Annotated in this window: 112 protein-coding genes and 2 pseudogenes (2 of these 114 running past the window's edge); 53 read left to right on the forward strand and 61 right to left on the reverse strand. The window is 55.2% G+C overall.

Annotated features, from left to right (window positions below; all coding sequences use genetic code 11):
- On the forward strand, positions 1-371 hold the final stretch of the coding sequence (locus HMPREF3178_RS27215; RefSeq protein WP_004103247.1) for a SpoVR family protein. Its footprint begins 1,162 nt before the window's first position; the window shows 371 of its 1,533 coding nt (coding positions 1,163-1,533); its start codon lies beyond the left edge, outside the window; the stop codon is at positions 369-371.
- Positions 372-430: 59 nt separating this feature from the next.
- Here HMPREF3178_RS27215 and fadR read toward each other — a convergent pair whose 3' ends face one another.
- Entirely contained in the window at positions 431-1,150 is a 720-nt protein-coding gene (gene fadR / locus HMPREF3178_RS27220; RefSeq protein ID WP_004103249.1) for a fatty acid metabolism transcriptional regulator FadR, read from the reverse strand.
- A gap of 245 nt (positions 1,151-1,395) precedes the next feature.
- Here fadR and nhaB point away from each other — a divergent pair, with 245 nt between their 5' ends.
- The 3 genes from nhaB to HMPREF3178_RS27235 all read left to right on the forward strand — a co-directional run bounded on the left by nhaB (position 1,396) and on the right by HMPREF3178_RS27235 (position 4,071).
- Positions 1,396-2,949 carry a sodium/proton antiporter NhaB gene (gene nhaB / locus HMPREF3178_RS27225; RefSeq protein WP_024274390.1) on the forward strand — a complete coding sequence of 518 codons (1,554 nt, stop codon included), beginning with the start codon at positions 1,396-1,398 and terminating at the stop codon, positions 2,947-2,949.
- 130 nt (positions 2,950-3,079) lie between these two features.
- On the forward strand, positions 3,080-3,610 hold the full coding sequence (gene dsbB, locus HMPREF3178_RS27230; protein ID WP_004103253.1) for a disulfide bond formation protein DsbB: 531 nt from the start codon (positions 3,080-3,082) through the stop codon (positions 3,608-3,610).
- A gap of 116 nt (positions 3,611-3,726) precedes the next feature.
- Positions 3,727-4,071: a TehB family protein gene (locus HMPREF3178_RS27235; RefSeq protein ID WP_004103255.1), complete on the forward strand. Its 345-nt coding sequence runs from the start codon at positions 3,727-3,729 to the stop codon at positions 4,069-4,071.
- A 9-nt stretch (positions 4,072-4,080) separates the two neighbouring features.
- On the opposite strand, the gene HMPREF3178_RS27240 is transcribed toward HMPREF3178_RS27235, so the two are convergent.
- The 3 genes from HMPREF3178_RS27240 to HMPREF3178_RS27250 form a co-directional block, all read right to left on the reverse strand.
- Positions 4,081-4,527, reverse strand: coding sequence for a YcgN family cysteine cluster protein (locus HMPREF3178_RS27240; RefSeq protein ID WP_004103257.1), 447 nt, complete (start codon positions 4,525-4,527; stop codon positions 4,081-4,083).
- Positions 4,528-4,621: 94 nt separating this feature from the next.
- Positions 4,622-5,281 (reverse strand): fumarylacetoacetate hydrolase family protein, encoded by a 660-nt coding sequence (locus tag HMPREF3178_RS27245; protein ID WP_004113717.1) that lies wholly within the window; start codon positions 5,279-5,281, stop codon positions 4,622-4,624.
- Positions 5,282-5,298: 17 nt separating this feature from the next.
- A complete protein-coding gene (locus HMPREF3178_RS27250; protein ID WP_004103262.1) occupies positions 5,299-5,580 on the reverse strand; it encodes a YcgL domain-containing protein in 282 nt (93 codons plus the stop codon).
- A gap of 126 nt (positions 5,581-5,706) precedes the next feature.
- On the opposite strand from HMPREF3178_RS27250, the gene minC reads away from it, so the two are divergent.
- The 3 genes from minC to minE are packed head-to-tail and all read left to right on the forward strand — an operon-like array spanning position 5,707 to position 7,514.
- The gene (gene minC / locus HMPREF3178_RS27255) at positions 5,707-6,405 is read left to right on the forward strand and encodes a septum site-determining protein MinC (protein WP_004103264.1); all 699 of its coding nucleotides are present in this window, start codon (positions 5,707-5,709) and stop codon (positions 6,403-6,405) included.
- Between the two features lie 23 nt (positions 6,406-6,428).
- Positions 6,429-7,241 (forward strand): septum site-determining protein MinD, encoded by an 813-nt coding sequence (minD, locus tag HMPREF3178_RS27260; RefSeq protein ID WP_004103267.1) that lies wholly within the window; start codon positions 6,429-6,431, stop codon positions 7,239-7,241.
- Positions 7,242-7,244: 3 nt separating this feature from the next.
- Positions 7,245-7,514, forward strand: coding sequence for a cell division topological specificity factor MinE (gene minE, locus HMPREF3178_RS27265; protein WP_004103270.1), 270 nt, complete (start codon positions 7,245-7,247; stop codon positions 7,512-7,514).
- Positions 7,515-7,578: 64 nt separating this feature from the next.
- On the opposite strand, the gene rnd is transcribed toward minE, so the two are convergent.
- From rnd to HMPREF3178_RS27290, 5 genes are all read right to left on the reverse strand, one after another.
- On the reverse strand, positions 7,579-8,694 hold the full coding sequence (gene rnd / locus HMPREF3178_RS27270; protein ID WP_162098340.1) for a ribonuclease D: 1,116 nt from the start codon (positions 8,692-8,694) through the stop codon (positions 7,579-7,581).
- Positions 8,695-8,775: 81 nt separating this feature from the next.
- Positions 8,776-10,461 (reverse strand): long-chain-fatty-acid--CoA ligase FadD, encoded by a 1,686-nt coding sequence (gene fadD / locus HMPREF3178_RS27275; protein WP_085955773.1) that lies wholly within the window; start codon positions 10,459-10,461, stop codon positions 8,776-8,778.
- 208 nt (positions 10,462-10,669) lie between these two features.
- Positions 10,670-11,254: a Slp family lipoprotein gene (locus HMPREF3178_RS27280; protein ID WP_017145654.1), complete on the reverse strand. Its 585-nt coding sequence runs from the start codon at positions 11,252-11,254 to the stop codon at positions 10,670-10,672.
- A 43-nt stretch (positions 11,255-11,297) separates the two neighbouring features.
- Positions 11,298-11,993, reverse strand: coding sequence for a tRNA (adenosine(37)-N6)-threonylcarbamoyltransferase complex dimerization subunit type 1 TsaB (gene tsaB / locus HMPREF3178_RS27285; RefSeq protein WP_004103277.1), 696 nt, complete (start codon positions 11,991-11,993; stop codon positions 11,298-11,300).
- A 67-nt stretch (positions 11,994-12,060) separates the two neighbouring features.
- A complete protein-coding gene (locus HMPREF3178_RS27290) occupies positions 12,061-13,971 on the reverse strand; it encodes an ATP-dependent DNA helicase (protein WP_016808280.1) in 1,911 nt (636 codons plus the stop codon).
- Between the two features lie 132 nt (positions 13,972-14,103).
- Between HMPREF3178_RS27290 and HMPREF3178_RS27295 the strand changes: the two genes are divergently transcribed.
- Entirely contained in the window at positions 14,104-14,448 is a 345-nt protein-coding gene (locus HMPREF3178_RS27295; protein WP_004113724.1) for a RidA family protein, read from the forward strand.
- Between the two features lie 167 nt (positions 14,449-14,615).
- Here the strand turns inward: HMPREF3178_RS27295 and HMPREF3178_RS27300 are convergent, their stop codons facing one another.
- Genes HMPREF3178_RS27300 through HMPREF3178_RS27320 form a run of 5 tightly spaced genes read right to left on the reverse strand, consistent with a single transcriptional unit; the run spans position 14,616 to position 19,962 of the window.
- Positions 14,616-15,758 (reverse strand): alginate lyase family protein, encoded by a 1,143-nt coding sequence (locus tag HMPREF3178_RS27300; protein WP_004103283.1) that lies wholly within the window; start codon positions 15,756-15,758, stop codon positions 14,616-14,618.
- A gap of 7 nt (positions 15,759-15,765) precedes the next feature.
- Positions 15,766-16,860 (reverse strand): ABC transporter ATP-binding protein, encoded by a 1,095-nt coding sequence (locus tag HMPREF3178_RS27305; protein WP_004113726.1) that lies wholly within the window; start codon positions 16,858-16,860, stop codon positions 15,766-15,768.
- 10 nt (positions 16,861-16,870) lie between these two features.
- Positions 16,871-17,710: a carbohydrate ABC transporter permease gene (locus HMPREF3178_RS27310; protein WP_004103286.1), complete on the reverse strand. Its 840-nt coding sequence runs from the start codon at positions 17,708-17,710 to the stop codon at positions 16,871-16,873.
- 9 nt (positions 17,711-17,719) lie between these two features.
- Positions 17,720-18,661 (reverse strand): carbohydrate ABC transporter permease, encoded by a 942-nt coding sequence (locus tag HMPREF3178_RS27315; protein ID WP_004103287.1) that lies wholly within the window; start codon positions 18,659-18,661, stop codon positions 17,720-17,722.
- Positions 18,662-18,672: 11 nt separating this feature from the next.
- Positions 18,673-19,962, reverse strand: coding sequence for an ABC transporter substrate-binding protein (locus HMPREF3178_RS27320; RefSeq protein WP_017145653.1), 1,290 nt, complete (start codon positions 19,960-19,962; stop codon positions 18,673-18,675).
- 526 nt (positions 19,963-20,488) lie between these two features.
- On the opposite strand from HMPREF3178_RS27320, the gene HMPREF3178_RS27325 reads away from it, so the two are divergent.
- Together HMPREF3178_RS27325 and HMPREF3178_RS27330 are read left to right on the forward strand one after the other, a co-directional pair.
- Entirely contained in the window at positions 20,489-21,727 is a 1,239-nt protein-coding gene (locus HMPREF3178_RS27325) for an alginate lyase family protein (protein WP_017145652.1), read from the forward strand.
- Positions 21,727-23,739, forward strand: coding sequence for a heparinase II/III domain-containing protein (locus HMPREF3178_RS27330; protein WP_017145651.1), 2,013 nt, complete (start codon positions 21,727-21,729; stop codon positions 23,737-23,739). The genes HMPREF3178_RS27325 and HMPREF3178_RS27330 overlap by 1 nt, the downstream gene beginning before the upstream one ends.
- Positions 23,740-23,756: 17 nt before the next feature.
- On the opposite strand, the gene HMPREF3178_RS27335 is transcribed toward HMPREF3178_RS27330, so the two are convergent.
- Positions 23,757-23,936, reverse strand: a complete 180-nt coding sequence (locus HMPREF3178_RS27335) for a YoaH family protein (protein WP_004103292.1) — start codon at positions 23,934-23,936, stop codon at positions 23,757-23,759.
- Between the two features lie 90 nt (positions 23,937-24,026).
- Here HMPREF3178_RS27335 and pabB point away from each other — a divergent pair, with 90 nt between their 5' ends.
- The 4 genes from pabB (at position 24,027) to HMPREF3178_RS27355 (ending at position 29,243) form a co-directional block, all read left to right on the forward strand.
- Entirely contained in the window at positions 24,027-25,382 is a 1,356-nt protein-coding gene (gene pabB / locus HMPREF3178_RS27340; RefSeq protein ID WP_004113732.1) for an aminodeoxychorismate synthase component 1, read from the forward strand.
- 3 nt (positions 25,383-25,385) lie between these two features.
- Positions 25,386-25,964 (forward strand): CoA pyrophosphatase, encoded by a 579-nt coding sequence (locus HMPREF3178_RS27345; RefSeq protein ID WP_004103295.1) that lies wholly within the window; start codon positions 25,386-25,388, stop codon positions 25,962-25,964.
- Between the two features lie 223 nt (positions 25,965-26,187).
- The gene (gene sdaA, locus HMPREF3178_RS27350) at positions 26,188-27,552 is read left to right on the forward strand and encodes an L-serine ammonia-lyase (RefSeq protein ID WP_004103297.1); all 1,365 of its coding nucleotides are present in this window, start codon (positions 26,188-26,190) and stop codon (positions 27,550-27,552) included.
- A 128-nt stretch (positions 27,553-27,680) separates the two neighbouring features.
- Positions 27,681-29,243 carry an EAL domain-containing protein gene (locus HMPREF3178_RS27355; RefSeq protein ID WP_017145649.1) on the forward strand — a complete coding sequence of 521 codons (1,563 nt, stop codon included), beginning with the start codon at positions 27,681-27,683 and terminating at the stop codon, positions 29,241-29,243.
- Between the two features lie 38 nt (positions 29,244-29,281).
- On the opposite strand, the gene yoaE is transcribed toward HMPREF3178_RS27355, so the two are convergent.
- A complete protein-coding gene (gene yoaE / locus HMPREF3178_RS27360) occupies positions 29,282-30,841 on the reverse strand; it encodes a CNNM family cation transport protein YoaE (RefSeq protein ID WP_017145648.1) in 1,560 nt (519 codons plus the stop codon).
- A 446-nt stretch (positions 30,842-31,287) separates the two neighbouring features.
- Between yoaE and manX the strand changes: the two genes are divergently transcribed.
- The 5 genes from manX to mntP all read left to right on the forward strand — a co-directional run bounded on the left by manX (position 31,288) and on the right by mntP (position 35,484).
- Entirely contained in the window at positions 31,288-32,256 is a 969-nt protein-coding gene (gene manX / locus HMPREF3178_RS27365) for a PTS mannose transporter subunit IIAB (RefSeq protein ID WP_004103303.1), read from the forward strand.
- A 60-nt stretch (positions 32,257-32,316) separates the two neighbouring features.
- A complete protein-coding gene (gene manY / locus HMPREF3178_RS27370; RefSeq protein WP_004103305.1) occupies positions 32,317-33,117 on the forward strand; it encodes a PTS mannose transporter subunit IIC in 801 nt (266 codons plus the stop codon).
- 12 nt (positions 33,118-33,129) lie between these two features.
- Entirely contained in the window at positions 33,130-33,981 is an 852-nt protein-coding gene (locus HMPREF3178_RS27375; RefSeq protein ID WP_004103307.1) for a PTS mannose transporter subunit IID, read from the forward strand.
- A gap of 53 nt (positions 33,982-34,034) precedes the next feature.
- Entirely contained in the window at positions 34,035-34,493 is a 459-nt protein-coding gene (locus HMPREF3178_RS27380) for a DUF986 family protein (protein WP_004113738.1), read from the forward strand.
- A gap of 424 nt (positions 34,494-34,917) precedes the next feature.
- Positions 34,918-35,484 (forward strand): manganese efflux pump MntP, encoded by a 567-nt coding sequence (gene mntP, locus HMPREF3178_RS27385; protein ID WP_004103309.1) that lies wholly within the window; start codon positions 34,918-34,920, stop codon positions 35,482-35,484.
- Here the strand turns inward: mntP and rlmA are convergent.
- The 6 genes and pseudogenes from rlmA to mgrB all read right to left on the reverse strand — a co-directional run bounded on the left by rlmA (position 35,481) and on the right by mgrB (position 39,765).
- Entirely contained in the window at positions 35,481-36,281 is an 801-nt protein-coding gene (gene rlmA, locus HMPREF3178_RS27390) for a 23S rRNA (guanine(745)-N(1))-methyltransferase (RefSeq protein ID WP_004103310.1), read from the reverse strand. The genes mntP and rlmA overlap by 4 nt on opposite strands.
- Before the next feature lie 60 nt (positions 36,282-36,341).
- Positions 36,342-38,087 carry a peptidoglycan glycosyltransferase FtsI gene (ftsI, locus tag HMPREF3178_RS27395; protein ID WP_004103311.1) on the reverse strand — a complete coding sequence of 582 codons (1,746 nt, stop codon included), beginning with the start codon at positions 38,085-38,087 and terminating at the stop codon, positions 36,342-36,344.
- 190 nt (positions 38,088-38,277) lie between these two features.
- Positions 38,278-38,487, reverse strand: coding sequence for a transcription antiterminator/RNA stability regulator CspE (cspE, locus tag HMPREF3178_RS27400; RefSeq protein ID WP_001062678.1), 210 nt, complete (start codon positions 38,485-38,487; stop codon positions 38,278-38,280).
- Positions 38,488-38,499: 12 nt separating this feature from the next.
- Positions 38,500-38,644: pseudogene (locus HMPREF3178_RS30565) on the reverse strand (DUF2627 domain-containing protein).
- Positions 38,645-39,256: 612 nt separating this feature from the next.
- Positions 39,257-39,547 carry a YebO family protein gene (locus HMPREF3178_RS27405; RefSeq protein WP_004103312.1) on the reverse strand — a complete coding sequence of 97 codons (291 nt, stop codon included), beginning with the start codon at positions 39,545-39,547 and terminating at the stop codon, positions 39,257-39,259.
- 74 nt (positions 39,548-39,621) lie between these two features.
- Positions 39,622-39,765, reverse strand: a complete 144-nt coding sequence (gene mgrB, locus HMPREF3178_RS30575; protein ID WP_041146201.1) for a PhoP/PhoQ regulatory lipoprotein MgrB — start codon at positions 39,763-39,765, stop codon at positions 39,622-39,624.
- 159 nt (positions 39,766-39,924) lie between these two features.
- Here mgrB and HMPREF3178_RS27410 point away from each other — a divergent pair, with 159 nt between their 5' ends.
- Positions 39,925-40,164, forward strand: coding sequence for a YobH family protein (locus tag HMPREF3178_RS27410; protein WP_004103313.1), 240 nt, complete (start codon positions 39,925-39,927; stop codon positions 40,162-40,164).
- A gap of 45 nt (positions 40,165-40,209) precedes the next feature.
- Here the strand turns inward: HMPREF3178_RS27410 and kdgR are convergent, their stop codons facing one another.
- Positions 40,210-41,001, reverse strand: a complete 792-nt coding sequence (gene kdgR / locus HMPREF3178_RS27415; protein ID WP_004103314.1) for a DNA-binding transcriptional regulator KdgR — start codon at positions 40,999-41,001, stop codon at positions 40,210-40,212.
- A 177-nt stretch (positions 41,002-41,178) separates the two neighbouring features.
- Here kdgR and HMPREF3178_RS27420 point away from each other — a divergent pair, with 177 nt between their 5' ends.
- Positions 41,179-42,552: an MFS transporter gene (locus HMPREF3178_RS27420; RefSeq protein WP_070585625.1), complete on the forward strand. Its 1,374-nt coding sequence runs from the start codon at positions 41,179-41,181 to the stop codon at positions 42,550-42,552.
- A 72-nt stretch (positions 42,553-42,624) separates the two neighbouring features.
- Here the strand turns inward: HMPREF3178_RS27420 and htpX are convergent, their stop codons facing one another.
- The 4 genes and pseudogenes from htpX to HMPREF3178_RS27440 form a co-directional block, all read right to left on the reverse strand.
- A complete protein-coding gene (htpX, locus tag HMPREF3178_RS27425; RefSeq protein WP_004113743.1) occupies positions 42,625-43,506 on the reverse strand; it encodes a protease HtpX in 882 nt (293 codons plus the stop codon).
- Between the two features lie 237 nt (positions 43,507-43,743).
- On the reverse strand, positions 43,744-45,792 hold the full coding sequence (prc, locus tag HMPREF3178_RS27430) for a carboxy terminal-processing peptidase (protein ID WP_017145646.1): 2,049 nt from the start codon (positions 45,790-45,792) through the stop codon (positions 43,744-43,746).
- A gap of 19 nt (positions 45,793-45,811) precedes the next feature.
- Complete coding sequence (gene proQ, locus HMPREF3178_RS27435) at positions 45,812-46,495, reverse strand: RNA chaperone ProQ (RefSeq protein ID WP_004103320.1); 684 nt, start codon at positions 46,493-46,495, stop codon at positions 45,812-45,814.
- Positions 46,496-46,576: 81 nt separating this feature from the next.
- Positions 46,577-47,090: pseudogene (locus HMPREF3178_RS27440) on the reverse strand (GAF domain-containing protein).
- 132 nt (positions 47,091-47,222) lie between these two features.
- Here HMPREF3178_RS27440 and yebS point away from each other — a divergent pair.
- The 5 genes from yebS to HMPREF3178_RS27465 all read left to right on the forward strand — a co-directional run bounded on the left by yebS (position 47,223) and on the right by HMPREF3178_RS27465 (position 53,265).
- Entirely contained in the window at positions 47,223-48,506 is a 1,284-nt protein-coding gene (yebS, locus tag HMPREF3178_RS27445) for a membrane integrity lipid transport subunit YebS (RefSeq protein ID WP_017145645.1), read from the forward strand.
- Positions 48,475-51,108 (forward strand): PqiB family protein, encoded by a 2,634-nt coding sequence (locus HMPREF3178_RS27450; RefSeq protein ID WP_070585627.1) that lies wholly within the window; start codon positions 48,475-48,477, stop codon positions 51,106-51,108. The genes yebS and HMPREF3178_RS27450 overlap by 32 nt, the downstream gene beginning before the upstream one ends.
- 78 nt (positions 51,109-51,186) lie before the next feature.
- Entirely contained in the window at positions 51,187-52,620 is a 1,434-nt protein-coding gene (gene rsmF, locus HMPREF3178_RS27455; protein ID WP_026055908.1) for a 16S rRNA (cytosine(1407)-C(5))-methyltransferase RsmF, read from the forward strand.
- Between the two features lie 115 nt (positions 52,621-52,735).
- Entirely contained in the window at positions 52,736-52,975 is a 240-nt protein-coding gene (locus HMPREF3178_RS27460) for a YebV family protein (RefSeq protein WP_004103329.1), read from the forward strand.
- A 98-nt stretch (positions 52,976-53,073) separates the two neighbouring features.
- A complete protein-coding gene (locus tag HMPREF3178_RS27465; protein WP_004103330.1) occupies positions 53,074-53,265 on the forward strand; it encodes a YdfD/YebW family protein in 192 nt (63 codons plus the stop codon).
- Here HMPREF3178_RS27465 and pphA read toward each other — a convergent pair.
- The gene (gene pphA, locus HMPREF3178_RS27470) at positions 53,262-53,915 is read right to left on the reverse strand and encodes a protein-serine/threonine phosphatase (protein ID WP_004113754.1); all 654 of its coding nucleotides are present in this window, start codon (positions 53,913-53,915) and stop codon (positions 53,262-53,264) included. The genes HMPREF3178_RS27465 and pphA overlap by 4 nt on opposite strands.
- A gap of 165 nt (positions 53,916-54,080) precedes the next feature.
- Here pphA and HMPREF3178_RS27475 point away from each other — a divergent pair, with 165 nt between their 5' ends.
- The 7 genes from HMPREF3178_RS27475 to HMPREF3178_RS27500 all read left to right on the forward strand — a co-directional run bounded on the left by HMPREF3178_RS27475 (position 54,081) and on the right by HMPREF3178_RS27500 (position 61,040).
- A complete protein-coding gene (locus HMPREF3178_RS27475) occupies positions 54,081-55,025 on the forward strand; it encodes a VirK/YbjX family protein (protein WP_004113756.1) in 945 nt (314 codons plus the stop codon).
- Between the two features lie 111 nt (positions 55,026-55,136).
- Entirely contained in the window at positions 55,137-55,280 is a 144-nt protein-coding gene (locus HMPREF3178_RS31395) for an Ecr family regulatory small membrane protein (protein WP_142447463.1), read from the forward strand.
- Positions 55,281-55,858: 578 nt separating this feature from the next.
- A complete protein-coding gene (locus HMPREF3178_RS27480; RefSeq protein WP_017145644.1) occupies positions 55,859-56,410 on the forward strand; it encodes a Csu type fimbrial protein in 552 nt (183 codons plus the stop codon).
- 22 nt (positions 56,411-56,432) lie between these two features.
- Complete coding sequence (locus HMPREF3178_RS27485; RefSeq protein WP_023321220.1) at positions 56,433-56,951, forward strand: Csu type fimbrial protein; 519 nt, start codon at positions 56,433-56,435, stop codon at positions 56,949-56,951.
- A gap of 17 nt (positions 56,952-56,968) precedes the next feature.
- A complete protein-coding gene (locus tag HMPREF3178_RS27490; protein WP_004113760.1) occupies positions 56,969-57,733 on the forward strand; it encodes a fimbrial biogenesis chaperone in 765 nt (254 codons plus the stop codon).
- A gap of 2 nt (positions 57,734-57,735) precedes the next feature.
- Positions 57,736-60,069 (forward strand): fimbria/pilus outer membrane usher protein, encoded by a 2,334-nt coding sequence (locus HMPREF3178_RS27495; protein ID WP_017145642.1) that lies wholly within the window; start codon positions 57,736-57,738, stop codon positions 60,067-60,069.
- An 11-nt stretch (positions 60,070-60,080) separates the two neighbouring features.
- Positions 60,081-61,040: a Csu type fimbrial protein gene (locus HMPREF3178_RS27500; protein ID WP_004113762.1), complete on the forward strand. Its 960-nt coding sequence runs from the start codon at positions 60,081-60,083 to the stop codon at positions 61,038-61,040.
- Positions 61,041-61,425: 385 nt separating this feature from the next.
- On the opposite strand, the gene HMPREF3178_RS27505 is transcribed toward HMPREF3178_RS27500, so the two are convergent.
- From HMPREF3178_RS27505 to yobA, 3 genes are read right to left on the reverse strand one after another with little or no spacing between them, the layout of a single operon-like run.
- Positions 61,426-61,764, reverse strand: coding sequence for a YebY family protein (locus HMPREF3178_RS27505; RefSeq protein ID WP_004103344.1), 339 nt, complete (start codon positions 61,762-61,764; stop codon positions 61,426-61,428).
- A 16-nt stretch (positions 61,765-61,780) separates the two neighbouring features.
- On the reverse strand, positions 61,781-62,650 hold the full coding sequence (gene copD / locus HMPREF3178_RS27510) for a copper homeostasis membrane protein CopD (protein ID WP_004103346.1): 870 nt from the start codon (positions 62,648-62,650) through the stop codon (positions 61,781-61,783).
- 4 nt (positions 62,651-62,654) lie between these two features.
- Positions 62,655-63,029: a CopC domain-containing protein YobA gene (gene yobA / locus HMPREF3178_RS27515; RefSeq protein WP_004103348.1), complete on the reverse strand. Its 375-nt coding sequence runs from the start codon at positions 63,027-63,029 to the stop codon at positions 62,655-62,657.
- Between the two features lie 135 nt (positions 63,030-63,164).
- Between yobA and HMPREF3178_RS27520 the strand changes: the two genes are divergently transcribed.
- Both HMPREF3178_RS27520 and exoX read left to right on the forward strand, forming a co-directional pair.
- Positions 63,165-63,395 (forward strand): DNA polymerase III subunit theta, encoded by a 231-nt coding sequence (locus tag HMPREF3178_RS27520; RefSeq protein WP_004103351.1) that lies wholly within the window; start codon positions 63,165-63,167, stop codon positions 63,393-63,395.
- 78 nt (positions 63,396-63,473) lie between these two features.
- Entirely contained in the window at positions 63,474-64,133 is a 660-nt protein-coding gene (gene exoX / locus HMPREF3178_RS27525; protein ID WP_004103360.1) for an exodeoxyribonuclease X, read from the forward strand.
- 6 nt (positions 64,134-64,139) lie between these two features.
- Here exoX and ptrB read toward each other — a convergent pair whose 3' ends face one another.
- The 3 genes from ptrB to HMPREF3178_RS27540 all read right to left on the reverse strand — a co-directional run bounded on the left by ptrB (position 64,140) and on the right by HMPREF3178_RS27540 (position 67,525).
- A complete protein-coding gene (gene ptrB / locus HMPREF3178_RS27530; protein ID WP_016808307.1) occupies positions 64,140-66,200 on the reverse strand; it encodes an oligopeptidase B in 2,061 nt (686 codons plus the stop codon).
- Positions 66,201-66,333: 133 nt separating this feature from the next.
- Positions 66,334-67,014, reverse strand: coding sequence for a tellurite resistance TerB family protein (locus HMPREF3178_RS27535; RefSeq protein WP_017145641.1), 681 nt, complete (start codon positions 67,012-67,014; stop codon positions 66,334-66,336).
- A gap of 148 nt (positions 67,015-67,162) precedes the next feature.
- Positions 67,163-67,525: a YebG family protein gene (locus HMPREF3178_RS27540; protein ID WP_017145640.1), complete on the reverse strand. Its 363-nt coding sequence runs from the start codon at positions 67,523-67,525 to the stop codon at positions 67,163-67,165.
- A 135-nt stretch (positions 67,526-67,660) separates the two neighbouring features.
- On the opposite strand from HMPREF3178_RS27540, the gene purT reads away from it, so the two are divergent.
- On the forward strand, positions 67,661-68,839 hold the full coding sequence (purT, locus tag HMPREF3178_RS27545) for a formate-dependent phosphoribosylglycinamide formyltransferase (protein ID WP_004113777.1): 1,179 nt from the start codon (positions 67,661-67,663) through the stop codon (positions 68,837-68,839).
- Positions 68,840-68,892: 53 nt separating this feature from the next.
- On the opposite strand, the gene HMPREF3178_RS27550 is transcribed toward purT, so the two are convergent.
- The 3 genes from HMPREF3178_RS27550 to zwf form a co-directional block, all read right to left on the reverse strand.
- The gene (locus HMPREF3178_RS27550) at positions 68,893-69,534 is read right to left on the reverse strand and encodes a bifunctional 4-hydroxy-2-oxoglutarate aldolase/2-dehydro-3-deoxy-phosphogluconate aldolase (RefSeq protein ID WP_004103368.1); all 642 of its coding nucleotides are present in this window, start codon (positions 69,532-69,534) and stop codon (positions 68,893-68,895) included.
- A 37-nt stretch (positions 69,535-69,571) separates the two neighbouring features.
- The gene (edd, locus tag HMPREF3178_RS27555; RefSeq protein ID WP_004103369.1) at positions 69,572-71,383 is read right to left on the reverse strand and encodes a phosphogluconate dehydratase; all 1,812 of its coding nucleotides are present in this window, start codon (positions 71,381-71,383) and stop codon (positions 69,572-69,574) included.
- Between the two features lie 220 nt (positions 71,384-71,603).
- A complete protein-coding gene (zwf, locus tag HMPREF3178_RS27560; protein WP_004103371.1) occupies positions 71,604-73,079 on the reverse strand; it encodes a glucose-6-phosphate dehydrogenase in 1,476 nt (491 codons plus the stop codon).
- Between the two features lie 361 nt (positions 73,080-73,440).
- Between zwf and HMPREF3178_RS27565 the strand changes: the two genes are divergently transcribed.
- Together HMPREF3178_RS27565 and pyk are read left to right on the forward strand one after the other, a co-directional pair.
- Complete coding sequence (locus HMPREF3178_RS27565; protein ID WP_004103378.1) at positions 73,441-74,310, forward strand: MurR/RpiR family transcriptional regulator; 870 nt, start codon at positions 73,441-73,443, stop codon at positions 74,308-74,310.
- Positions 74,311-74,435: 125 nt separating this feature from the next.
- Complete coding sequence (gene pyk / locus HMPREF3178_RS27570) at positions 74,436-75,878, forward strand: pyruvate kinase (protein WP_004103379.1); 1,443 nt, start codon at positions 74,436-74,438, stop codon at positions 75,876-75,878.
- A gap of 73 nt (positions 75,879-75,951) precedes the next feature.
- Here the strand turns inward: pyk and lpxM are convergent, their stop codons facing one another.
- From lpxM to znuA, 3 genes are all read right to left on the reverse strand, one after another.
- On the reverse strand, positions 75,952-76,926 hold the full coding sequence (gene lpxM / locus HMPREF3178_RS27575; RefSeq protein WP_004103380.1) for a lauroyl-Kdo(2)-lipid IV(A) myristoyltransferase: 975 nt from the start codon (positions 76,924-76,926) through the stop codon (positions 75,952-75,954).
- Between the two features lie 117 nt (positions 76,927-77,043).
- Positions 77,044-78,366 carry a murein DD-endopeptidase MepM gene (mepM, locus tag HMPREF3178_RS27580; RefSeq protein WP_004113780.1) on the reverse strand — a complete coding sequence of 441 codons (1,323 nt, stop codon included), beginning with the start codon at positions 78,364-78,366 and terminating at the stop codon, positions 77,044-77,046.
- A 15-nt stretch (positions 78,367-78,381) separates the two neighbouring features.
- Positions 78,382-79,326: a zinc ABC transporter substrate-binding protein ZnuA gene (gene znuA / locus HMPREF3178_RS27585; RefSeq protein ID WP_016808309.1), complete on the reverse strand. Its 945-nt coding sequence runs from the start codon at positions 79,324-79,326 to the stop codon at positions 78,382-78,384.
- A 78-nt stretch (positions 79,327-79,404) separates the two neighbouring features.
- On the opposite strand from znuA, the gene znuC reads away from it, so the two are divergent.
- Both znuC and znuB read left to right on the forward strand, forming a co-directional pair.
- On the forward strand, positions 79,405-80,157 hold the full coding sequence (gene znuC / locus HMPREF3178_RS27590; protein ID WP_004103383.1) for a zinc ABC transporter ATP-binding protein ZnuC: 753 nt from the start codon (positions 79,405-79,407) through the stop codon (positions 80,155-80,157).
- On the forward strand, positions 80,157-80,942 hold the full coding sequence (gene znuB, locus HMPREF3178_RS27595) for a zinc ABC transporter permease subunit ZnuB (RefSeq protein WP_004113787.1): 786 nt from the start codon (positions 80,157-80,159) through the stop codon (positions 80,940-80,942). The genes znuC and znuB overlap by 1 nt, the downstream gene beginning before the upstream one ends.
- Before the next feature lie 207 nt (positions 80,943-81,149).
- Here znuB and ruvB read toward each other — a convergent pair whose 3' ends face one another.
- The 7 genes from ruvB to aspS all read right to left on the reverse strand — a co-directional run bounded on the left by ruvB (position 81,150) and on the right by aspS (position 87,479).
- The gene (gene ruvB, locus HMPREF3178_RS27600; protein WP_004103386.1) at positions 81,150-82,160 is read right to left on the reverse strand and encodes a Holliday junction branch migration DNA helicase RuvB; all 1,011 of its coding nucleotides are present in this window, start codon (positions 82,158-82,160) and stop codon (positions 81,150-81,152) included.
- A gap of 8 nt (positions 82,161-82,168) precedes the next feature.
- The gene (gene ruvA / locus HMPREF3178_RS27605; protein WP_017145639.1) at positions 82,169-82,780 is read right to left on the reverse strand and encodes a Holliday junction branch migration protein RuvA; all 612 of its coding nucleotides are present in this window, start codon (positions 82,778-82,780) and stop codon (positions 82,169-82,171) included.
- A gap of 123 nt (positions 82,781-82,903) precedes the next feature.
- A complete protein-coding gene (locus HMPREF3178_RS27610; protein ID WP_017145638.1) occupies positions 82,904-83,566 on the reverse strand; it encodes a hypothetical protein in 663 nt (220 codons plus the stop codon).
- Positions 83,567-83,679: 113 nt separating this feature from the next.
- Positions 83,680-84,201, reverse strand: a complete 522-nt coding sequence (gene ruvC, locus HMPREF3178_RS27615; protein ID WP_004113791.1) for a crossover junction endodeoxyribonuclease RuvC — start codon at positions 84,199-84,201, stop codon at positions 83,680-83,682.
- Positions 84,202-84,355: 154 nt separating this feature from the next.
- The gene (locus HMPREF3178_RS27620; protein ID WP_004103396.1) at positions 84,356-85,096 is read right to left on the reverse strand and encodes a YebC/PmpR family DNA-binding transcriptional regulator; all 741 of its coding nucleotides are present in this window, start codon (positions 85,094-85,096) and stop codon (positions 84,356-84,358) included.
- 150 nt (positions 85,097-85,246) lie between these two features.
- Complete coding sequence (gene nudB / locus HMPREF3178_RS27625; protein ID WP_004103398.1) at positions 85,247-85,690, reverse strand: dihydroneopterin triphosphate diphosphatase; 444 nt, start codon at positions 85,688-85,690, stop codon at positions 85,247-85,249.
- A gap of 1 nt (position 85,691) precedes the next feature.
- A complete protein-coding gene (gene aspS / locus HMPREF3178_RS27630; RefSeq protein ID WP_004103400.1) occupies positions 85,692-87,479 on the reverse strand; it encodes an aspartate--tRNA ligase in 1,788 nt (595 codons plus the stop codon).
- A 269-nt stretch (positions 87,480-87,748) separates the two neighbouring features.
- On the opposite strand from aspS, the gene HMPREF3178_RS27635 reads away from it, so the two are divergent.
- The 5 genes from HMPREF3178_RS27635 to cmoB are packed head-to-tail and all read left to right on the forward strand — an operon-like array spanning position 87,749 to position 91,381.
- Positions 87,749-88,315, forward strand: coding sequence for a hydrolase (locus tag HMPREF3178_RS27635; protein WP_016808311.1), 567 nt, complete (start codon positions 87,749-87,751; stop codon positions 88,313-88,315).
- A complete protein-coding gene (locus HMPREF3178_RS27640) occupies positions 88,312-89,130 on the forward strand; it encodes a DUF72 domain-containing protein (protein ID WP_017145637.1) in 819 nt (272 codons plus the stop codon). The genes HMPREF3178_RS27635 and HMPREF3178_RS27640 overlap by 4 nt, the downstream gene beginning before the upstream one ends.
- 53 nt (positions 89,131-89,183) lie before the next feature.
- On the forward strand, positions 89,184-89,579 hold the full coding sequence (locus HMPREF3178_RS27645; RefSeq protein WP_004103403.1) for an MAPEG family protein: 396 nt from the start codon (positions 89,184-89,186) through the stop codon (positions 89,577-89,579).
- A 39-nt stretch (positions 89,580-89,618) separates the two neighbouring features.
- Positions 89,619-90,362: a carboxy-S-adenosyl-L-methionine synthase CmoA gene (cmoA, locus tag HMPREF3178_RS27650; protein ID WP_004103405.1), complete on the forward strand. Its 744-nt coding sequence runs from the start codon at positions 89,619-89,621 to the stop codon at positions 90,360-90,362.
- Complete coding sequence (gene cmoB, locus HMPREF3178_RS27655; protein WP_004113808.1) at positions 90,359-91,381, forward strand: tRNA 5-methoxyuridine(34)/uridine 5-oxyacetic acid(34) synthase CmoB; 1,023 nt, start codon at positions 90,359-90,361, stop codon at positions 91,379-91,381. The genes cmoA and cmoB overlap by 4 nt, the downstream gene beginning before the upstream one ends.
- Before the next feature lie 298 nt (positions 91,382-91,679).
- Here cmoB and cutC read toward each other — a convergent pair whose 3' ends face one another.
- Positions 91,680-92,423, reverse strand: coding sequence for a copper homeostasis protein CutC (gene cutC, locus HMPREF3178_RS27665; protein WP_017145636.1), 744 nt, complete (start codon positions 92,421-92,423; stop codon positions 91,680-91,682).
- A gap of 76 nt (positions 92,424-92,499) precedes the next feature.
- A complete protein-coding gene (locus tag HMPREF3178_RS27670) occupies positions 92,500-93,069 on the reverse strand; it encodes a VOC family protein (protein ID WP_004113810.1) in 570 nt (189 codons plus the stop codon).
- 229 nt (positions 93,070-93,298) lie between these two features.
- On the opposite strand from HMPREF3178_RS27670, the gene argS reads away from it, so the two are divergent.
- Complete coding sequence (gene argS / locus HMPREF3178_RS27675) at positions 93,299-95,032, forward strand: arginine--tRNA ligase (RefSeq protein WP_017145635.1); 1,734 nt, start codon at positions 93,299-93,301, stop codon at positions 95,030-95,032.
- Between the two features lie 76 nt (positions 95,033-95,108).
- Here the strand turns inward: argS and HMPREF3178_RS27680 are convergent, their stop codons facing one another.
- A complete protein-coding gene (locus HMPREF3178_RS27680; protein ID WP_017145634.1) occupies positions 95,109-96,248 on the reverse strand; it encodes a beta-galactosidase BglB in 1,140 nt (379 codons plus the stop codon).
- Between the two features lie 4 nt (positions 96,249-96,252).
- Complete coding sequence (locus tag HMPREF3178_RS27685; protein ID WP_070585629.1) at positions 96,253-97,836, reverse strand: MFS transporter; 1,584 nt, start codon at positions 97,834-97,836, stop codon at positions 96,253-96,255.
- Positions 97,837-97,912: 76 nt separating this feature from the next.
- Here HMPREF3178_RS27685 and HMPREF3178_RS31400 point away from each other — a divergent pair, with 76 nt between their 5' ends.
- Together HMPREF3178_RS31400 and uspC are read left to right on the forward strand one after the other, a co-directional pair.
- Positions 97,913-98,098: a hypothetical protein gene (locus HMPREF3178_RS31400; RefSeq protein WP_157776755.1), complete on the forward strand. Its 186-nt coding sequence runs from the start codon at positions 97,913-97,915 to the stop codon at positions 98,096-98,098.
- A 103-nt stretch (positions 98,099-98,201) separates the two neighbouring features.
- Positions 98,202-98,630 carry a universal stress protein UspC gene (uspC, locus tag HMPREF3178_RS27690; protein ID WP_004103417.1) on the forward strand — a complete coding sequence of 143 codons (429 nt, stop codon included), beginning with the start codon at positions 98,202-98,204 and terminating at the stop codon, positions 98,628-98,630.
- 28 nt (positions 98,631-98,658) lie between these two features.
- Here the strand turns inward: uspC and otsA are convergent, their stop codons facing one another.
- From otsA to HMPREF3178_RS27720, 6 genes are all read right to left on the reverse strand, one after another.
- Positions 98,659-100,083: an alpha,alpha-trehalose-phosphate synthase gene (gene otsA / locus HMPREF3178_RS27695; protein WP_004103421.1), complete on the reverse strand. Its 1,425-nt coding sequence runs from the start codon at positions 100,081-100,083 to the stop codon at positions 98,659-98,661.
- The gene (gene otsB, locus HMPREF3178_RS27700) at positions 100,058-100,861 is read right to left on the reverse strand and encodes a trehalose-phosphatase (RefSeq protein ID WP_016808315.1); all 804 of its coding nucleotides are present in this window, start codon (positions 100,859-100,861) and stop codon (positions 100,058-100,060) included. The genes otsA and otsB overlap by 26 nt, the downstream gene beginning before the upstream one ends.
- Positions 100,862-101,019: 158 nt before the next feature.
- Positions 101,020-102,000 carry an L-arabinose ABC transporter permease AraH gene (araH, locus tag HMPREF3178_RS27705; protein WP_004103425.1) on the reverse strand — a complete coding sequence of 327 codons (981 nt, stop codon included), beginning with the start codon at positions 101,998-102,000 and terminating at the stop codon, positions 101,020-101,022.
- Between the two features lie 14 nt (positions 102,001-102,014).
- The gene (gene araG / locus HMPREF3178_RS27710) at positions 102,015-103,529 is read right to left on the reverse strand and encodes an L-arabinose ABC transporter ATP-binding protein AraG (RefSeq protein ID WP_004103427.1); all 1,515 of its coding nucleotides are present in this window, start codon (positions 103,527-103,529) and stop codon (positions 102,015-102,017) included.
- 61 nt (positions 103,530-103,590) lie between these two features.
- Positions 103,591-104,571, reverse strand: a complete 981-nt coding sequence (locus tag HMPREF3178_RS27715; protein ID WP_017145632.1) for an arabinose ABC transporter substrate-binding protein — start codon at positions 104,569-104,571, stop codon at positions 103,591-103,593.
- Between the two features lie 288 nt (positions 104,572-104,859).
- Complete coding sequence (locus HMPREF3178_RS27720) at positions 104,860-105,417, reverse strand: DJ-1/PfpI family protein (RefSeq protein ID WP_004103431.1); 558 nt, start codon at positions 105,415-105,417, stop codon at positions 104,860-104,862.
- Positions 105,418-105,965: 548 nt separating this feature from the next.
- On the opposite strand from HMPREF3178_RS27720, the gene HMPREF3178_RS27725 reads away from it, so the two are divergent.
- Positions 105,966-106,508, forward strand: a complete 543-nt coding sequence (locus HMPREF3178_RS27725; protein WP_017145631.1) for a non-heme ferritin-like protein — start codon at positions 105,966-105,968, stop codon at positions 106,506-106,508.
- A gap of 283 nt (positions 106,509-106,791) precedes the next feature.
- Positions 106,792-108,303: an MFS transporter gene (locus HMPREF3178_RS27730; RefSeq protein ID WP_024274409.1), complete on the forward strand. Its 1,512-nt coding sequence runs from the start codon at positions 106,792-106,794 to the stop codon at positions 108,301-108,303.
- A 46-nt stretch (positions 108,304-108,349) separates the two neighbouring features.
- Here HMPREF3178_RS27730 and HMPREF3178_RS27735 read toward each other — a convergent pair whose 3' ends face one another.
- Entirely contained in the window at positions 108,350-108,601 is a 252-nt protein-coding gene (locus HMPREF3178_RS27735; RefSeq protein ID WP_004103438.1) for a DUF2766 family protein, read from the reverse strand.
- A 79-nt stretch (positions 108,602-108,680) separates the two neighbouring features.
- Positions 108,681-108,764, reverse strand: coding sequence for a stress response protein AzuC (gene azuC, locus HMPREF3178_RS31210; RefSeq protein ID WP_014229869.1), 84 nt, complete (start codon positions 108,762-108,764; stop codon positions 108,681-108,683).
- 208 nt (positions 108,765-108,972) lie between these two features.
- On the opposite strand from azuC, the gene HMPREF3178_RS27740 reads away from it, so the two are divergent.
- Positions 108,973-110,394 (forward strand): MFS transporter, encoded by a 1,422-nt coding sequence (locus HMPREF3178_RS27740; protein WP_017145628.1) that lies wholly within the window; start codon positions 108,973-108,975, stop codon positions 110,392-110,394.
- A 49-nt stretch (positions 110,395-110,443) separates the two neighbouring features.
- Here HMPREF3178_RS27740 and HMPREF3178_RS27745 read toward each other — a convergent pair whose 3' ends face one another.
- The gene (locus HMPREF3178_RS27745; RefSeq protein WP_004103442.1) at positions 110,444-111,082 is read right to left on the reverse strand and encodes an RpiB/LacA/LacB family sugar-phosphate isomerase; all 639 of its coding nucleotides are present in this window, start codon (positions 111,080-111,082) and stop codon (positions 110,444-110,446) included.
- Between the two features lie 419 nt (positions 111,083-111,501).
- Between HMPREF3178_RS27745 and ftnA the strand changes: the two genes are divergently transcribed.
- Complete coding sequence (ftnA, locus tag HMPREF3178_RS27750; RefSeq protein ID WP_004113821.1) at positions 111,502-111,999, forward strand: non-heme ferritin; 498 nt, start codon at positions 111,502-111,504, stop codon at positions 111,997-111,999.
- A 37-nt stretch (positions 112,000-112,036) separates the two neighbouring features.
- Here ftnA and HMPREF3178_RS27755 read toward each other — a convergent pair whose 3' ends face one another.
- Positions 112,037-112,276, reverse strand: coding sequence for a YecH family metal-binding protein (locus HMPREF3178_RS27755; protein ID WP_017145627.1), 240 nt, complete (start codon positions 112,274-112,276; stop codon positions 112,037-112,039).
- A gap of 195 nt (positions 112,277-112,471) precedes the next feature.
- On the opposite strand from HMPREF3178_RS27755, the gene tyrP reads away from it, so the two are divergent.
- Positions 112,472-113,214, forward strand: the 5' portion of a protein-coding gene (tyrP, locus tag HMPREF3178_RS27760) for a tyrosine transporter TyrP (protein WP_004103448.1). 469 nt of this gene lie beyond the right edge of the window; only the first 743 of its 1,212 coding nucleotides appear in the window; it begins with the start codon at positions 112,472-112,474; its stop codon lies beyond the right edge, outside the window.

Here is a 113,214-nt window from a genome sequence, read left to right on the forward strand (position 1 = left end):
TCCTGTCGCCGAAAATCATGCGCGACTTCCGCTTCTTCACCGTGCTGGATGACGATCACAACAACTATCTCGAAATATCCGCAATTCATAATGAAGAGGGATATCGTGAGATTCGTTCCAAACTTTCAGCGCAGTACAACCTGAGCAACCTCGAGCCAAACATTCAGGTATGGAATGTGGACCTGCGCGGCGACCGCTCGCTCACCCTGCGCTACGTGCCGCACAACCGCGTGCCGCTGGATAAAGGCCGCCGTGAGGTGCTTAAGCACGTTCACCGCCTGTGGGGATTTGACGTTCTTCTGGAGCAGCAAAACGCCGATGGCAGCGTCGAGCTGCTGGAACGCACCCCGCCGCGGCAGAACCCGCTGTAGCCGTTGAAAAGCAAAACGCCCGGTGAAAGCACCGGGCGTTTTTTATTCATTACGTGGGCTTAACGCATATTAATCGCTAAGTCGCCCGGTAGATTCTTCTGCATACGATGCCAGATCTCACCGCTGTCGCGGCCATAGCGGCGTACGATGTCATAAACCTGCTCATGCAGGCCCTCTTCACAAACTTTAGCCAGCTGATGATAGAAGCCGAGCGCCAGGCTGCGCGCTTCCGGATTGGCAAAATAGTGGCGACCGATACGGGTATATAGGCCTTTCATACCGTTGAGGATCAGACCATAGATAGGATTGCCTGAGGCAAACGCCAGACCGCGGAAGATATTGTAATCCAGCTCGGCAAACGCATCGGCGTGGTCTTCAATTTCACGCGCGCTCGCCAGTACCTCCAGCGCCTTATCCGGATGCTGACGGAAAGCGGTACGGATGAAAATGGTCGAAATATTGGTACGCACGGACAGCAGATTATCAATCAGCTGCGGTACGCTGTCATGGTCGAGACGCGCCAGGGTTTCAAGAATATTCAAACCTGAAGTTTCCCAGAAATTGTTCACCTTTGTCGGTTTACCATGCTGAATGGTTAACCAGCCATCGCGGGCCAGACGCTGCAACACTTCACGTAAGGTTGTACGGGTAACACCAATCAGTTCAGAAAGTTCACGTTCAGCGGGAAGAATTGAACCAGGGGGAAAACGGTTATTCCAGATACTTTCAATGATGTACTCTTCAGCGAAACCCGCAGGGCTTTGCGCCTTAATGACCATAATAAGATTTCCATTACACAGCGTTGCTATTCGACTCATCATACCAGAGCGGCCATAAGGCAGATAGCGCCAGAAAGTAATTAAAAAGGGATCGCCGTTTCATTTTCCACTTTTCATTTCACATTTTCTGTTGCTAAAGAATGTGATGCGAAGAAAGTTGCGTCTCGTTTTGCGCAACTGGTAATCTTGCGTATAGTTACGCATAAAATCATGTTTCAGAATTTGACGGAGAAAGGATGTCTGTCGTGGAAATGTCTTATGGCCGCGCCCTGTGGCGCAATTTTCTTGGCCAGTCCCCGGACTGGTACAAACTCGCTCTCATCATTTTCTTAATTGTTAATCCGCTGGTCTTTTATCTGCATCCGTTTATTGCCGGATGGCTGCTGGTTATCGAATTTATCTTCACCCTGGCGATGGCGCTCAAGTGCTATCCCCTGCTGCCGGGCGGCCTGCTGGCCATTGAAGCGGTATTTATCGGCATGACCACCCCGGGGCATATCCGCGAAGAGGTGGCCAGTAATCTTGAAGTCCTGCTGCTGCTGATGTTTATGGTCGCGGGGATCTACTTCATGAAGCAGCTGCTGCTGTTCATCTTCACCCGCTTGTTGCTTGGCATTCGTAGCAAGATGCTGCTGTCGCTGGCGTTTTGCGTCGCATCCGCTTTCCTCTCCGCCTTCCTCGACGCGTTGACCGTTGTCGCAGTGGTGATAAGCGTTGCCGTCGGCTTCTACGGTATTTACCACAAAGTCGCTTCGGCGCGGCCGGATGATGACAATATGCTCGACGACAGCCATATTGAGCAGCACTATCGCGATGTCCTGGAGCAGTTCCGCGGCTTCTTGCGCAGCCTGATGATGCATGCCGGGGTCGGCACCGCGCTTGGCGGCGTGATGACCATGGTCGGCGAGCCGCAGAACCTGATCATCGCCAAGGCGGCAGGCTGGCACTTCGGCGAATTCTTCATGCGTATGCTGCCGGTTAGCCTGCCGGTGCTGGTATGCGGACTGATCACCTGTCTGCTGCTGGAGAAATTCCGCCTGTTTGGCTACGGCGAACCGCTGCCGCCAACCGTGCGCAAAGTGCTACAGGATTTTGACGATCGCAGCCGCCAGAGCCGCAGTCGTCAGGATCGCCTGCGTCTTATCGCTCAGGGTCTTATCGGCGTCTGGCTGATTATCGCCCTTGCGATGCATCTTGCGGAAGTCGGCCTGATCGGCCTGTCGGTGATTGTGCTGGCGACAACGTTCTCCGGCATCACCGATGAACACGCTATCGGCAAAGCCTTCACCGAAGCCCTGCCGTTTACCGCCCTACTGACGGTCTTCTTTGCCGTGGTGGCGGTTATTATTGACCAGCACCTTTTTGCCCCGGTGATCGAGTTCGTTCTTCAGGCATCGCCGCACGCCCAGCTATCGTTGTTTTATCTGTTTAACGGTCTGCTGTCGTCGATTTCTGATAACGTCTTCGTCGGAACCGTCTATATCAACGAGGTCAAGTCCGCGCTGGAGCAGGGTACCATCAGTTTGCCGCAATTCGAGCTGCTGGCGGTGGCGATCAATACCGGCACCAACCTGCCATCGGTCGCTACGCCGAACGGCCAGGCTGCTTTTTTGTTCCTGCTGACTTCCGCGCTGGCCCCGCTGATTCGCCTCTCCTATGGCCGGATGGTGTGGATGGCGCTGCCCTATACTCTCGTCCTGACCCTCGTCGGCCTGGCCTGCGTCGAGTTTACCCTGATGCCGGCCACCCAGTGGATGCTGGAGCACGGTTGGCTGGTGACGCCGCAACTGCTGAAATAAAATCATCCATGCCCGGCTCAAAACGCCGGGCATTCCATATTCGTTTACGTAATATTTTCAGACTAGCTGCTGGCGTCGCTACGGTTTTCGTTTACACTGCCATGATTTAGCATGTTCCAGGGAAATGATTATGTTGCGATATTTAAACCAGTGCTCAAGGGGACGCGGTGCCTGGCTCCTGATGGCGCTAACCGCGTTTATTCTTGAATTGGTGGCGTTATGGTTCCAGCACGTGATGCTGCTGCAGCCGTGCGTACTGTGTATTTACGAGCGCTGCGCGCTATTTGGCGTGATGGGCGCCGGTATCGTCGGCGCCATTGCGCCAAAAACCCCTCTGCGCTACGTCGCGATTGTGATTTGGCTCTACAGCGCCCTGCGCGGGCTGCAGCTGTCATGGGAACACACCATGATTCAGCTTCACCCTTCCCCCTTCCAGACCTGCGATTTCGCCGCTCGTTTCCCAACGTGGCTGCCGCTGGATAAATGGCTGCCTCAGGTGTTTGTCGCTACCGGCGACTGCTCCGTACGCCAGTGGGAATTCCTGACGCTGGAAATGCCGCAGTGGCTGGTCGGCATCTTCGCAGCCTATCTGGTGGTCGGTGTACTGGTGCTTATCGCTCAGCCGTTTAAACCTAAAAAGCGCGATCTGTTTGGTCGCTAAGACCGATTGCTCATAAAGCGCTCCTCCGGGAGCGTTTTTTTTGCCTGCGCGTTGACGTTGCCGCCATAAAGTTGCATATTAAATACATCTTATAAATGTTAACTAAGGAGCACATGATGTCTCATTTGCGTATTCCCGCTAGCTGGAAGGTAAAACGCTCCACCCCATTCTTTACTAAACAGAACGTACCCGCCGCTTTGCTGACGCACCACAACACCGCAGCGGGTGTTTTCGGCCAGCTTTGCGTGATGGAAGGGACGGTAACCTACTATGGTTTCGCCGATGAACAGGCGACAGAGCCTGAGGCAAAAGTCGTTATCAATGCTGGCCAGTTCGCAACCAGCCCGCCGCAGTACTGGCACCGCATTGAGCTAAGCGACGACGCGCAGTTCAATATTAACTTTTGGGTTGCAGATGACGCCGACGGTGAAAGCGGACTATTCCACGCGAAGAAAGGCTAACTGCGCGCCTTACTGCGCCCAGTCCGGTTTATTCAGAATATGATCCTGCCAGTCAACCACGGTGGATTCTTTCACCGCAATATGGCGAACGGAGATGCGTTCGCCATGCATCGCCGCCTTCGAACCGGTTAACAGCGGATGCCAGTGCGGCAGCGGCTGGCCTTCCGCCAGCAGACGATAGGCGCAGGTCGGCGGCAGCCATTCAAACGTAGGCAGATTGTCGCGAGTTAGCTTGATGCAATCCGGCTCATACTCGAAGCGGCGCTCATAGTTACGACACTGGCAGGTTTTGATATTGAGCTGACGGCAGGCGACGTTGGTAAAGTAGATTTCGTCGGTATCTTCATCCATCAGCTTATGCAGGCAGCACTGACCGCAGCCATCGCAAAGTGATTCCCACTCCGCATCGCTCATTTCATCCAGTGTTTTTTGTTGCCAGAAAGGTTGTTCGCTCATTGGGATGTCCGTCATTGCAGTTCAGGGTGCACCTTATAACCACTCTGGCACGCCGATGCAAGTTTTGCCGCCCGGAGAAGGCGGCAAGCGGACGTTACAGCACGCGGGTAGTCAGCGAAAAGCCGTTAAAACCGACTTCCAGCTCGTCTCCGCTGCTCAGCGGCCCTACGCCTTCCGGCGTACCGGTCAGCACCACATCCCCGGCTTTCAGGGTAAAAAAGCGCGACATATAGGCGATGAGCGGCACAATCTTATGGATCATGTCGGCGGTCGAACCCTGCTGGCGCACTTCGCCGTTCACCTTCAGACTCAGCGGAGTACTCTGCGCGTCGCCGTGAAACTCGGCGGCGGGAATAAAGCCTGAAACAGGACAGGAGTTATCAAAGCCTTTGGCCTTCTCCCACGGCTGACCGGCCTTTTTCAGTTTTCCCTGCAGATCGCGCAGGGTAAGGTCCAGCGCCACGCCATAGCCAGCAATGGCTTTCAGCACATGATCTTCCGTCGCCTGGCGCAGCGTACCGCCAATCAGTACCGCCAGCTCAACTTCATGGTGCACTGACCCCAGCCCCTCAGGCAGCACCAACGGCTGGCGGATGTCGCATAGCGCCGTCTCAGGTTTAATAAACAGCACCGGCTCTTCCGGCGTCGCACTGCCCATCTCTTTGATGTGTTTTGCATAGTTGCTGCCAACGCAAACCACTTTGCTTACCGGATAATCCAGTAGCGCACCCTGCCAGTTATGATGTTGGTACATTATATTCCCTCTGTGGGTTAATCAGATTTATTCCCCTGTTCCGCCAGGTGTTTCTTGAGTAAATTTTCAGACGGAGGAGGCAGCTGAAGGTAATAGCCCTGATCGGTGAGCGCCTGTTTCACTTTCTCCAAATCGGCGTGAATGAGTTTTTTTCGTCCATCGAGCGGTAGAATCATTGCCAGTTTGGGCGTACCGAAGCTATACATTAATTCGTCAGGAACGCGGGAGAAATCGTCCTTTTTTTCGACATATAAATAGGTTTGCTCGCGTTTAGTACTTCGATAGATCACACAAAACATAGTTTTACTCGGAATTAGACCTGTGGTCACTTGCCTCAATATATGAGTGACTATAACATGCCTTTTAGTCTTCGGAATATCACCGCACTTCAGCGAGTGATAAACAGCAAATTGAGTAAGGCCAGGATGTCAAATACGCCAATCGAACTTAAGGGCAGTAGCTTCACCTTATCTGTGGTTCATTTGCACGATGCAAATCCCGAGGTTATTCGTCAGGCGTTAGAAGACAAAATCGCCCAGGCTCCCGCCTTTTTACGGCACGCTCCCGTGGTGGTGAATATCAGCAGCATTGAAGATGACGTCGACTGGCGCCCTCTGCATGAGGCGATCGCGGCTACCGGCCTGCGTATTATGGGCGTAAGCGGATGTAAACTTCCCCGGCTGAAAACGGAAATTGACCGCGCCGGGATCCCTTTATTAACCGAAGGGAAAGAAAAAGTGACTCGCCAGGCTGCGCCTGAACCCGTTGCCCCACCTCCAGCTGTTAATCAGATCACAAAAACGCGTTTGATTGATCAGCCGGTACGTTCCGGTCAGCGAATTTATGCGCCACACTGTGATCTAATTGTTACAAACCATGTGAGTGCCGGAGCTGAACTTATCGCCGATGGTAACATCCATGTATATGGCATGATGCGGGGACGCGCGCTTGCTGGCGCAGGCGGCGACAGAGACGCCCAAATATTTTGTACCAACCTCTCGGCGGAACTGGTTTCCATCGCGGGGGAATACTGGCTGAGTGATAACATTCCGGCCGAATTTTATGGCAAAGCGGCCCGTCTACGTTTAGACGACAGCGCTTTGACGATTCAATCGTTGAATTAATCCCTTTTTAACAAGGAATTTCTATGGCACGCATTATTGTTGTGACTTCGGGTAAAGGAGGCGTTGGCAAGACCACCTCCAGCGCGGCCATCGCTACTGGTTTGGCCCAGAAGGGAAAGAAAACGGTCGTTATCGACTTCGACATCGGCCTGCGTAACCTTGACCTGATCATGGGCTGTGAACGCCGGGTCGTTTATGATTTCGTCAACGTCATCCAGGGCGATGCCACGTTGAACCAGGCGCTTATTAAAGATAAGCGTACGGAGAATCTCTATATTCTCCCGGCCTCCCAGACGCGTGACAAAGACGCCCTGACCCGCGAAGGCGTAGACAAAGTTCTCGAAGAACTGAAAAAAATGGATTTTGATTTTATCGTCTGTGACTCCCCTGCAGGCATCGAAACCGGTGCGCTGATGGCGCTGTATTTTGCTGATGAAGCCATCATCACCACCAACCCGGAAGTATCCTCCGTTCGCGACTCCGACCGTATCCTTGGTATCCTGGCCTCCAAATCCCGTCGCGCGGAAAGGGGCGAAGATCCAATTAAAGAGCACCTGCTGCTGACGCGCTATAACCCAGGCCGCGTAAACAAGGGTGACATGCTGAGCATGGAAGACGTGCTGGAAATTCTGCGCATCAATCTGGTGGGCGTGATTCCGGAAGATCAGTCCGTGCTGCGCGCGTCAAACCAGGGCGAGCCGGTGATTCTGGATGACGCCTCGGACGCGGGTAAAGCCTATGCCGATACGGTTGAACGTCTGCTCGGAGAAGAACGCCCTTTCCGCTTCGTAGAAGAAGAGAAGAAAGGTTTCCTCAAACGCCTGTTCGGAGGATAAATTATGGCATTACTCGACTTTTTTCTCTCGCGGAAAAAGAACACGGCCAATATTGCGAAAGAGCGCCTGCAAATTATCGTCGCGGAGCGCCGTCGCGGCGACGCTGAACCGCACTATCTTCCGCAGTTGCGTAAAGACATTCTTGAGGTGATTTGCAAATACGTGCAAATCGACCCGGAGATGGTCAGCGTACAGCTGGAGCAGAGAGACGGTGATATTTCGATTCTGGAGCTGAACGTGACCCTGCCGGAAACTGAAGAGTCGAAGCCCTGAGCCTGAGGTGTAAAAAAACCGGCAACGCTGTGCGCAGCCGGTTTTTTCACTATGCCGATCGGCGCTAGCGCGGGTAGTCGCTTAATAGCGCATTCAGGCGATCGGCCATCAATTCACCGCGCCAGCCGGAAACCAGTTCAGGCTGCCCGTTGCCGTTTTTTAGCCCCCAGTGCCAGTTCAGCAGCTGATTAATCTGTCTTCTTGAAGCCAGCAGCTCCGCGCTCACGCCCTTCTCGGCGCTTACGGTCTGAACTAACGCTTTGATATCCTTAAACAGCTTGCGGTAACCGGGCATGTCGATCAGATTTTGCAGCGGCTCTGGCAGCGCCTCTTCCGGCAGCGCCTGCGCCTTCTCGACGAGGGCGATCAGCGTCTTACCGTGGAAACGAATCTCGCTGCCCGAGAGTCCGAGGCTGTCAAGTTCCCCCAGGCTGGTGGGCATATAGCGCGCCACGTTCCACAAATGCTCTTCACGGATAACAAAGTTGACCGCCAGGTCGCGTTCGCGCGCTTTACGCAGCCGCCACTCCGCCAGCAGCTGCAGGCAGCCCAGCTGACGAGTGCGCAGCTGCCAGGCATTACCAATGTCGCGCCACGCCTCGGCAGGATCCTGAATCTCCTGACGACGCTGCTGCATCAGCTGGCATTCATCCAGGGCAGCGGAAAGCCAGCCCGCGCTGTCGGTTTCAGCCATCAGCTTTCCGGCAATCGGCAGCAGGTACCAGACGTCGGCAGCGGCATAAACGCACTGGCGTTCGGTCAGCGGGCGCGCCAGCCAGTCGGTACGAGATTCGCTCTTGTCCAGCGCCACGCCGGTATACTCTTCTACCATCGACGCAAAGCCCCAGGACATCGGACGACCGCAAAAAGCGGCAAGAATTTGCGTGTCGATCAGCGGCTGAGGCATCAAATGAAAGGCATTAAGAAATACTTCCAGATCTTCACTGCCAGCATGTAAAAATTTGGTCACATCTTTATTCAGCAGCAGTTCACGCATCGGTTCCCAGTCGGTGATAACCAGAGGGTCAATCAGCGAGACCTGGTTGCCGTCGAACAGCTGGAGCAGACCGAGCTGCGGGTAGTAGGTACGAGTACGGACAAATTCCGTATCCAGCGCGATGGCAGAAACCGCGCTTGCCGCTTCACAGACGGCGCGAAGGCCATCGTTGGTGGTGATCATCTGATAGTTCAAATCATACTCTCTTAACTTGCGCCCATAAAAAACGCCGGCTTAGCCGGCGTCTGGCGATTCACTCTTAGCTCAGGCTTTATTGTCTACTTTAGCACGGGCTTCGTCACGCAGTTCTCGACGTAAAATTTTCCCGACGTTGGATTTCGGCAGCTCATCGCGAAACTCAACCAGCTTCGGAACCTTGTAGCCGGTCAGCTGGCGACGGCAGAAAGCGATCAGCATCTCTTCCGTCAGCGTCGGCTCTTTCTTCACCACGAAAATTTTCACCGCCTCACCGCTGCTTCCGGACGGTACGCCAACCGCAGCAACCTCCTGAACCCCGGAATGCTGCATTACCACATCCTCGATTTCATTCGGATAGACGTTGAAGCCCGAGACAAGGATCATATCTTTTTTGCGATCGACGATACGCAGGAAGCCCTCGTCATCCATCACCGCGATATCGCCGGTATGCAGCCAGCCGTCCTTAATGATTTCAGCGGTAGCATCAGGGCGCTGCCAGTAGCCCAGCATCACCTGTGGCCCTTTCACGCACAGCTCCCCCGGCTCTCCCGGCGCGACTTCATTATCGTCATCATCCACCAGCTTCGCTTCGGTGGACGGCACTGGCAGGCCAATACTGCCGCTGTGATAGTCGATATCGTGCGGATTGACGCTCACCAACGGCGCGCACTCCGTCAGGCCATAGCCTTCCAGAAGATACTGCCCGGTCAGCTTAACCCAGCGCTCCGCAACGACCTGCTGTACCGGCATTCCGCCGCCGGCGGAGAGATGCAGTGAAGAGAAGTCGAGCTGCTGAAACTCTTTGTTGTTAAGCAGCGCGTTAAACAGGGTATTGACTCCGGTCATGGCGGTGAAGGGATATTTCGCTAGCTCTTTGACCAGGCCTGGGATGTCGCGCGGGTTGGTGATCAGCAGGTTTTGCCCGCCCAGTTCAATGAACAACAGGCAGTTCATGGTCAGCGCAAAGATGTGATACAGCGGTAGCGCGGTAACAACCAGCTCTTTGCCGCGATGCAACAGCGGCCCGTAGGTACCGTTTACCTGCTCAAGGTTCGCCAGCATATTGCGATGGGTCAGCATTGCCCCTTTCGCCACGCCGGTTGTGCCGCCGGTATATTGAAGAAAAGCGAGATCCTGAGAGACGATTTCCGGCTTAATGTACTGCATGCGGTAGCCGTGCTGCAGCGCGCTGCGAAACGAGATGGCGTCCGGCAGATGGTATTTTGGCACCAGCCGTTTAATGTACTTCACCACAAAGTTAACCAGCGTTCCTTTCGCCGTGGAAAGCTGATCGCCCATGCGGGTTAAAATCACGTGCTTGACCTGGGTTTTATCAACCACCTTTTCCAGGGTATGCGCAAAGTTGGAAACGATCACAATGGCGGCGGCGCCGCTGTCGTTAAGCTGATGCTCCAGTTCGCGCGGGGTATAAAGCGGATTGACGTTCACGACAATCATGCCAGCGCGCAGGATACCAAACAGCGCCACCGGATACTGCAGCAGATTAGGCATCATCAGCGCGACACGGTCGCCTTTTTGCAGGCCTAACCCTTCCTGAAGATAAGCGGCGAACGCGCGGCTACGCTCCTCCAGCTTGCGGTAGGTCATCACCTCGCCCATGTTAATAAAGGCCGGCTGGTCGGCATAGCGGCGGACGGCGTGTTCAAACAGTTCAACCAGGGATTGATAGCGGTCAGGGTTTATCTCCGCAGGAACGTCTGCGGGATAACGGTTTAGCCAAACCTTTTTCACTGCATCACCTCTGAAATAGTTATTCGTCGTCATCACAACCCCTGATCAACAAACATTTTGTTAACATTATATTAACTCAGCGTACCAGTTAATTAATTAGGCGTTTTACAGGTTGCGAAGCGCGTCACTATTTATTTTTCTTATTTGACTGAAAACGAAGAAACAGCGGACCAGCCGCTGTTTCTTTGAACTTACAAAAACTACAAAATCATTCAGTTACAACGTTTCTGACTTCGGCAGGACCGGGATTATACCAGCCCCAGCCGCCGTATCCGTAGCCCCACGGGCGCGGGCCGAACATCCACGGGTCCATCATCGGCTGCGGCGGCATGACCACCTGCTGGACAACGTTCCAGCGCTTGTAGCCCGTAGCGTTCATCAGCATGAATTTATACGGCGTATTGCCGACTTTACCGTCGACGACGCCGACGATCGGGCCAACCACGGTGACCAGCTGCCCGCGAAAATCCACCGGGTCGATAAAACCGTTTACGTCGGCAAAGATACGACCTCGCGACGGCTCGCCCAGCTCCGGACGCGCGGCGCCGTCAAGCTGAACGGTGGCAATTTCCAGGCGGGTTATACCCTGCTGATTCTGCACGCTGACGACCTTCCCGCCAAAGCGCGCTTCCTGACCGACATACAGCTGCGGCGCGTTCATCACGCGAACTAAATCCTGCTGCGGCGTCGGGGTGGTGCCCTTAATGGCATCCGGTACCGAAGCGCACCCGCTCAGCGCAGCAACCACTGCTGCCGCGACTAACCAACGCACTACCGTTTTTTGACCCGCCATGACGCGACTCCTTCCTTCTTCTCAGACATATAGTTACTGAGATTCACTCGCGGCCAGGAAGTTTCTTCCACGCCACTTCATTGCGTAAATAAACTGGTTCAGCGTGTTCAACGGCCACGGTTTTTCCCACCGTAAACAGATGGCAAGCCAGCGGCAGCATATCCTGCGCGTCAGGAAGCTCAATTTCGCCGTCGGCAAGCGTTAAGCCGCAGCCGGTAGCCATATCCGGCCACGCCTGCCAGCCGGTGCCGACGGTAGCCCACTCGCCCTCCAGCTGCTGCAGACGCTCGCGAACCGCTTCCGGCTTCAGCACCGCTTCACTCTCTTCGCCGTGCCAGACGCCCTGTTCATCGCGCTGATATTCCGCCCAGTAAACTTCGCCCATTCTGGCGTCGATGGCGGCCAGCACGCGTGTGGCGCCGGTTTTTCGCCATGCGCCCTGCGCCATGGTTGCCAGCGTGGACACGCCGATCATCGGCAGCTCGGCCCCCAGCGCCAGCCCCTGCGCAATCCCGATACCAATGCGCACGCCGGTGAAGCTGCCCGGCCCACGGCCAAAGGCCAGCGCGTCAAGCTCGGTTAATAGCGTGCCGCTTTCATTGAGGACATCCTGCACCAGAGGCAGGATACGTTGGGTATGTTCGCGGGGGCAGATTTCAAAATGAGCACTGAGGGTGCCATCATTCCACAGCGCCGCGGAGCAGGCCTCCGTGGCGGTATCGATAGCTAAAATTCGCATGGGTTGTCGCGCTCTCGCTCTAGCAGATTGACAAAATGGCGCGCAGCTTACCACATTTTGCGCCGGATTACCTCGCCGACGGCACCGCAAGAAAACGCACCGCCCGACGGATATCGCGCGTGCGCGGCGCAGGCGGAAGGCTCGCGAGGAAGACGGCGCCATAGGGGCGCATAACCAAACGGTTGTCGCAGATAACCAGGACCCCGCGATCGTCGATGTCGCGAATCAGACGCCCCACGCCCTGTTTGAGGGTGATGACGGCGTCCGGTAGCTGGACCTCATCAAAAGGATCACCGCCGCGCAGGCGACAATCCTCCATCCGCGCTTTCAGCAGCGGATCGTCCGGCGAGGTGAACGGCAGCTTGTCGATAATCACCAGAGAAAGCGCATCGCCGCGCACGTCCACCCCTTCCCAGAAGCTACTGGTCGCCACCAGCAGCGCATTTCCGGCGCTGACGAATTGCTGTAAAAGCTGGCCTTTGCTGGTTTCTCCCTGCAGGAGAACCGGCAGCGTCATGGTGGCGCGAAACTGTTCCGCCAGGTCGCGCATCATGGCGTGCGAAGTGCAGAGCATAAAGCAGCGCCCGTCGTTGGCTTCAATCAGCGGTTTGAGCATCGCCGCCAGATGTCGCGCGGCGCCGGGCTGGTTCGGTAACGGCAAATTGCGCGGCACGCACAGCAGCGCCTGGTGGGCATAATCGAAGGGGCTGGGGAGCAGCAGCGTTTGCGCGTCGCCTATGCCCAGACGATCGGTAAAGTGGTGCAAATCGTCATTGACCGATAGCGTCGCCGAGGTGAAGATCCAGCTCCCGGACTTTTGCGCCATCACCTCTTTAAACTTATCCGCCACCGTCAGCGGGGTCAGCGCCAGGGTGAAGTTGCGGGAAGTACACTCATACCAGTAGCTAAAGCCGGGCTGATTGGTCTCTTTTAACCGCTTCAGGCGGCCTCGGTATACGGTGGCCCGCTCAAAAGCGGCATCGAGCAGCGCCGAGCGGCCCAGCGACAGCTTTGCCACGTCGTAACAGAGTTCGAGCGCATCATCAAGCAGCAGCAGCGCGCGCTGAATATTGTTATCCGCCAGCAGCTCGCGCAGGTTGCCGCGATAGCCGGGCTCCCCCAGCTGCAGACGAAAATCCTGCGTGCTCTGGGCCAGGCGGTCGGCGCACTTCTGCAGCTGCTGGGTGTCTTTAAGTTCGGTGCGATAAGCAATAGTAATATCTTTCGCCAGGTCCATCAGCTGGCGGCTGGAGAGCGACTGGCCGAAGTACTGGCTGGCAATATCCGGCAGCTGATGCGCTTCATCGAAGATCATCACTTCCGCTTCCGGAATCAGTTCGGCAAAGCCGCTCTCTTTGACCACCATATCGGCGAGGAACAGATGATGATTGACGACGACCACGTCAGCATCCATCGCCTTTTTCCGCGCTTTCACCACAAAACAGTCTTTATATAAGGGGCAGTCGCTGCCGAGGCAGTTATCGTTGGTACTGGTGACCAGCGGCCAGGCCTGGGAATCTTCGGCCACGCTAACGCAGGTGCTGATATCGCCATCGACGGTCTGGTTAGACCACGAGCGCAGCAGAATGACATCGCTGAGGGTTTGCACCGGCAGGTCGCCACCGGCGAGCGCCTGCTGTTCCAGACGCTCCAGGCACAGGTAGTTCGAACGCCCTTTCAGCAGGGCCAGTTTACCGGTGAAGTTCAGCGCTTTAGCGACAGTGGGTAAATCCCGACTGTAGAGCTGATCCTGTAACGCTTTCGAGCCGGTGGAAATAATGACTTTCTTGTTGGCGCGTAGCGCAGGCGCCAGGTAGGCGTAGGTTTTCCCGGTCCCGGTGCCCGCCTCCACCACCAGCGGACGAGTTTCTTCAATTGCACTGGCGACGGCGAAAGCCATCTGGCGCTGCGGCTCGCGCGGCTTAAATCCGGCAATCGCGCTGGCCAGCTGGCCATCTGCTGCAAAATCGTCGATCACATTACCCCCTGGTTATTTGGACAGTGATTATGTCAGGGTGGAGGGGTTTTCGCCAGTGCAGGTAGTGACGCAGGTGAAACATTATGGCAGTCTTGCCGCAGCTTAATGAACCGGAACAGAGAGGAAATAAACATGACCATTACGCGTATTGATGCCGAAGCCCGCTGGTCTGATGTGGTGATTCATAACCAGACGCTGTACTACACCGGCGTACCGTCCAACCTCGATGCCGATGCCTGCGCGCAAACCGCTGATACGCTGGCGCAGATCGATGCGGTGCTGGAGAAACAGGGCAGCAGCAAATCACGTATTCTTGATGCGACTATTTTCCTCGCCGACGGTGCAGACTTTGCGGCGATGAATCAGGCCTGGGATGCATGGGTCGTCGCCGGTCATGCGCCGGTACGCTGTACCGTACAGGCGAAACTGATGAATCCGAAGTATAAAGTCGAGATTAAAATCATCGCCGCAGTGTAAGACAGCCGAGGCCCCGTAGCCCGGGCAAGCGTAGCGCCGCCCGGGAAGAAGCCGCGCCAAAGCCGCTATCCGGCGCATTCCCCGGATAGCGGCGTAAACGCCTTATCGGGCTACATATCAGCCAGGCCGACCAGGCACAGCGCCGTCGGGAGGCAAGAAGCATTGTTCTATCCGCCCGGACACCACATCAGTTGCTCCTTTAACTGTAAGGTCTCCTGGGGCACACACTTCAGCGCATCACGATAGCTGGCAGACTGCTTTGCATAACCCCGCACTGACTGCAGCAGTACGCGCAGCGCGCTATCCCACACGATCCCCTGCAGATCGCTGTACGGCCAGAGCTCCGGCTCGCGAATAAACGGCACCAGATAGTCGATGCCCTGCTTCACCCCTCGCCCGTCGCGGATGGTGTTCCAGCGATCGAACTCAACGTGTTCGGCGTAGCGGTTGAGCAGCAGATGCGCCTCCAGGTTAAATAGCGAATAGTGGAACGGGATGGTGCGTTCCAGCTCCATCGTTTGTCGGCCATCCTGGTCAATCTGCGCCGCCATACGCTGGGTAATTCCCTGCTCAATGATCCGCGCCGCCAGCCCTTTATCGCCATAGAATAACGCGTTAACCGTCCGCTGGGCGTCGTACCAGGTGCCGTGGTTATTGTGCCAGACGTACTCTGAGTGGCCGATTTCGCTGTAGTACATCCAGTGGTTAAAGTCGCGGAACCACTGGTGCAGGCCGATAATATCATCGGTATCAAGCACGCTCGCCGTGTTGATCAGGCCGATGGTATCCACCACCATCCACATTAAGCGAGTATCGATAAGCCCGGTGCCGCGACCGGATACAATCCCCGGGATCGCCTGGCCGTAGTTCAGATGCGGATTCATCCGCGTGTCGGCATCCAGGAACCAGCAGCGTATTTGCGTAGCCGCGGCCTGCGCATACTGGCGCTGGCCGGTAAAGTACCATGCCAGCCCCAGGGTCAGGCACCGTTCGCACATGCGGATAATGCGCGAGGTGTCCGTATCGTTGTTTTCACATTGCGGATTGATATGCCCGTCGCGACGAATATAGGGCAGCCCGTTGGGCCGCCGCGGATTCGGCCACCAGTAGGTGCCCAGACTGTAGTAATCGTGCGCGTCGCCGCTGGCCGGGCGCAGCTTTTTATGCACCACGCTTTCCGGCGCCTCTCGACGCAGGATGTCGGCCTCCGACACCAGCTTGCTTAACGCCAGCTGCAGCGGCGAGAACGGCTGCTTTAAGCCCGCCCGGGCGTTTTCCAGGCAGGTTTCGTCAAGGGTGTACAGCTTCATCGCCACCTTAGTTTTCCTCCCGGCACGCTATGCGCTGGCCGCTTTGTCCATCGAACAGGTGCACGCCGGAGAGCTTCGGCTGCAGCCAGATCTTATCGCCCTCTTTTACAGCCAGACGCTGTTTGAACACCGAGGTAAACGCTCCGCCGCCGGTATCGCAGAAGAGCTGCATATCCGAGCCGGTATTCTCCACCGCCGTCACCTTCGCCGCCAGCGCATCGTCGCGCGCTTCGTGGACGACGTTGACCTGCTCAGGGCGAATGGCGTACACCACCTGCTGACCGTCGGCTACCTGAAGGCCAGCGGGCAAAGCCAGCAGCGAGCCATCTTTCAGACGCAGGCTGGTGGCGCTGCCGTTCAAAACCACGACGCCCGACAGCTGGTTAATCTCCGGCGAACCGATAAAACCAGCGACGAACAGATTCGCCGGCCGGTCGTACAACTCCAGCGGCGTCCCCGCCTGCTCAATGCGCCCATCGCGCAGCACCACGATCATCTGCCCCATGGTCATGGCTTCAATCTGATCGTGGGTGACGTACACCGAGGTGGTTTTCAGCCGGCGATGCAGCTCGCGAATTTCGCCGCGCACCTGGGTTCGCAGCTTGGCGTCGAGGTTGGAGAGCGGTTCGTCAAACAAAAACACCTGCGGCTTACGCACGATCGCCCGCCCCATCGCCACCCGCTGGCGCTGGCCGCCCGAGAGATCCTTCGGCAAGCGCTCCAGTAGCGGTTCGAGCCCCAGCAGCGCAGCGGCTTCATTAACCTTCTGATTAATCTCCGCTTTCGGCAGGCGCGCCATCTTCAGGGCAAAACCCATATTTTCACGCACCGTCATCTGCGGGTAGAGCGCATAGCTCTGAAACACCATCGCAATATCGCGCAGCTTCGGTTCTACCTCGGTAACGTTGCGCTCGTTAATATGCACCTCGCCGCCAGAGATCTCCTCCAGGCCGGCGATCATGCGCAGCAGGGTTGATTTCCCACAGCCGCTGGGGCCAACGAGAACGCAGAATTCACCGTCCGGGATAGTCAGCGACACGTCTTTAATGACGTGCGCATCACCATACGATTTACGCACGCTATTCAGTACAACAGATCCCATTGGTCACTCCTTATCCTTTGACTGCGCCGGACATAATCCCGCGGTTGAAATGTTTTTGCAGACCCAGATAGACGATGATGCTGGGCAGCATCGCCAGCAGCGTAATAGCGATAAAAATGTTCGGCGTGATGCTCTCATCGGTACGCAGCGTGCCGAGGATCACCGGAATAGTATTCAGGCTGTCCTGGTTAACCACAATCAGCGGCAGCAGGTACTGGTCCCAAATCATAATGAAGCCGAACGTCACTACCGTACCGAGCGCCGGTTTCACCAGCGGCAGAATCACATGGAAGAAAATCTGCCATTCGTTGGCGCCATCTATCCGCGCCGCCTCTTCCAGCTCTTTCGGTATCGCCGACATAAATTCGGTCAGGACAAAGATGGAGAAAGCCCAGCCAACCACCGGCAAAATCATCCCGAGGTAGCTGTTGTAGAGCGAGGCATCGATCAGCGGCAGTCGCCAGTTAATAATCATGTACAGCGGAATGGCGATGACCTCTTCCGGCAGCATCATGGTGGACAAAATCACCAGGCTCACCAGCGCCACGCCGCGAAACTTTTTCCGCGCCAGGGCATACGCCGCCAGCGCGCTGACCGACACCTGTAGAACGGTGCCGAAGAACACCACCAGGATAGAGTTCAGCAGGTACTGCCAGACGCCGATATCCATCCACGCAAAGATGAAGTTTTCCAGCGAGAACTGATTCGGCCAGGCCAGCAGCTCGCCCGGCTTCACCGGCGCACCGCTGAAGGCCGTGGCCACGATGCCCCAGAACGGCCCGACGAAGACAATCAGCAGCAGCGCGTAAATGCACCAGCGCCCTGCTGTATCCCAACGTTTACTTAACATCGCGGCTCCTTAGTAACGTGCGATACGTTTTTTCAGCGTCAGATGACAGAGGGTTAATACAACCGTGAAGGTGAACAGCAGAAACGACACCGCCGAGGCGTAGCCATAGTCAAACTGCTCAAAACCCAGTTTGTAGATATGGGTCATCACCATTTCCGTGGCGTTAGACGGCCCTCCGCCGGTGGTGGCGTACACCTCGGCGAACACGCGGAAACCGCGGATAAAGGAGAGCATCAGCACCACCGAGAGCGCCGGGATCATGCCGGGCAGCGTGACGTAGCGCAGACGATTCCACCAGCTGGCGCCGTCGACGTTCGCCGCATCGTATAAATCGCGGCTGATCCCCGCCAGACCGGCAATAAAAATCACCATGTTGTAGGGCACCGCTTTCCAGATATGCAGCAGCATGATGACCCCCAGCGCCTGATCGGAGCTGGCAAGGAAGCCCTGATCGGCGACGCCAAACCAGCTGAGGATGTGGTTAACCACTCCATTGGGCGTCGGGTTGAACAAAATGCGCCACATTTCAGCGACGATTGCCGCGCTGGTGACCGCGGGTAAAAAGATGGCGGTTCGAATAAAGCGCAGATGGCGCGCCGGGCCTTCCAGCAGCATGGCGAGGAAGAAGGCCAGGATAGCCGCGGCGAACATCGTTACCACCACGTACAGCAAAGTGTTCACCACCGCCGCGTGCAGCTCTGCGTCGGCAAAAGCGCGGGTGAAGTTATCGAGTCCTACCCACTCGTTCGGCTGATTAAAGTTGACCTTGTAAAAGCTCATCACCAGACCCTGAATCATCGGGATAAACTTAAACCAGCTGAAAATAATCAGCGCAGGCGCCAAAAACAGCCACGGGATCAGCGCCCGCTTACGCTTTGCGCTCAGCCATCCGGTTGAGTCAGGCGAAGCGGCCTGCTTTATCGGCGAGGACTTCGTCTCATGCAGCGTCATCACTTGTGTCCTCAGTTAGCCAGCACGTTTTGTTTTTTCAGCTCAGCGTTCACCTTGCCGTCGATAGTTTTCAGCTCAGCGGCGATATCGCTGCTGCAGTCGGCAAAAATTCGGTTAAAACCGTCGGCGGCCACCTGGCGCACCGGCGTCCAGTTAGGAATTTGCGGCACGTAGCGTCCCTGTTCATTGTAAAGTCTGGCGAAAGTTTCCCAGCGGGCGTCCTGATAAACGGCTTTGACGTCGACGTTCTTATTCACCGGCAGGCGCACCACCGGTATATGCTGGCTGCCTTTACCCATGCCGATCTCCTGGCCTTCCGGCGAGATCATGAATTCGATAAATTTACGCGCCGCCTCTTTCTGTTTACTGCTCTTCATCATAAAGACCGTGGTGCCCTCCGCGAGAGTCGCTTCGCCTTTTGGCCCCACCACCGGAACCACTTCAAAATTGTCTTTACCGGGATCTTTATCGAACAGCGCGATATGGTACGGGCCGCTAAAGAACATGCCGCTTTGCCCTGAGCGGAAGGATGGAATAACGTCGGCGGTGGTGGCGTTAATCGCCCCCGGCTGGGTGACTTTTTCGCACATCATGGTGCGCATAAAGGTCATCGCCTGAGCCACTTCCGGCGTATTGAGCGAGGCGCTGAACTTTCCGCTCTCTTCTTTAACGAAATCACCGCCCGCCTGCCAGATAAAGCTGCTCATAAACCAGCTGGCGTAGCCGCGTGTCGTGGAGGCGGGAACGATAAAGCCGTAGGTATCATTTTTGCCGTTGCCGTCGGGATCCTGGGTAGTGAAGGCTTTCGCCAGGGTCTGGATATCATCCCAGCTCTTAGGCTGCGGCAGCCCCAGTTTTTCACGCCAGTCTTTGCGTACGAACAGCGCGAAGGTTTGCGCTGAAGTCGGTACGCCGTAGTATTTGCCGTCGATATAGCGGGTACTTTTCCAGGCCGTCGGGAATAGCTGGTCGCCGCCGGCGATCGCTTGCGGGTCAATTTCTTCGGCAATACCCAGTTGGATAAACTGCCCCAGCGAAGCCGCATCGTTAAAAATCAGATCGGGTAAGGCGTTGCCCGCCGTGGCGCGCGCCAGCCGCTGTTCAAAGTCGGTAGTGGCGTTGAAATACGCGATTTTGATACCGGTTGATTCTTCAAATTTTTCCGCTTCTTGTTTGTAGATATTTTTCGAGTCGTTGCTGGCGCGGATCCAAACGTTGAGGGTGGTAGCAGCATAGCTTTGGCTAACGCCGAGCCCGAGTGCGGTGAGAAGTAATAGTGAACGTAATTTATTGGCAGACATGATGGCATATCCTTTATTGTAGGGCACAAAGGTAATTAAATTCTTAATTAATACACAGCAAGGTATTTGAATATCGCTAAGACGTTAATAAAGCAGACGTAAGAAATATTTCCCTTCATTAGATAGAAATGTATTTCCCAATACAACCACACTAAAAAGAAATCGCGTTTCAAAAATCAAAAAATAGAAGCAGATCACATCAAGAAGTGACAAAAAAGGTGACACAAATAAAATATCGAATAATATCAATAAATTATAAATTTACTGATTTTGTTAAAACATTCAAAAAATCTGGAAAAAGGCGAAATTGTGTGACGGCGGCAGCATTAAAAACGCCATTATTTATCCATGACAATAAGTTTGATGGATATCACAAAAAAAATCACTTTGTCTTTTACACTGCACGCCATCGAATATTCAAATAGTTCGCCTTTAATTAAACCGCCTGTTTTATGCGTCATTAAAATACGCGACAGGTATAATTCTGTTGTTATCTTTTCTCATATTATGCAGAAGGGTTATCACTATGATCTCAATACCTCGCCGAGGTTTGTTAGGCATTGCGCTGTTTTGTTCCGGCCTTAGCGCCTCCTCATATGCCGCTGAGCCGTACACGCTCGACGGAAAGGAATTAACCTTTAGCCGCCAGCAGATTGCCGCGAAAGATCCGCTATTCGTGCAGGCGCAAGCGGCTTTGCAAAAAAAAGCCGATCTGGCGCTCAAGCATCCGCTGTTCTCGGTGATGGATAAAACCCTGGTCGCCGCCAGCGGCGATAAGCACGACTACTATAGTTTCCCTCCCTACTGGTGGCCGAACCCTGATACGAAAGACGGACTGCCCTATATTCGTAAGGATGGGCAAACCAACCCGGATGCCAATAGCGATGCCACCGATAAAAACCGCCTGGTGAAGATGAGTAACGACGTATCAACCCTTGCGCTGGCGTGGTACTTCACCCAGGACAATCGCTACGCGCAGAAGGCGGCGGCCCAGTTGAAGAGCTGGTTTATCGATCCACAAACGCGCATGAATCCCAACCTGCAATATGCCCAGGCCATTCCCGGCATTAATACCGGACGCGGTATCGGCATTATTGATAGCCGCGCGCTGGTAGAGGTGGTGGATGCTATCGCCCTGCTGCAATCCTCAGAGGCGCTGAACGAAAACGACGTTAGCGCATTAAAGCAGTGGTTTGGCGAGTATTACCAGTGGATGACCACCAGCCAGAACGGTTTCGAAGAAGATAACTGGCACAACAACCACGGCAGCTATTTTGATATGCAGGCCGCGACCTTCGCCCTGTTTAGCGGTAAAACTGACGAGGCGAAACAGCGCCTGTACATCACCCAGCTGCGACGAATTGCCGGGCAATTCGACATTGAAGGCCGCCAGATGGGCGAGCTGGAGCGCACGCGTCCGTGGCACTACAGCAATTTCAACCTTGAAGCCTATAACCGACTGGGTCGTCTGGGCGAGAAGGCGGGCGTCGATATCTGGAACTTCACCCTCGACGACCATAGCCTGCGCAAAGGCTATCAATACATCGCCGGGTTTATTAACAGCGATACGCCATGGCCCTGGAAAGACCTTGATAAGATGGACGACAAGAAAGCGCTGCGCAATATGGCCACCGCCGCGCATGCCTGGCCGGAAGATTCCCTGTTCCGCACCAAAGCGCAATGGTTAAGAGCGAAATATCCCGACGATATCACCACGCTCATTGTTCCGCTTTCCCCATCGTCAGAGGTCAGGGATAACCGCTAATGAAACAATTTTCTGGACTCTGGCCCGACATTGCCAGACGTGCAGCCGGCGATAGCGGTCTGCTTGAACGGCTGGTGCAGGAAGCGCAACCGCAGCTTGACGCGGCGGCGCTCATTCCACAAACGGGGATCGCCAGTTGGAACCTCTACTATTTTTGCCCCCATCACGGCGTGCGGCTGACGTGGCGGGCGGATATGCCTCATCGCCACGCCTGCCCGGTTGATGGCGAAATTTTCAGCGGTGAGCCGTGGGACGGCGCATGGTGGCGAGAAATGAACGGTCGTAACGCCAGCGCCTGTCAGCAGCTTGGTCTGATATGGCGGCTGACCGGCGAAACGGCGTATCGCGATAAAGTTCGCACGCTGCTGATGGGTTACGCTGACGTCTATCCCGGCTATCAAATTCACGGTGATATTCCCAACAACGGACCGGGGAAGATGAACGCCCAGACGCTGTGCGAAGCCAACTGTATTCTGGAGATGGCGCTGGGTTATGACTTTATTCGCGACGGCTTAACCTCCGCCGAAGAGCGGCATATTCGCGACAACCTGCTGCGCTGCGCGGCAACGTTTCTACGCGAGCACCGCACTGCGCAGATTCATAATCACGAAGTCAAAATTAGCGCGGCGCTTGGCGTTCTCGGTTTCGTTCTTGAAGATGAGAGCCTGCTGGAATTCGCCGTTAACCAGCCTTACGGCCTGCGCTGGCAGCTGGAAAAGGGCCTGCTGGCGGAGGGGCTATGGTTTGAAGGTTCGATTCACTACCACTACTACGCGCTGCAGGGCTTTTTTGCCTTTGAAAAACTGGCGCGCGGCACTCGCTGGAGCCTGCTGGATGGCCCCTGGTATCAGCCGATGCTGAAGTTCCCGCTGTCGCTGCTGCTGCCGGACGGAACCTTCCCTCGCCTCAACGACTGCCTCGCCGGACAAGAAAAGCTGCGACACCGGGATCTGTACGAATTCGCCTGGTTTATCTGGCGTGACCCGCTCTACGCCGCCGTGCTGCAGTTTATTGAAACGGAACCTGATGTCCGCGAGACCTTGCTGTGGCGCAACCAGCCGCTGCCTGAAACGACGCAGGCGCTCTTTCCTCAGCAATCGCTGTTTGCGCCAGGCGCGGGGCTCACTCTCTGGCGGCGCCCGCAGCAGGCGCTGCTGATAAAGCACAGTCCCTGGGGCGGCGAACACGATCATTACGACAGGCTGGGGCTGATGCTCTGGCATCACGACGGCTGGCTGCTCCCGGATATGGGCACAACCGGCTACGGCGCGAAAATGCACTACGACTACTACAAAAACAGCGCCACCCATAATACGCTTTCCGTCAATCAGACCAACCAGCCTCCGGCCAATCCGCAGGTATCAGGCTGGCATATGGATAGCGACGCTCTGTGGCTGGACAGCGAGGTTGACTGGGGCAAGCCGCCGCCGGAGCTAGACAGTCATAGCCGCGTCGAGTGGGACGCGACGGCCTGGCGAGATGTGCGCTTTCGCCGTCGCCTGCTATGGCTTGAAGAGGTGCTGATCGATCTCTCTACCGTAGAGAACCCACATCGCCAGCAGCTCGACTGGACTTTGCACCTGGCGGCGCAGGCGCTGGATCAGAGCGGCACGCCGCAGCCCTTTTCGCTCAGCGGACCGCTGCGGCATATGGCCAATGCAACCATGGCGCCGCTGAACGGCTGCCAGCCGCGCCACTTTGCGCGCGACGGCGATACCGTTGCGCTCTGGCTTTCCGGTGATGGTGAACTCTGGCAGGGAGTGGCGCCCGATAACCCGGCGACTCACGATCTCAGCTATCTGGTCATACGCAGTCACCTGACGCAGGCGCGTTTTGTCTGCCTGTGGGATTTTGCCAACAGCGCACCGCTGACGGAAGTGCAAGTGAATCATACGCCAGTCGGGACGCAAATTACCTTCTGGCGCGGCGAGCGCGTGACGCACGTGACGCTTTACGACGCCCCCGGGAAACGACCCGATGCGATCTTTCCGTTCGCGGAAAGCAGCACCTGATCTCAACTGGAGGGAGTTTACTCGTCTTCATCCTCAAAGCGCGCCACAATCCGATCGCCGGTATGGGAGGCGCGCAGTTCATCGGCCACTAAAGCAATAGCCTGGCCGCTGCTCATGCCCTGGGACATCAGCTCCTGAATTCTTTCCACTGCTTTTTGCTGTTGCTCGTGGCTCAGCGAAGGTAAACCTGCAAACATGACAGACTCCTGCTACATTGTGGGGCGTAATTATTTCACGCCGTCCTCTCGTATACCAGCGGGCGGTAACGATCAGGATTGAAGAAGACGATGTTGTCCCCCGCTATGATTTCCCTGCCCTGGCGTCCGGATGCCGCTGAATACTATTTTAGCTCCTTAAGTTCCCGGCCCTGGGCGATGCTGCTGCATTCCGGCTTTGCCGAACATCCGCATAATCGTTTTGATATTGTTGTCGCCCAGCCGCGCGCCACGCTGGTAACGCGTGGTCAAACGACCGTCATCAACGAGGGGGAAACCGTCATCACCTCTGACGCCGATCCGCTCACGCTCGTGCATCAGCAGCTGGCGCGCTTCAACCTGCATCCGCAGCCTCATCCGCATCTGCCGTTTCTCGGCGGCGCGCTGGGGCTGTTCGGCTACGATCTGGGCCGCCGCTTTGAATCTCTGCCGTCACGAGCGGATGCGGATATCGCGCTGCCGGATATGGCGGTGGGGATCTACGACTGGGCATTGATCGTCGATCACCAGCGTCGGGAGGTGTCGTTATTCAGCTATGACGATCCGCAGGCGCGCCTGGCATGGCTGGAAGCACAGGCAGAGCCTGTCGCCGAAACCTTTACCCTGACCTCAGCGTGGCGCTCAAATATGAGCCGCGAAGAGTATGGCGAGAAGTTTCGCCAGATCCAGGCCTGGCTGCACAGCGGCGACTGCTATCAGGTCAACCTGGCGCAGCGGTTTACGGCAAGCTATCGTGGGGATGAGTGGCAGGCCTTCCGTCAGCTTAACCGCGCCAATCGCGCGCCGTTCAGCGCCTTTATTCGCCTGGATGAAGGGGCAGTATTAAGCCTGTCGCCCGAGCGCTTTATTCAGCTCCGGCAAGGCGAAATTCAAACCAGGCCGATTAAGGGGACGCTACCCCGGCTGACCGACCCTGAGCAGGACGCGCTGCAGGCGCAAAAGCTGGCGAACTCGCCAAAAGACCGCGCCGAAAACCTGATGATCGTCGATTTAATGCGCAACGATATTGGCCGGGTTGCCGCTCCCGGTAGCGTCCGGGTGCCCGAACTGTTTGTGGTGGAGCCCTTCCCTGCCGTGCATCACCTGGTGAGCACCGTGACCGCCAGATTGCCTTCCCATCTGCACGCCGCCGACCTGCTGCGCGCGGCCTTTCCCGGTGGCTCAATTACCGGCGCGCCGAAGGTCAGAGCGATGGAGATCATCGATGAGCTGGAGCCGCAGCGGCGCAATGCGTGGTGCGGCAGCATCGGATATCTCAGCTTCTGCGGCAATATGGATACCAGCATTACCATCCGTACGCTGACGGCCTGGCAGGGGCAGCTTTACTGCTCCGCCGGAGGCGGGATTGTCGCCGATAGCGATGAAGCAGCGGAATATCAGGAAACTTTTGATAAAGTTAATCGTATCCTGCAGCAACTGGAGAGCTAAAACATGGCGGACAGCGCCCTCGAACTTGACGATTTCCTTTCGCGTTTTCAGCTTCTGCGCCCGCAGCCCACGCGCAGCGCGCTTAACCAGCGTCAGGCTGCGGTACTGGTCCCGATTGTACGTCGCCCGCAGCCTGGGCTGCTGCTAACCCAGCGTTCGCCGCTGATGCGCAAGCACGCGGGTCAGGTCGCTTTTCCCGGCGGCGCGGTAGATAACAGCGATGCGACGCTGATCGCCGCCGCGCTGCGCGAGGCGCAGGAAGAGGTCGCGATCCCGCCAGAGTCGGTTGAGGTCATCGGCGTTCTGCCGCCGGTGGATAGCGTCACCGGCTTTCAGGTCACCCCGGTGGTAGGGATTATTCCACCTGACCTGCACTATCATGCCAGCCAGGATGAAGTCGCTGCGGTCTTCGAAATGCCGCTGGCCGAAGCGCTGCGGCTGGGACGCTATCACCCGCTGGATATCCATCGCCGCGGCAATTCGCATCGCGTCTGGCTATCCTGGTACCAGCATTATTTTGTCTGGGGAATGACCGCCGGTATTATTCGCGAGCTGGCGCTGCAGATAGGCGCTCGTCCTTAGCGCTACCCGCCATACTTCAGGTTGCGTGTAAGCTAGCTTTTCTGCAACTCGAATTCTCCAGGGTATATACTTAATAGCGCGGGTTCACAGCATTAGTAAATCCGCGGTTATCCATTAGTTTAATTCATGTGAATACATAAGCTGATGACCCGGTTCCCTCTTACACTATGCGCAGTGATTACATCGTTGTCGCACTCGCGACAACCCTGTCAGGAGTGTTAGCGTGATTAGTATATTCGACATGTTCAAGGTGGGGATCGGCCCCTCATCTTCCCACACTGTAGGGCCGATGAAGGCCGGTAAACAGTTCGTCGATGACCTGGTCGAAAAGGGATTGCTTAATACAGTGACGCGCGTGGCGGTTGACGTCTACGGCTCACTGTCATTAACCGGCAAAGGCCACCATACGGATATCGCTATTATTATGGGACTGGCGGGCAATCAGCCCGATACGGTCGATATTGACGCGATACCGGCATTTATTCGCGACGTTGAAACGCGCGGACGCCTGCTGCTGGCGCAGGGGCAGCATGAGGTCGATTTCCCGCAGAATGACGGCATGCGTTTTCGTAGCGACAACCTGCCGCTGCATGAAAACGGGATGACCATTCATGCCTGGGCTGGCGAGAAAGAAATCTACAGCAAAACCTATTACTCCATCGGCGGCGGTTTTATCGTCGATGAAGAGCATTTCGGCAAAGAGAGCGCCAGCGAACTTTCCGTACCCTACCCGTTCAAATCCGCCCAGGAGATGCTGGGCTACTGCAAAGAGACCGGCATGTCGCTGTCCGGCATGGTAATGCAGAACGAGCTGGCTCTGCACAGCAAAAAAGAGATTGAAGACTATTTTGCTAATATCTGGCAGACCATGCGCGCCTGCATCGACCGCGGCATGAACACCGAAGGCGTACTGCCTGGCCCGCTGCGCGTGCCTCGTCGCGCCTCGGCGCTGCGGCGGATGCTGGTTGCCAGCGATAAACTCTCCAGCGACCCGATGAACGTGGTGGACTGGGTCAATATGTTCGCGCTGGCGGTGAATGAAGAGAACGCCGCCGGTGGCCGCGTGGTCACGGCACCGACTAACGGCGCCTGCGGCATCGTGCCGGCGGTACTGGCTTACTATGACCACTTTATCGAGTCCGTCAGCCCGGATATCTATATTCGTTACTTCCTTGCATCTGGCGCTATCGGTACGTTGTATAAAATGAACGCTTCCATTTCCGGCGCTGAGGTCGGCTGCCAGGGCGAAGTCGGCGTGGCCTGCTCGATGGCCGCTGCAGGTCTGGCGGAAATCCTTGGCGCCAGCCCCGAGCAGGTCTGCGTGGCGGCGGAAATCGGCATGGAACACAACCTTGGTCTCACCTGCGATCCGGTGGCCGGCCAGGTGCAGGTACCGTGCATTGAACGTAACGCCATCGCTTCCGTCAAAGCCATCAACGCCAGTCGGATGGCCATGCGCCGCACCAGCGAACCGCGCGTGTCGCTGGATAAAGTCATTGAGACGATGTATGAGACCGGTAAGGACATGAACGCCAAATACCGGGAAACGTCGCGCGGCGGCCTGGCAATCAAAGTTCAGTGCGACTAATCATTGCTCAACAGAATGCGCCCACGGGCGCATTCTTCTTTTTCCTCTCGATATTATCTGCGCCCACTACACTTGCTCTATAACGGCTGTTACTCTCATTAACACTTTTAGCCGACAGGGCGTCGCGCATGCAGACTGCACAAAAAGTTATCACAACCTATCGCAGGAAACGCATTCTGGTTTGCTTGCTGGTCGCGCTACTTACGCTAACGACGACGTTAGTAATACGATTTATTTCGCAGCGTAGCCTAAATCAGCAGCGCGTCCAGATCAGCACCAATAAAATGGTGACCGCCATGGATAATATCCTGCGGCCGCTGGCGGCACAGCACGCCCCCCTGCTGCACCTGGTAAACCAGCCCTGTCAGGAAATTCATCTCACGTTACGTAAGCTGGCGGCGTCGCTACAGACGGTGCGATCCATCGCCCTGGTGCAGTCGAAACAGCTGTACTGCTCCAGTATTTTTGGTCAACGAAATATTCCGGTGCACCAGTTACAGCCCGCCTTGCCGACCAGTCACCCGCTGCTTACTTTCAGCTACGACTCTTCGTTGCTCAAGGGAACGCCGGTTCTCATCCAGTGGTATCCCGCTTCGCTTAGCGGTGACGACGGCGTGCTGCTGGTGATTAATATCGAGCTGCTGGGCGAGTTAATTTTCAATGCAAAATCGGCGTTAATTACCGGAATTGGCCTCAGCGTCGGTGAAAAAAGCTTTATTAGCGGCACCGGGCTGGTCGATCACGAAGCGCTGCCAGGCGAGCAAATCATCTATCGCCAGCATTCGACGGAATTTCCTTTCACGATTAGCGTCAGCGGGCCGGGCGCCTCAGCGGTCGCCTTCAATGAGCTACCGGGCGAATTGCCCCTGGCGCTGATAATCAGCCTGTTGATGACCGGTATTGCGTGGCTGGCGACCGCGGGAAGAATGAGCTTTTCCCGGGAAATTAACCTTGGAATCGCCGCCCACGAGTTCACGCTTTGGTGCCAGCCCCTGCAGGGCTTACGCACCCGGCAATGCTGCGGCGTGGAGATTTTGCTGCGCTGGAATAACCCGCGCAGAGGCGCTATTTCGCCGGATGTCTTTATCCCCATCGCCGAAGGTTATAACCTGATACTGCCCCTGACCCGCTACGTTATTTCGCAGACGGCCCATAAATTAGCCCTCTTTCCGCAGGATAAACAGTTTCACATCAGCATTAACGTCGCCGCCCGCCATTTCGCGAATGGCGAACTGCTGCGCGATCTGCACCACTACTGGTTTAGCGCCCATCCGGTACAGCAGCTGGTGGTTGAACTCACCGAACGCGACGTGCTCCAGGATGGCGATCACCATATGGCCGAACATCTCCATTTTAAGGGAGTAAAGCTGGCCATCGACGATTTCGGCACCGGCAACAGCTCTCTTTCCTGGCTGGAAAAACTGCGTCCTGATGTGTTGAAAATTGATAAGTCTTTCATCGGCGCGATTGGTGTCGATAGCGTCAACGCAACGGTGACCGACATGATCATCGCTCTCGCCCATCGTCTGAAAATAGTGATGGTGGCGGAAGGCGTCGAGACCCAGGAGCAGGAAGCCTATCTGCGCGACAACGGCGTCGATTTATTGCAGGGATATTATTATGCCCGACCTATGCCGGTAGAGGACTTTCCGCAGTGGCTGGCGGCGGAAAAGCGTCGGGAAATGCGGTAATAAACAGCCCGTCGGCATGAAACCGACGGGCACAAAGGTTACTCTTCTTCGTCGTTATACTGGCGCTGCTTGACGACGCGTACCAGATCGACGCGATAGTCGTTGGCTTCCACGATGGTGAACTGCAAGGGCAGCAGTTCCAGCACGTCGCCAGGACGGGGAATATGGCCGTTGACGGCAATGACCAGCCCGGCAACCGTCGCAATATCTTCGTCCTCATCGACCAGATCGTCGACGCCTACCGCCTGCTGCAAGGCATGCACATCGGTTGAACCTTTCACCAGCCAGCCGTCGCCATCAATGATAATTTCCGGCGTTTCGTCGGCGTCCGGGAACTCACCGGCAATCGCTTCCAGTACGTCCAGCGGCGTCACCAGGCCCTGCACCACGCCAAACTCGTTGGTGACGATGACAAAGCTACCGCGAGCCCGGCGCAGGACGCCCAGCAGGTTAATCGGGTCGAGGGTTTCCGGGACCACGATCGCCGGCGAAGCCGACGCCAGTGCGGCAACGTTTTCACCGGCTTCCAGCGCCACCAGCATCTCTTTCGCGCGCACGATACCAATGATTTCATCCAGCTCGCCGCGACATACCGGGAACAGGCTGTGCGGCGAAGAGAGCAACTGACGGCGAATTTCTTCTTCACTTTGCTCGGCGTTCACCCAGCTTATTTCCCCACGCGGGGTCATAATGCTGCGCAACGAACGCTGGGCCAGGGTCAGCACGCCGTTAATCATATAGCGTTCTTCTTCCGCAAACGCACCTTCCGGTACCGGCACCACCGAGGCGTTATCACTATCGTGTGCTGCAGCGCTCTGTTTGCGGCCGCCCATCAGACGCAGAATCGCATCGGCGGTACGCGCGCGCAGAGGCAGCGTCGACTGGTGGCGAATAAAGTTACGACGCGCAATCTGGTTAAAGAACTCGATGGTAATCGAGAAGCCAATCGCGGCGTACAGGTAGCCCTTCGGTATATGGAAACCAAAACCTTCCGCGACCAGGCTCAGACCGATCATCAGCAGGAAGCTCAGGCAGAGTACCACCACTGTCGGATGCTGGTTGACGAAATTAGTCAACGGCTTCGAGGCCAGCAGCATCACCGCCATCGCAATCACCACCGCCGCCATCATCACCGGCAGATGGTTAACCATCCCGACCGCGGTAATCACGGCATCCAGCGAGAACACGGCGTCCAGTACCACGATTTGCAGTACGACCACCCAGAAGCTGGCATAACCTTTACCATGACCGGAGTCATGCTGGCGGTTCTCCAGCCGTTCATGAAGTTCAGTGGTCGCCTTAAACAGCAGGAATATCCCGCCGAGCAGCATGATCAGGTCGCGTCCGGAAAACGAGAAATCGGCAACGCTGAAAAGCGGTTTAGTGAGCGTCACCATCCACGAAATGACCGACAGCAGACCCAGGCGCATAAACAGCGCCAGCGAAAGGCCGATCAGGCGCGCCTTATCCCGCTGCTTTGGCGGCAGCTTGTCGGCAAGGATGGCGATAAATACCAGGTTGTCGATACCCAATACGATTTCAAGGACGACAAGCGTCAGCAAACCGGCCCAAATAGAGGGATCCATTAAGAATTCCATGAGCAGCTCCAGTTAACGACAGGCGTAGTCATCGCTGTGTCATGCACAGACGAGACACTTGTTGCTGGTGAAAAAACGTAGCAGGTGATGGCGGCAGACGAGTGCCGGAAGGTGAAAAGGCGTCGGTGACGATCCATATAGCGGGCTATGCCCTATACTCCTGAGTGATTAAACGGAACGTAAACATAGCAAAATATAGAGCAATATTGGAAAAAATTTACCTGTCTTTGCAATAGCTAAGACTATTTTTTGCGCTGCAAAATAATTACCAACCGATGCAAAATTAGCGGAGCTTCATCACATTAATTATTTTTTCACTGTCTAAAATAATTCGCTGTAGTAATTACTTTATATCTTACACCCTTACTGAATCGATTTTGTTCGCAAGAGTGATTCAGGATGTATCACAACAGATGATGCATTCACGATTATAAAGGAGGTAGCAAGTGACGATTGCTATTGTAATAGGCACACATGGTTGGGCTGCAGAACAGCTGTTAAAAACGGCAGAAATGCTGCTGGGCGAACAGGAAAACGTTGGCTGGATCGATTTCGTTCCTGGCGAAAACGCAGAAACGTTGATCGAGAAGTACAACGCTCAGTTGGCAAAGCTGGATACAGCAAAAGGCGTGTTATTTCTCGTCGATACATGGGGAGGCAGCCCGTTTAACGCTGCCAGCCGCATTGTCGTCGATAAAGAACATTATGAAGTCATCGCGGGCGTTAATATTCCGATGCTGGTCGAAACGCTGATGGCGCGCGACGATAACCCGTCGTTCGATGAGCTGGTTGCCCTGGCGGTGGAAACCGGTCGCGAAGGCGTGAAGGCCCTGAAAGCGAAGCCGGTGGAAAAGGCCGCCCCTGCTCCGGTTCAGGCTGCTGCACCGAAAGCGGCTGCGCCGCTGAAACCAATGGGTCCAAACGACTACATGGTTATCGGGCTTGCGCGTATCGATGACCGTTTAATCCACGGTCAGGTCGCCACTCGCTGGACTAAAGAAACCAACGTTTCCCGCATTATCGTCGTTAGCGACGAAGTTGCGGCGGATACGGTACGTAAAACGCTGCTGACTCAGGTTGCTCCTCCGGGCGTTACCGCCCACGTTGTAGACGTCGCGAAAATGATCCGCGTCTATAACAACCCCAAATACGCAGGCGAGCGCATTATGCTGCTGTTCACTAACCCAACGGACGTTGAGCGCGTGGTTGAAGGCGGCGTGAAAATCACCAGCGTCAACATCGGCGGTATGGCTTTCCGTCAGGGCAAAACGCAGGTGAACAACGCCATTTCGGTCGATGAAAAAGATATCGAAGCGTTCAAAAAGCTGAACGCCCGCGGTATCGAACTGGAAGCCCGCAAAGTTTCCACCGACCAGAAACTGAAAATGATGGATCTGATCGCCAAGGTGAAATAAGTCACCCCGCAGATCGCAACGCAATTTTCAACTTAAGACTTAATCAACAGGAGAAGTGCAATGGAGATTACCTTTCTTCAGATTGTGCTGGTGTTCATCGTCGCGTGTATTGCGGGTATGGAGTCGGTACTTGATGAATTTCAGTTCCACCGTCCTCTGGTGGCCTGTACGCTGATTGGCGCCGTTCTCGGGGATATGAAAACCGGTATTATTATCGGTGGTACCCTGGAAATGATCGCCCTGGGCTGGATGAACATCGGTGCGGCCGTTGCGCCGGATGCCGCCCTTGCATCTATTATCTCTACCGTTCTGGTTATCGCCGGCCATCAAAGCATCGGTGCCGGTATCGCGCTGGCCATCCCGCTGGCTGCGGCAGGCCAGGTTCTGACCATTATCGTTCGTACCATCACCGTTGCCTTCCAGCACGCGGCGGATAAGGCCGCGGAGAACGGAAACCTGACGGCCATATCCTGGCTACACGTTTCCTCTCTGTTCCTGCAGGCCATGCGTATCGCTATTCCGGCGGTTATCGTGGCGATTTCCGTGGGCACCAGCGAAGTGCAGGGCATGCTGAACGCCATTCCAGAAGTGGTCACCGGCGGTCTGAACATCGCGGGCGGCATGATCGTGGTTGTCGGTTATGCGATGGTCATCAACATGATGCGCGCAGGCTACCTGATGCCGTTCTTCTATCTGGGCTTTGTTACCGCCGCGTTCACCGATTTCAACCTGGTCGCTCTGGGTGTCATTGGTACCGTGATGGCGGTGCTCTACATCCAGCTGAGCCCGAAATATAACCGCGTAGCGGGTGCGCCTGTGCAGGCTGCTGGTAATAACGATCTCGACAACGAACTGGACTAACAGGTGAGCGAAATGGTTGATATGACTAAAAATACCACCGAGAAAAAACTGACTCAGAGTGATATTCGTGGCGTGTTCATTCGTTCTAACCTGTTCCAGGGTTCATGGAACTTCGAACGTATGCAGGCGCTGGGCTTCTGCTTCTCCATGGTACCGGCTATTCGTCGCCTGTATCCGGAGAACAACGATGCGCGTAAACAGGCGATTAAACGTCACCTTGAGTTCTTTAACACCCATCCGTACGTTGCAGCGCCGGTTCTTGGCGTTACGCTGGCTATGGAAGAGCAGCGTGCTAACGGCGCAGAGATTGACGATGGTGCTATTAACGGTATCAAAGTTGGCCTGATGGGCCCGCTGGCTGGCGTAGGCGACCCAATCTTCTGGGGTACCGTTCGTCCGGTATTCGCCGCACTCGGCGCCGGTATCGCGATGAGCGGCAGCCTGCTCGGGCCTCTGCTGTTCTTTATCCTGTTTAACGCGGTGCGTCTGCTGACCCGTTATTACGGCGTAGCGTACGGTTACCGTAAAGGTATCGACATCGTTAAAGATATGGGCGGCGGCTTCCTGCAGAAACTGACCGAGGGGGCGTCTATTCTCGGCCTGTTTGTCATGGGGGCGCTGGTTAACAAATGGACGCACGTCAACATTCCGCTGGTGGTCTCCACCATCACCGGTCAGGATGGCCAGACGCGCGTGACCACCGTGCAAACTATCCTTGACCAGCTGATGCCGGGACTGGTGCCGCTGCTACTGACCTTCGCCTGTATGTGGCTGCTGCGTAAGAAAGTTAACGCCCTGTGGATCATCGTTGGCTTCTTCGTCATCGGTATTGCAGGCTACGCAGTCGGCCTGCTGGGCCAGTAATCAATACGTTGTGCGCCGGGGGCTTGCCCCCGGCTTTTTTATTTGGAGGATGGATGACAATCACGGACCTGGTGTTAATCCTGTTTATTCTTGTACTGTTCGCGTTTGCGGTTTACGACCAGTTCATCATGCCGCGCCGCAATGGCCCCGTTTTGCTGGCAATCCCCCTGCTCCGCCGCAATCGCGTCGATGGCATTATCTTCGTCGGTCTTATTGCCATTCTGATTTATAACAACATCGCTAATCATGGCGAACTTATCACCACCTGGTTATTATCTGCCCTGGCCTTAATGGGGTTATATCTTTTCTGGATCCGTTCGCCCAAAATCATCTTCAAAAAGCAGGGCTTTTTTTTCGCCAATATCTGGATTGAATATAAGCGTATTAAAGAGATGAATTTATCAGAAGACGGGGTGCTGGTGATGCAATTAGAACAACGTCGCCTGCTGATCCGCGTACGAAATATCGACGACCTGGAAAAGATATACAAACTTCTCGTTTCCACTCAATGAGTTAACAATATAGCTTACGCTATATTTAATCATTTCCCGGCGGCTGAAACATAGCCATAGCTATATTTCAGCCGCTTAATTCAACGATATTTATTAACGAATCATTCACCTCTAAATTCAAATGAAAATCGTTATCATTTGGTTATTAAAATAACGCGATTCTGTTATTGTTTTATATTCTAAAATTATGTTAAGGTTGCGCCCGTCGTTGGGGAGTAGCCAATTTTCTGCCTGTCGGAAAATGTACGTGTCAACATACTCGTTGCAAAACGTGGCACGTGCGGGTTGAAGAAGAACGTCTTCAACCAGGCGAGACCATAGACGCATCGCTGCTGTACGCGGCGCCTCATCTTCAGGATGGGCTGCGTATTTTTACTGGGGGCGGCGATGTGTCATATGGATTATCCCCGGTCAGGACGCTCTCATGAATGTATCCGCTACAATTCTTCTTGCCTTCGGCATGTCCATGGACGCCTTCGCGGCCTCTATTGGTAAAGGCGCGACTCTCCATAAACCTAAATTTTCCGAAGCTCTGCGCACCGGTCTCATCTTTGGCGCTATCGAAACGCTCACTCCGCTGTTCGGGTGGGGAATGGGGATGCTCGCCAGCCAGTTCGTGCTCGAGTGGAACCACTGGATAGCCTTTGTATTGCTGGTATTTCTCGGCGGCCGAATGGTTATCGAAGGGGTTCGCGGCGGCGATGGCGAGGAGTGTGAAGCTCCGCGCCGTCACGGTTTCTGGCTGCTGGTCACCACCGCTTTCGCCACCAGCCTTGACGCTATGGCCGTCGGCGTTGGCCTGGCGTTTTTGCAGGTCAACATTATCGCCACCGCGCTGGCTATCGGCTGCGCGACGCTGATAATGTCAACGCTGGGCATTATGGTAGGACGTTTTATCGGCCCGCTGCTCGGCAAACGGGCGGAAATCCTCGGCGGTATCGTGCTGATCGGCATCGGCGCCCAAATACTCTGGAGCCATTTTGCCGGCTAACCCTCAGCGTCGCGCTGCCAGCAGTGAATCATGAAATCGGTCTGGCAGCTGAATAGCGCCTGCTGGCGCAGCGTTTCCCGAACCGGCGGTTTTGCCCGCCACGCAAACGGCGTCATTTGCAGTAAAGCTTCCGCCTCGCTGCCTTTGAGGCGCATCGGATAGGCCAGCTGCTGCTGATGACGTAGCGTGAAACCCTCAAGCGCTTCCGTGTTTTGCTCGTGCAAACGCACTTCGTCGTAGATCAACCCTTTTAGTTCCATCAGGTGACGAGGTCCCGGCGTCGCGGTGATGACCCAGCCGCCGGTACGGACAACGCGCGCCAGTTCAAGCGCGTTACAGGGGGCATAAATACGCACTATCGCATCCAGGCTTGCATCCTCAAACGGTAATCGCTGGCTGGAGGCGACGCAAAAGCTGACCTGCGGATAGCGCTTTGCCGCCGCGCGAATCGCCGATTTCGACACGTCCAGTCCCCAACAGCGGCCGACGATAGCGGCGAAGGCATGAGTGTAGTAGCCTTCCCCACAGCCTATATCCAGTAAATCCGTTGGCGCGAAGGTGTGCAGATAAGCGCTGACCGCCTCACGAAGCGGCTGGTAATGACCCGCATCGAGAAACTCTCGCCGCGCCTGCATCATTTCGGCGCTGTCGCCCGGATCGCGGGAGCGCTTAAACTGTACCGGCAGCAAATTGACGTACCCTTCCTTCGCCAGATCGAACTGATGCCGCTGCGGGCAGATAAAGCTATTATCGCGGCGCGCAAGCGGCGCGTGGCAAAGAGGGCAACTGTAAGACATGGCAACTCCGGTGTGCTGAAAGGGCGAAAGTGTAGCGCTATTCGCCCTTCCAGGCCACCGTTACAGCGCAGGCGGCAGAACGCCGTCGTGATGCATGACGATCAGGTTTTCCGAGCCCTCCGGCATTCCATCGGGCATGACGTTTTCCAGGCGCAGCACATCGCCCATAATTTGACTGAATACCGGTGCCGACACCGCTCCGCCGTAATATGAACCGTTGCTGGGGTCGTTCATCACCACCACCAGGGCGAATTTCGGATTGCTGGCCGGCGCGACGCCTGCGGTATAGGCAACGTATTTGTCGATATATTTCCCGTCAGGGCCGATTTTCTTGGCGGTACCGGTTTTTACCGCCACCCGATAGTCGCGCACCGCCGCTTTGGTCCCCCCGCCGCCCGGCAAGGCAACGCTCTCCATCATATGCTCGACTTCATGCACTATCTGCTCCGGCATCACTCGGGTCCCCATGACCGGCGGATCGATACGCGTGATCGATAGCGGACGTTCAATACCGTAGCTGCCGATGGTAGCGTATACGTGCGCCAGCTGCAGCGGCGTGACCATCAGACCATAGCCGAAGGCGAAGGTCGCCCGGTCGAGCTGTCCCCAATAGCGGCGCTGCGGCATCAGCCCGGCGCTTTCACCGGTTAATCCCAGGCCGGTAGAATCGCCGAAACCGAACGCTTTATAGGTATCGATGAGATGCTGAATGGGCATCGCCAGCGACAGATGTGAAACGCCGGTATCGCTGGATTTTTGCAGGATGCCGGTGAGGGTTAATTCTGGATAGTAACCCACGTCGCGAATGCGATGGCCGTCGAGGATAAACGGATGGGTATCCACCACGCTATCCGGCTGAACAATGCCTTGCTGGAGGGCAGTCATCAGCACCAGCGGTTTAACCGTCGACCCCGGCTCGAAAGTATCGCTAATCGCGCGATTGCGGAAATCATCCAGCTTTGCATCATCGCGATTGTTAGGGTTGAAATCAGGGTAGCTGGCCATCGACAGAATTTCCCCGGTATCAATTTTAATTAATACCGCCGCCCCCGACTCCGCTTTGTTCCAGCGCACGGCGTTATCCAACGCGTCTTCGGTCACCGTTTGTAGACGCTCGTCGATACTGAGCTGCAAATTATGGGCCGGGACTGCCGGAACTTCCGTGATATTTTCGATGACGTTGCCGTGACGATCTTTGCGCACCAGCCGACGCCCGGGTTGACCGGTCAGCTGAGCATTAAAGCTTTTCTCGACTCCCTCGATCCCCTGATTATCGATGTTGGTAAAGCCCAGCAGGTTAGCGGCAACGTGTCCAGCGGGATAAAAGCGACGCGACTCATCGCGCAGATTGATACCCGGCAGGCGCAGCTTGTCGATCCACTCTGCCTGCTCAGGATTTATCTGGCGCGCGAGATAGAGAAAGCGCGCGTGAGGATGCGCCTGCACGCGATGAGCCAGCTCGCTAAGGTTGAGATGTAAAGCTTGCGCCATGGCCTGCCAGCGCGGGCCATATCCGACGCCGCCTTTTGCGAGCGTTGTTTGCGGATCGATCCAGATGGCGCTCACCGGAACGCTAACCGCCAGCGGGCGGCCCTCGCGATCGCTAATCATGCCGCGCTGCACGTCGATAGGCTCTTCGCGCAAGGAGCGCATATCTTCTTGTTTCACCAAATTGTCAGGAGAGACAATTTGCAGCCAGCCTACCCGGACCAGCAGCAGCCCCATACAGCAAAGAATGGCCACGCATAGCAACCCGAACCGCAAAGGGGTAAAGTTGGCGGCTGACTTAAGTTTGTTCTTTTGCACCTTAGCTCCATCATTATTTTGCAACCACCTGATTTAACAGATATATACAAAACAGATTGCTAAACAGTGCTAATAAGGATGTTGTTTTGCAACAAAGCGCAACGGCGGGAGGATAATTGACATGATTTGCAATAAAACCTAAAAAGCCCCGCGGTCGCGAGGCTTTCTTACAAGATTCAGTGGTCTTGAATCAGATAGCAGTTACGTTAACTGCAGCTGGACCTTTCTGGCCGTCCTGAATTTCGAACTCAACGTTCTGGCCTTCAGCCAGAGTTTTGAAGCCGTTACCCTGGATAGCGGAGAAGTGTACGAACACATCTTTGCTGCCATCAGCCGGAGTAATGAAGCCAAAACCTTTAGACTCGTTGAACCACTTAACTTGACCTTTAATCTTTGCCATTTGCAAAATTCCTTAGACTGTTTTCTTCGCCCGTGGGCACTTACATAGATAAAACTGACACATAACTGCATGAGGCACTAATATAAGGTTCGGCAGAGAAGCGGTATTCAACGACAACGTGTTTACTCAGGACTTCTTTACTGAAAATGCCACACATAAACAGAACTGTACCTCGTTTAACCCGAAACGTGTTATCACATACTACGTTAATAATGGCAAGCCATTTTTAGATGGGTCTCGATCGCTCGCACAAATTATAAGGGAATCATTTGATCACCTGCACATTTATGCGACTTTGCTCCCTCTGCCTTATCCTTTCCGCCCCGCGTCTGTGCCGTAGAGACTGGCTCCGGAAAGAGAGTTTATCCGCCATTCCTCAACAACTTCGGCCTACCCCGCCCCGCTCAAAGCTAAACTGCCAATTTTAGGGGGCAACAAAAAGTATTGCATAAAGATGCATTTAAAAGCTCATATCGATAGCTGAAAAATTGCTTTGCAGGACCATTGCATAATATCGAAGCGCGTAAATGGAATAACTTAAAATATTGTCTATACTGCACGGCAATAATGAAGTCCTGATGACAGTCAGGCCGTTTCTGTCCTTTTATTTGATTAATTAAACAAACTAATTAAAGAGGCGCGATTAACGCACAGCGTCCGCTTGCCGGCACGCCGGATCACCGTCAGCAGAAGATTTATTGATAAGGATAAGTTATAGACCGGGGTGAGATACAGGCGCACACCCTAGGATGCACGCCTGACAATCAGATTAGCGCTCTGCGACCAGACGAATGAAGTCGTCGTCGCCTTTCCCCTTCTCGGCTATGGAAGGTTCTGCTGCACTCTCCTTCTCAGGCTCATTGGCCTCGCAGAGACGGCGCAGCAGCGCGTTTTGCCGCTTTTGCTGATCCAGAAGCGCCTGCAGTAGCGCGATCTGCTCATTTGCGCGCGAACTGGCGCGATTAACAAAAAACCATAATAACAGGCCGACAAGCAACAGCACGACAGACAGCGCCACGGATGCCAGGCTTACAATCCCGGGATTTAGTAACTCACTCATTTCACCACCTCAAAGAGAAGGCGTTCATTCTACCACCCGCGCGGCAGAAGAAAATCAGTCATATAAAAAATGTCTTACCAGGGAATAAACTTATTGATAGTGCAGATGCCGCTGAAGAACTGTACATCCTGATCGCACATTACGTTAAGCATCTGAGTCCATAGCAGTAAACATCCTGCAATAACGACTATCAGCAAAACCCACCGTAATTTTTTCACTCCACACTCCGCATCAGTATCAAATGTCGCCAGGATAACATGACCATCTTAAACCGCGGCTAACTGTAATACGAAAGGCAAGTTTAGGAATCATAGACTTGTTTCAACTCGTGTGCATGACAGAATAGACGCAGGGATAATACAAATATTGAGGCAACAATGCGATTGATCATTCGTACCATTGTGGTGCTGGCTATCTTATGGATTGGCGTATTATTAAGCGGCTACGGCGTGTTAATAGGCAGCAGTGAGAATGCCGGTGGGTTAGGATTGCAGTGCAAATATCTCACCGCTCGCGGCATCAGCACCGCACAATATGTTCACTCCAGCAGCGGTATTATCGGCATTACCGATTGCCCTGTTCTGCGAAAAAGCGTCACGGTAGTGGATAACGGCTAGTCATGTTTCGGGCTACAGCAACGGTAGCCCGAATAGGATAGTGAATCAGAACGGATAATCGTTGTAGCCCATCTGCTCAGAAATTTTACGCGCCGCCGTGTGCAGCATCGCAACATACTCGTTCAGGCGCTCTTCGGAGAAACGTAGCGTCGGGAAAGAGATACTCAGGCCGGCGATAACCACGCCGAAGCGGTCGAAAACCGGCACCCCGATGCAGCGCAGCCCTTCTTCCTGTTCTTCGTTATCTTCGCCGTAGCCCTGCTCGCGGACCTTATCCAGAACCGCCAGCAGCTCTTCGGTGCTGGTGATGGTCCGGTCGGTACTGCGTTTGTACTCAACGCCTTCCAGAATCTGCTCAACTTCCGCGCGATCGCGCCATGCCAGCAGCACCTTACCGATCGCGGTGCTGTACAGCGGGTTACGGCGTCCGATGCGCGAATACATGCGCAAATTGTACATTGAGTCGATTTTATGGATGTAAACAATGCTGTCTTCATCCAGGGCGCCCAGGTGGACGGTCTCTTTCGTCAGGCGTGATAGCTCGCGCATCTGAATGTCGGCGCTGCGCACCAGATCGACGTTCTGCAAAGCCCGCGCGCCGAGTTCGAAGAGTTTCAGGGTTAAAGAATACTTCTCAGATTCCCCTTCCTGCGCTACGTACCCCAGCGATTTCATGGTCTGCAAAAAGCGATAAACGGTGCTTTTTGACATCATGACGCGCTGGGACAGTTCGGTAATGCCAATTTCACGCTCTTCGCCAAGCGCCTGCAGGATGCCAAAAACCTTCAATACCGAAGAGACAGAATCTGGCTGTTTATCCAAATCTGCAACTGCCATTTATCACCTCATCGCAACTGTTTTATAAAAATTAGAACCGGTTTTTATTATAAATTCGCATCCCGTTACCCGCAATCGTTCTTCTGCCCATTCGTTACAAATCTGCGACATGCCGCTGAATATTCAATGCTAAAATCATTATCCAGTTAATAGTTCCCGATAAGACATACACTTTATATGGATAAAAACCTCCCCGATGGGCTGCCAGCACCGCAGCGTTACGGCGCCATCCTGACCATTGTATTAGGCCTGACGATGGCCGTGCTGGACGGCGCTATCGCCAACGTAGCGCTTCCGACGATCGCCAGCGATTTAAACGCGTCACCGGCATCCTCAATCTGGATAGTAAACGCCTATCAAATTGCCATTGTTATTGCGCTTCTGCCGCTCTCTTTCCTCGGCGATATGGTCGGTTATGGGCGCATTTATAAAATCGGCCTGGTCGTATTCACCTTCACCTCTTTAGCCTGCGCGCTCTCCCACAGCCTGGAAATGTTGACGCTGGCGCGCGTTGCGCAGGGTCTTGGCGGCGCGGCGCTAATGAGCGTTAATACCGCGCTGATTCGCCTGATTTATCCCCGCCGCTTTCTCGGCCGCGGAATGGGGATCAACTCTTTTGTTGTCGCCGTCTCATCCGCTGCGGGCCCGACCATTGCCGCAGCTATCCTGTCGATGGCTTCATGGCAATGGCTGTTTCTCATTAACGTTCCGCTGGGCGTTATCTCACTGGTTCTCGCGATGCGCTACCTGCCCGCCAATGTCGGCGGGAGCAAGGTCACCCGCTTCGATCTGCCCAGCGCCATCATGAATGCTCTCACTTTCGGCTTATTAATTACCGCTCTCGGCGGGTTCGCTCAGGGCCAATCCGGCGAGCTGGTGCTGGCGGAGGTTATTGCGATGCTGGTCGTTGGATTCTTTTTTGTCCGCCGTCAGCTCAGAATGCCGGTTCCCCTGCTACCCGTCGATCTGCTGCGCATTCCGATTTTTTCCCTGTCCATCTGCACCTCGATATGCTCCTTCTGCGCCCAGATGCTGGCCATGGTTTCGCTACCATTCTTCCTGCAGTCGATGCTTGGACGCAGCGAGGTGGAAACCGGTCTGCTCCTGACGCCGTGGCCGCTGGCAACCATGGTAATGGCGCCGCTGGCAGGCTATTTGATAGAGAAATTTCACGCCGGTCTGCTGGGGGCGATTGGTCTGCTGGTAATGGCCTGTGGCCTGTTCGGTCTGGCGATGCTCCCCTCCACACCCACGGATCTGGATATTATCTGGCGAATGGCGCTCTGCGGCGCGGGCTTTGGCCTGTTCCAGTCACCCAACAACCATACGATCGTCTCTTCAGCGCCGGCTCACCGCAGCGGCGGAGCAAGCGGCATGTTGGGTACCGCCCGTCTGCTTGGCCAGAGTACAGGCGCCGCGCTGGTGGCGCTGCTGTTTAACCTGCTGGGCAATAGCGGAACTCATACCGCACTTCTGCTGGCCGGGATCCTAGCCGTCGTCGCCGCTGCCGTCAGCGGGCTACGCGTCACGCAGCCGCGCGCCAGGCTGTAGGCAAAGAATCGACATAAAAAAATCCGCAGCCCGAAGGTTGCGGATTTTTGTTTTCAGGGCCGGGAGCGGCGTTTACTTCAGATATTCGCCGCTGCGCAGGGCTTCAATGCGCTTATCCAGAGGCGGGTGAGTCATAAACAGCTCGCTCATGGATTTCGCTTTACCGTTAATGCAGAATGCCATCATGCTGCTGGCCTCCTGCGGCTCATAGCTGGTTTTCAGACGCTGCAGCGCAGCGATCATTTTCTCACGCCCCACCAGTTTCGCTGAGCCAGCGTCCGCATGGAATTCGCGGTAACGGGAGAACCACATGGTGATGATGCTGGCCAGAATACCAAACACCAGCTCCAGCACCGTAGCAACCGCAAAGTAGATCAGCGGGTTGCCGTTGCTGCTTTCACCTTCATCGCGGTTGCCGCCGAGGAAGCCCGCCGCAATCTGCGCGATAACGCGCGAGATAAAGATAACGAAGGTGTTCACCACCCCCTGAATCAGCGTCATGGTGACCATATCGCCGTTAGCGATGTGGCTAATCTCATGGGCGATAACCGCTTCCGCTTCATCACGGCTCATGTTCTGCAACAGCCCGGTGCTGACCGCAACCAGCGACGCATCGCGGCGCGCGCCGGTCGCGAAGGCGTTAATATCCGGCGCATGGTAAACCGCGACCTGCGGCATGGCAATTCCCGCCTGGCGCGCCTGCTGCGCGACGGTATTCATCAACCAGCGCTCGGTTTCGTTACGCGGCTGCTCAATGACTTCCCCACCCACCGATTTCAACGCCATCCATTTCGACATCAGCAGCGAAACGATTGAACCGCCGAAGCCAAACAACAGCGCCATGATCAGCAGCCCGGTCATGCTGCTTGACTGAATTCCCGTCAGGCTTAGCACCAGCCCGAACACCACCATCACTGCCAGGTTGGTCAGCAGGAAAAGCGCGATTCGCATCATAATTTTCTTTTTACCTCGATTTAACAAAACGCACTATGCGATTACCCACATGGTATGGGTAGAACGCTAATTTTCAACCATCAGCCCCCGCTAAGTCACGAGAAAGACACAACTTTACATTTTGTAGCATATTGCTGACGCTGGGCAAAAGCGTTGACATTTTGTTGAAATCAGGCAATGAACGTTAGGAAAGAAGCGAAAGAAAACGGGCACAAATCATTGTGCCCGTTGGGGGGATTATTTACTGGCCGGGGGCTCTATCGCTGGCCGATCCTTTTCCTCATGGGCCAGGTCGAGCGCAATATGAACCGTTTCATCAAGATACGGATCGGGCTCCTGGTAATCCTTCGGCAGATCTTCCAGCTTTTTCAGTAACGGCTTACCTTCACGTTTCAGGCGATCGTTAACGCGGGCCAGACGAATCGCATCATCTTCTTCGTTCTCCTTTTCACGCTGCGCGTAGTTCAGGGAAACGATGTTGCGTTTGTCTTTCATCGCGTTATAACGAGCAATATCCTTCATGATGTACTGGAACTCAGGATCTTTGGCAATACGCGCATCGTGACGCTTCAGCAGTTCCGGTCCAAACGGCGTCAAATCGCCATATTTCACGAAGGTTGCCGCATTGACGCTATCCCACGGCAGCGCGTTGTCTTCATACTGCTCGCCGGTCTCACGCTCTTCGGTTCCGGTCGGCATCATGATGTCCGGCGTTACACCCTTGCGCTGAGTACTACCGCCGTTGATGCGATAGAATTTCTGGATAGTGTACTGTACGGAACCCAGCGCCGGCCAGTCAGGACGCAGCATCTGATCGTAGATACGGTTCAGCGAACGATACTGCTGGACGGTCCCTTTACCGAAGGTCGGCTCTCCGACGATCAGCGCGCGGCCATAATCCTGCATCGCAGCGGCGAAAATTTCGGAAGCCGAGGCGCTGAAACGATCGACCAGGACGACCAGCGGACCTTTGTAGTACACCACGCCATCGGTATCGCTGTCTTCACGGACTTTACCGTTATTATCGCGAACCTGGACAACCGGGCCGGAGGGGATAAACAGGCCAGAAAGCGAAACCGCTTCGGTCAGCGCCCCGCCGCCGTTGCTGCGCAGATCGATGACGATACTGCTAACGTTTTGTTTCTCCAGCTTTTGCAGCTGAACCTTAACGTCATCCGTCAGGCCAACATAGAAGCCAGGAATATCCAGCACGCCAACTTTTTCTTTGCCAACGGTTTTGACTGACATCTTAACCGCACGGTCTTCCAGACGAATGCGTTCACGCGTGAGGGTCACAATACGCGTTTTCGCGCCTTTACCCGCCGGGAGAATCTCCAGGCGAACCTTGCTGCCCTTGGGACCTTTAATCAGCGCGACGACATCATCAAGACGCCAGCCGATCACATCGACCATGCCTTTACCAGGCTGGCCGACGCCAACGATGCGATCGCCCACGCTGATGGCTTTACTCTTCGCCGCCGGACCGCCCGCGACCAGAGAATTGATCACCGTGTAGTCGTCGTCCATCTGCAGCACCGCGCCGATACCTTCCAGAGACAGGCTCATTTCAGTATTGAACTGCTCGGTGTTGCGCGGTGAGAGATAGTTTGTATGCGGGTCGATTTCACGCGCAAAAGCGGTCATCGCCAGTGAGAAAACGTCTTCGCTATTGGTTTGCGCCAGACGGCGGATAGCAAACTTGTAGCGGCGGGTTAAGGTTTCGCGAATCTCTTTATCATCTTTGCCAGCCAGCTTCAGGCTTAGCTGGTCAAACTTCACCTTGGCATCCCACAGCGCGTTCAGCTCGGCTTCATCTTTCGGCCAGGGCGACTTGCTACGGTCAAGGTTGAAATTATCGTGGCCGGTAAAATCCATCGGCCGTTCCAGCACTTTCAGCGCATATTGATAGCGCTCAAAGCGACGCTTCTGCGCCAGGTTATACAGGTCGTAAAATACGTCCAGCTTCCCACTGCGCAGTTCATCGCCGATTTGATTCTTTTTCGCGGCAAACTGGTTGACGTCGCTGGCTAACAGTACGTTATGGCTGTAATCCAGCAGGTTCAGGTAGCGATCGAAAATTTTCGCCGAAAAGGCATTGTCGAGATCGAACTGGCGGTAGTGAGAGCGGGTAAAGCGCGATGTTACGCGCTCGCTCACCGTCGCGTGCTGCGGCTCTTCTTTCAGCACGGGGATTTGATCGACCCGGGTTATATCGTCCACGGCGAACGACTGGCCTGCTATTACCAGCAGGCCCGCCAACGCGGTGAGCTTAAAGAATTTGTTCATGCCTGGCCCGGCCTCCGTTTCAGAACACCAGGTGTTCTGCGCGTACAATCATTGACATACCAGAAGTCAGCTGTACACGAACGCCATCTTTGGTGATTTCCAGGACGGTGGCGTCCATTGCATTATTGCCTGCTTTCACCTTCAGTGCCTGGCCAACGGTCAATACAGACACATCTGATACAGGGGTATGACGCTCTTCGCGCGGCGCTTTGGCTGCTGCTGCCGGGCGTGGTTTACGCTGCTCAGCGCCTTCTTTGCGACGAGCCTGAGGCTGAGGACGCGGTTTACGCTCGCGACGTGCTCCCTCTTCCGGCTGGCCTGCTGCGGCAGCGGCTTCACGTTTTTTGGCCTGCTGCGCTTCGCGCTGCGCCTGAACGCGGGCTTTTGCTTCTTCAAGCTGCTGGCGGGCATGAGCGACATGCTGCTCTTCCAGTTCGCCGCACGGGTTGCCGTCAAGGTCAACGCGGACAGCGCCTGGCTTAACGCCGTACAGATAGCGCCAGCTCGAAGTATAAAGACGCAAAGCAGCGCGAAGTTGGGTTTTGCTGAGATTCATCTCTCCGCCAACGCGCTCAACGAGATCCTGAAAAATACCGACTTTCAGGGGGCGAGCTTCGCCTTCAGCGCTAAAGCACTGAGGGAAACGTTCGGCCAGAAACGCAATGACTTCTTTACTGCTATTCAACTTAGGTTGATTTTCCATGAAATTTCCTGATTACAACGGACGTAGCCAACAAGCCGCAGGCATGAACAGGCGTCATTATAATGACGTCCTCGGTAAATGCTACGTTATCCGTTGATTATCCTGCGACGCGGGTGAATATTTTTTGATAATCCGTGGCAGAAATGAGTTTTTCCAGATGCGAGACCAGTTCTGCCAGACCCCGCTCGTCTTCAACGGTGAAGCGGGAATGCGCCGTGCTATCGATGTCTAGGACGCCGATGGTTTGATTGTTCACCCGTAGCGGGAAGACAATTTCCGAATTGCTGGCGGCATCGCAGGCGATGTGGCCATCAAAGGCGTGAACATCCTCGACCCGCTGCACGCGATTCTGCGCGACGGCAGTCCCGCATACGCCGCGTCCTACCGGAATACGCACGCAGGCCAGCTTGCCCTGGAACGGCCCGAGGATGAGAGTATCGCCTTCCAGCAGATAGAAACCGGCCCAGTTCACTTCCGCCAGTCGTTCAAATAACAGCGCGCTGGTATTTGAGATCATCGCCAGGAAGCTGGTTTCGCCTGCCATTAACGCCTGAAAATCGCGGTTTAAATCCGCGTAGAATTCTGATTTGTTCATTATATGATCGCTTAGTTGTCTTACTGCCTTACACTTACAGCCTAATAAAATAAGCTTTAAATGCATTCATGCTCAAGATGAATTCATTCCTGAGTTAAGATAGAGAGATACATTCATTTCTGTAAGTTATAAATGCCACTAAAAACACCCAGGATTACGCCAGCAAAAAAGATGATCGTCTACTCGGTCAGCGCCCCTGTTGCGCACGCTCACTATCAGCGCTGCCCACAGTGCGACCTGCTGTTTAGTTTACCGGTCCTCAAAAAGAATCAAAGCGCCTGGTGCCCTCGCTGCAACGCCAAAGTGCGCGATGGCCGCGACTGGTCGCTTACCCGGCTGGGCAGCATGGCGATCGCTATGCTGCTGCTGATGCCTTTTGCGTGGAGCGAACCGCTGCTACGTTTGCATCTGCTGGGCGTGCGTATCGACGCTAACGTCCTTCAGGGCATCTGGCAAATGACCGGCCAGGGCGATCCGCTCACGGCGGCGATGGTGCTCTTTTGCGCGGTCGTCGCGCCGGTGCTGCTGGTGGTGTCAATCGCCTACCTGTGGTTGGGCAACGTGCTGGGCATGAATCTGCGACCGATACTGCTGATGCTGGAGCGGCTCAAGGAGTGGGTAATGCTGGATATTTACCTGGTTGGCATCGGCGTCGCCTCCATTAAAGTGCAGGATTACGCCTTCCTGCAGCCGGGTATCGGGCTTGTCGCCTATATTTCCCTCACGCTGCTCAGTATCCTGACGCTTATCCATATGAACGTTGAAGAGCTCTGGGAGCGTTTTTATCCCCAGCGCCCGGCGCTGCGCCCGGATGAAAATCTTCAGGTCTGTCTGGGCTGCCATTATACCGGACATCGCGATGCGCGCGGGCGCTGCCGCCGCTGCCACACGCCTCTGCGCCATCGACGCCGGCAAAGCCTGCAAAAGAGCTGGGCTGCGCTGATCGCATCACTGGTTTTCCTGCTTCCTGCCAACCTGCTGCCGATCTCGATCATCTACGTCAACGGCGCGCGTCAGGAAGACACCATCCTTTCCGGCATTATGTCGCTGGCCAGCAGCAACGTCGCCATCGCCGGGGTGGTGTTCATCGCCAGTATTCTGGTCCCATTCACCAAAGTTATTGTATTGTTTACCCTGCTGGTCAGCATACAATTCAAGTGTGAACAGGGGCTACGTACCCGCATCCTGCTGCTGCGGCTGATTACCTGGATCGGCCGCTGGTCTATGTTGGATCTTTTTGTCATCGCATTAACCATGTCGCTGATCAACCGCGATCAGCTCCTCGCGTTTACGATGGGGCCCGCCGCGGTCTATTTTGGCGCCGCGGTAATTTTAACTATCCTTGCTGTTGAATGGCTGGACAGCCGCTTACTTTGGGACGCACATGAGTCAGGAAACGCCCGCTTCGCCGACTGAAGCCAAGATTAAAACTAAACGCCGCATTTCACCGTTCTGGCTGCTGCCGGTCATCGCGCTGCTGATTGCCGGTTGGCTGATTTGGACCAGCTATCAGGATCGCGGTACGACGATCGTCATCGACTTCCAGTCGGCCAACGGCATCGTTCCGGGACGGACGCCTATCCGCTATCAGGGGGTAGAAGTCGGTACGGTCGAGAATATCTCGCTAAGCAAAGATCTGAGTAAAATCGAGGTTTCTGCCAGCGTCAAAGGCGATATGAAAGATGCGCTGCGCAAGGAGACCCAGTTCTGGCTGGTGACGCCGAAAGCCTCGCTTGCCGGCGTGTCCGGCCTGGATGCGCTGGTTGGCGGCAACTATATCGGCATGATGCCAGGTCAGGGCGAGCCCGAGGATCATTTTGTCGCCCTCGATACCCAGCCGAAGTACCACATTAATAACGGCGAGCTGATGATCCATCTCAAGTCAGCGGATTTAGGCTCGTTAACCAGCGGTTCGCTGGTCTACTTCCGTAAGATTCCGGTCGGCCGGGTGTATGACTACGCCATTAATCCGAACAATCAGGGCGTCACGATTGATGTACTGATCGAGCGGCGTTTCACCAATCTGGTGAAAAAAGAGAGCCGCTTCTGGAACGTATCCGGCGTAAAGGCGGACGTCAGCCTGAGCGGAGCTAAAGTTCAGCTGGACAGCCTCTCCGCGCTGGTGAACGGCGCTATCGCCTTTGATTCCCCCGATGATTCTCCGCAGGCTCAGCAGAATACCGATTATCACTTATACGAAGACCTGGCGCACAGCCAGCGCGGAGTGGTGGTTAAACTGGACCTTCCGGACGGCGCAGGGTTAAAAGCGGGCTCTACACCGCTGATGTATCAGGGTCTGGAGGTCGGCCAGCTCAGTAAACTGAATCTCAATGCTGACGGGAAAGTCACCGGCGAAATGACCGTCGATCCCAGCGTCGTCAGCTTGCTGCGCGAGAAGACGCTGATTCAGATGAAGAAGCCGAAAATCTCGCTGGATAATCCCAGCGTCAGCGCCCTGCTGACCGGTACCACCTTTGAGCTGGTCCCCGGCGAGGGTGAACCGCGCAACCAGTTTGCGGTGCTGCCTGCCGATAAATCCATCCTGGAAGAACCGGATGTCGCAACCGTCACGCTCACCGCGCCAGAAAGCTACGGTATTGATGCCGGGCAGCCGCTGCTCCTGCACGGCGTTCAGATTGGCCAGGTTCTGGAGCGCAAGCTAAACGCCGACGGCGTCACTTTCCAGGTCGCAGTCATGCCCGAGTACCGTTCACTGGTGCGCGGCGACAGCAAATTCGTGGTCAATAGCCGTATCGACGTCAAAGTCGGTATTGATGGCGTGGAGTTCCTCGGCGCCAGCGCCAGCGAATGGGTCAACGGCGGGATCCGCATTATTCCGGGCGACAAAGGGGCGATGCAAAGCCGCTATCCGCTGTACGCCAACCAGGAAAAAGCGCTGGAAAACAGCATGAGCGATCTGCCGACCACCACTCTCACGCTCTCAGCTGAGACGCTGCCGGACGTCCAGGCAGGATCGGTGGTGCTGTATCGTAAATTCGCAGTCGGGGAAATCATCACCGTTCAGCCGCGCAAGAACGCTTTTGAGATCAACATCCATATCAAACCGGAATATCGCCATCTGCTCACCAGTAACAGCGTGTTCTGGGCCGAAGGCGGCGCGAAAGTGCAGCTTAACGGCAGCGGCCTGACGGTTCAGGCCTCCCCGCTCTCCCGCGCGCTGAAAGGCGCGATAAGCTTTGATAATCTGAGCGGCGCCAGCGCCAGCGCGCGTATCGATAATAAACGCGTGCTGTATGCGTCGGAAACCGCCGCCCGCGCGGTGGGTGGCCAGATAACCCTGCACGCCTTTGACGCCGGTAAAATCGCCGAAGGTATGCCGATTCGCTACCTGGGGATTGATATTGGGCAGATCCAATCGCTGAATTTAATTACCGCGAAAAACGAAGTGCAGGCGAAAGCGGTTCTCTATCCGGAATACGTCAACACCTTCGCCCGCGCCGGCACGCGTTTCTCGGTGATTACTCCGCAGATTTCCGCAGCGGGCGTCGAGCATCTGGATACGCTCTTCCAGGCCTATATTAACGTGGAGCCGGGACGCGGTGCGCCGCGCCGTGATTTTGAAATTCAGGAAACCACGATTAGCGATTCACGTTATATCGACGGCCTGAGCATTATCGTCGAAGTACCCGAAGCCGGTTCGCTGGGTATCGGCACGCCGGTGCTGTTCCGCGGGCTTGAAGTCGGTACGGTTACCGGCCTGATGCTCGGTTCGATGTCGGATCGCGTCATGGTACAGCTGCGTATCAGTAAACGTTATCAGTATCTGGTGCGCAACAACTCGGTGTTCTGGCTGGCTTCTGGTTATAGCCTCGACTTTGGCCTGATCGGCGGCGTGGTGAAAACCGGTACCTTCAATCAGTTCATTCGCGGCGGCATCGCTTTTGCGACGCCTCCGGGTACGCCGCTGGCGCCGAAAGCGCAGGATGGTAAACACTTCCTGCTGCTGGAGAGTGAACCGAAAGAGTGGCGCGAATGGGGTACCGCCCTGCCGCGCTAAGCATAACAGGCTCCGGTGTCCGTCGCCGGAGCCTTTATGGTAAACTACGCCCCCTTTTTTCGTTGTGGTGCGCTCCCCGTGGCTCAAAACGCTGTCTATCTTCCTGAAGAATTCCTCGCTCAAATGCGTACGGCAATGCCGACGCATCTCTCTTTCGCTGACTTTATCGCCGCCTGCCAGCGCCCCCTGCGCCGAAGCCTTCGCGTAAATACGCTAAAAATCAGCGTGGCTGACTTTTTGCAGCTGGTCGCCCCCTACGGCTGGCAGCTAACGCCGGTACCCTGGTGTGAGGAGGGTTTTTGGATCGATCGCGAGGAAGACGACGCCCTGCCGCTGGGCAGCACCGCTGAACATCTCAGCGGGCTGTTTTACATCCAGGAAGCGAGCTCCATGCTGCCAGTCGCCGCGCTGTTTGCCGACGGAAATATGCCGAACCGGGTGATGGACGTCGCCGCCGCGCCGGGGTCAAAAACCACCCAGATCGCCGCGCGCATGGGCAATAAAGGCGGGATCCTGGCCAACGAATATTCCGCCAGCCGGGTTAAAGTGCTGCACGCCAATATCAGCCGCTGCGGGATCGGCAACGTGGCGCTGACCCATTTTGATGGGCGCGTATTCGGCGCCGCGCTGCCGGAGTGTTTTGACGCGATTCTCCTCGACGCCCCCTGCTCCGGCGAAGGCGTGGTACGGAAAGACCCCGATGCGTTAAAAAACTGGTCGCCGGAAAGCAACGCCAGTATCGCCGAGACCCAGCGCGAGCTTATCGACAGCGCGTTTCATGCGCTTCGCCCCGGCGGCACGCTGGTCTACTCCACCTGTACCCTGAACCGGCAAGAAAACGAAGACGTGGTCAACGGACTACTGGCGCGCTATCCGCAGGCGGCAGAGGTACTGCCGCTCGGTTCGCTGTTCCCGCAGGCCAGCGAGGCGCTAACCGAAGAGGGTTTCCTGCACGTGTTCCCGCAGATTTTCGATTGCGAAGGCTTCTTCGTCGCCCGTCTGCGTAAAACCGCCGCCATCGCACCGCTGCCGGCGCCGGGTTATAAGGTCGGTAAATTCCCCTTTATCCCGCTTAAAAGCCGCGAATCGGCCGCCATTGCGACCGCAGCTGCCGCCGTTGGCCTGCATTGGGACGCTGACCATACGCTCTGGCAGCGGGATAAAGAAATCTGGCTATTCCCTCACGCGCTCGAGTCGCTATTCGGCAAAGTGCGCTTTTCCCGCATCGGTATCCGTCTTGCCGAAACCCACAACAAAGGCTATCGCTGGCAGCACGAAGCGGTCATTGCGCTTGCCGCGCCTGATGCCCCTTTTGAGCTGACCCAGGCCGAAGCGGAAGAGTGGTACCGCGGTCGTGACGTCTATCCTGCAGTACCGCCGCAGCAAGATGATGTTATTGTCACGTTTCAGGGCGCGCCGCTGGGACTGGCGAAAAAAATCGGCTCGCGTTTAAAAAACAGCTATCCCCGTGAACTGGTGCGCGACGGAAAGCTTTTTAGCACTAAAGCGTGATGACGAACGGAAAAACAGCATTTTTTCACTGGCGCTTTGCGCACCTTTGTCTACGCTGAAAAATGGCGGCCTTAACTGGTCGTACCACAAATCAGCAGATCCACGGGGTGAATTTATGAGTAAAACCAGCGTACGTATCGGCGCGTTTGAAATAGACGACGCCGAACTGCACGGCGAACAGCAGGGAGAGCGAACGTTAAGCATACCCTGCAAATCCGATCCGGATTTATGTATGCAGCTAGATGCATGGGACGCGGACACCAGCGTACCCGCCATACTTGATGGTGAACATTCCGTCCTCTACCGTAAGCACTACGATCGTCAGTCCGATGCCTGGATCATGCGTCTCGCCTGATTCAAAGGAACCCGTCGCCTGAGACGGGTTATTTATTCCCCCTGCTTTCCCGACATCTCCTACACTTATAACTATGTTTTTCAGGATATGAGACCGGGATGTTTGCCTTAGTGCTGTTTATTTGTTACCTCGACGGAGGCTGTGAAGATATCGTTGTGGATGTGTACGATAACGAACGGCAGTGCACCGCAGCGATGGACGATCAGCGAATACGTCACGGCGGCTGCTTTCCGGTAGAGGATTTTATCGATAGTTTCTGGCTGCCCGCCCAGGAGTACAGTGACTTTTAGCCCGTCCTCTGTAGCGCCGCCAGGGTTAACTCCCCGCCAAATACCGCCCCGGTATCAATATAGTGCTGATTATCGTAGTCGTAACGCCGTTTAAGCGGCGTATGGCCGAACCAGAAGTGGTCAGCACCGGCAATCGCGCCGTGACGCCCGGAGAGATGATCGGTAAGACGCTGTCGGCTCCACAGCACCTGATGCTCATCCACCGCCTGCTGCCAGCGATAAAGCGTCGCCGGATAATCCGCATGGGCGATAACATGGACTTGCTCAGCGCTGTGGAGCTCAATAATCAGCGGCAGATGACGGCAGCGGGCGATAAGCGGCGCGAGGCGCTCTTTCTGCTGTTCTGAGCGTTGCGTATACCAGCCGCCGCCGTTCATTTCCCAGAGCATCGGTTCGCCATCGGCAAGCGTATCCAGCGCCATCTGTTCATGGTTGCCGCGCACCGCGAAAAACCAGCGATAGCGCAGTAAATCCAGACACTCCGCGCTTTGCGGCCCACGATCGATCAGATCGCCCACGGAAAGAAGCAGGTCCTGGTAAGGATCGAACCTGCGCTCGCGAAGGGCTTCCATCAGCCGCGCAAAGCAGCCGTGCAGGTCGCCAACCAGCCAGATATTACGCCAGGCGGAACCGTTAATACGCTGATACATATTTCGTCCTCCTGACCTAATTATAGGAAAATTCTCCCGCTGCCGCGGGCGTAATATTGCCACCTCAATCGAGTTTAAACGAAAGCCAAATATAGTCCGCCAGGGCATTAAGCTCCTCACGATATATCCCTAGAATAGAGGCTAAATAACAACGAGGTATTCATCGTGACAGATAACAGCCTGCATTCAGCCGGGGTCGTTGAACGACGCCCCAATCTTATTGCCGACCTGGTGATGGGGCGACTCACCCCTGCACCCATCTGGCAAAAACGTAATTACCGGCTGAAGTTTTTACTGCGCACGGCATTATTTTATGCGCCAACGCGCAGCATGCTGGAGAGCCTGTCGGCGCGCGCGGACTTCAATCAGCTACTGACCGCTCAGGTGACTCTGCCGGGCAAGGTTCATCGTCAGTATTTAACCCGCGGGCTCAACGCCAGCCAGCGCGCGCACGCGATTATCAGCCACTACCAGTTTGTCGACTCGCTGGGCGGATCGCGCCTGGCTGATGCCATGACCGCAGCGAATGAGCTGCCGCTGCTTGAGCTGGCAGGCAAGGACGACAGCCGGTTTACGCTTTCCGCCTCTTCGGCGGGCAAAGCTGAACGCGAGGGTGAAACGACCCTATGGCTGCGCGATGGCGATGGGATCGTGCTCGCCAGCGCGACTTTTAGCGTTTCCCGTCAGCAGGATCGCTGGCAGTTAACTATTGGCGGCCTGCAGGGGCCGCGTAGCAATATTTCGCATGAAGTGATTAAACGAGCAACCCGCGCCTGCTACGGTCTGTTCCCGAAACGCCTGCTGATGGAGTTTATCTGGCTAATGGCGGCGCGTTGCGGCATTCAACATATTTACGGAGTCAGCGATAACGGTCACGTCTTCCGCGCGCTGCGCTATCGTCTGAGCAAAGGGCGCCATTTCCACGCCAGCTATGATGAATTCTGGCAATCTATCGAAGGGGTAGCCGACGGTGCATGGCGCTGGCGCTTACCACTGAAGCTGGAAAGAAAGACGCTTGAGAGCATTGCCAGTAAGAAGCGCGCTGAATATCGTCGCCGCTTCCAGCTGCTGGATGATATGGCTGCGCAGATGACAATTCTCATCGATTAACGCTGCAAACGTTTCATCAACGCCGTTTAGCACAGCGGCGTTTGCATCTTCTACGCCGCTTTAGTTACTATCATAACTTCGTTGTACTCCTTGCGGACGGCTAGTGAAGTTATGAGCAAAACAGAAATACTCCTGCTGGCTATCCTGTTGATTATTTTGTCCGCTGCTCTCTGGTTTATTTTTAGTGACGAAATATGGTTCATTGTTAGCTACCTTGAAACAACGCTGTACCCCTCTTTTGTGACGCCAGAATAATGCCCTGGGCGTTATTTCTTTGTCGCCTCTAAGCTGCCTATCCTTTCTTTGCAATACCTCGGACAAGCGCCGTTAAAATAATAGGCAAAAAATTTAAGGCGTTTTCTTATCTATTATTCTATTTGTCATACAAATGTGTATACTGGGTCACTTCCGATGTTGGCCCGTAAAGTTCACCTGCACTATGGGCCTGATTTCGTGCAGGTGTTTTCTCCTCGTTGTCGCTCAACCGCACGGTAAGTGTCTACACACGCCTTTTTGTCCAGATTTTTTGTTTCAAACTTTGCGCCCGATTGTGATTTTAAAAAAATCGCATTCTCTTTTCGCTCCTTCAAAAAACAAAGGAAACACATAAAACCAACAAAATATTAACATAAGGAATTTTATTTCAACAGAATAGCAATAAATCAGACTAAAAAACTATTTCACAACCAAAACACAGTCATAAACGCAAAGTTACCCATATCCCACAGAAGTAGCTATACGTTAACCAACAAAACCGTGGTTGTTAAACGGTGACCCACGACTATCGCTACATTGTTGTTTTTCTTCAGCGGCTTTCCACTAAGAGGTTTTCGATGAACGTGAAAACGATATCGCGCAGTATCCTGGGCGGCTTACTGAGCGCCATAGTTCTTACGCAACCGGCTTCCGCAGCGGGAACATTAAGCGGCCAGATTAGTGTTCAGGTCACACTTGGCAGCGGCTGCAGCGTATCGAACGTCCGAAATGGAGAAAACAACCGCTGGGGCACGATTAATTTCGGCGCCTACGGTGATTTAGCCAACTCCATTGATGCAAGCGTCACCGGAAGCGGCGGAGGTAACGCGCTTACCGTGACCTGTACCGAAGATCTTGACTCAACGCTGACGCTGGACGGCGGCCAGTATGGCGATGCTGCTCTGCGTTACATGAAAAACGCGGCAGGAAACCAGCAGATTGCTTATCGGCTCTATGCCGATGCCGGCCGCAGTCAGGAAATTTTACCCGGCGGAACAATCGCTATCGTAGGCACAGGCAACCCGCAGGCTATCCCCGTTTTTGCCCGTATTCGCCCCGAAGACCAGAGCGTCAACGCGCCGACAGCCGATGTGTATGACGACATCGTAACCGCAACGTTAACCTGGTAATCGCATAAGGAAAATGGGCGTCATGCTTCGACCAGAGTGGCTTATATTATTTCTGCTTTTTACCTCGGGCGCCCACGCCGCTACTGTCCAGAAGACCTTCAAAGTCTCCGCGCAGATAACCGCTGGCTGCGCGCTTGGCGCGGGGGATGGCTCCCAAACGACGGATTTCGGCACCTTGAGTTTTGGCACTCTGTCATCGCTTTATAACAATGTTGATGTCGCCAGTACTTCCGGCGCCGGCTCAATCATCGTGACCTGTACCCCCGGCACCGCTATCTCAATCGCTCTCGACTATGGCGTAAACGGCGGTTCGGCCACCCGGCGCTATATGTCGAACGGCGGCGGCAACACGCTGGCCTATCAGCTTTATCAGGATGCCAACCGCGCTAACGTTTGGGGCAACAGTACTCTGGCCCTGAGCGTTGCATCATTTCCGAGCTCCACGCAAACCTATACGGTTTATGGCCGCCTTTTTGCCACGAATGGCTTCCCGGCGGTGGGCTCCTATACCGACACGGTCACCGTCACGCTGACCTATTAAATCATCACAGGTTAACTATGATTCGCTGTAGATTTGCGCTGTTTACATTCGCTTTATCTCTCCCCTGCTCCGTTATGGCCGCAAGCTCCGTCCTCGTTTGGCCCATCTTCCAGACTATCGAAAGCCACGAAAAGGGGTCAGAGCTGTGGCTGGAAAACCGCGGCGCTACCCCGGTTAATTTACAGCTGCGCGTTTTTTCCTGGGACCAAAAAGGGTCGTCCGATGCCTATGCCGATCAGCGTGACGTCGTCGCCAGCCCACCTTTTACCACCGTCGCGCCCGGCCAGCGTCAGCTGGTACGGTTGATGCGCATCGCCCCCGTCACGGCTGGCAAAGAACAATCCTACCGTATTGTTATCGATGAGATTCCTGCCGCTGAACCGACGGCGCAGAAGGAACAGAATTCCGCCGGACTGAAAATGCGCATGCGCTATGTCCTGCCGTTGTTTACCTACGGACAGGGCATCAACCCGCTGAAGAACAATGGATCCGTGGAAGCGGTAAGAACCACGCTGCGCTGGTCGCTCTCGCGGCAAAATAGCCGCCAGACGCTGTGCATCGACAATACCGGCAATCAGCATGCCCGGCTCAGCGCGGTTTACTGGGCCAATGCCGGTGGCAAGGGCCAGATAGCTCAGGCCAATGGCCTGCTCGGCTACGTGCTGGCGCAGAAAAAGAGCTGTTTCCCGCTGGTGGGAAACGCTTCAGTCCCCTCAGGCATGCACCTGTTCGCGAAATTAACAGATAACGGCCAGGCGGTGGAAATTCCGGCGGATCGTTGATAATGCGCGATCTGAAAAGGGCAGCGACCGGAGGGCTGTTGGCACTAGCGTCGGTAACGGCCTGCGCTGCGACCTATGATTCGTTGCCTGCGCCAGCAGCTTCATACAGCGATAAGCAGGAGTATGAGCTGTATCTCAGCGTATCGGTCAACGGGAATCTCCTGGCGAGCGCCGCTCCTGTAAAGGTTATTGCGGGTCGCTATTGGATCGCCGCCGAGGTTTTGCGCCAGGCGCATATTCCCTTACAGACCCAAGATGCGCTGGTTGACGTGACGACGATCCCCTCGGTTAAAGTGGAATACGATCGGCCGGGGCAAATGCTCAATCTCCGGGTGCCGGACAATTGGCTTCCCGAGCAGCGCATCGGGGAGACGACGGGACAAAACTACCAGGCCGCGATAAGCAGTCCCGGCATGTTATTTAACTATGACGCTTACAGCCTCTTCTCGTCCGGCGGAACGCAAACCACCAGCACCTATACCGAGACGCGCCTCTTCGGGCCGCCAGGCGTTCTTTCTAACAATGCCGTCATCCGGCAAAACTGGTCTTCGACGGGCTACGAGCAGCAGGGCTTTATGCGTTACGACACCCTGTGGAAATACAGCGACAGCGAACAGATGATTAGCTACCAGGCCGGGGATGTGGTCAGTAACGCCCTGACCTGGAGCAGTTCAGTACGAATGGGAGGACTCCGGCTGAGCCGTAACTTCAGCGTTCGCCCGGATCTGGTGACGTATCCGCTGCTCAATTTATCCGGCAGCGCGGCGGTTCCTTCAAGCGTCGATCTGTTTATTAACGGCTATAAAACCAGCTCCGCGCAAATCAATGGTGGCCCCTATACGCTGACCAACGTTCCCTGGATCAGCGGCGCCGGCGAAGCTACCGTGGTGACCACCGATGCCCTCGGTCGTCAGGTGTCCACCAGCATTCCTTTTTATGTCTCCAACACCCTGCTACGCGAAGGCCTGAGTGATTTTGATTTCACCCTTGGGGCCCTGCGCAACAACTACGGTATCAAGAGTGCCGATTATGGCGCCGGCGCGCTGAGCGCAATTTATCGCTATGGAGTCAACAACTGGCTCACGCTGTCGACGCATACGGAAGACCGCAAAGGATTAACCAATGCCGGAATAGGCAGCGATATCGGCGTGGGGAACCTGGGCACCCTCAGCCTATCGACCAGCGCCAGCCGGGGCGACGGCAGCGGCAATCAACTCACCGCCGGATACTCTTATTACGCCAGCAGCTGGGGAGTGAACTATCAGCATATTCGCCGCAGCGCCGACTACAACAACCTCAGCACCTACGGTTCTGTCGCCGCATTAAGCCGTCAGTCAGATCAGGCGACGCTGAGCCTGAGCCCATGGGACAGAGCGCTCGGATCTTTCAGCATTGGCTATTTTGATATCAAAGCCGAGGATAATTCACATACCCGGCTCATGAACCTCTCCTGGAGCCGCAGCCTGTGGCAAAGCAGCAGCCTCAACCTGAGCGTAAACCGCGATCTGCAGGACAATAGCTACGCCAGCATGTTGCAAATCATTATCCCTTTCGATTCGCAAAGCTCCGTGCAGCTAAGCGGTCAACGATCCAGCTCAGGCCAATGGGGGGAAAATATCAACGTTAGTCGCTCTGCCCCGGCGGAAGGCGGGCTGGGCTGGAACCTCGCCCATTCGATCGGCGACAATAACTATAGTCAGGCGGATCTGACCTGGATTAATCGCGTGTCCACGCTGAGCGGTGGCTATTACGGGTCGCGTGACGATCATCACAGCTGGTTTGAGGCCGCAGGCTCGGTCGTGCTGATGGATAACAGTCTGTTTTTCGCCCGGCAAATTAACGACGCCTTTATCGTCGTTTCTACCGGCAACTATCCAAACATTGCGGTGAATTATGAAAACCGCAAAGTCGGCGTGACCGATAAAAATGGTCATCTGCTGATCCCCTGGGCTTCGGCGTGGTATCCGGGAAAGGTCACCCTCGATACGCTGCCGTTGCCCACGGATACCGAAGCCGTCACGGTGGAAAAACGCATCGCCGTACGCGAAGGCAGCGGCGCGCTGGTTGATTTCCCGGTTAACCGCGTGCGCTCGGCAACGCTCATCTTCGTCGATGCTCAGGGACAACCGCTACCGGTCGGTACGCCGGTGGAGGAAGTTAATAGTCAACAGCGCGCCCTGGTGGGCTACGACGGCGTGGTCTGGTTCTCGCACCTCGGGCGCATTAACGAAGTCAAAATAAATGCCGGAGAGCTTCGATGCAGCATCCCGTTCGAGCTTCCGGAGACCACGCCGGTTCCGCAGCGGATAGGCCCGGTCAGCTGTCCCTCTTCATAGCGGAGATAAGATTGAAAAATATTATCCGGGTATTCGTGATGCTTTTAGCGCTTGGGCAAGCCAGCAACGCGCTGGCCGCCTGCAGCATCAAAACCAGTGCGCCAGCGATCGGCCCTGTCGATTCCTTTACGCTCTACAGCGCGCCTCAGGGCGTGATGGCGGGCGCGGGGTTTTACTGCACCCCGGAACTGGTGGCGCTGAACTCGACCAACACGCTAAGCGCTACCCTGGCGTCGGCTAACCAGAGCAACAGAGTGCCCCGGCTGCTTAACGGCGCCGGCGATGCCATCCCTTACAGCATCTGTTCTGACGCATCCTGCTCGCCGGCCTATCAGGATGGCGGCGTAATAAGCTGGTCCAGGACAACGCTGCTTGAGCTGCTGGGGCTATTTAACTCGAGCGATGGCACCATGCCGCTCTACTTCAGAACCACCCCGGGAGCCAACGTGCCCGCCGGAACCTATAGCGATGTCTTAACCATTACCTGGGTGTATCGTTTTTGCTACGTCGGGCTCGATCTACTGGGCATTAAGATATGTATTCCGAATAACGGCACCCTGGTCTCTACGGTCAACGTATCGGTGAGGGTGACCAATTTTTGCTATATCGACAGCGCGCCGGACGTCGAGTTTGCCCCTGCCGCCCTCCCGTCCGGTTTTAGTTCCTACAGCGGCCAGCTTGCCATTCGCTGCACAAAAAACGCGGCCTACACCGTCAATCTCGCCAGTACTAACGCCAGCGTCGGCGACTGGCGGCAGATGAGCCAGCCCATCGCTAACCAACCGACTGCCTTTTTGCAGTATCAATTTTACCAGCCCAACGGCAGCGCCTGGACGGAAAATAACAATCTCAGCGTGACCGGCTCCGGCGCCGCGCAATCTGCAAGCTACACCCTGAAGATTAACCCGAACCAGAGCAACCAGCCTGCGGGAACCTACAGCGATACCGTCCTGGTGACGGTGAGCTATTAAAAGGTTAGCAGGCGATTTTTTTGTAAAAGAAATGTTTAGGAAATTATTGTTGTGGTATAAGAAAAAAGCCCCGAAAAAAGCTGCTGGGGTTTTTAGAAGGGAATCTGCGATTGCTGAAAAAAGATAAAAAAAGACCGAACACGATTCCTGTATTCGGTCCAGGGAAATGGCTCTTGGGAGAGAGCCGTGCGCTAAAAGTTGGCATTAATGCAGGCTAAGTCGCCTTGCCTTATAAGAATAGTTTACCGTGTCAGGTTTTCCAGTCCGTGACAAAAGGGAACCAATAATTCCTCTCAGGATTGCGTATGCCTACAAAAAACCGCCGCTCCCGGAATGGGGAGATGGCGGTTATTTTTATGTAAAAACAGTAGGATGAAAATATCGATCAGCAGAGTTTCTGCGCGCGCTCAATAAATGGCGCCAGGCTCATTTTTTGTCCCGGCTGCTGCGGATCGTCAATCTGGATCACAGAAATCGGCTGCGCGTTGGTCTTACCGTCTTTCATCTGCTGCTCGGCGATGTCGTTTAACGGGTACTGCACCAGCGTGCTCGGATTGATGGCAAACAGCGCGTTGCCCGGACGGCAGGTCAGCATCACCTCTTCCCGATTAAACGCCCAGCTCTCCTTACCCACTTCAAAGCGGCTCACGGTAATCACCTGCGGCGCCGCCAGCGCAGCGCCAGAACTTGCCAATAACAACATTGTCAGAACGATTTTTTTCATGATTTAACCAGTTTATTCAGAAAGGTTCCCAGGTGGCAAACAGGCTGACGGCAAATAGCGCCAGCGCCCCCAGCGCAATTTCTATCTGCGTGGTCCGCACGATAAGCTGCTCCGCTCGCGTTCCGCCTGCCGACATGCGTGGCACCAGAACATACCGGTTCACCAGCGCAATTACCACCATTGCCGCCACCAGCGCACATTTGAGCAACAGCATACGCCCCCAGGGCGAGGCGCTGATGAGCCCGCCCTGGATCAACAGCGCATTCACTGCGCCGCTGGCGATAGCGCCAGCAACCGCCAGATGCCCGTAGCGTGAAAAACGCATCATGGTGGCAATCGCCGCCTGCCGCCAGCGACCGTGCGCCAGGCGAAGACAGTAGATAAACGGCAGCAGACCGCCAACCCAGCTGGCAACACAAAACAGATGAATAGCATGGTTGGTCCGCTGCACTATCCCCAGCCAGCCGTCGTTCATCGCGGCATGACCGACGCCGGCCAACAGCAGCAGCTGTGCGCAAAACAGGACCAGCAGCAAACGTCCCGATCGTCGGGGCTTCAGCCAGACCACCGCCAGCGCCACAAGGGCGAGTAAAATCTGCCATATCCACACGCTACCGAACTGCGTTCCGGCAACCGCCTGCCAGATAGCCGGCTGCCAGACGTCCGGCCAGCCGCTGCCCATCAGCCCACCCTGCGCCATCAGCATCAGCAGCGCCGACAGCGCGCTCGCCAGCAATAAATGGCGCATTAGCGGGTAGAAACGCTGCATCATTAAGCGGCGCAAGGTTACCGGCGCCCACCATGTCCCATAGAGGACACAGCCGAAAGCGACGATCAGCGAGATAAAATGGATAAAGCGTAAGCTGACATAGACTCCACTCAGCATCGGCTTACTTCACGGTAAAGGTGTATTGTCCTTTCGTCTTATGGCCATCAACGGAGACCACGTGCCAGTCAACGGTATATTCGCCCGGCGTCAGCGCCTGCTCAACCGGTACCGTCAGCTCGGCCTTATTACTGTCGCTGCGGACAGGTTTACCAAGGGTGATGGTATTCTGCTGCGGCCCGGTGAGGGTCACGCCGCTAAACTGCGTTTCGATGCCTTCAGAGAAGTTGAGGGTCAGCGCCTGGGGTGAAGCCGCCACCACCGCGCCGGCGGCCGGAAGCTGCTGTTGCAAATGGGCGTGGGCGAATGCGCCTGCTGCGCTGAGGCAACCGGCGAGAAACAGAGACAGACGCAGCGCGCGTCCGGCGATGATTGGCATAGTTGTCATTCCTTTTTGTTATGTATGTAGCACAGAGAATAACCCTGTATAATGGCGCAGTCGAGCTAAGCGTCTGAGACTTGCCTTTTTGCCGCGTGCTTAGTACTTTTTGCGGCGTTATCAGAGGAGAAACCGATGGAAAAGAACCTGGCTAAACTATCCCAGGAGGAGATGGACAAAGTGAATGTCGATCTCGCCGCGGCGGGCGTTGCGTTTAAAGAACGCTACAATATGCCGGTGGTTGCCGATTTAGTCGAAAGAGAACAGCCCGAACATCTGCGCGGCTGGTTTCGCGAACGTCTGATTGCCCATCGACTGGCCTCCGTTTCGCTCTCTCGCCTGCCCTATGAACCGAAACAGAAATAATTCCCGTCCCCTGCGGACATCCGAGTTGGCAAGACCCGCGTGTTGCATTACGCTGGTTTCTTTGGCCTGGAGCGAGCCATGCTGCGCGTAATCGATACAGAAACCTGCGGATTGCAGGGAGGCATTGTTGAAATCGCCTCGGTTGATATTGTCGACGGACAAATTACCAATCCCATGAGCCATCTGGTTCGCCCCGACCGCCCCATCAGTCCGCAGGCGATGGCGATTCACCGTATCACCGAAGAGATGGTCGCCGATAAGCCGTGGATCGAGGAGATTGTGCCGCTGTATATGGGCAGTCCGTGGTATGTCGCCCATAACGCCAGCTTTGACCGTCGGGTGTTGCCAGAGATGCAGGGCGAATGGATCTGCACGATGAAGCTGGCGCGCCGCCTGTGGCCAGGCATCAAGTACAGCAATATGGGGCTATATAAGTCGCGCAAGCTCAGCGTCACGACGCCACCGGGACTGCATCATCACCGGGCGCTTTATGATTGCTATATCACCGCCGCCCTGCTGCTCGATATTATCAACACCTCCGGCTGGACGCCTGAGGAAATGGCGACCATTACCGGCCGGCCGGCGCTACTATCCACCTTTACCTTCGGCAAATATCGCGGCAAGCCGGTTTCCGAGGTTGCGGAAAACGATCCCGGCTATTTACGCTGGCTGTTTAATAACCTGGAGCGCATGAGCCCCGAGCTGCGCCTGACGCTGAAGCACTATCTCGGGGAGTAACCGGCGCTATACCTCCGCCTGGCCCGGCAGCGTCCCCTGCGCCAGGCCAATCAGAAACGCAAACTCCAGCGCCACGCCTTCATAGCTTTTGAAGCGTCCGGATTTACCGCCGTGGCCGGAATCCATATCGGTACAGAGCAGCAGCAGGTTATCGTCCGTTTTTAGCTCGCGCAGTTTTGCCACCCATTTTGCCGGCTCCCAGTATTGAACCTGCGAATCATGCAGGCCCGTGGTAACCAGCAGATGCGGATACGCCTGAGCCTGCACGCCGTCGTACGGGCTGTAGCTTTTCATATAGCGGTAATACTCTTCATCCTGCGGATTCCCCCACTCCTCAAACTCACCGGTGGTTAGCGGAATCGACTCATCGAGCATGGTGGTGAGGACATCGACAAAGGGAACCTGGGCTACCACGCCGTGGAAAAGCTCCGGCCGCTGGTTCACCGCCACGCCCATCAGCATGCCGCCGGCGCTGCCGCCCATGCCGTAGCAAAAGCGCGGATCGCCATAGCCCTGAGCCAGCAGCGCATCGCAGACGTCGAGATAATCGTTGAAGGTGTTCTTCTTGCACAAAAACTTTCCGTCTTCATACCACTGCTGGCCCAGTTCGCCGCCGCCGCGAATATGGGCGATAGCGAACACAAAACCGCGGTCGAGCAAGCTCAGGCGGCTGGCGCTGAAATCCGCATCCATGCTTGCGCCATAGGAGCCGTAGCCGTACACCAGCAGTGGACTGGCGCCTTTACGGAAATGTTCATGACGGTAGACCAGCGAGACCGGGACTTCGACGCCGTCGCGGGCTTTAATCCACAAATGCTCGCTGCGATAATGGCTGGCATCAAACCCTTTGACTTCCTGCTGTTTTAGTACCCGCCGCTCGCCGGTATTCATATCCAGTTCAAATAGCGTATCCGGCGTCGTCATGGAGGAGTAGCCGTAGCGCAGACGAGCGGTTTCCGGCTCTGGATTATAGGCAAGCCAGGTCACATAGGCCGGATCGTCAAAGGCAATGCCCTGGGACTCTCTTGTTTTACGATTGATCTGCCGCAGGCTGGTCAGCCCCCGCTGGCGCTCTTCCACAACCAGCCAGTCGGTAAACAGAGTAAATCCTTCCAGCATCACTTCCTGACGCGGCGCGATCAGGGTCTCCCACTGCTGCTCATCGCGCAGGGTAGTGCGATAAAGGCCGAAGTTTTTCCCTTCACGGTTGGATCGCAGATAAAAAGCGTGCTGATAGTGATCGAGGCTATATTCATGGTCTTTGCGCCGCGGTAGAAAACAGACCGGCTCGGCGTCGGTCATTTCCGCGTTAAGCAGCAGCACTTCGCTGGTGGTCGCGCTGGCCAGATAAATCACCACAAACTGCTGGGAAGTCGTCTTGTGTACGCTGACGTAAAATGTATCGTCCTGCTCTTCATACACCAGAACATCCGCACTGGCCGGTGTGCCCAGGCGATGGCGCCAGACCTGATACGGCAGCAGCGTGGTAGGATGCTTACGCACGTACCACAGGGTCTGCGAATCATTACTCCAGGCAAAATCAGGCGAGACGTTCTCAAGAACTTCCGCAAATTCATCGCCGTCGTTTAAAGGGTAGAAGCGCAGGCTATATTGCCGGCGGGAGAGATAGTCTTCCGCCACCGCCATCATGTTGTTGTCAGGAGAAACCCCTAACCCCCCGAGGGTGTAGAATTCGCTGCCGGCCGCGCGCTGGTTACCGTCAAGCAGGACCTCCCATTCATCCCACTCTTCTTTTACGACCGGCTGGCGTTGATAAATCGCATACTCGCAGCCAGGCTCATAGACCTGACGGTAACGATAGCCATTTTTGCTATAGGGGGCCGACACTTCGCGCTGCGGAATACGGTCGATAATCTCCTTGAGTACCCTGTCCTGCAGGCTACTTTGCGAAGACATCACTTTTTTACCGTACTCATTTTCCTGGCGCAGATAATCAAGCACTTCCGGCTGTGCGCGATCGTCATCGCGCAGCCAGTAGTAATTATCGATTCGCGTGTCGCCATGTAATGTCATGGCATGGGGGATCCGTTTCGCTTTTGGTGGCATCTGCTTATTCTTCTGCGGCTTGTATTGAGTACTAAAATTTTCAGGCTGCTTCACAGCAGCCTGAAGGGTGACGTGACTACACAATATATAAGGGTGGCAAAAGTCGCCAGCGATGCAAGCGAAACGTGCGGATTTAGAGCGTTACGGCCTGTTTTTGCGCCTGGATATCCCGTTCGATATCTTCACGCACTTCCTGCGGGAGCTTCAGCGCTTCGCCGAGGGCGTTCAGGTAGCTGCGTTCCATAAAGTGGTCAATATCAATGACCGCGCAGCTGATATAGTAAACTTCCAGCGCCTCTTGCTCGCTGCTGATACCCTGCGCCAGGCTCTGCGGGTCGAGGGGCTGCGCCAGCGCCTGGTCAATTAACACCCGCCCCTGCACGTCAACGTTCGCCGCGCGCAGCTGCGCTTCAATATTTGCCCGCTCGCGTTCGTCAATATGCCCATCGCTTTTAGCAGCGAAGACCAGCGCCATAATCAGCCTTTCGCTGCGGGCATCAAGTTCGGCTGGCGCGGAGGACGCCGCAGGTGCGGGCGTGGGCGCCGCCGATGTCTGCTGCCCGCTGGTACGCAATTTCTGCTGATATTTATTCCACAATACGCTGCCTGCAACCGCGCCGCCGCCGACCAGCAGCGCACCGGTGCCGTATTTGGCTAACAGCTTGCGCGATGATTTGCTGGCAACCAGCAGCCCGGCCAGGCCGCCAAGCGCGCCGGGCAGCAGGAAGTCTTTGCCGCGTGACCGATCGTCAGATGAAGAAGATTGCCCTTGCTGACCCAGCAAAGACTGTAGTTGATTAAGCCAGTTAGCCATACATTTCCTCGTTGCGCGATAAGCGATACCACCAGCCTAAACGACGCGGCGTCAGGAAACGTTATCGGCAGCTAAAGATGAGCAAATGTCGCGCCGGGCGCGCGGCGCGGGAGCCAACCGCCAGAACGAGTGGCGGCGGCAGCATGGCTCAGGCGGCTTTCGCTTTGCGCGGCCTGGCCGGTGCCGAGGCTGCCGATTCGACGACCTCTTCGGGTTTGTCACCCTCTTCTGCTTCTTCTGCGCGCGCGGCTGGCGCATCGGCGCTGCCCTCAGCTTCCGGCAGCTTACCGGAACGCAGAATATGGTTGAGGGTGTCTTTGCGCTCGGCAAGCCACATCGCCATGCTATCGCGCTGCTCTTCATCGAGCGTAAGCGGGCACTCAACCAGCCAGTCGTTCAGTACTTCCGCCAGATCGAGCATTTTGTCGTAAGCATCGGCCTCTTTTTTGCTGGCAAAAGACATTTTTTCCTCACCTTCACGAATCACTACATATTTAATTTCAACCGCCATGATGCAGCCTCTCAGTACTGTGTTTTTATACAGTATATCAAATTTCTTCCGCGAACTCAAATGATGCACATAAAGACATGCGCAAACGTTTTCGTTTATAATGCGGCGCATGTTTTTTTACTGCGGAAGAGAGTTATGACTGTATTAGGTACGGCGCTGCGCCCTGCGGCAACAAAGGTTATGCTGTTAGGTTCCGGCGAGCTGGGTAAAGAAGTGGCCATCGAATGCCAGCGTCTGGGAATTGAGACCATCGCCGTCGATCGTTACCCTGATGCGCCGGCCATGCAGGTCGCGCACCGCTCACACGTCATTAATATGCTGCACGGCGAAGCCTTACAAGCGCTGATTGAACTGGAAAAGCCTGACTTTATCGTGCCGGAAATCGAGGCCATCGCCACCGATACCCTGGTGGCGCTGGAACAGGCCGGGCAAAAAGTCGTCCCTACCGCGCGCGCGGCGAAGCTCACCATGAACCGTGAAGGGATCCGCCGCCTGGCCGCTGAGGAACTGAAGCTGCCGACCTCCGCCTACCGTTTTGCCGACAGCGAATCCACCTTCCGCGAGGCCGTCGCCGAGACAGGACTGCCGTGCATCGTCAAGCCGGTAATGAGCTCATCGGGAAAGGGCCAGAGCTTTATTCGTACCCACGAACAGCTGGCTGAGGCCTGGCAGTATGCGCAGCAGGGCGGCCGTGCCGGGGCCGGTCGCGTTATCGTTGAAGGCGTGGTGAATTTTGATTTTGAAATTACCCTTCTCACCGTCAGCGCCGTGGACGGCGTGCACTTCTGCGCGCCGGTCGGCCACCGCCAGGAAGATGGCGACTATCGTGAATCCTGGCAGCCGCAGCAGATGAGCGCGCTGGCGCAGGAACGCGCGCAGGACATCGCCCGTCAGGTGGTGCTGGCGCTGGGCGGTTACGGCCTGTTCGGCGTTGAGCTATTCGTCTGCGGCGATGAGGTGATTTTTAGCGAAGTCTCGCCGCGCCCGCACGATACCGGTATGGTCACACTGATTTCGCAGGATTTATCCGAGTTCGCCCTGCACGTCCGCGCCTTCCTCGGCCTGCCGATTGGCGCGATTCGCCAGTACGGCCCGGCGGCCTCTGCGGTCATTCTGCCGCAGATGAGCAGCCAGAACGTCACCTTCAGCAACCTCCAGGCAGCGGTCGGCGCGGGTCTGCAGCTGCGTCTGTTCGGTAAGCCGGAAATTGACGGTTCACGTCGCCTGGGCGTAACGCTGGCGATAGCCGATAACGTCGAAGAAGCGGTTGCGCGGGCTAAAGCGGCGGCTTCAGCGGTCGTCGTCGAAGGATAAAAAAAGCCCGGTCGCATGGACTGCAGACCGGGCCTCGGGTAAGCGCGCGAAGATTACTTCGCGCCTTCTACCGCTTCACGAGCCAGTTTGGTGATACGGTCGTAATCACCGGCTTCCAGCGCATCCGCCGGAACCAGCCAGGAACCGCCGATGCACAGTACGCTGTTCAGCGCCAGATAATCGCGATAGTTTGCCGGAGAGATGCCGCCAGTCGGGCAGAAACGAATGTGCGCGAACGGGCCACCAATCGCCTGCAGCGCTTTCACGCCGCCGTTCGCTTCAGCCGGGAAGAATTTGAACTCTTTCAGGCCATACTGCATACCCAGCATCAGCTCGGATACGGTGCTGATCCCCGGGATCAGCGGAATGGTGCCTTCGCCGGTCGCCGCTTTCAGCAGAGATTCGGTCAGGCCCGGGCTGATAGCAAACTGCGCGCCCGCTTCGGTCACTTCTTTCAACTGCTCAACGTTGGTGACGGTCCCGGCACCGACGATCGCTTCCGGGACTTCTTTGGCGATTGCGCGGATAGCGTCCATCGCACACTCGGTACGCAGGGTGACTTCCAGTACGCGTACGCCGCCTGCAACCAGCGCTTTCGCCATTGGCACAGCGTGTTCCAGCTTTTTCACCACGATTACCGGTACAACCGGGCCGGAGGTGAGGATTGCTTCTGCAGTTGTTTTCCAGTTTTTCATCAGATTTTCTCTCGCCAGATCTATAAATCGAATCGTCTTAAAAATTGATGCAGGTTGCGCCCTGTTCAGCTCCGGAGAGTTTCTCACGCAGCGCACCGAACATTTCCCGGCCGGTTCCCACACGCGAACCGCTCAGGTCAGGAATATGGGGCTGACGCGCGGCCAGCTCAGCGTCATCGACCATCAGCGTTAGCTCGCCCGTCTGACCATTGACGCGGATGATATCGCCATCGCGTACCTTCGCCAGCAGGCCACCATCGTACGCCTCAGGCGTCACGTGGATTGCCGATGGTACTTTGCCTGACGCGCCGGAGAGTCGACCATCGGTCACCAGCGCGATTTTGAAACGGCGGTCCAATAATACACCAAGTGGCGGCATAAGTTTATGTAATTCTGGCATGCCGTTCGCTTTTGGCCCCTGATGGCGGACGACAACCACGCAATCTTTGTCGAGCAGGCCCGCTTCAAAGGCAGGCAGCACATCATGCTGGCTCTCGAAGACGACCGCCGGGGCTTCTATAATCTGGTTTTCAACCGGCACGGCGGAAGTTTTCATCACCGCGCGGCCGAGATTGCCGCTCAGGACTTTGGTGCCGCCGTGGCGAGAGAACGGTTTGTCAAAGGTGGCGATAACCTGTTCGTCCAGCGGAGCGGTCGCCCCTTCGCGCCAGTCAAGTTCGCCGTTATTAAGCCAGGGCTCCAGGGTGTAGCGAGAGAGGCCGAAGCCGGCCACGGTGTGAACATCTTCATGCAGCAGTCCGCCTTTCAGCAGTTCGCGAACCAGCACCGGTACCCCGCCAGCCGCCTGGAAGTGGTTAATATCCGCCGGGCCGTTCGGGTAGAGACGCGCCAGCAGCGGCACCACGTCAGAGAGATCGGAGAAATCATCCCAATTGATGATGATCCCCGCCGCCCGCGCCATGGCCACCAGGTGCATGGTGTGGTTGGTGGAGCCGCCGGTTGCCAGCAGCGCGACAATCCCGTTAACCACCACTTTTTCATCAAACATTTTGCCCAGCGGCATCCACTCATTACCGTTGCCGGTCAGACGAGTCACCTGGCGGGCGGCGGCGGCGGTCAGCGCTTCGCGCAGCGGCGCATCCGGATGCACAAATGACGATCCGGGCAGCTGCATCCCCATAAACTCAACCACCATCTGGTTGGTATTGGCGGTGCCGTAGAAGGTGCAGGTGCCAGGCGCATGGTAAGACGCAGCTTCGGACTCCAGCAGCGCCATACGATCCACTTTGCCTTCCGCATACAGCTGGCGAATGCGCACTTTTTCTTTATTTGCCAGGCCACTGGCCATCGGACCGGAAGGAATAAAGATAGACGGCAGATGGCCGAAGGAGAGCGCAGCCATCGCCAGGCCGGGAACAATTTTATCGCAGACCCCGAGATAGAGCGCGCCGTCAAACATGTTGTGCGACAGACCAATCGCCGCGGACATGGCAATCACTTCGCGGCTGAGCAGCGACAGCTCCATTCCGTCCTGTCCCTGCGTAACGCCATCACACATCGCCGGAACGCCCCCTGCGACCTGGCCTACCGCGTTCGCGGAGTGCAGCGCTTTGCGAATAATCTCCGGATAGCGCTCATAGGGCTGGTGGGCGGAAAGCATATCGTTGTAGGAGGTGATGATAGCGATGTTATTGCGCAGCATGCTTTTCAACGAGGCTTTGTCATCCGCCTGGCAGGCGGCGAAACCGTGGGCCAGGTTACCGCATGCCAGCTGGGCGCGATGAACGGTGTCAGTTTTGGCCTGGTTAATCCGCGCGAGGTAGGCTTCGCGGGTAGCGCGCGAACGTTCGATGATGCGATTTGTTACCCGTAACATTTCAGAATTCATAAAGGCTCCTCAAATTTCATCTGTCCGGCCGCAGCGCTTTAGCGGTACTTTTTGGGACTCAAGGCACAAGTACTGGGGCTCAGGGGCAAAATATCTGCAGCCAGTGTAATAAAAAAAGCCCCGGGGGTGAATCCTCCGGGGCTTAAAAGATTAAAAATTACGCGACTTGCTGCGTCAGATCATGTTACCGGTAAAATAACCCTGACGGAGGAGCTGGCGATTACTCAAATTCATTCCACGAACGACCATCGCGGGTGATCATCGCCACGGAGGCAACCGGCCCCCAGGTGCCCGCCTGATAAGGTTTCGGCGAATCGCGATCGGCAGCCCAGGCTTCGGTGATAGAATCGACCCACTTCCACGCCTCTTCCACTTCGTCGCGACGGACGAACAGCGCCTGGATACCGCGCATGGTCTCCAGCAGCAGACGCTCATAGGCATCCGCCAGATGGGTTTGATTAAAGGTTTCTGAGTAGCTCAGATCCAGCTTGGTGATTTGCAGATTGTGCTTATGGTCAAGGCCAGGAACTTTATTAAGTACCTGAATATCCACCCCTTCATCCGGCTGCAGACGAATGGTCAGCTTATTCTGCGGCAGCTCTTGCCAGGTCTCTTTGAACAGGTTGAGTTCCGGCGTTTTAAAGTACACCACAACTTCAGAACACTTGGTCGGCAGACGTTTACCGGTGCGCAGGTAGAACGGTACGCCCGCCCAGCGCCAGTTGTCGATATCGACGCGGATGGCCACGAAAGTTTCCGTATGGCTGGATTTATTCGCCCCCTCTTCTTCGAGGTAGCCAGGCACTTTTTTGCCCTGCGCGAAGCCTGCGGTGTACTGACCACGCACCGTTTTTTCACGCACGTTGGTGCGGTCGATGCGGCGCAGAGATTTCAGCACCTTCACTTTTTCATCGCGAATGCTGTCGGCGCTCAGATCCGACGGCGGGGACATGGCGATCATGCACAGGATCTGCAGCAGGTGGTTCTGGATCATGTCGCGCATCTGCCCGGCCTGATCGAAGTAGCCCCAGCGACCTTCAATGCCTACCTCTTCCGCTACGGTGATCTCAACGTGATCGATGGTGCGGCTATCCCAGTTATTGACGAACAGCGAGTTAGCAAAGCGCAGCGCCAGCAGGTTCAGCACCGTCTCTTTACCCAGATAATGGTCGATGCGATAGACCTGGCACTCCTCGAAGAACTCGCCCACCCGATCGTTAATCTCGCGGGACGTTTCAAGCGAGGTACCCAGCGGTTTTTCCATCACCACGCGGGCCGGCTTGGCGTTCAGCTTCGCTTCGCCCAGGCCTTTACAAATCGCGCCGAAGGTACTTGGCGGCATGGCGAAATAGTTGATCGTCACCCGCTCTTTCTGATCGAGCATTTTGCCCAGACGAGTAAACGCTTTGGTATCGTTGACATCCAGGTTACAAAAATCCAGACGCCCGCTCAGGGTCTCCCACAAACCTTCATCAATTTTCTCCTTCATGAAGGTTTCCATCGCTTCACGCACTACCTTGGTGTAAGCGTCTTTATCCCAGTCGGCACGCCCGACGCCGATGATGCGGGTATCAGGGTGGATCTGGCCAGCTTTTTCAAGCTGATACAGGGAAGGCAGCAATTTACGTCGCGCCAGGTCACCCTTCGCGCCGAAAATGACCAGATCGCATGCCTGGGCCGTTTGCGTTACCGCCATGTCATTCTCCTTAGTTGATAGCCCGGTGCTTATGCCAGGCTATAGTTGTATTTGTAATTTTCTTTCACTGCATCGTACTGTGTTTACGAATTTCCCGAAACCCTCCGCTCCCGTTCCCGCGGCTAAATCGCACAGGGAGGAAAATATGGGCTGAGTTTTTGGGCATGCGGCTAGTATTGTTCGTTGTTTCGACCGATTATCAGTTAGTAAAATACGACTCTGATCATGTAATGAAAAAAAACAACATATTTTAAAGTCATTCCTCACCGTTTCCGACTACGGAGGGGTATATTCTTGCTAAAACGCCTGATGATTTCACCCATTAATGAAATCGTTTCCATTGATGAGCGCCTGATTACCCATGAATATGCTGGAAAAAATCCAGTCCCGACTGGAACACCTTAGCAAATCTGAACGCAAAGTGGCGGAAGTCATTCTTGCAACCCCCGCGCAGGCCATTCATTCAAGTATTGCTGCCCTGGCGCTGGAAGCCGGCGTCAGCGAGCCTACGGTCAACCGTTTCTGCCGCAGTCTGGAAACCCGCGGTTTCCCGGATTTCAAACTGCATCTGGCGCAAAGCCTGGCGCACGGTACCCTCTATGTTAACCGCAACGTCGATGAAGACGACAGCGTTGAGTCCTATACGGGTAAGATATTTGAATCGGCTATGGCCAGTTTAGATCAGGTCCATCATTCTCTCGATATGTCAGCGATCAACCGGGCAGTGGACCTTCTCACTCAGGCCAAGAAAATCGCCTTCTTCGGCCTGGGCTCATCGGCAGCCGTCGCCCACGATGCGATGAACAAATTTTTCCGCTTTAATGTGCCGGTGATTTATTCCGACGACATCGTCCTGCAACGCATGAGCTGTATGAACTGTAATGACGATGACGTGGTGGTGATTATTTCGCATACCGGCAGGACCAAAAGCCTGGTAGAGCTGGCGCAGCTGGCGCGCGAAAATGATGCGATGGTGATCGCCATTACTTCGCCGGGCACCCCGCTTTCCCGCGAGTCGACGCTGGCCATTACGCTGGATGTCCCGGAAGATACCGATATCTATATGCCAATGGTTTCCCGCTTAGCGCAGCTGACGGTGATTGACGTACTGGCAACCGGCTTTACCCTTCGTCGGGGAGCGAAATTCAGAGATAACTTGAAGAGGGTCAAGGAAGCGCTGAAGGAATCGCGCTTTGATAAAGAGCTCAGCTTACACAGTAATGACCAATAAAAGTAGAAACAAAGCAGTATCCTATTACAACGTCGGTAATGTTCCGGTATAGCGACTTTGCTCGCTGGCGTTACCGAATCCATGTTCACGCAACACCAAAGTTGTTTCAGTCAACGGAGTATTACATGTCCAGAAGGCTTCGCAGAACCAAAATCGTTACCACCTTAGGCCCGGCTACCGATCGCGATAACAACCTTGAAAAGGTTATCGCCGCAGGCGCTAACGTGGTACGTATGAACTTCTCTCACGGCACCGCGGAAGATCACCAGCTCCGTGCGGATAAAGTCCGTGAGATTGCGGCAAAACTGGGCCGTCATGTCGCTATTCTCGGTGACCTTCAGGGGCCGAAAATTCGCGTCTCTACCTTCAAAGAAGGCAAAATTTTCCTCAATATCGGTGATAAATTCCTGCTCGACGCGAACCTGGGTAAAGGCGAAGGCGATAAAGAAAAAGTCGGCATCGATTATAAAGGCCTGCCGGCTGACGTGGTTCCTGGCGATATCCTGCTGCTGGACGACGGGCGCGTGCAGCTGAAAGTCCTGGAAGTTCAGGGCATGAAAGTGTTCACCGAAGTCACCGTCGGCGGACCATTGTCTAACAACAAAGGTATCAACAAGCTGGGCGGTGGCCTCTCTGCCGAAGCGCTGACTGAAAAAGACAAAGCAGACATCATCACCGCCGCCAAAATCGGCGTCGACTATCTGGCCGTCTCCTTCCCGCGCTGCGGCGAAGACCTGAACTACGCGCGTCGTCTGGCGCGCGATGCGGGCTGCGATGCAAAAATCGTGGCCAAAGTAGAGCGTGCGGAAGCGGTATGCGATCAGGACGCGATGGATGACGTGATCCTGGCCTCCGACGTTGTCATGGTAGCCCGCGGCGACCTCGGCGTAGAAATTGGCGACCCGGAGCTGGTCGGCATCCAGAAAGCATTAATCCGCCGCGCTCGTCAGCTCAACCGCTCGGTCATTACCGCGACGCAGATGATGGAGTCGATGATCACCAACCCTATGCCAACCCGCGCCGAAGTGATGGACGTGGCGAACGCCGTGCTGGATGGTACCGACGCCGTCATGCTGTCTGCAGAAACCGCCGCGGGCCAGTATCCGTCTGAGACCGTTGCCGCGATGGCGCGCGTTTGCCTTGGCGCGGAAAAAATCCCCAGCCTCAACGTCTCCAAACACCGTCTGGACGTTCAGTTCGATAATGTTGAAGAAGCCATTGCGATGTCGGCTATGTACGCGGCGAACCACCTCAAGGGCGTCACTGCTATCATTACCATGACGGAATCCGGGCGTACCGCGCTGATGACTTCCCGTATTAGCTCCGGCCTGCCGATTTTCGCGCTGTCTCGCCACGAGCGTACGCTGAACCTGACTGCGCTGTATCGCGGCGTGACTCCGGTTTATTTCGATAGCGCAAGCGACGGCGTCGCCGCCGCGCACGACGCGGTAACGCTGCTGCGTGATAAAGGCTATCTGGTGACCGGTGACCTGGTAATCGTCACTCAGGGCGACGTAATGAGCACCATCGGCAGCACCAACACCACCCGTATTCTGACCGTCGAGTAATTTGCTGCGCCATAAAAAAACCTGCCGGCAGTTGTCGGCAGGTTTTTTTTTTTGCCCGCAGCGTCTACGCGGACTATTTCTTCTTCGGATACAGCTCTTTGCGCTTGTACGGTTCGATTTCGCCGGGTTTGCGCGTTTTGAGTAGTTTAAGGATCCACGTATACTGCTCGGTATGCGGCTTAACGAAAATCTCTACCTCTTCATTCATCCGCCGGGCAATGGTATTGTCGTCCGCTTCCAGCAGATCGTCCATCGGCGGGCGCACCAGCACCGTCAGGCGATGCGTTTCGCCATCGTAAACCGGGAACAGCGGGACAACCCGGGCGCGACATACTTTCATTAAACGACCAATTGCCGGGAGCGTCGCCTTGTAGGTGGCAAAGAAATCAACAAATTCACTGTGTTCGGCCCCGTGATCCTGATCCGGCAGATAGTAGCCCCAGTATCCCTGACGTACCGACTGAATAAAGGGTTTGATGCCGTCGTTGCGCGCGTGCATACGACCGCCGAAACGACGACGCACGGTATTCCAGACGTAATCGAATACCGGGTTGCCCTGGTTATGAAACATCGCCGCCATTTTTTGCCCGCCGGACGCCATCAGCATCGCCGGGATGTCCACTCCCCAGGCATGAGGAACCAGGAAGATAACTTTCTCGTTGTTGCGCTGCATCTCATCGATAATTTCTTTGCCCTGCCAGTCGACGCGGGAAAGAATCCGCTGCGGATCGCGTAGGCCTAACTCGGCCATCATCACCATCGCCTGCGGCGCGGAGGCATACATGGCATCAATTATTTCTTCACGTTCCTGCTCGCTTTTTTCCGGAAAGCAGTACAGCAGGTTAATTTGCGCCCGGCGGCGCGAACTCTTTGCCAGACGACCAACAAAACGCCCCAGTTTACCCAGGATCGGATCGCGGAAAGACGCGGGCGTCAGGGCAATGGCGCCGAAGGCAAAAACGCCGAACCACGCGCCCCAGTAGCGCGGCAGTAAAAAGGATTTTTCAAATTTTGGAATAAACTCAATATTATTTTTTTTCGTTTCCATGCCCAATCCGCAGAATTTCCGCTCAGTAAAGATAATGGGTTAGTTTAGCGATACGTGGAGTAACGTACAAAAGAAAAAGCCGGCGCGCAGAAGGCACCGGCTTTAACTGGCGTGAGGTTAATCAAACCGCAGCTGCGGAATCACCTGTTTGGCCTGCGCCAGGAAATCGGTACGGTCAGAACCGCTGAGCCCTTCCGTACGCGGCAGTTTCGCCGTCAGCGGGTTAACCGCCTGCTGGTTGATCCACACTTCATAATGCAGATGCGGACCGGTCGAACGGCCGGTATTGCCCGACAGCGCGATGCGATCGCCGCGTTTCACCTTCTGCCCGGGTTTGACCAGCAGCTTACGCAGGTGCATATAGCGGGTGGTATAGGTACGACCGTGGCGGACGGCAACGTAATAACCTGCCGCACCGCTACGTTTAGCCACTACCACTTCGCCATCGCCAACCGAGAGCACTGGGGTGCCCTGCGGCATCGCAAAATCGACGCCACGATGCGGAGCGACGCGGCCGGTGACCGGGTTCAGACGACGCGGGTTAAAGTTTGATGAGACGCGGAACTGGCGGGCGGTCGGGAAACGCAGGAAGCCCTTCGCAAGCCCTGTACCATTGCGATCGTAGAATTTGCCATCCTCAGCGCGGATCGCGTAATAGTCTTTGCCATCCGAACGCAGGCGTACGCCAAGCAGCTGGCTTTGCTCGCGCTTACCGTCCAGCATTTCACGCGACATCAGTACGGAAAACTCATCGCCTTTTTTCAGCTTACGGAAGTCCATCTGCCACTGCATGGCTTTGATCACCGCGCTAATTTCAGTGCTGGTCAGGCCGGCATCGCGAGCGCTGGCGACAAAGCTTCCGCCCACGGTACCTTTCAGTACGTTATTGACCCAGTCGCCTTTTTGCAGCTCGCTGCTCATTTTGAAACCGTTGGCCACCCGGTCGTAGGTACGGGTTTCGCGGCGCGACATCTCCCAGGTCAGGCTTTGTAAATCACCATCCGCCGTCAGCGTCCAGGAGAGCTGTTGGCCGATTTTCAGATTACGCAGCTCTTTATCCGCCGAGGAGAGCCGGGCGATATCGCCCATATCAATACCGTACTGATTAAGAATGCTGCTGAGCGTATCCCCGGTCGACACCACATATTCATGGCCGCCGGAATCGCTGTCTGCTTTATCATCCAGCTCATCCTGAGGGATGGCTTCTTCTTCCTGAGGCGCCTGATCGATAGGTTCCGAGGCCTCTGGCAGCAGAGAACGAATTTCGCTTTGTTCCAGCTCGATGGTTCTGGAGATGGGAGCCGTTTCGGGATGGTGGTAGATGTAGGGTCGCCAGACGGCGACCGCTAAGGTAAGAACGCTAAGCGACCCCAGCATAACGCGGTGAGGTCGCGGCAGATTGTTAAATGCCTGAGTGACAGCGCGGGCTATCTGTTGCACGTATTCACTTCCTCGTTATTCTCCTTTCAGGCAGCTTGAATACTGATTTGCCATCTGGCTCAGGAATTGCGGATAACTCTCTTTACCCAGCTTAATTCCGATTCCAAGTGGATCCAGGGTTCCCATGCGCACGGACGTCCCCCTGGCAACAGCTTCTATAACCGCTGGCCTGAACTGTGGCTCAGCAAAAACGCAAGTTGCTTTTTGCTCAACCAGCTGTGTTCTGATTTCGTGTAAACGCTGCGCACCAGGCTGGATTTCAGGGTTGACAGTAAAATGACCTAAGGAGGTCAAACCGTAGTGTTTTTCAAAGTAGCCGTAGGCGTCATGAAAAACGAAATACCCCTTCCCTTTCAGCGGTGCCAGCTCGGTCCCAACCTGCTTGTCGGTTGCGGCTAATTTTGCCTCAAAATCCTTCAGGTTGGCGTCAAGTTTGGCTCGACTCTGCGGCATAAGTTCCAATAATTTATCGTGGATTGCAACCGCCGAAAGGCGCGCTATCTCTGGGGAAAGCCATAGATGCATGTTATAGATGCCGTGATGGTGATCGTCGTCACTATTTTCCCCGGCGCCATGATCGTGACCGTGATGGTCATCGTCGTCGTCGACGCCTTTCATGAGTAACGGTTTCACGCCGTCAAGCTCGGCAATCGTCACCTTTTTGTTCGGCGCAATGCTTTGCGTTGACTTATCCATAAACGCCTCCATCTCTGGACCAATCCAGACCACTAAGTCTGCGTTCTGTAAGCGTTTTGCATCCGATGGACGCAGTGAATAATCATGCTCCGATGCCCCGTCAGGCAGCAGTACCTGGGTCTCGGTTACCCCATCAGCAATGGCTGATGCGATGAAGCCCAGCGGTTTAAGCGAGGTGACGACCGCGGCGCTTGCCAGCGGTGCATGAGCGAACAAAAAAGCGGCGCTAAGTCCAGCGCAAAGAAGCGTATTTTTATGTAACATAATGCGTCTAATCATCGTAATGAATGAGAAAGATGTGATATTATAACATTCACTGGCTTGTGCAACCTCTAATTTGATATGACAAATCTTGTAACTCTGGAAAACGTCGCGGTCGTTTATGGCCAAAGGCGCGTGCTGTCTGACATTTCGCTCACGCTAAAGCCGGGCAAAATTTTAACTCTGCTGGGCCCCAACGGCGCCGGTAAATCGACCCTCGTCAGAGTCGTTCTTGGGCTGGTAGCACCTACAGAAGGGGTTATCAAACGCGAGGGACATCTGCGGATAGGCTATGTCCCGCAAAAGCTGCACCTTGATGCCACGATGCCGCTCACCGTCAGCCGCTTTATGCTGTTGCGGCCAGGAACGCACAAGCGCGACATACTGCCGGCACTGAAGCGCGTGCAGGCCGGTCATCTGATTGACGCGCCTATGCAAAAGCTTTCCGGCGGCGAGACTCAGCGGGTACTTCTGGCGCGCGCGCTGCTCAATCAACCGCAGCTGCTGGTGCTCGACGAGCCAACGCAGGGCGTTGACGTGAATGGTCAGGTGGCGCTGTACGATCTGATTAATCAGCTGCGCCAGGAGCTTGATTGTGCCGTGCTGATGGTTTCCCACGACCTGCACCTGGTGATGGCGAAAACCGATGAAGTACTGTGTCTCAATCAGCATATCTGCTGCTCCGGCGCGCCGGAAGTGGTCTCCATGCATCCGGAATTTATCTCAATGTTCGGCCAGCGCGGCGCGGAACAGCTGGGTATTTATCGCCATCATCATAATCACCGCCACGACCTGCAGGGGCGGATTGTACTGCGTCGGGGAAATGACCGTTAATGATTGAATTACTGCTCCCCGGCTGGCTGGCCGGGATAATGCTCGCCTGTGCGGCGGGTCCGCTGGGGTCGTTTGTCGTCTGGCGCCGCATGTCCTACTTTGGCGATACCCTGGCCCATGCCTCTCTGCTCGGCGTCGCTTTTGGTTTGCTGCTGAACGTTAATCCTTTTTATGCGGTCATCGTGGTGACGTTGCTGCTGGCGGGCGGGCTGGTATGGCTGGAAAAACGTCCTCATCTGGCGGTAGATACGCTACTCGGTATCATGGCCCACAGCGCGCTGTCTTTGGGCCTGGTGGTAGTCAGTCTGATGTCGAACGTGCGAGTCGATCTGATGGCCTATCTGTTTGGCGACCTGTTGGCGGTTACGCCGGAGGATTTAATATCCATCGCGATTGGCGTAGCGATCGTGCTGGCGATCCTGCTCTGGCAGTGGCGTAATCTGCTATCGATGACCATTAGTCCGGATCTGGCCTTCGTTGACGGCGTTAAGCTACAAAGGGTTAAACTGCTGTTGATGCTGGTCACCGCGCTGACCATCGGCGTGGCGATGAAGTTCGTCGGGGCGCTGATCATTACGTCTTTGCTGATTATTCCCGCAGCCACGGCGCGTCGCTTTGCCCGTACGCCGGAGCAAATGGCGGGTATTGCGGTAGGAATGGGGATGATTGCCGTCACCGGCGGACTGACCTTTTCAGCGTTTTACGACACGCCAGCCGGGCCTTCCGTGGTGCTGTGCGCTGCGGTGCTGTTTATCATCAGCATGAGCAAGAAGCCGGCCGCCTGACGCTTATGCGCCCGCCTCAACCGCCATCAAAACTCGGCAGATTGCTATGGGGTCACAGCTGTCTGCGGACTTTGTCGCCCGGCTGAGGCGTTCACGCCGCAAGCCGGGACATCAACCGCAATACCGCTTCAACGATTTCCCCGGCTTGCGCTGCGCTTAGCCGGGCTACCGACCCTTGCGGTCTGTTGTTTTAAACACCGACAAGGATTAAGGCATTTCAGGCGGCGTAATGCCAAAGTGGGTCCAGGCCCGTACCGTCGCCATACGTCCGCGCGGGGTGCGTTGTAGAAAACCTTGCTGAATCAGATACGGTTCCAGCACGTCCTCGATGGTTTCACGCTCTTCACCTATTGCCGCCGCCAGGTTATCGAGCCCAACCGGCCCGCCAAAGAATTTATCGATGACCGCCAGCAGCAGCTTACGGTCCATATAGTCAAATCCTTCGGCATCCACGTTGAGCATATCCAGCGCCTGAGCGGCAATATCCTCTGAGATACGTCCATCGTAGCGGACTTCGGCAAAATCGCGCACTCTGCGCAGCAGGCGGTTAGCGATTCGCGGCGTACCGCGCGCGCGACGCGCAACTTCCAGCGCTCCCTCTTCGCTCATCTCCAGCCCCATATAACGAGCGCTGCGGCTGACGATATGCTGCAGGTCAGGGATCTGGTAGAACTCCAGGCGCTGGACGATACCGAAGCGGTCGCGCAGCGGCGAAGTCAGCGAGCCGGCGCGAGTGGTCGCGCCAATCAGGGTAAACGGCGGAAGATCGATTTTGATTGAACGCGCCGCAGGCCCTTCACCAATCATGATATCCAGCTGGTAATCTTCCATTGCCGGATACAGGACTTCTTCGACAACCGGTGAAAGGCGATGAATCTCGTCGATAAACAGAACGTCGTGTGGTTCAAGGTTGGTCAACATCGCCGCCAGATCGCCCGCTTTCTCCAGCACCGGGCCGGAGGTCGTGCGCAGGTTAACGCCCATTTCGTTAGCGACGATGTTCGCCAGCGTGGTTTTTCCCAGCCCTGGAGGACCAAAAATCAGCAGGTGATCGAGCGCGTCGCCGCGCAGTTTCGCCGCCTGGATAAAGATCTCCATTTGCGAACGGACGTGCGGCTGGCCTACATACTCTTCCAGAAGTTTGGGGCGGATTGCGCGGTCCGCCGCCTCTTCAAAGCCGCTGCTGTCTGCCGATACCAGCCTGTCTGCTTCTATCATCCCTTACCTCACAACGCGGCGCGGAGCGCTTCGCGAATTAGCGTTTCACTGTTGGCATCCGGACGCAGGATTTTGCTGACCATCCGGCTGGCTTCCTGAGGTTTATAGCCCAGCGCCACCAGCGCAGCAACCGCTTCCTGTTCAGCATCATCGTCAGACGGCCCGGCCGGCGACGTCAGAACCAGATCGGCTGCCGGAGTGAACAGATCGCCGTGCAGTCCTTTGAAGCGGTCTTTCATCTCGACAATCAGGCGTTCCGCGGTTTTCTTACCGATCCCCGGCAGTTTGACCAGCGCCGCCAGCTCTTCACGCTCAACGGCATTGACAAACTGCTGAGCGGACATGCCGGAAAGGATTGCCAGCGCCAGTTTTGGACCGACGCCGTTAGTTTTAATCAGCTCTTTAAACAGCGTGCGCTCCTGCTTATTGTTAAAGCCATACAGCAGCTGCGCATCTTCACGAACGATAAAGTGGGTGAAAATGATCGCCTCTTTGCCCACGTCCGGCAGCTCATAGAAGCAGGTCATCGGCAGATGAACCTCATAGCCTACGCCTCCCGTTTCGAGTAAAACCAGCGGGGGTTGTTTTTCGAGAATAATGCCTCTGAGTCTGCCTATCACATGGAGCTCCTGGATTAAGGGCCGAAAGTCTAATGCGGTATCATAAAAAAAGGCTGGATAGATATCCAGATGAAAAACACGTAATTCCCGTACATCGGTGGGGCGCGAGCCTGGCTTGCGCTTTTATGCGCTCTTTTTACCCCGCACAAGGTAGATGATGTAGTGAATGACGCGTCTTTGACGACCCGACCCAACGACTTTCTGATGGTGGAAAGTTTCGCTTATTCGATAACCGCTGTTGATGAACTTTAGCGCTTCTTGTTCATCCGGGGTTTCCAGCATCAGCCTGTGCCTGCGGTGATAAATCCGATAAAGCGTCTGCGCAGGCCACTGACGAGAAATGGCGTAACGCTTACGGTATAAAAATAGCGTCAAAGTAATAAAAGCTACGATAGCCCAGATAGCTATCAGACCCGGGAGCCGGCTGACGTTAAAAAAGAGAGCGTCACATGGTTTGGCAATAGCGGGTTTTCCCTGCACGATATTCATACAAAGTCTGTCTGCGGGCGGAGACCAGGCCTTTGCAACGTGATAGAGGTAGGAGTGACCGCCTGACCGCCAGGTAATATCATACTCAAAGAGCGCGGAACAATCTTCGCGTCCGCGAAATGTGGTGCAGGCGTCGGCCAGGCGCCGCTCTGCGCTGCTGACGGTGCGGGTATTGACGACTGTACCGAAAACCGTCGAACTCTGATGGTAATACTGATATTCGGTCAGTAAATAATATCCACTGACGATAATTAGCAGCATAAAAAAGAGAGATTTCACCACCCGGATTTTCATCATTCAACTGACTATCCAACGCTATGCCGAATAATCTGCATCCTTACTCTTTTTAGTTAACGATGTCAGTGAGGAAAGTAAAACGCCCCGGGCAACAAGCGCCGGGGCGGTGTAGATTAGCGGAGGCGTCCGCGCGCCAGGTTCAGGCGACTTTCACTGATCTGAGCTGCGTTCTGGCTGACGTGGCAATGAGTGATGGCGATAGCTAAAGCATCCGCCGCATCCGCCTGTGGGTTGGCCGGAAGCTTGAGCAACGTGCGCACCATGTGCTGCACCTGGCTCTTTTCCGCGCTGCCAATCCCGACAACGGTCTGCTTCACCTGCCTGGCGGCGTACTCAAAGACCGGCAGGTCCTGATTCGTCGCCGCGACGATGGCCACTCCGCGCGCCTGGCCGAGCTTCAGCGCCGAGTCGGCGTTTTTGGCCATAAAAACTTGTTCGATGGCGAAGTAGTCCGGCTGGAACTGGGTGATAATTTCCGTAACGCCGGCATAGATAAGCTTCAGGCGGGACGGTAAATCATCCACTTTCGTGCGTATACAGCCGCTGCCGAGGTAGCTCAGCTGGCGTCCAACCTGACGGATAACGCCATAACCAGTGACGCGCGACCCCGGGTCAATACCGAGAATAATAGCCATCACGCGCCCCCGGTCATAACTAACTCGTGAGACCCTAACGATTTCAGTTCACAGCCAGGCGGCCACGCAGCGCATCCCCGGGAGCGTAGATTCACTACGTGACCGGGGTAAGCGAGGAACGCCAACACCGCTGTGGGCTGAAAGTGTACGGGTATCACAGGGTTGCGGCGACCTCATCAGAGATCTCGCCGTTATGATAAACTTCCTGCACGTCGTCGCAATCTTCCAGCATATCGATCAGACGTAGCAGTTTCGGCGCAGTTTCCGCGTCCATATCCGCTTTGGTTGACGGGATCATGGAGACTTCAGCGGCGTCCGCTTTCAGACCGGCAGCTTCCAGCGCATCGCGTACCGCACCCATCTCTTCCCAGGCGGTGTAGACGTCAATTGCGCCGTCGTCATAGGTCACCACGTCTTCCGCGCCCGCTTCCAGCGCCGCTTCCATGATCGCATCTTCATCGCCTTGCTCGAAGGAGATGACGCCTTTTTTGCTGAACAGGTAGGAAACGGAGCCGTCGGTGCCCAGGTTACCGCCGGTTTTGCTGAACGCGTGACGTACTTCAGCAACGGTACGGTTGCGGTTGTCGGACAGACATTCAACCATTACCGCCGTACCGCCAGGACCGTAACCTTCATAAATGATGGTTTCCATGTTCGCATCATCATCGCCGCCGACGCCGCGGGCAATAGCGCGGTTCAGGGTGTCACGGGTCATGTTGTTGCTCAGCGCTTTGTCGATCGCTGCGCGCAGACGCGGGTTTGAGCCCGCATCGCCGCCGCCAAGACGGGCCGCGGTGACCAGCTCGCGAATAATTTTCGTAAAGATCTTACCGCGTTTGGCATCCTGTGCCGCTTTGCGGTGTTTGGTGTTGGCCCATTTACTATGACCTGCCATAAAATAATATCTCCAAAAAAGCCTTTTTCCCGGCGCCTTTTAGCCCTCAGGAGCACTGGCTGCGTTGTTTCACACCCATTACCTACGCAAGTAAGCTCCGGGTGATATCCCAACTGGCCGCCTTCCTGATAACTAAAATTCTGGGGGAAATTAGTTGGCGTTAATTACAAATTCTTCAATCGCCTGCCGGTTGCTCCAGGACTTGGTCAACGTGGCGGCTTCCGTCGCATCAACCCAGCGATAGTCCAGATGTTCCGTAAAGACAATCTGGCGTTCATGGGGGAGCGCAAGACGGAACCAAAACTCCGTATTGCGCTCAACGCCCGGCGCATAGCGATGACGTAAATGAGAAAATATCTCGAACTCTACCGTTCGCTGACAATCAACCAAAGCCAGCTGCTCGCAGGCAACGTCAATGGCGACCTCTTCCATTACTTCACGCGCGGCAGCTTGCGGCGCGGTTTCCCCCTCCTCCAGGCTGCCGGTAACCGACTGCCAGAAGGCGGGATCGTCGCGACGCTGCAACATCAGCACCCGCTTCGTATCTTCGGCATAAATCACCACCAGAACGGAAACGGGGAGCTTGAATGACATCTTACTTATTCTCCGGAGACTCTTTTGCCTCTTTCGCCACCACCTGAATACCGAGCTCGCTCAGCGATGCAGGATTCGCAAAGCTCGGGGCTTCGGTCATCAGGCAGGCCGCCGCCGTCGTTTTCGGGAAGGCGATAACGTCACGGATATTATCGGTGCCGGTCAGCAGCATGGTCAAACGGTCAAGGCCAAAAGCCAGACCCGCATGCGGTGGAGTACCGTATTTTAGCGCATCCAGCAGGAAGCCAAACTTCTCGCGCTGCTCCTGCTCGTTAATTCCCAGAATACCGAATACGGTCTGCTGCATCTCACCGCTGTGAATACGCACGGAACCGCCGCCAACTTCATAGCCGTTAATCACCATGTCGTAAGCGTTAGCTACCGCATCTTCCGGCGCGGCTTTTAGCTCTGCGGCGGTCATATCTTTCGGCGAGGTAAACGGATGGTGCATCGCGGTCAGGCCGCCTTCACCGTCGTCTTCAAACATCGGGAAGTCGATCACCCACAGCGGCGCCCATTTCTCTTCATCGGTCAGGTTCAGATCTTTACCCAGCTTCAGACGCAGCGCGCCCAGCGCATCGGCAACCACTTTTTTGTTATCCGCGCCGAAGAAGATCATATCGCCATCCTGCGCGCCGGTGCGCTCAAGGATCGCTTCAACGATGTCGGCGTTGAGGAATTTAGCCACCGGGCTGTTGATACCTTCAAGGCCTTTCGCCCGTTCGTTGACTTTAATGTATGCCAGACCTTTGGCGCCGTAGATTTGGACAAACTTACCGTATTCGTCGATTTGCTTACGGCTCAGCGCAGCGCCGCCAGGCACGCGCAGCGCGGCAACGCGGCCTTTGGCGTCGTTAGCCGGGCCCGCAAAGACGGCGAATTCCACCGCTTTCACCAGATCGGCGACGTCCACCAGCTCCATCGGGTTACGCAGGTCCGGTTTGTCAGAACCATAGCGGCGCTCGGCTTCGGCAAAGGTCATGATCGGAAAATCCCCCAGATCCACGCCCTTCACTTCCTGCCACAGATTACGCACCAGCGCTTCCATCACTTCGCGCACCTGCGGGGCGGTCATAAAGGAAGTCTCGACGTCGATCTGGGTGAATTCCGGCTGGCGGTCAGCGCGCAGATCTTCGTCGCGGAAGCATTTAACAATCTGATAGTAGCGGTCAAAACCGGACATCATCAGCAGCTGTTTAAACAGCTGCGGAGACTGCGGGAGCGCGTAGAATTTGCCTTTATGCACACGAGAAGGCACGAGATAGTCGCGCGCGCCTTCCGGGGTCGCTTTGGTCAGCATCGGGGTTTCGATATCGAGGAAACCGTGGTCGTCCATAAAACGGCGAACGAGGCTGGTAATCTTCGCGCGGGTTTTCAGGCGCTGCGCCATTTCCGGACGACGCAGGTCCAGGTAACGGTATTTCAGACGCGCTTCTTCGGTGTTGACGTGGTTGGAATCCAGCGGCAGCGCTTCAGCACGGTTGATGATCGTCAGGTCGGTTGCCAGCACTTCAATGGCGCCGGTGGCCATATCATTATTGACGTTCTTTTCGTCACGCGCGCGCACGGTACCGGTGACCTGAATGCAGAACTCATTACGCAGTTCGGAGGCCAGCTTTAATGCATCCGCGCGATCCGGATCGAAAAACACCTGCACGATGCCTTCGCGGTCGCGCATATCAATAAAGATAAGGCTACCAAGATCACGACGACGGTTGACCCAACCACACAGAGTCACTTGCTGCCCTACGTGGGACAGACCGAGCTGTCCGCAATATTCTGTACGCATGAGATATCCCTTAACTTAGCCGCAGGCGGATTGTTGCCTGCCTTGCAGGCGACGAGGTCGCAGCTTTAGCTGATGTCACTACTGAATGAAAAAAGGCGGCTATTATACTGGAAATTATGCCGCACGATAAGCCCGGCGCAGCGCGCAGCGTTGCTTTGCTGTGCGCTTAGTGCCTGCACTCACAAAAATTAACAAAAATTGTTACCCTTGGGCAGAATCGGCAACGGTATTGTAGCGACCTGACCACCTGGAGAAGATACGGGGATATTATGTTAGAACTCAATGCAAAAAACACCGCGCTGGTCATTATTGACCTGCAGGAAGGTATTTTACCGTTTGCTGGCGGCCCTCATCGCGCTGATGAAGTGGTTGAGCGGGCCGCGAAGCTGGCGAAAAAGTGTCGCCAGCAGGGCGCCCCCGTAGTGATGGTTCGCGTCGGCTGGTCAGCGGATTTCGCCGAAGCGCTGAAACAGCCGGTCGATGCCGAGGCTGGCGCCCATACGCTACCGGAAAACTGGTGGACCTACCCGCTCGCGCTGGAAAAACAGGAAAGCGATATCGAAGTTACTAAACGTCAGTGGGGCGCTTTTTACGGCACTGACCTCGAGCTGCAGCTTCGCCGTCGCGGCATCGACACCATCATTCTGTGCGGAATATCCACCAACATCGGCGTCGAATCCACGGCGCGCAACGCCTGGGAGCTGGGATTTAATCTGATTCTGGTTGAAGATGCCTGCAGCGCGGCGTCGGCCGAACAGCATCAGGGCAGCATGACGCACATCTTCCCGCGTATTGCTCGCGTGCGCAGTACCGAGGAGGTACTTGCCGCCTTATGATCTATATTGGGCTTCCCCAATGGGCGCACCCGAAGTGGGTGCGCCTGGGTATCACCAGCCTTGAAGAGTATGCCCGCCACTTTAATTGCGTGGAGGGCAACACCACCCTGTACGCGTTACCAAAAGCGGAGATTGTCAGTCGATGGTATGAACAGACCCACGACGATTTTCGCTTCTGCTTCAAGTTTCCGGCCACCATTTCGCACCAGGCGGCGCTGCGCAACTGCGACGACTTAAGCCAGGAGTTTTTTACTCGTCTGGCGCCGCTGTCTTCGCGCATCGGCCAATACTGGCTACAGCTGCCGGCGACGTTTGGCCCCCGAGACCTTCCCGCCCTCTGGCACTTTCTTGATAGTCTGCCGCGTGAATTCACCTACGGCGTCGAAGTAAGGCATGCGGAATTTTTCGCCAAGGGGGAAGCGGAACAGCAGCTTAATCGCGGCTTGCATCAGCGAAACGTCAACCGCGTTATCCTCGATAGCCGCCCGGTTCACAGCGCCATCGCCCGCAGTCAGGCAATGATCGAAGCACAAAACAAAAAGCCCAAAGTCCCCGTCCATGCGCTGGTGACGGCCCGGCACCCGATGGTGCGCTTTATTGGCAGCGACGATATGGCGCAAAATCGCGAGCTTTTTCGCGTGTGGATAAGGACGCTGCCAAAATGGGCGCAAACCACAACGCCCTACCTGTTCCTCCACACACCGGATATCTCCCAGGCTCCGCAGCTGGTCGACATCCTGTGGAGCGATCTGCGCGCCGCCCTACCGGAAATAGGTGATGCGCCGTCAATTCCGCAGCAAACCTCTCTTTTCTGATATCCTGCTATCCTCAACTGAGCCACCGGATGGAATAAAAGGGAGTTTTGAGTATGGTCAGCGCGCTGTATGCGGTTTTAGGTGCGTTATTGCTAATAAAGTTTTCTTACGATGTCGTACGCCTGAGGACGCAATATCGCGTTGGCTACGGCGACGGTGGTTTTAGCGAGCTGCAGGTTGCTATTCGCGTGCACGGCAACGCGGTGGAATACGTTCCCATTGGCCTGATTCTGCTGCTGTTTATGGAAATGAACGGCGCGCAGACCTGGATGGTCCACGTCTGCGGTATTTTGCTGATTGTCGGGCGCCTGATGCACTCTTATGGTTTCCATCATCGCCTGTATCGCTGGCGCCGCTCCGGCATGAGCGCGACGTGGTGTTCATTGTTGCTGATGGTGCTGGCGAACTTCTGGTATATGCCCTGGGAGTTGGTTTTCTCCGTCCGTTAGCGCACAATACGCCGTTTTCGATTTTTCGGGTTTAACGTTATGTCTCACCGCGATACGCTTTTTTCCGCGCCGATTGCCAGTCTCGGCGACTGGACCTTTGATGAACGGGTTGCTGAAGTCTTCCCGGATATGATCCAGCGCTCTGTTCCCGGCTATTCCAACATTATTTCAATGATCGGCATGCTGGCGGAACGTTTCGTTCAGCCGGATACCCAGGTTTACGATCTCGGCTGCTCGCTTGGCGCAGCCACGCTGTCCGTGCGCCGCAACATTGCCCATGCCGGCTGTAAAATTATCGCCGTTGATAACTCACCGGCGATGGTCGAACGCTGCCGTCGCCATATTGACGCCTATAAAGCGCCGACGCCGGTCGAAGTTATTGAAGGCGATATCCGTCACGTCACTATCGAAAATGCTTCGATGGTGGTGCTGAATTTCACCATTCAGTTTCTCGAGCCGGGCGAACGCCAGGCCATTCTTGATAAGGTTTATCAGGGGCTGAATCCGGGCGGTGCGCTGGTGCTATCGGAAAAATTCAGCTTCGAGGATGACAACGTCGGCGAACTTCTGTTCAACATGCATCACGACTTCAAGCGCGCCAACGGCTACAGCGAGCTGGAAATCAGCCAGAAGCGCAGCATGCTGGAAAACGTCATGCTCACCGATTCCGTGGAAACCCACAAAGCCCGCCTGCGCAAGGCCGGTTTCGAACATGCCGAATTGTGGTTCCAGTGCTTTAACTTCGGATCGTTAATCGCCGTAAAATCCGGGGAACCGGCATGATTGATTTCAGCAACTTTTATCAATTGATTGCCAAAAGCCCGCTGTCACACTGGCTGGAGACGCTACCCGCTCAGGTCGCGGCCTGGCAACGTGAAGCGCTGCACGGCAAATACCGGGAGTGGGAACGGGCCGTCGAGTTTCTGCCCGAGTTTGCGCCCTACCGCCTCGACCTGCTGCATAGCGTCACCGCTGAGAGCGAAACGCCGCTCGGTGAAGGCCAGCGCCTGCGCATTGAAAACCTGCTGAAGAATCTGATGCCCTGGCGTAAAGGGCCCTTCTCCCTTTACGGCGTGAATATCGATACCGAATGGCGTTCCGACTGGAAGTGGGAGCGCGTACTGCCGCACCTTTCCGACCTGACCGGACGGACTATTCTTGATGTCGGCTGCGGCAGCGGATATCACATGTGGCGGATGATTGGCGCCGGCGCTCATCTGGCGGTAGGCATCGATCCCACCCAACTGTTCCTTTGCCAGTTTGAAGCCGTACGTAAACTGCTGGGCAACGACCAGCGGGCGCATCTGCTGCCGCTGGGAATTGAACAGCTTCCGGCGCTGAACGCCTTTGATACCGTTTTTTCGATGGGCGTGCTGTACCATCGTCGTTCCCCGCTCGATCACCTGTGGCAGCTAAAAGATCAGCTGGTTCCCGGCGGCGAGCTGGTGCTGGAGACGCTGGTCGTTGAAGGCGACGAAAATACCGTGCTGGTGCCGGGCGATCGCTATGCGCAGATGCGCAACGTCTACTTTATTCCCTCTGCCGCCGCGCTGAAGCAGTGGCTGGAGAAGTGCGGATTTGTCGATGTACGCATCGTCGATGCGTGCGTGACCTCGACCGAAGAGCAGCGCCGCACCGAGTGGATGACCACCGAGTCGCTGGCCGACTTCCTCGATCCCGAGGACAGTAGCAAAACCCGCGAAGGCTATCCCGCCCCGCTGCGCGCGGTGATTATTGCCACCAAACCGGAAACGGAACAGTCTCTGGCAGCGAAAAAACGTGCCGACAAGCGGGCCGGTTGACGCGTTTTTAGCATAAAAAAAGGCCCCTGTTTAATGGGCAGGGGCCTGGTACGGGCAATCATCATATTGGGCGACATGATGTGCAGCAAAAAACGGTTTATCCCCGTCATACTTCAAGTTGCATGTGCGCTGGCTTTGTTACTCGGCTCATCCATGAGCCTCGCCCTTACGGGCCGCCGGGATACGGCGTTCAAATCTGTTCCAGACAGATTTGTCGCTCACCCCAGTCACTTACTTGAGTAAGCTCCTGGGGACTCCCTGCGTCGCCGCCTTCTCGCAACTCGAATTATTTAGGGTTTTAATCTCTCTGTGCGGAAATAATCTTCTTCATTTCCGCTACCGCTTCGCCATTGACGGCGTAGCGTAAGTATTCATCAGCATCGGCATCCGTAGACATCGACAACCCGGGATTACGAAAGCGCATCGGGGACAGTAGCCACTGGCCTGCCGAGCTGTGGACCTCTTTTACCCCAGCCTGCAAAAACAGCGGCAGGTTGGCGGCACGCACTCCTGCGCCGGCCATAATAATAGGAGTGTCGCTTTGGGAAATAAGTTCCCTGATTAATGAAATTCCTTTTTCGGCAGACGGCTGCTGGCCCGAAGTCAGGATCCGCTGAACGCCGAGATCAGCCAGCTCAACGCTGGCCTGGCGCGGGTTGGCGCACATATCAAAGGCACGGTGAAAGGTGACGGCCATCGTTCCCGCCGCCGCCATTATTTTTTTCATTCGCGCCCTATCTACCTGACCGTCGGCGTCCAGGATGCCGATCACCATGCCGGGAAAGCCGAGATCTCTCACCGCAGCCACATCATCAAGCATTGCGGCAAATTCGCCAGCGGTATAGCAAAAGTCACCGCCGCGCGGACGAATAATTGGATGAACGGGGATGGTCACCGACTCACGCACCGTTTTAAGGACGCCCGAGGAGGGCGTCAGCCCTCCCTCCTGCGGCGCGGCGCATAGCTCGATGCGGTCGGCGCCGCAGCGCTGGGCTTCCAGCGCGCACTCCATGCTGTAACAGCAGACTTCCAGTAAGGTCATTCTTCTCTCCGTCGATATGGCAGACACGACAGAATGTCACGATTTCTTCCGACAGACGCCGCGTAGCTTCACACTGTTATCGTTCTGATTGTTCGCTGGCGACAATTTGCTCAATCGACCACGGGTGAAATTTGATCGTCACTTTGCCATCGGTAACCGCCAGAGTTGGATTCGGCAAGCGCTCATGCTCTCCTTTTGGCGCGCTGGTCTTTACAAAAATGCCCGGTTGGCTCAATCCATTATCGGAAAGCAGCGCCAGGGCGCGGGTATTGAGCGTTTCGGGCTCGCCAGGCAGAACGATTTCAATATGCTCCCAGCCTTCATGCGGATAGCGCTTTTCGCCCGGCCACGGCAGTTCAACAATGCTAAAACGCCAGTGCGCCACGACCACCGGCTCATCCAGCCTGAACAGGCAGATGGGGCGGCCGTTAATGACATTTTCCGACAGCAGCGTGCCGCATTGCTCAAAGCCGCGACGCCAGCGCTCCGCCGTGGCGTTCTGGTGACAGCGCAGGGAAATATGGTCGGCATCAAGTGGCGTAATATCGAGACCAAGCCGATGAGCAAGCGCGTTTAGCGCCTCGGTAAAGCGCGGCAGGTCCGCGGAAATATCGTTTAATTCATTAATCTGCTGCCAGTTCGCCATCGTAAGCCTCGGTACGCGCTAAAAAGCGCTAATCTATCGCGTTTTCCGCATCCGACCAACCGGCAATCGTCGGCGACGTCCGGCGAACGGTTATTCGTTGAGCGCGAGGCTCAGCAACCTCCGTGCGGTGCTGACGCGTGGGTGCAAATGCAGTATACTCCTGCCCTAATTTGTCCACATTCCCGCGCCGCCCCATCAGGGTGACGGCGTGTTAACGTAAGGTGTTTCGGTGAATATTCAGGCTCTTCTCTCAGAAAAAGTCAGTCAGGCCCTGATCGCAGCAGGCGCGTCTGCCGATTGCGAACCTCAGGTCCGCCAGTCAGCAAAAGTCCAGTTCGGCGACTATCAGGCCAACGGCGTGATGGCCGTTGCCAAAAAACTGGGCATGGCGCCGCGACAACTTGCAGAGCAGGTACTGTCTCATCTCGATCTGAGCGGGATTGCCAATAAGGTAGATATCGCCGGCCCTGGCTTTATTAATATTTTCCTCGATCCGGCCTTCCTCGCGGAAAATGTCAGCAGCGCGCTGAAATCGGAACGTTTGGGCGTGGCTCAGCCGCCGGCACAAACCGTGGTGGTCGATTACTCTGCGCCGAACGTGGCGAAAGAGATGCACGTAGGCCATCTGCGCTCCACCATCATTGGCGATGCCGCGGTGCGTACGCTGGAGTTTCTCGGGCATAAAGTGATCCGCGCTAACCACGTGGGCGACTGGGGTACCCAGTTCGGCATGCTTATCGCGTACCTGGAAAAACAGCAGCAGGAGAACGCCGGTGAAATGGCGCTGGCCGACCTCGAAGGTTTCTATCGTGAAGCGAAAAAACACTACGATGAAGATGAAGCCTTCGCCGAGCGCGCGCGCAGCTACGTCGTTAAGCTGCAGGGCGGCGACGAATATTTCCGCGAAATGTGGCGCAAGCTGGTCGACATCACCATGTCGCAAAACCAGTTAACCTATAACCGCCTGAACGTCACCCTGACCCGCGATGATGTTATGGGCGAAAGCCTTTATAACCCGATGCTGCCGGGTATCGTGGCCGACCTGAAGGACAAAGGGCTGGCGGTAGAAAGCGAAGGCGCGACGGTGGTATTCCTTGATGAGTACAAAAACAAGGAAGGTGAACCGATGGGCGTCATCATCCAGAAGAAGGATGGCGGCTACCTTTACACCACTACCGATATCGCCTGCGCAAAATACCGCTACGAGAATCTGCATGCGGATCGCGTGCTTTACTACATCGACTCTCGCCAGCATCAGCACCTGATGCAGGCGTGGACTATCGTACGTAAAGCCGGCTACGTGCCGGAGTCCGTACCGCTGGAGCACCACATGTTCGGCATGATGCTCGGCAAGGACGGCAAACCGTTCAAAACCCGCGCCGGCGGTACCGTGAAGCTCGCCGACCTGCTGGACGAAGCGCTGGAACGCGCCCGCCGTCTGGTGGCGGAGAAAAACCCGGATATGCCCGCCGATGAACTGGAAAAACTGGCGAACGCGGTCGGGATTGGCGCGGTTAAGTATGCCGACTTGTCAAAAAACCGCACCACTGACTATATCTTCGACTGGGATAACATGCTGGCCTTTGAGGGCAATACCGCGCCTTATATGCAGTATGCCTATACCCGCGTGCTCTCCGTGTTCCGCAAAGCGGATATTGATGAAAGTGCGCTAGTGGCGGCGCCGGTAGTCATCACCGAAGACCGCGAAGCCCAGCTGGCGGCCCGTCTGCTGCAGTTTGAAGAAACCCTTACGGTCGTTGCCCGTGAAGGCACGCCGCACGTTATGTGTTCTTACCTGTACGATCTGGCGGGTCTGTTCTCCGGTTTCTATGAGCACTGCCCGATCCTGAGCGCTGAAAGCGAAGAGACGCGCAACAGCCGCCTGAAACTGGCTCTGCTGACGGCGAAAACGCTGAAGCTGGGTCTTGATACCCTGGGTATCGAAACCGTAGAACGGATGTAATGTGTCGAAAGAACCCGGCTTAACGCCGGGTTTGCCGGGCGGCGGCTGACGCCTCACCCGGCTGTTCTCACCTGATTCAAAAATACTTCCGCAGATACTCCGTCAGACACAGGATCGCCATCGCCTGGCCATACGGCATCGACGTCAGCGGGATGTCGCGATAAAAATCGAGATCCGACCCCATACCGGTACCGAAGGACGTTTGCAGCAGTTCCCCTTGCGCAGAGATATTCGCCACAATGCCGCGAATCGCTTTTTCCGCAATCTCCGTATACGCCTGACTCACGTAGCGCTTGCGCACCGCCTTGAGGATCCCATACGCAAAACCGGCGGTCGCCGACGCTTCCAGATAGGAGTCAGGGTCATCAAGTAGCGTATGCCACAGGCCGCTATCGTCCTGACAGCGGGCCAGCGCCGCAATCTGCGTATCCAACACCTGCACCAGGTAACGTCGCACCGCGCTGTGTTCGGGTAAATCCACCAGCTCCAGGAAATCCGGGATCACGATCGTCAGCCAGCTATTGCCGCGCGCCCAGCGGGCGCGAGCGAAATTATGTCGCCCCTCGTAGTTCCAGCCGTGAAACCACAGACCGGACTCGCGGTCCATCAGATTCTGCACGTGCAGCAGAAACTGATACACCGCCTCCTCTACGTATTCGGGGCGATTAAGCAGCTTACCGATTTTCGCCAGCGGCAGAACGGTCATCATCAGCGTGTCGTCCCACATTTGCTGATGATTTTCTTCTGCCAGCGTGATGTGCTGCATGCCGCCAGACTCCGTGCGCGGCATCTCGTTCATCGCCCACTCGGCCCAGCTATCGAGCCAGGGCAGATACGCGGCGTTGCCCGTCTCTTCATAGCGATAAGCGAGGGTGAGAAACGGCGCCATGGTGTTGACGTTTTTGGTGGTCGCCCCCTCGGCAAAGCGATCGGCAAACCAGCTATCGATAATATCGCGCATTGCGGTATCGCCGGTCTGCTGGTAATACTGCCAGATGCCGTACAGGCCGACGCCGTGAGTCCACTCCCAGCCGTTCCACCCTTTCGTATCAATGATGCGCCCGTCGTCCAGCCGCAGTAAAAATTGCCCGCTTTCATCTTTAATGTTGACCAGATTTTGCGTGACCTTCTGAATCAGCGTCTGCAGTTCATTGCGGGCGATAAAGCGCTCAGGCTGGCGCAGTAGTGGGCTATGTTTGACAGGCCAAACTTTCATATCCTTAACCTCTGTTATATGTCGAATTCATGGCAGAACGCTGTTTCAGCGATGGCGCGGCGGGTTTATTACGATTCAGATAACCAATATTGTTGTTTCCCCACAGTGAGTCGTACGGCATCCCGGCCAGCATCTCGACTACTTCACGATCCTGGGCGCTGGTCAGTTCCGGCTGAGCGCGTCCGGATTCACGCATTTTGAGCGTTTCCGCACGCAGGACGCTGTGGGTTTGCAGATTGAGTTTAAAGCGCAGGGAAACGAGGAAGCCGCAGGCCAGCACCAGCAAAGTGCCGACGCTGAGGATCAGCAGAATGGTATGGCTCACTTCATAAGGCTGCGTTTTCTGCCCGGAGACAAAGCCGGACATCTGCATGATGATCCCTACCAGCATCACCGCCCCGGCCTGGGAAGCCTTACGCGTCAGAGTCATAATCCCGGCAAAGATGCCTTCGCGACGCTGGCCGGTGATCACTTCGTCCACGTCGGCAATATACGTATAGGTGTTCCACGGAACATAGTTGATGCCGCCGCGGCCCAGACCCGCCACTGCGGAAATCAGCAGCAGCAGCGAATAAACATCGCTGAGGCCAGCGTAGTACAGCACCGCGTAAGAGAGCGAACTCAGCCCGAACGGCACTACCACCATGCGGTACGATGGCGCCGGACCGAAGCGAATACACAGCGGGATCATCGCAATAACCGCAATAAACTGGAAGATCGCCATGGTCCCCAGCAGGTTGGAGGCCATTGAGGCTTCCTGCATCAGGACAAACACCACATAGTAAGTAAAGACCGCATTGAAGACATCCTGGGCGATATAGCCCCCCAGATACATCCCCAAATGCTGACGGAAAATTTTAATGCGCAGGGTCGAACTTAATTCAATAAACAGGCGATTAAGACTCTGAGACAAGCTCAGGTTCTGTTTCTCCTCTTCGGCGCGCAGCGCAGCCTCGGTCCACTCTTCACGCGGGCGCTCCCAGGTAAAGAACCAGACAAAAGTTAACATCATTGCGCACAGCACCGAGAACACCAGGCTGGCGTAGAAGAAAGAGACGGCGTTGTCTTTGCCGAAGATGGTCAGCAGAATGCCCGGCAGGAAAGAAGCCAGGATCGCCGACATCTGCGCCATAGAAATACGCGCGCCGGAGAATTTGGTTTTCTGTTTAAAATCGTCGGTCATTTCCGGCACCAGCGTTTCATACGGCACCAGAATCATGGTATAGACGATGTCAAACAGCAGATAGGTCAGCAGGTAGTACCAGAACCCCATATCTCCTACCCACATAATGGAGTAGCTAAACACGCAAGGGATGCCGAGCAGGATAAAGAACTTACGCCTGCCAAAACGTTTTCCCAGCCAGGTCGAGCCAAAGTTATCCGTCAGAAAGCCCATCAGCGGGCTGATTACCGCATCCAGAACTCTGGCAGTGGCAAAAATGAGCGTCGCCTCGATAGGCGAAAGTCCGCAAAAGGTGGTGTAGAAGTAGAGCAGCCAGGCTGCCGTGAGTGCAGTTGTTCCCGCACCAAGAAAATCGCCCGATCCATAGGCAAGGTAGTTAACCAAACCGATTTTACGTGTTTTCATCGCCGTAAATCCTGTGTCTTTTTTTTGAGAACTCCGAACCGCTTTTTGGCTCATTCCGCCAAAAGGGGGTTGATACATGGCTACAGTAAGAACATGGGAACGGCGTTACCTTTTCATTTTTGCCAGCCAAAAGCGTTCAATGGCAAAAACACAAAGAGTCGATGAACACGCTTCACTGATTTATAAAACAGCGTTTCTTTTAATACAAAAGATCGGACCAAAAACTGAGATGTGGCCACCGAAACGGCGCGTCGTGGAATGAAATTTGGGCAATGTATTTCGCTGCGGATAAACCTTGCGAATGCTAAGGAATGGGAGTAAAGACAATAAGAAAAGGGTTGTTTCGCGTATATCAAGGAGGCTTGATGCCCTACTCACATCTGCTGGTCGCCGTGGCGCCAACCCCGGAAAGCCGGGTCCTCATTCAAAAAGCCGTCTCCATCGCACGTCCGGTCAATGCAAAAGTCAGCCTGATTACGCTGGCGACGGATCCGGAGCTGTATAATCAGTTTGCGGCGCCCATGATGGAAAACTTACGCGAAGTGATGCAGGAGGAGACGCGCGGATTTCTGGCCGAGCTGGCCCGCCACGCCGACTATCCTATAGAGAAAATGACCATTGCCAGCGGCGGAATTGCTCACCACGTGCAGGATTTTTGCCGACAGCATCGCGTTGACCTGGTGATTTGCGGTAACCACAACCAGAGTCTGTTTTCTCGCGCCACCTGTTCGGCAAAAGATATTGTTGGCAGTAGCGGCGTCGATGTGCTGCTGGTTTGTCTGGAAAAAGGCTAGCGCCGGGGAGGCGCTAACCGTCTTGGCCTCAGGCGAGTTTAGGGAAAGTGGCGACCTTGCGCTCTAAGTGGCTCTCCTCGCTCCCTGGCTCAATCTCCTTTAGATCGGCAATAAACCGCTCCTGCCAGCGATGAATATCGTTTTCCTTTATCACCGCCAGCATGGCCGAATGGCGGGCAATACGCTCGGCCAGAGGCATGGTTAATGCCTTATCCAGCGCCGCAGCGACCTCATCGCGATCGTAAGGATTAACGATTAAGGCCGTCGGGAGCTCGTTGGCCGCGCCGGCAAACTGCGACAGCACCAGCACGCCCGGATTTTGCGGGTCCTGCGCGGCAACATACTCTTTCGCCACCAGGTTCATACCATCGCGCAGCGGGGTAACCAGACCAACGTCGGAGTAGCGGAAGATTTTCATCAGCAGCTTGCGTTCAAAGTGCTGGTTAAGGTAGTAAAGCGGCGTCCAGCCCAGCTGGCCATACTGGCCATTGATACGGCCGGCTGCGTTTTCCAGCTGATGACGAATATCCTGATAGGCCTGAACGTCCCCACGTGAAGTCGGCGCAATCTGGGTATAGCGAATCTTGCCGTGATGCTGCGGATAGTTCTCCAGCAGAGCTTCATAAGCGAGAAAACGCTCCGGCAGCCCCTTCGAATAGTCCAGCCGTTCAACGGAAAAGATATTTTGGACGCTTTTGAGCTCGCTCTTCAGCTGCGCCAGCTTCGGCGGCAGCGGCCCTTTAGCACTGCGCGCAATCTCTTCCGGATCGATACCGATCGGATAGACTTCGGTCTGGAAAGGTTTTCCCCAGGCCACATGCTTTTTGCCGTCGCGCGTCGTCAGGCGGGTTTGCATCGATACGCAATCCAGAAACGCCAGTCGGTCGCTTTCGGTCTGGAAACCCAGTAAATCGTAATCGCAAAGCTGTTCAAGCAGTTCCGCATGCGGCGGTAACGCATTAAACACTTCCGGCGTCGGGAACGGAATATGCAAAAAGAAGCCGATACGATTATTGACGCCGCGCTGGCGCAGTTCGCTGGCCAACGGCAGCAGGTGGTAATCGTGGATCCAGACGATATCGTCAGGTTCAATCAGCGGCAGCAGTTTATCCGCCAGGGTCGCATTAACGCGCTGATAGCCCTCCCAGGCTTCACGCTGAAAATCAACCAGGTCAAGACGATAGTGGAATGCGGGCCATAAAACGGCATTGGAAAAGCGGTTGTAATATTCGTCGTGATCCTGCTCGCTAAGATTGAAAGAGGCCCAGGTGATATTGCCCTGAGTCACTTTTTTTAACGGCTGTTGGTCGTCACCGATTTCCCCACTCCAGCCGAACCACAAACCTCCGGCTGCTTTTAATGCCCCCATAATCCCCACGGCAAGGCCACCGGCGCTGGCCTTTTTGTCATCCGGCGGGGCAATACGATTAGATACTACGACTAAGCGACTCATAGCCATCTCTCCTGTCGGTTAGCGCATCTGGTTGTTGCCCATGATTCGCGATGTTACTAATCCAAAGATGAACGGCGGGCACGTCAGGCAAACGCCAACGCGCTTGCGTTTCGCCGCCGCCCACTTTGACCGATACGCCATTCAATTGATTCACAACGCTAAAACCAGCTTCATCGGTTAAGTCATCACCAACAAACACCGGCTTGCGTCCTTTGAATGGAGCTTCCTGCATAAAAGCGGCTATCGCTTCACCTTTATTCACTCCACGCGGTTTGATCTCCACCACGCACTTACCCGGCTGCAGGGCCAGAATGGGATGGCGCTGGACGATAGATTGCGCCAGCGCCAGCACCGCTTGCTGCTGCTCCGGCGCCTGTCGATAGTGCAAAGCAAAAGCCATCCCCTTACTTTCCAGTTCGCATCCCGGCAAAGCATCCAGTTCCGTCGTCAACTGCGCAGAGAGCGCCTTCAGAAGTGAATCCGGTAAAGAGACAATATGCGTTTTACCATTGATGTCACGGCGTTCAGCCCCGTGGACACCGGCAAGCGGTAGCCGGTAAGGACGGGTAAGCTCATCCAGCTCAACCATTGAGCGCCCTGAAATCAATGCCACCGCGCCGTTTTGCTGCTGCACAAGCTGGCGCAGCGACTGCAGAACATCGGCTGGAATGACCACCTGATCGGGATGGGGTTTGATACCGGCAAGGGTACCATCGAGGTCAAAGAAAAAAGCGTAGTTTCCGGTTAACGCAGGCGGTACATAAATCTGGTCAGCCACCCTGTTTCCTCCTTATCATGGCCAGCAACATGCTGGGTGTTAAATTATTGTAGCCATGTAAGTATAGACAGTGTGACCAGCATCGCCATTTTTGATAGTCATCGCCAGCGCAACGGGCGCTGGCGAGGGTTTAGGATTAAACTGAAAAGTTGGACGAATTAAACCGCACGCTTCGCTTTCTGTTTATAGCGGTCGAAGATCACCGCAGCCAGCAAAATCACGCCGCGCACAACGTACTGCGAGAACGGGGAAATGTTCAGCAGGTTCATCGCATTCTCCACCGTTCCCAGAATCAGGATCCCGGCTACCACGTAGGAGATCTTGCCGATCCCGCCCTTCAGCGATACGCCCCCGAGCACGCAGGCCGAAATGACAATCAGCTCATAGCCAATGGACGTCATCGGCTGACCACTGGTCATACGGGATGCCAGGATAATGCCCGCTGCCGCGGAAACCAGCCCTGAAAGGACGAAAATAATAATTTTCGTCCGCACCACCGGAACGCCGGCCAGACGAGCCGCTTCTTCATTACCCCCTATCGCCAGCGTGTTTCGGCCAAAGGTGGTTTTATTCAGCAGCAGACCGAATACAATCAGGCAGGCAACGGTTAACCAGATAGGCGCAGGCAGACCAAACCAGTTGGCGTAGCCGAGGGTAAAAAAGCGCTCATCTTCAATCCCTACCGCTTTACCGTCGGAGATGATATAGGCAAGACCGCGGACGATCTGCATCGTGGCGAGGGTGGTAATCAGAGCATTAATCTTTAAGCGGGCAATGACAAAACCGTTGACCAGGCCGCTCACTGCGCCAAGCAGCAGACCGGCGCCAATGCCAACCCACATGCTTTCAGTCAGATTAATCACCACCGCCGTGGTCACGCCGGCACAGGCAATAACCGAGGCGACCGACAGATCGAAATCGCCGGACGCCAGGCAAAACAGCATCCCACAGGCGACCATTCCGGACATAGAAATAGCCAACCCCAGACCTTTCATATTAATAAACGAGGCAAAATTGGGCACAAAAATTACGCAGCCAATAAACAGCACCGCGAAAACGACCAGCATGCCGAACTGATCCCAGATACGGGAGAAACTAAAAGCCGACCGGGAAGTACCTGAAGTGGTAACTGATGACATCATAGACTCCTTACTCAGGCGACTGCCTGGCTCACTTTTGGCATGGCAAGGCTCAATGCCTGCTGTTCATTGGCATGTTCATGCAGCAGCTCTCCGGCAATCTCACCCTCGCGCATCACCACGATGCGATCGGCTACGCCGAGAACTTCCGGTAAATCGCTGGAGGCAAAGACCACCGCGACGCCCGATGCCGCTAATGCGTAAATAACGTTATAGATCTCATGCTTAGCGCCCACATCAATGCCGCGCGTGGGCTCGTCAAGCAGGATGACTTTCATCTCCTCCGACAGCCAGCGGCCGAGAATCGCCTTTTGCTGATTGCCACCGGAGAGATTCATAATCAGCTGCTCTGCGCCGGGCGTTTTGATATTCAACGATTTAATATGCTGGTCGGCGTTCTGCGCTTCCCAGGCATTATTGATGACGCAGCCCGCGAGAATGTGCTTGCGGCGGGCGCTGATATTGATGTTGTCGCGAACCGAGTGAACCGGAATAATCCCCTCTGCTTTGCGGTCTTCCGGGCAGAGCATCATCCCGGCCTGAATCGCCTGAGCCGGCTTGCGGATATCAATGGCCTCGCCGTCGATATAAACCTGACCGGCGGTTATTCTGCTGCCGCCGAACAGGCCTTTCATCAGTTCGCTGCGTCCGGCGCCAACCAGCCCAAACAGGCCGACGATTTCTCCGCTACGCACCGAAAGGCTAACGGGTTGCCGTACGCCAGGCGCCTTCACCCGATCGAGGCGCAAACGCTCTTTGCCATATTCACGGGGCTGCCAGCCGTAGATATCGCCCAGCTCGCGACCGACCATCGCCTGTACCAGAGCGTCGTGGTTAACCTCTTGCATATTGTCAAAGGTGCGCACGTAGCGACCATCTTTGAAGACCGTGATGGCGTCACTTAACGCAAAGATCTCTTCCATCCGGTGGGAAACGTAAATGATCACCCGCCCTTCCTGGCGCAGCTCGCGGATGACCCGAAACAGATTGTCGATTTCCCTGGCCGACAGTGAGCTGGTGGGCTCGTCAAAAGCGATGATTTTGGCGTTCCGCGCCAACGCCTTGGCGATCTCCACCATCTGCCACTGGCCAATCGACAAATACTTCAACGGCGTTTCCGGGTCGATATCCAGCCCCAGATGCTGCAGCTGCAGGCCGGCTTCATAATTCAGCAGCGACCGATTCACAATCCCGCCCTTGTGCGGCAATTGGCCGAGGTAGATATTTTCCGCCACGGTCATTTCCGGGATCAGATGCAGCTCCTGATAGATAATCGCCACCCCGGCGTTCAGCGCCTCGGTGGTGTGGGTAAAGGTCATCTGCTGGCCTTGGATCTGTAGGCTGCCGGCAGTGGGTACGTAGTTGCCGCTGAGGATTTTGAGCAACGTGGATTTCCCGGCGCCGTTTTCTCCCATCAGGGCGTGGACCTGTCCGGCATAGCAGTCAAAGCTAATATCGGACAGCGCTTTAACGCCCGGGAATGTCATGGTGATGCCGTGGAATGAGAGATAAGGGGTAGACTGTTGCATAACGACTCCGCTTTTCTGTACAGGGCCTCTCGCTCAAGGCAAGAGGCCCGGTCAACCGGCCTTACAGCCCTTTTTTAGCCAGCTCTTCTTTAAAATTGTCGCGGGTAATCAGCACCACGTCGGTCACCGCGGTGAATTTTGGCGGTTCGACATCTTTTGTCACCCAGTTATAAAGCATCTCGCTGGTTTTATAGCCGTGAATATCCGGGCTTGGCAGCAGAGAGCCGTAGAAACCGGTGGCCTGCGCTTTAGAGAGTTCGTTCACTGCATCAACGCCATTAATACCGATACCGATAACGTCAGGCGCTTTAAAGCCCTGGCCTTCGGTGGCGCGTACGCCGCCCAGAACGGTATTGTCGTTCATGCCGACGATCAGCCAGTGTTTGACGTTCGGATGCTGAACCAGCATAGAGTTACCGGCATCAAAAGCGCCGGGAATGTCGTTAGATTTCGTTGGCACACGGTAGATTTGTTGCTCCGGGAAACCGGCAGCTTTCAGGGCGTCCATCGATCCGGTAGTGCGACGACGGGCGGTGTCCAGCTCGTCGGAAGTGATGGCCATGACGGCGGTATCCTTCACGTCCCAGCCGCGTTTTTGCATCTCTTTATAGAGCTCCTGCCCTTGACGTGCGCCGATCTCACTGGCCGCCATCATCACCAGCGGTACGCTCTCCATCGGTTTGCCTTTGGCGTTAACGAACTGGTCATCGACGGTAATGACTTTCATATCATAGCCGCGCGCTTTGGCGACTATGGCCGCCCCGAGTTTGGGATCGGGCGTACAGATAACAAAGCCTTTGGCTCCGCTAGCCGCCAGGCTATCAATGGCGTTAAGGGTTTTCTCACCGTCGGGGACGGCAATTTTGATGACGTCGAAACCTAAATCTTTACCGGCCTTATCGGCAAATTTCCACTCTGTTTGAAACCATGGCTCTTCAGGCTGTTTGACCAGAAAACCCAGCCTAAGCGTCTCGGCCATAGCTAATTGTGACATAACTGCGGCGAGACCGATCGCCGCCAGCGCTTTAGTAAATTTGTGCATGGTAAACTCCAGCTTTAATTCGCTTTTATGTAGGGAAAATTAAGAGTTAATTTTTTTATCGGACGCAAAACAAGGCATTAGGAAAGTCTCAATCAAGACCGCCGTTGTTAAAATAGTATTAACCGGAAATTATTTCTCCATACGAGAGCGCAATCACATCGCGGAATTACAGTAATTGCGTACATAAAAACAGCGAAAAAAGACATAAAAAAAGCGCTAATTGTCAGACAATTAGCGCAGGCTGTAGCAATATTCTCTATATCATCAGCAGAGTTATCCTTGTCGATATTACCAGCGGCAATAAATATGCTCCGCATGATTGCGTACCGGCACCTCATCCCCCAATAAACGAGCGGCAACGGTAAAAGAAAAATCAAAAACATGGCCTAACCCTTTACCGCTGATCAAATTACCGTCTTCCACTACGGGTTGATCAACATACTCCCCGTCCGCCACGTTCTGCCATAACTCCCCCGAACAGACGTAGCGTCGCCCCCTGAGCAGCCCATTGCCGCCGAGAACCCTTGCGGCTGCCGAACAGATCGGACAGATCAGCATTCCTGCTTTATCGTGGGCCGTAATAAACGCTACGACGTCCTGGCTGGCGGCAAGGTTGACGCTTCCCTGCGGACCGCCGGGCAGAACCACCGCGTCGTACAGCATCCCTGCGCGTTCGGCTAAAGTGCTATCCGCAACCATTGGGATATCGTGGTAGCTCACCACCGCGCGCGATTCGGCGCAGGAGAGAAGCTCCACATCCAGATGCAGACGGCGGAGGATATCAACCACCACAATCGCCTCTCCCTCTTCAAAACCCGACGCCAGCAGCACCGCAACTTTTTTCATTTCAGTCTCCTTTCGTTAGCGTGGCAGTCATAAGCCTTTTACAAAAAAACATCTTTTTTTAAATTATCATCATCTTTTCAGTTACCCAGGCGAAAAGATGAACCAGTGCAGCCTTCGCTTTGATGACTCACGATATCACAAAAAGGAATTTTGAATCATTATTTTTAAAACGCAATTTCAATAAAAAATATTAGAGATACTACCTTTTAATCAGGAAGCCAATAAAAGAGGTGTTAAATCATAAAGTTAATATAAATAACAATGTACTACAGTAAGCGATTACCATTACATTTCCAGCCTGTATAAAGTTAAATCCAGATGTTGTAACATAATGTAAATAACCACCATTGAGAGTTTTCTTAATTCAGATATAGCGCTATTCTATCTTCGTTGAGACAAGAAATTTAATTCCATGGTTCGGGCTTAAGTTCTGAATAGAATTATTCTGAGCTTTTCATCTGTTGGTTTTAATTTCGCAAACTCTCTTGGTCACAATCGCGTCTGGATATGACGCAGGCGCTTCCCGCACAGTAAATAAGGATATTGTTATGGTCGTTCCAGGAATGGTGCAAAAGCTGAATAACCAATTGAATCTTGAGTTCCATACCTCCAACTTGTATCTGCAGTTAAGCGAGTGGTGTATTCAGCAGCGGTTGAACGGTACCGCCACTTTTCTGCGTAATCGAGCGCAATCCAGCATAACGCAGATGATGCGGGTCTTTGATTTTATGAAAAGTTCCGGCGCCTGGCCCGTGCTTAAAGCAGACGAAGCCTGCAGCGCGGAATGCGCCTCTCTTGAAGACCTGTTTAGCAAAACCGTTGCTGATTATCAGCAGCGCAGCAGCATGCTTTCCGGCCTGACGGCAGAGGCGAAGGCGCAAAGCGACGAATCCACCCTACGCTTCCTCGCGCTGCTGGCGAAAGAACAGCAGCTGGATGGCATGCTGCTGGAGACCATTCTGGATGAAGTCCGCTGCGCGGACCAGGCCGGGACCAGCGAACAGCAAACCGATCGTCACCTGCTTGAACTGGTCAGCCAACAGTACGCCAGCGTCATGTCGGCAAATACCGGAGCGCGCGATAAAGCGTAAAAAGAGGCGTGTTTCTGCCTTTAATGCCCTCATCGCCCCTCAGCGAACCAATCTTTTTCGGCGCTTCGGCGCCGTTTTTATTCCTGAAAGGCATTAAAAACTTTTAACCAGATCTCATTCCCGCTCAACCGGAGGAATTAGCAGGGTATTGGTGATCTGGATCACGTTTAAAACTCTGGGTTGATAATATAAAAACAGTGTTTCAAAAATTTAAAACACGGAGTTTATTTTAATGGAAAGATATACGGCTTCAGCCTCAAACGGGCTGCAGGGAAGACCGATTTTGTTACGCCATCAGTTAGCCTACGGCGGCGGAAATTTGCTGGGAAGCGGCGCACTGGCGATCAGCGGTGCCTGGCTGCTCTATTTTTATACAACCTTCTGTGGGCTGACGCTGATCGAAGCCTCCTTTATTTTCTCCGTCGCCAGCATTATCGACGCGATTAGTAACCCGCTGATGGGCTACCTCACCGATAACTTTGGCAAAACCCGGCTCGGTAAACGCTTTGGCCGCCGTCGCTTCTTTTTATTAATAGGCATTCCGCTAATGATGTTCTACCCGCTGCTGTGGGTAGAAGGTCTCGGTTTCTGGTACTACCTGTGCACCTACGTCGTCTTTGAAATCATTTATACCTCGATTATGGTCCCCTATGAAACATTGGCGACCGAAATGACTGATGATTTCTCACTGCGTTCGAAGCTCACCGGTTATAAAGCGATATTCGGCAAACTGGCTAACTTCCTCGCGGCATTTATCCCCGGGCAGTTCATCCTGCTTTATGGCAAAGAATCCGCCACCCCGTTTTTCCTTACCGGACTGACCTACGGTGTCATTCTTATCGTGGCCATCTCCTGTTTGTGGTACTGCAGCTGGGAACGACCGCGCGAAGAGGAAAAAAGCTCGGGCGAGAAAAAGGGGCTACTCAATACGCTGCTTATGCTGGCCAAAGATATGCGCTCAACCTTTTATCTGCGCGTATTCCGTAAACACCTTGGTATGTATCTCTGCGGTTTCGGCGCCGAATGGCTGTTTGCGTCGATCTTCACTTACTTCGTCATCTTCGTGCTGCAACACGATCCGGCGATGGTGGCCGGGCTCAACAGCCTGAACTCAATTCTGCAGCTGGTATCAACGGCCCTGTTTATCGGCCTGTGCGTGAAGAAAGGCTTCAGTAAGCCGTATATTCTGGCGCTGAGCGTGGTCATCTTTGCCGTGCTGCTCTACACCTCGCTGTGGTTCTTCCACCTGCCTTCAAGCCTGGCCACCATCCTGATGTTTGGCATCACGGTGCTGTTCGGTCTCGGCACCGGCGGCGTCTACTACATTCCCTGGACCGTTTACACCTTTTTGGCTGATGTCGATGAAATTTACACCGGCCGCCGTCGCGAGGGGATCTATGCAGGCGCCATGACTTTCTCAGGTAAAATTTTGCGCTCGATTATCGTCTTTACAATGGGAGCTATCCTCAGCTTCTACGGGTTCCAGTCAAAGGCGCACACGCAGCCGGAAAGTGCGGTCACCGCGATTGCGGTGGTATTCTGTGCAGGGGTGATTTTACTGGCGCTGGCAGCCATCGTGTTCAGTAAACAGATGAAGCTCGATCGCAAGGCGCACCTGGTGGTGCTACAGGAAGTCGCGCGCATTAAAGCGGGAGGCAAAATTGCCGACATCGCGCCGGACGTTCGCCTTATCGTGGAAGATTTAGTGGGCCATCGTTATGAAGAGTGCTGGGGCAACAGCAAACTGTTCAAGAATGCGCAGGAGAACGTCATTCAAACCGCCGTGTCCCATTAATCAGCAATAACGCCCCGCTATCGCGTTGATGGCGGGGCTCACGCCGCTAGTGCGCTTCTTCCTGCGGGGTGAATTTCAGCTCAATCAGCGCGATGGCTTTTTGTACCGCCCGCAGCGTCACCGGGTCAGCCGAGGCCGGGTGGCTGGCAAAATCGATGGCTTTCAGCTGGGTAGTCATTTTTTCGCGCACCTCGACAGGGGCGATGATATCGATGACGTCGAGGATCTGCTTGATAACTAACTGGCAGGCAACAACGTCAGAGACCAGTTCGTCGTGTTCGGTAAGATGTTGAGACATTTTTCACTCCTTTTTTCAGGAGCGTAATAGTACCCTAATTCCTCGGATATAAAAAAACCTGCCGCAGCAGGTTTTTTTATCAGAACATAGCGCCAGGCGGTACGTCTTTAAAGGTTTTGCAGTAGTTTTCGAACATGCTCTTCAGAATTTTGCGCAGTTTCATGGTTGGCTCCATTTTTGTTATGCAGGTGTTAATATCTACACAGCTATAATATGACCTGTATCACAAAAATCAATCTCAACGTGCGATAAATCACGTTTTATTTACAAAATAAATTTAAACATTCAACAAAAGTGAGTTATTTCGGATAGTTAAGAGCTGCGGGCTCCAGGTGAATCCGGGATCGCTTAGCAATGGCAGCGATACAACGATGAGTACAAACATCTCTTCCAGGGACGACCGCTCTTTTTCAGCACCTGCTCTGCTGGTGGCTGGCGCGTTTTTTATGGAGTTCCTCGACGGCACAGTCATCGCCACCGCCCTGCCCGACATGGCGAAAGACTTCGGCGTAACGGCAGTGGATCTCAACATTGGAATTAGCGCCTACCTTATTACCCTTGCGGTGCTGATACCCGCCAGCGGCTGGATCGCCGATCGCTTCGGCGCGCGGAAAATCTTTAGCCTGGCGCTGGCGATTTTTACCCTCGCCTCGGTGTTTTGCGGGTTGTCGACCAATGTCGATGTGTTTGTCGCCATGCGTATTCTTCAGGGAATTGGCGGCGCGCTGATGGTGCCCGTGGGCCGCCTGGCGGTGTTGCGCACCACACCGAAGCATCAGCTGATTAAAGCGATTGCCACTCTGACCTGGCCGGCGCTGGTGGCGCCTATTATTGGCCCACCGTTGGGCGGATTTATCACCAGCTACGCCAGCTGGCACTGGATCTTCTTTATTAACGTGCCGCTTGGGCTTGTGGCGATTGCCCTGGCGCTGCGCATCATCCCGGATATTCGGGAAGAAGAGCGCCGCCCGTTCGATCTTTCCGGTTTTCTTGCGACCTCGGTGGCGATGGTTAGCCTGGTTGCCGCCATGGAGCTTCTCGGCGATCGTCAGCCTCTGGGCTGGCAGACCCTGGCGCTGCTGGCGTTAGGCCTGGGCTGCATGCTTTTCTCGTTACGGCACTTCCGCCGCGCTGAATGGCCGATGGTGCGCCTTGATGCGCTGGAGATCCCCACCTTCAGGGTCACCATGTACGGCGGTTCGCTGTTCCGCTCCTCCATCAGCGCCGTTCCGTTTCTGCTGCCGCTGCTTTTTCAGGTCGGCTTCGGCATGGATCCCTTCCACTCGGGGCTGCTGGTGCTGGCGGTGTTCGTCGGCAACTTCACCATCAAGCCCCTTACAACGCCGCTGATTCGCTGGCTGGGTTTTCGCCGTCTGCTGCTGATCAATGGCGCATTAAACGTATTATCGCTGCTGGCCTGCGCTTTTTTAACCCCGCATACGCCGGTTTGGCTCATCTTTGTAATTCTCTATCTCGGCGGGGTCTTCCGATCGATTCAATTTACCGGCATCAGCACCCTCGCTTTTGCCGATGTTCCTTCCGGACAAATGAGCTATGCCAATACGCTGTTCAGCACCGCATCCCAGCTGGCCGTTGGACTTGGGATAACGCTTGGAGCGATAGGTATTCGTATTGGGGAAGAGTTCAGTGAATGGCTTACGCTTTCTCACCTTCCGGGCATCAGCTTCCGCCTGTCGTTTATCTTTATTGCGCTGATTTGCCTGGTCGGCATGATTGATACTCTGCATCTGACAAAAGATGCGGGTAGCAGCGTGTCGAACAAAAAGAAATAGATAAAGAAAAGGCCAGCAGCGCTGGCCTTGCATAGGATGTGTTAATCAATTAACCGATGATCTGGCGAACGAACGCTTCGATCTCTTTATCCTGGCAGTTCTCAAAGAAACACTGCTGGAAGCGAGGGCCGGAAACGGCAGTTTTCACCAGCTCCGGATCGATCGCACGCAGCGTATCCAGATAGTTTTCCTTAACCACCGCGGCTTTGACCGCGTTCAGGATGCCGGCGTTACGCACCTGAGGCTCTTTACGCTCCGGCGGATAGCCTTCGCCTTTGCGGCCGGTGAAGGCTTTTTCAAAGATAAAGCGTACGTTCAGCTCTGCACCCCAGCCAAATCCTTTCGCAAACGGCAGAGACAGCGCGTTACCGTTATTGATCTGCGCAAACAGGAAGGCGTCCGCAGGGTCGATGCAGTAGCCACAAACGACGCCCGGATGAATATTTAACGACATTAGCGCGCCCTGACCAGTGCCGCAGCCGGTAACCACAAAGTCGACCGCCTTCGAATTCAGCAGGATGCTGGCCATAATGCCCAGATGGATATAGGTCAGGTGATGGTCGTTTTCATCGCTCATCCCGACGTTGTAAACCGGGAAGCCCTTCTCGTCAGCAACGGCGTTTAATTCATTGAGGATGATGGCGTTTTTGTTCGCCTGGCTGTTTTCCATCATCAGTGCGATTTTCATGCTTTACTCTCCTGAATGCTGTGCGGGTTTTCCCGCGATAGTTCGTTAGCGTTGCTATGACAATACTACCTTACGAACATACTTTCAAATTTTATGAAAAGTTGTTTTATAAATTGCATCTCGCCTCACACTTTTGCCTTTCGTCCTGCCAGGACGCCGCCTCATCCTGAGGCAAGTCGCGTCATCTCAGGCCAGGTCTGTGTGCGGGGGATCGGATTAACACGGCGAAATTTGGCCCAACGGCGAAGTGAACGAAATAAGGAATTAAAACCATTCTCATTATTTTAAAAGTGCCAATGCGTGTTATTCCCATTTGCATTATTAATAAATGAATTTATTAATTTACTTTTTGCAAATAAATTAATAACAAATTATAGTGTGCGCACTAAAACTTATTTCTTTTTTCCCGGAGCAGCCAGATGCTAAAAACTGAAATGATCGATAAGCTTAATGCGCAGATGAATCTTGAACTTTATTCCTCTCTGCTTTATCAGCAAATGAGCGCCTGGTGTAGTTACCACAGCTTTGAAGGCGCGGCGGCGTTTCTTCGTCGCCACGCGCAGGAAGAGATGACCCATATGCAGCGCCTTTTCGATTACCTGACCGATACCGGTAGTCTGCCCTGCATCACGGCTATCGCGTCGCCGTTTGCTGAGTATGCCTCTCTTGACGAGCTATTCCGTGCGACCTACGAACATGAACAGTTAATTACGCAAAAAATTAATGAACTGGCACATGCGGCAATGACCAGTCAGGATTATCCGACGTTTAATTTCCTGCAGTGGTACGTTGCTGAACAGCACGAAGAAGAGAAGCTGTTTAAATCGGTTATTGATAAATTAACCCTCGCAGGTAAAAGCGGCGAAGGTCTGTACTTTATTGATAAAGAGCTGGCAACGCTCGACACGCAAAATTAATTAGGCCGGCAGCGAGGCTCCAGCGCCCGCTGCCGTATTAATGGCGGCAAATTTTACTTTCGTGCGTATTAAACCCTTCTTCAGCGGCAATAAACTTGCCTTTTTTCTGCAAAAACGCCACCAGTTCCGCCGCACTCAGATTTTCCGCCGAGCAGGTGTGAAATCGGGCTTCTTTACCGAAACGCGCGACGATCGCCGCTTCAAGCGTCGCCACGGTGTAAGTTTCGCCTGAGGCGATCATCATTTGCAGCACTTCGTGACCATGAATCGATTGCATATTCTCTCCCGTAAAGCCCGCAGAATATACCAGCCCGGGCGGCGAATTCTTGCGCCAGCGCAGCTTTGAAGCAAACCCTCTGCTACTGTAAAGTTTTTATTACAACGCCTGTAACCTTCATTTGACGAAGCGACTGATTTCACATACTCTGCGCGGCATAATGAATTGTGAATGCCGTAATGGATAGTGAAAAGCGTGAAGAACCGCACTCTGGGTAGTATTTTAATCGTCGCCGGCACCACCATCGGCGCAGGGATGTTAGCCATGCCGTTGGCATCGGCGGGCGTAGGTTTCGGCGTGACGTTAGCTTTGCTGATAACGCTTTGGGCGCTAATGTGTTATACCGCTTTGCTGCTGCTGGAAGTCTATCAGCACGTGCCGGCCGACATGGGTCTGGGTTCGCTGGCGGCACGTTATCTGGGCCGATACGGGCAATGGGCAACCGGCTTTTGCATGCTGTTTCTGCTTTACGCGCTCACGGCAGCCTATATCAGCGGCGCCGGCGAACTGCTGGCCTCAAGCCTCAATCAGTGGCTGGACTGGACGCTGCCTCCTGCGGCAGGCGTTCTGATCTTTACCGCTATCGGTGGGACGGTCGTCTGCATCGGGACTTCGCTGGTCGATCTTTTTAACCGCTTTTTATTCAGCGCAAAGATTATTTTCCTCGCCATTATGCTTGCGCTTCTGCTGCCGCACATTCACCAGATAAACCTGCTGACTCTGCCGCTACAGCAGGGGCTGGCGCTGTCGGCCATTCCGGTGATTTTTACTTCCTTTGGTTTTCACGGCAGCATACCCAGTATTGTGAGCTACCTGGGCGGCGATATTCGCAAGCTGCGCCGGGTATTTATCATCGGAAGCTTTATTCCTCTGGTCGCCTATATTTTCTGGCAGCTGGCGACGCTGGGCAGCATTGACTCTCCTGCGTTTACCGCGCT

The sequence above is a fragment of the Klebsiella sp. HMSC09D12 genome, from assembly GCF_001808475.1.
In the GTDB taxonomy this organism is placed as follows: Bacteria; Pseudomonadota; Gammaproteobacteria; order Enterobacterales; family Enterobacteriaceae; genus Klebsiella; species Klebsiella oxytoca.

Bases quoted from the DNA above. Each gene is read 5' to 3' on its own strand.
- HMPREF3178_RS27420 (WP_070585625.1), top strand. From the start codon at position 41,179: ATGGATAAAAACCTCCCCGATGGGCTGCCAGCACCGCAGCGTTACGGC.
- HMPREF3178_RS27640 (WP_017145637.1), top strand. From the start codon at position 88,312: ATGATCTATATTGGGCTTCCCCAATGGGCGCACCCGAAGTGGGTGCGC.
- HMPREF3178_RS27410 (WP_004103313.1), top strand. From the start codon at position 39,925: ATGCGATTGATCATTCGTACCATTGTGGTGCTGGCTATCTTATGGATT.
- exoX (WP_004103360.1), top strand. From the start codon at position 63,474: ATGCTGCGCGTAATCGATACAGAAACCTGCGGATTGCAGGGAGGCATT.
- HMPREF3178_RS27325 (WP_017145652.1), top strand. From the start codon at position 20,489: ATGATCTCAATACCTCGCCGAGGTTTGTTAGGCATTGCGCTGTTTTGT.
- HMPREF3178_RS27540 (WP_017145640.1), bottom strand. From the start codon at position 67,525: ATGGCGGTTGAAATTAAATATGTAGTGATTCGTGAAGGTGAGGAAAAA.
- proQ (WP_004103320.1), bottom strand. From the start codon at position 46,495: ATGGAAAATCAACCTAAGTTGAATAGCAGTAAAGAAGTCATTGCGTTT.
- znuB (WP_004113787.1), top strand. From the start codon at position 80,157: ATGATTGAATTACTGCTCCCCGGCTGGCTGGCCGGGATAATGCTCGCC.
- HMPREF3178_RS27645 (WP_004103403.1), top strand. From the start codon at position 89,184: ATGGTCAGCGCGCTGTATGCGGTTTTAGGTGCGTTATTGCTAATAAAG.
- rlmA (WP_004103310.1), bottom strand. From the start codon at position 36,281: ATGTCTTACAGTTGCCCTCTTTGCCACGCGCCGCTTGCGCGCCGCGAT.
- cspE (WP_001062678.1), bottom strand. From the start codon at position 38,487: ATGGCAAAGATTAAAGGTCAAGTTAAGTGGTTCAACGAGTCTAAAGGT.
- HMPREF3178_RS27405 (WP_004103312.1), bottom strand. From the start codon at position 39,547: ATGAGTGAGTTACTAAATCCCGGGATTGTAAGCCTGGCATCCGTGGCG.
- cmoA (WP_004103405.1), top strand. From the start codon at position 89,619: ATGTCTCACCGCGATACGCTTTTTTCCGCGCCGATTGCCAGTCTCGGC.
- yebS (WP_017145645.1), top strand. From the start codon at position 47,223: ATGCCACTAAAAACACCCAGGATTACGCCAGCAAAAAAGATGATCGTC.
- HMPREF3178_RS27295 (WP_004113724.1), top strand. From the start codon at position 14,104: ATGACCATTACGCGTATTGATGCCGAAGCCCGCTGGTCTGATGTGGTG.
- HMPREF3178_RS27505 (WP_004103344.1), bottom strand. From the start codon at position 61,764: ATGAAAAAAATCGTTCTGACAATGTTGTTATTGGCAAGTTCTGGCGCT.
- HMPREF3178_RS27535 (WP_017145641.1), bottom strand. From the start codon at position 67,014: ATGGCTAACTGGCTTAATCAACTACAGTCTTTGCTGGGTCAGCAAGGG.
- HMPREF3178_RS27310 (WP_004103286.1), bottom strand. From the start codon at position 17,710: ATGTTAAGTAAACGTTGGGATACAGCAGGGCGCTGGTGCATTTACGCG.
- ruvC (WP_004113791.1), bottom strand. From the start codon at position 84,201: ATGGCTATTATTCTCGGTATTGACCCGGGGTCGCGCGTCACTGGTTAT.
- HMPREF3178_RS27720 (WP_004103431.1), bottom strand. From the start codon at position 105,417: ATGAAAAAAGTTGCGGTGCTGCTGGCGTCGGGTTTTGAAGAGGGAGAG.
- HMPREF3178_RS27355 (WP_017145649.1), top strand. From the start codon at position 27,681: ATGCAGACTGCACAAAAAGTTATCACAACCTATCGCAGGAAACGCATT.
- rnd (WP_162098340.1), bottom strand. From the start codon at position 8,694: ATGATCACCACCAACGATGGCCTTCGCGCCGTCTGTGAAGCGGCAAGC.
- cutC (WP_017145636.1), bottom strand. From the start codon at position 92,423: ATGACCTTACTGGAAGTCTGCTGTTACAGCATGGAGTGCGCGCTGGAA.
- HMPREF3178_RS27520 (WP_004103351.1), top strand. From the start codon at position 63,165: ATGGAAAAGAACCTGGCTAAACTATCCCAGGAGGAGATGGACAAAGTG.
- HMPREF3178_RS31400 (WP_157776755.1), top strand. From the start codon at position 97,913: ATGGCTACAGTAAGAACATGGGAACGGCGTTACCTTTTCATTTTTGCC.
- HMPREF3178_RS27485 (WP_023321220.1), top strand. From the start codon at position 56,433: ATGCTTCGACCAGAGTGGCTTATATTATTTCTGCTTTTTACCTCGGGC.
- uspC (WP_004103417.1), top strand. From the start codon at position 98,202: ATGCCCTACTCACATCTGCTGGTCGCCGTGGCGCCAACCCCGGAAAGC.
- copD (WP_004103346.1), bottom strand. From the start codon at position 62,650: ATGCTGAGTGGAGTCTATGTCAGCTTACGCTTTATCCATTTTATCTCG.
- otsA (WP_004103421.1), bottom strand. From the start codon at position 100,083: ATGAGTCGCTTAGTCGTAGTATCTAATCGTATTGCCCCGCCGGATGAC.
- HMPREF3178_RS27685 (WP_070585629.1), bottom strand. From the start codon at position 97,836: ATGAAAACACGTAAAATCGGTTTGGTTAACTACCTTGCCTATGGATCG.
- HMPREF3178_RS27735 (WP_004103438.1), bottom strand. From the start codon at position 108,601: ATGTCTCAACATCTTACCGAACACGACGAACTGGTCTCTGACGTTGTT.
- kdgR (WP_004103314.1), bottom strand. From the start codon at position 41,001: ATGGCAGTTGCAGATTTGGATAAACAGCCAGATTCTGTCTCTTCGGTA.
- HMPREF3178_RS27490 (WP_004113760.1), top strand. From the start codon at position 56,969: ATGATTCGCTGTAGATTTGCGCTGTTTACATTCGCTTTATCTCTCCCC.
- edd (WP_004103369.1), bottom strand. From the start codon at position 71,383: ATGAATTCTGAAATGTTACGGGTAACAAATCGCATCATCGAACGTTCG.
- yoaE (WP_017145648.1), bottom strand. From the start codon at position 30,841: ATGGAATTCTTAATGGATCCCTCTATTTGGGCCGGTTTGCTGACGCTT.
- fadR (WP_004103249.1), bottom strand. From the start codon at position 1,150: ATGGTCATTAAGGCGCAAAGCCCTGCGGGTTTCGCTGAAGAGTACATC.
- HMPREF3178_RS27725 (WP_017145631.1), top strand. From the start codon at position 105,966: ATGGTCGTTCCAGGAATGGTGCAAAAGCTGAATAACCAATTGAATCTT.
- HMPREF3178_RS27680 (WP_017145634.1), bottom strand. From the start codon at position 96,248: ATGAAAGTTTGGCCTGTCAAACATAGCCCACTACTGCGCCAGCCTGAG.
- pabB (WP_004113732.1), top strand. From the start codon at position 24,027: ATGTTGTCCCCCGCTATGATTTCCCTGCCCTGGCGTCCGGATGCCGCT.
- pyk (WP_004103379.1), top strand. From the start codon at position 74,436: ATGTCCAGAAGGCTTCGCAGAACCAAAATCGTTACCACCTTAGGCCCG.
- ruvB (WP_004103386.1), bottom strand. From the start codon at position 82,160: ATGATAGAAGCAGACAGGCTGGTATCGGCAGACAGCAGCGGCTTTGAA.
- HMPREF3178_RS27305 (WP_004113726.1), bottom strand. From the start codon at position 16,860: ATGGGATCTGTTGTACTGAATAGCGTGCGTAAATCGTATGGTGATGCG.
- HMPREF3178_RS27315 (WP_004103287.1), bottom strand. From the start codon at position 18,661: ATGACGCTGCATGAGACGAAGTCCTCGCCGATAAAGCAGGCCGCTTCG.
- pphA (WP_004113754.1), bottom strand. From the start codon at position 53,915: ATGTATCAGCGTATTAACGGTTCCGCCTGGCGTAATATCTGGCTGGTT.
- HMPREF3178_RS27280 (WP_017145654.1), bottom strand. From the start codon at position 11,254: ATGGCGGGTCAAAAAACGGTAGTGCGTTGGTTAGTCGCGGCAGCAGTG.
- HMPREF3178_RS27460 (WP_004103329.1), top strand. From the start codon at position 52,736: ATGAGTAAAACCAGCGTACGTATCGGCGCGTTTGAAATAGACGACGCC.
- HMPREF3178_RS27330 (WP_017145651.1), top strand. From the start codon at position 21,727: ATGAAACAATTTTCTGGACTCTGGCCCGACATTGCCAGACGTGCAGCC.
- HMPREF3178_RS27610 (WP_017145638.1), bottom strand. From the start codon at position 83,566: ATGATGAAAATCCGGGTGGTGAAATCTCTCTTTTTTATGCTGCTAATT.
- nudB (WP_004103398.1), bottom strand. From the start codon at position 85,690: ATGTCATTCAAGCTCCCCGTTTCCGTTCTGGTGGTGATTTATGCCGAA.
- minC (WP_004103264.1), top strand. From the start codon at position 5,707: ATGTCAAATACGCCAATCGAACTTAAGGGCAGTAGCTTCACCTTATCT.
- HMPREF3178_RS27235 (WP_004103255.1), top strand. From the start codon at position 3,727: ATGTCTCATTTGCGTATTCCCGCTAGCTGGAAGGTAAAACGCTCCACC.
- HMPREF3178_RS27335 (WP_004103292.1), bottom strand. From the start codon at position 23,936: ATGTTTGCAGGTTTACCTTCGCTGAGCCACGAGCAACAGCAAAAAGCA.
- araH (WP_004103425.1), bottom strand. From the start codon at position 102,000: ATGTCATCAGTTACCACTTCAGGTACTTCCCGGTCGGCTTTTAGTTTC.
- HMPREF3178_RS27240 (WP_004103257.1), bottom strand. From the start codon at position 4,527: ATGAGCGAACAACCTTTCTGGCAACAAAAAACACTGGATGAAATGAGC.
- HMPREF3178_RS27300 (WP_004103283.1), bottom strand. From the start codon at position 15,758: ATGAAGCTGTACACCCTTGACGAAACCTGCCTGGAAAACGCCCGGGCG.
- cmoB (WP_004113808.1), top strand. From the start codon at position 90,359: ATGATTGATTTCAGCAACTTTTATCAATTGATTGCCAAAAGCCCGCTG.
- mntP (WP_004103309.1), top strand. From the start codon at position 34,918: ATGAATGTATCCGCTACAATTCTTCTTGCCTTCGGCATGTCCATGGAC.
- dsbB (WP_004103253.1), top strand. From the start codon at position 3,080: ATGTTGCGATATTTAAACCAGTGCTCAAGGGGACGCGGTGCCTGGCTC.
- HMPREF3178_RS27480 (WP_017145644.1), top strand. From the start codon at position 55,859: ATGAACGTGAAAACGATATCGCGCAGTATCCTGGGCGGCTTACTGAGC.
- HMPREF3178_RS27375 (WP_004103307.1), top strand. From the start codon at position 33,130: ATGGTTGATATGACTAAAAATACCACCGAGAAAAAACTGACTCAGAGT.
- HMPREF3178_RS27380 (WP_004113738.1), top strand. From the start codon at position 34,035: ATGACAATCACGGACCTGGTGTTAATCCTGTTTATTCTTGTACTGTTC.
- HMPREF3178_RS27465 (WP_004103330.1), top strand. From the start codon at position 53,074: ATGTTTGCCTTAGTGCTGTTTATTTGTTACCTCGACGGAGGCTGTGAA.
- htpX (WP_004113743.1), bottom strand. From the start codon at position 43,506: ATGATGCGAATCGCGCTTTTCCTGCTGACCAACCTGGCAGTGATGGTG.
- araG (WP_004103427.1), bottom strand. From the start codon at position 103,529: ATGCAACAGTCTACCCCTTATCTCTCATTCCACGGCATCACCATGACA.
- ftnA (WP_004113821.1), top strand. From the start codon at position 111,502: ATGCTAAAAACTGAAATGATCGATAAGCTTAATGCGCAGATGAATCTT.
- HMPREF3178_RS27670 (WP_004113810.1), bottom strand. From the start codon at position 93,069: ATGGCGAACTGGCAGCAGATTAATGAATTAAACGATATTTCCGCGGAC.
- znuA (WP_016808309.1), bottom strand. From the start codon at position 79,326: ATGTTACATAAAAATACGCTTCTTTGCGCTGGACTTAGCGCCGCTTTT.
- HMPREF3178_RS27550 (WP_004103368.1), bottom strand. From the start codon at position 69,534: ATGAAAAACTGGAAAACAACTGCAGAAGCAATCCTCACCTCCGGCCCG.
- HMPREF3178_RS27740 (WP_017145628.1), top strand. From the start codon at position 108,973: ATGAGTACAAACATCTCTTCCAGGGACGACCGCTCTTTTTCAGCACCT.
- minD (WP_004103267.1), top strand. From the start codon at position 6,429: ATGGCACGCATTATTGTTGTGACTTCGGGTAAAGGAGGCGTTGGCAAG.
- HMPREF3178_RS31395 (WP_142447463.1), top strand. From the start codon at position 55,137: ATGAGCAAAACAGAAATACTCCTGCTGGCTATCCTGTTGATTATTTTG.
- aspS (WP_004103400.1), bottom strand. From the start codon at position 87,479: ATGCGTACAGAATATTGCGGACAGCTCGGTCTGTCCCACGTAGGGCAG.
- tsaB (WP_004103277.1), bottom strand. From the start codon at position 11,993: ATGCGAATTTTAGCTATCGATACCGCCACGGAGGCCTGCTCCGCGGCG.
- purT (WP_004113777.1), top strand. From the start codon at position 67,661: ATGACTGTATTAGGTACGGCGCTGCGCCCTGCGGCAACAAAGGTTATG.
- minE (WP_004103270.1), top strand. From the start codon at position 7,245: ATGGCATTACTCGACTTTTTTCTCTCGCGGAAAAAGAACACGGCCAAT.
- HMPREF3178_RS27250 (WP_004103262.1), bottom strand. From the start codon at position 5,580: ATGTTTTGTGTGATCTATCGAAGTACTAAACGCGAGCAAACCTATTTA.
- manY (WP_004103305.1), top strand. From the start codon at position 32,317: ATGGAGATTACCTTTCTTCAGATTGTGCTGGTGTTCATCGTCGCGTGT.
- HMPREF3178_RS27755 (WP_017145627.1), bottom strand. From the start codon at position 112,276: ATGCAATCGATTCATGGTCACGAAGTGCTGCAAATGATGATCGCCTCA.
- HMPREF3178_RS27450 (WP_070585627.1), top strand. From the start codon at position 48,475: ATGAGTCAGGAAACGCCCGCTTCGCCGACTGAAGCCAAGATTAAAACT.
- HMPREF3178_RS27620 (WP_004103396.1), bottom strand. From the start codon at position 85,096: ATGGCAGGTCATAGTAAATGGGCCAACACCAAACACCGCAAAGCGGCA.
- HMPREF3178_RS27345 (WP_004103295.1), top strand. From the start codon at position 25,386: ATGGCGGACAGCGCCCTCGAACTTGACGATTTCCTTTCGCGTTTTCAG.
- HMPREF3178_RS27565 (WP_004103378.1), top strand. From the start codon at position 73,441: ATGAATATGCTGGAAAAAATCCAGTCCCGACTGGAACACCTTAGCAAA.
- HMPREF3178_RS27495 (WP_017145642.1), top strand. From the start codon at position 57,736: ATGCGCGATCTGAAAAGGGCAGCGACCGGAGGGCTGTTGGCACTAGCG.
- HMPREF3178_RS27320 (WP_017145653.1), bottom strand. From the start codon at position 19,962: ATGTCTGCCAATAAATTACGTTCACTATTACTTCTCACCGCACTCGGG.
- ptrB (WP_016808307.1), bottom strand. From the start codon at position 66,200: ATGCCACCAAAAGCGAAACGGATCCCCCATGCCATGACATTACATGGC.
- HMPREF3178_RS27245 (WP_004113717.1), bottom strand. From the start codon at position 5,281: ATGTACCAACATCATAACTGGCAGGGTGCGCTACTGGATTATCCGGTA.
- HMPREF3178_RS27745 (WP_004103442.1), bottom strand. From the start codon at position 111,082: ATGAAAATCGCACTGATGATGGAAAACAGCCAGGCGAACAAAAACGCC.
- lpxM (WP_004103380.1), bottom strand. From the start codon at position 76,926: ATGGAAACGAAAAAAAATAATATTGAGTTTATTCCAAAATTTGAAAAA.
- HMPREF3178_RS27715 (WP_017145632.1), bottom strand. From the start codon at position 104,571: ATGCACAAATTTACTAAAGCGCTGGCGGCGATCGGTCTCGCCGCAGTT.
- yobA (WP_004103348.1), bottom strand. From the start codon at position 63,029: ATGCCAATCATCGCCGGACGCGCGCTGCGTCTGTCTCTGTTTCTCGCC.
- azuC (WP_014229869.1), bottom strand. From the start codon at position 108,764: ATGAAACTGCGCAAAATTCTGAAGAGCATGTTCGAAAACTACTGCAAA.
- prc (WP_017145646.1), bottom strand. From the start codon at position 45,792: ATGAACAAATTCTTTAAGCTCACCGCGTTGGCGGGCCTGCTGGTAATA.
- znuC (WP_004103383.1), top strand. From the start codon at position 79,405: ATGACAAATCTTGTAACTCTGGAAAACGTCGCGGTCGTTTATGGCCAA.
- HMPREF3178_RS27635 (WP_016808311.1), top strand. From the start codon at position 87,749: ATGTTAGAACTCAATGCAAAAAACACCGCGCTGGTCATTATTGACCTG.
- zwf (WP_004103371.1), bottom strand. From the start codon at position 73,079: ATGGCGGTAACGCAAACGGCCCAGGCATGCGATCTGGTCATTTTCGGC.